Source organism: Pseudomonas sp. R1-15 (assembly GCF_051132085.1).
In the GTDB taxonomy this organism is placed as follows: domain Bacteria; phylum Pseudomonadota; class Gammaproteobacteria; order Pseudomonadales; family Pseudomonadaceae; genus Aquipseudomonas.
The window spans coordinates 5,948,034-6,060,829 of the sequence record NZ_CP071660.1 but is presented as its reverse complement, the minus strand read 5'-3'; the positions used below and the strand labels follow the sequence as shown (position 1 = coordinate 6,060,829).

At 60.1% G+C, this 112,796-nt stretch carries 107 protein-coding genes and 2 pseudogenes (1 of these 109 only partly in view); 50 read left to right on the top strand and 59 right to left on the bottom strand.

What is annotated here, in order from left to right; genetic code table 11:
- The 8 genes from J3P97_RS27545 to rpmH form a co-directional block, all read right to left on the bottom strand.
- Positions 1-38, bottom strand: partial view of a ParA family protein gene (locus J3P97_RS27545; protein WP_030139029.1) — the beginning only. Its footprint begins 760 nt before the window's first position; 38 of the gene's 798 nt are visible here — the first part of the coding sequence; it begins with the start codon at positions 36-38; its stop codon lies off the left edge, out of view.
- 18 nt (positions 39-56) lie between these two features.
- Positions 57-692, bottom strand: coding sequence for a 16S rRNA (guanine(527)-N(7))-methyltransferase RsmG (rsmG, locus tag J3P97_RS27540; RefSeq protein ID WP_305501421.1), 636 nt, complete (start codon positions 690-692; stop codon positions 57-59).
- A gap of 5 nt (positions 693-697) precedes the next feature.
- Positions 698-2,596, bottom strand: a complete 1,899-nt coding sequence (gene mnmG / locus J3P97_RS27535; protein WP_434673182.1) for a tRNA uridine-5-carboxymethylaminomethyl(34) synthesis enzyme MnmG — start codon at positions 2,594-2,596, stop codon at positions 698-700.
- A 533-nt stretch (positions 2,597-3,129) separates the two neighbouring features.
- Entirely contained in the window at positions 3,130-4,500 is a 1,371-nt protein-coding gene (gene mnmE / locus J3P97_RS27530) for a tRNA uridine-5-carboxymethylaminomethyl(34) synthesis GTPase MnmE (RefSeq protein WP_434673181.1), read from the bottom strand.
- Between the two features lie 79 nt (positions 4,501-4,579).
- Positions 4,580-6,262 carry a membrane protein insertase YidC gene (gene yidC, locus J3P97_RS27525; RefSeq protein WP_434570705.1) on the bottom strand — a complete coding sequence of 561 codons (1,683 nt, stop codon included), beginning with the start codon at positions 6,260-6,262 and terminating at the stop codon, positions 4,580-4,582.
- 2 nt (positions 6,263-6,264) lie between these two features.
- Complete coding sequence (yidD, locus tag J3P97_RS27520; protein ID WP_010465488.1) at positions 6,265-6,510, bottom strand: membrane protein insertion efficiency factor YidD; 246 nt, start codon at positions 6,508-6,510, stop codon at positions 6,265-6,267.
- Complete coding sequence (gene rnpA, locus J3P97_RS27515; RefSeq protein WP_305501422.1) at positions 6,503-6,904, bottom strand: ribonuclease P protein component; 402 nt, start codon at positions 6,902-6,904, stop codon at positions 6,503-6,505. Before rnpA ends, yidD begins: the two co-directional genes overlap by 8 nt.
- Positions 6,905-6,920: 16 nt before the next feature.
- Positions 6,921-7,055 (bottom strand): 50S ribosomal protein L34, encoded by a 135-nt coding sequence (gene rpmH, locus J3P97_RS27510; protein WP_003213577.1) that lies wholly within the window; start codon positions 7,053-7,055, stop codon positions 6,921-6,923.
- 568 nt (positions 7,056-7,623) lie between these two features.
- Between rpmH and dnaA the strand changes: the two genes are divergently transcribed.
- From dnaA to J3P97_RS27485, 5 genes are all read left to right on the top strand, one after another.
- Positions 7,624-9,150, top strand: a complete 1,527-nt coding sequence (dnaA, locus tag J3P97_RS27505; RefSeq protein ID WP_434570707.1) for a chromosomal replication initiator protein DnaA — start codon at positions 7,624-7,626, stop codon at positions 9,148-9,150.
- Between the two features lie 39 nt (positions 9,151-9,189).
- Positions 9,190-10,293 carry a DNA polymerase III subunit beta gene (gene dnaN / locus J3P97_RS27500; RefSeq protein ID WP_007903001.1) on the top strand — a complete coding sequence of 368 codons (1,104 nt, stop codon included), beginning with the start codon at positions 9,190-9,192 and terminating at the stop codon, positions 10,291-10,293.
- Between the two features lie 14 nt (positions 10,294-10,307).
- Positions 10,308-11,411, top strand: a complete 1,104-nt coding sequence (recF, locus tag J3P97_RS27495; protein WP_305497751.1) for a DNA replication/repair protein RecF — start codon at positions 10,308-10,310, stop codon at positions 11,409-11,411.
- 5 nt (positions 11,412-11,416) lie between these two features.
- Entirely contained in the window at positions 11,417-13,834 is a 2,418-nt protein-coding gene (gene gyrB / locus J3P97_RS27490; protein ID WP_305497752.1) for a DNA topoisomerase (ATP-hydrolyzing) subunit B, read from the top strand.
- Between the two features lie 115 nt (positions 13,835-13,949).
- Positions 13,950-15,172 (top strand): IS3 family transposase gene (locus J3P97_RS27485; protein ID WP_434673180.1). Its coding sequence is split into 2 segments (ribosomal slippage): positions 13,950-14,301 and positions 14,301-15,172, totalling 1,224 coding nucleotides; the frame shifts between segments, so codons are not numbered across the junction.
- 36 nt (positions 15,173-15,208) lie between these two features.
- On the opposite strand, the gene J3P97_RS27480 is transcribed toward J3P97_RS27485, so the two are convergent.
- Positions 15,209-15,943 (bottom strand): response regulator transcription factor, encoded by a 735-nt coding sequence (locus tag J3P97_RS27480; RefSeq protein ID WP_434602338.1) that lies wholly within the window; start codon positions 15,941-15,943, stop codon positions 15,209-15,211.
- Between the two features lie 232 nt (positions 15,944-16,175).
- Between J3P97_RS27480 and J3P97_RS27475 the strand changes: the two genes are divergently transcribed.
- Positions 16,176-17,693, top strand: coding sequence for an ATP-binding protein (locus J3P97_RS27475; protein WP_434673179.1), 1,518 nt, complete (start codon positions 16,176-16,178; stop codon positions 17,691-17,693).
- A gap of 167 nt (positions 17,694-17,860) precedes the next feature.
- Here J3P97_RS27475 and J3P97_RS27470 read toward each other — a convergent pair whose 3' ends face one another.
- From J3P97_RS27470 to glyQ, 4 genes are all read right to left on the bottom strand, one after another.
- Entirely contained in the window at positions 17,861-18,640 is a 780-nt protein-coding gene (locus tag J3P97_RS27470; protein ID WP_434570714.1) for a lysophospholipid acyltransferase family protein, read from the bottom strand.
- An 80-nt stretch (positions 18,641-18,720) separates the two neighbouring features.
- Entirely contained in the window at positions 18,721-19,254 is a 534-nt protein-coding gene (gmhB, locus tag J3P97_RS27465; RefSeq protein WP_434673178.1) for a D-glycero-beta-D-manno-heptose 1,7-bisphosphate 7-phosphatase, read from the bottom strand.
- Positions 19,255-19,257: 3 nt separating this feature from the next.
- Positions 19,258-21,312 carry a glycine--tRNA ligase subunit beta gene (gene glyS / locus J3P97_RS27460; RefSeq protein WP_434626906.1) on the bottom strand — a complete coding sequence of 685 codons (2,055 nt, stop codon included), beginning with the start codon at positions 21,310-21,312 and terminating at the stop codon, positions 19,258-19,260.
- Positions 21,309-22,262 carry a glycine--tRNA ligase subunit alpha gene (gene glyQ, locus J3P97_RS27455; protein ID WP_434673177.1) on the bottom strand — a complete coding sequence of 318 codons (954 nt, stop codon included), beginning with the start codon at positions 22,260-22,262 and terminating at the stop codon, positions 21,309-21,311. Before glyQ ends, glyS begins: the two co-directional genes overlap by 4 nt.
- A gap of 81 nt (positions 22,263-22,343) precedes the next feature.
- On the opposite strand from glyQ, the gene J3P97_RS27450 reads away from it, so the two are divergent.
- The 3 genes from J3P97_RS27450 (at position 22,344) to J3P97_RS27440 (ending at position 25,006) form a co-directional block, all read left to right on the top strand.
- The gene (locus J3P97_RS27450) at positions 22,344-22,901 is read left to right on the top strand and encodes a DNA-3-methyladenine glycosylase I (RefSeq protein ID WP_434673176.1); all 558 of its coding nucleotides are present in this window, start codon (positions 22,344-22,346) and stop codon (positions 22,899-22,901) included.
- A gap of 43 nt (positions 22,902-22,944) precedes the next feature.
- The gene (locus J3P97_RS27445; RefSeq protein ID WP_434673175.1) at positions 22,945-23,832 is read left to right on the top strand and encodes a lysophospholipid acyltransferase; all 888 of its coding nucleotides are present in this window, start codon (positions 22,945-22,947) and stop codon (positions 23,830-23,832) included.
- A 385-nt stretch (positions 23,833-24,217) separates the two neighbouring features.
- Positions 24,218-25,006 carry an SDR family NAD(P)-dependent oxidoreductase gene (locus J3P97_RS27440; protein WP_434673174.1) on the top strand — a complete coding sequence of 263 codons (789 nt, stop codon included), beginning with the start codon at positions 24,218-24,220 and terminating at the stop codon, positions 25,004-25,006.
- 195 nt (positions 25,007-25,201) lie between these two features.
- On the opposite strand, the gene J3P97_RS27435 is transcribed toward J3P97_RS27440, so the two are convergent.
- Entirely contained in the window at positions 25,202-25,525 is a 324-nt protein-coding gene (locus tag J3P97_RS27435) for a hypothetical protein (RefSeq protein ID WP_434602334.1), read from the bottom strand.
- Positions 25,526-25,558: 33 nt separating this feature from the next.
- Positions 25,559-25,978 carry an organic hydroperoxide resistance protein gene (locus J3P97_RS27430; protein ID WP_434673173.1) on the bottom strand — a complete coding sequence of 140 codons (420 nt, stop codon included), beginning with the start codon at positions 25,976-25,978 and terminating at the stop codon, positions 25,559-25,561.
- A gap of 510 nt (positions 25,979-26,488) precedes the next feature.
- Here J3P97_RS27430 and J3P97_RS27425 point away from each other — a divergent pair.
- Positions 26,489-27,028 (top strand): N-acetyltransferase, encoded by a 540-nt coding sequence (locus J3P97_RS27425; RefSeq protein ID WP_434673172.1) that lies wholly within the window; start codon positions 26,489-26,491, stop codon positions 27,026-27,028.
- Positions 27,029-27,296: 268 nt separating this feature from the next.
- Here J3P97_RS27425 and J3P97_RS27420 read toward each other — a convergent pair whose 3' ends face one another.
- Positions 27,297-28,421 carry a diguanylate cyclase gene (locus tag J3P97_RS27420; RefSeq protein WP_434673171.1) on the bottom strand — a complete coding sequence of 375 codons (1,125 nt, stop codon included), beginning with the start codon at positions 28,419-28,421 and terminating at the stop codon, positions 27,297-27,299.
- 659 nt (positions 28,422-29,080) lie between these two features.
- Here J3P97_RS27420 and J3P97_RS27415 point away from each other — a divergent pair.
- Positions 29,081-29,368, top strand: coding sequence for a DUF6124 family protein (locus tag J3P97_RS27415; RefSeq protein WP_434673170.1), 288 nt, complete (start codon positions 29,081-29,083; stop codon positions 29,366-29,368).
- 141 nt (positions 29,369-29,509) lie between these two features.
- On the opposite strand, the gene J3P97_RS27410 is transcribed toward J3P97_RS27415, so the two are convergent.
- On the bottom strand, positions 29,510-29,884 hold the full coding sequence (locus J3P97_RS27410; RefSeq protein WP_305497763.1) for a lysozyme inhibitor LprI family protein: 375 nt from the start codon (positions 29,882-29,884) through the stop codon (positions 29,510-29,512).
- Between the two features lie 273 nt (positions 29,885-30,157).
- Here J3P97_RS27410 and J3P97_RS27405 point away from each other — a divergent pair.
- Both J3P97_RS27405 and J3P97_RS27400 read left to right on the top strand, forming a co-directional pair.
- Positions 30,158-30,259, top strand: a pseudogene (locus tag J3P97_RS27405) (DUF6124 family protein); the annotation flags it as partial.
- A 130-nt stretch (positions 30,260-30,389) separates the two neighbouring features.
- Positions 30,390-30,773: a hypothetical protein gene (locus J3P97_RS27400; protein WP_434673169.1), complete on the top strand. Its 384-nt coding sequence runs from the start codon at positions 30,390-30,392 to the stop codon at positions 30,771-30,773.
- 105 nt (positions 30,774-30,878) lie between these two features.
- Here J3P97_RS27400 and J3P97_RS27395 read toward each other — a convergent pair whose 3' ends face one another.
- From J3P97_RS27395 to J3P97_RS27385, 3 genes are all read right to left on the bottom strand, one after another.
- Entirely contained in the window at positions 30,879-31,649 is a 771-nt protein-coding gene (locus J3P97_RS27395; RefSeq protein WP_434570732.1) for a MetQ/NlpA family ABC transporter substrate-binding protein, read from the bottom strand.
- Between the two features lie 78 nt (positions 31,650-31,727).
- Positions 31,728-32,390 (bottom strand): methionine ABC transporter permease, encoded by a 663-nt coding sequence (locus J3P97_RS27390; protein WP_305497766.1) that lies wholly within the window; start codon positions 32,388-32,390, stop codon positions 31,728-31,730.
- Positions 32,390-33,397, bottom strand: a complete 1,008-nt coding sequence (locus tag J3P97_RS27385) for a methionine ABC transporter ATP-binding protein (protein ID WP_434570734.1) — start codon at positions 33,395-33,397, stop codon at positions 32,390-32,392. Before J3P97_RS27385 ends, J3P97_RS27390 begins: the two co-directional genes overlap by 1 nt.
- Before the next feature lie 266 nt (positions 33,398-33,663).
- Between J3P97_RS27385 and katE the strand changes: the two genes are divergently transcribed.
- The gene (katE, locus tag J3P97_RS27380; RefSeq protein ID WP_434673168.1) at positions 33,664-35,799 is read left to right on the top strand and encodes a catalase HPII; all 2,136 of its coding nucleotides are present in this window, start codon (positions 33,664-33,666) and stop codon (positions 35,797-35,799) included.
- 115 nt (positions 35,800-35,914) lie between these two features.
- On the opposite strand, the gene J3P97_RS27375 is transcribed toward katE, so the two are convergent.
- Genes J3P97_RS27375 through zur form a run of 4 tightly spaced genes read right to left on the bottom strand, consistent with a single transcriptional unit; the run spans position 35,915 to position 38,711 of the window.
- Positions 35,915-36,628 (bottom strand): PA5502 family lipoprotein, encoded by a 714-nt coding sequence (locus J3P97_RS27375; RefSeq protein WP_434673167.1) that lies wholly within the window; start codon positions 36,626-36,628, stop codon positions 35,915-35,917.
- 37 nt (positions 36,629-36,665) lie between these two features.
- Entirely contained in the window at positions 36,666-37,454 is a 789-nt protein-coding gene (znuB, locus tag J3P97_RS27370; RefSeq protein WP_434673166.1) for a zinc ABC transporter permease subunit ZnuB, read from the bottom strand.
- A complete protein-coding gene (znuC, locus tag J3P97_RS27365) occupies positions 37,447-38,229 on the bottom strand; it encodes a zinc ABC transporter ATP-binding protein ZnuC (protein ID WP_434673165.1) in 783 nt (260 codons plus the stop codon). Before znuC ends, znuB begins: the two co-directional genes overlap by 8 nt.
- Positions 38,229-38,711 (bottom strand): zinc uptake transcriptional repressor Zur, encoded by a 483-nt coding sequence (zur, locus tag J3P97_RS27360; protein WP_053126886.1) that lies wholly within the window; start codon positions 38,709-38,711, stop codon positions 38,229-38,231. The genes znuC and zur overlap by 1 nt, the downstream gene beginning before the upstream one ends.
- 66 nt (positions 38,712-38,777) lie before the next feature.
- Between zur and znuA the strand changes: the two genes are divergently transcribed.
- Positions 38,778-39,704 (top strand): zinc ABC transporter substrate-binding protein ZnuA, encoded by a 927-nt coding sequence (gene znuA, locus J3P97_RS27355; protein WP_434570743.1) that lies wholly within the window; start codon positions 38,778-38,780, stop codon positions 39,702-39,704.
- Between the two features lie 147 nt (positions 39,705-39,851).
- Here the strand turns inward: znuA and J3P97_RS27350 are convergent, their stop codons facing one another.
- A complete protein-coding gene (locus J3P97_RS27350) occupies positions 39,852-40,802 on the bottom strand; it encodes a homoserine kinase (RefSeq protein ID WP_434602327.1) in 951 nt (316 codons plus the stop codon).
- A gap of 59 nt (positions 40,803-40,861) precedes the next feature.
- Entirely contained in the window at positions 40,862-41,149 is a 288-nt protein-coding gene (locus J3P97_RS27345) for a DUF2782 domain-containing protein (protein WP_434570746.1), read from the bottom strand.
- 74 nt (positions 41,150-41,223) lie between these two features.
- Here J3P97_RS27345 and polA point away from each other — a divergent pair, with 74 nt between their 5' ends.
- Positions 41,224-43,992, top strand: a complete 2,769-nt coding sequence (gene polA / locus J3P97_RS27340) for a DNA polymerase I (RefSeq protein WP_434673164.1) — start codon at positions 41,224-41,226, stop codon at positions 43,990-43,992.
- Between the two features lie 434 nt (positions 43,993-44,426).
- Here the strand turns inward: polA and yihA are convergent, their stop codons facing one another.
- On the bottom strand, positions 44,427-45,068 hold the full coding sequence (gene yihA / locus J3P97_RS27335) for a ribosome biogenesis GTP-binding protein YihA/YsxC (RefSeq protein ID WP_025211089.1): 642 nt from the start codon (positions 45,066-45,068) through the stop codon (positions 44,427-44,429).
- 191 nt (positions 45,069-45,259) lie between these two features.
- On the opposite strand from yihA, the gene J3P97_RS27330 reads away from it, so the two are divergent.
- The 7 genes from J3P97_RS27330 to J3P97_RS27300 all read left to right on the top strand — a co-directional run bounded on the left by J3P97_RS27330 (position 45,260) and on the right by J3P97_RS27300 (position 52,515).
- Complete coding sequence (locus tag J3P97_RS27330; protein WP_030138991.1) at positions 45,260-45,550, top strand: c-type cytochrome; 291 nt, start codon at positions 45,260-45,262, stop codon at positions 45,548-45,550.
- Positions 45,551-45,595: 45 nt separating this feature from the next.
- Positions 45,596-46,207, top strand: a complete 612-nt coding sequence (locus tag J3P97_RS27325) for a c-type cytochrome (RefSeq protein ID WP_305497775.1) — start codon at positions 45,596-45,598, stop codon at positions 46,205-46,207.
- Positions 46,208-46,393: 186 nt separating this feature from the next.
- Entirely contained in the window at positions 46,394-47,035 is a 642-nt protein-coding gene (locus J3P97_RS27320) for a thiol:disulfide interchange protein DsbA/DsbL (protein ID WP_434673163.1), read from the top strand.
- Between the two features lie 14 nt (positions 47,036-47,049).
- Positions 47,050-47,928 (top strand): endonuclease/exonuclease/phosphatase family protein, encoded by an 879-nt coding sequence (locus J3P97_RS27315; RefSeq protein ID WP_434570753.1) that lies wholly within the window; start codon positions 47,050-47,052, stop codon positions 47,926-47,928.
- Positions 47,925-49,949, top strand: coding sequence for a diguanylate cyclase (locus J3P97_RS27310; protein ID WP_434673162.1), 2,025 nt, complete (start codon positions 47,925-47,927; stop codon positions 49,947-49,949). The genes J3P97_RS27315 and J3P97_RS27310 overlap by 4 nt, the downstream gene beginning before the upstream one ends.
- Positions 49,950-50,046: 97 nt before the next feature.
- Positions 50,047-50,826, top strand: coding sequence for an N-acetylmuramoyl-L-alanine amidase (locus J3P97_RS27305; RefSeq protein ID WP_434570757.1), 780 nt, complete (start codon positions 50,047-50,049; stop codon positions 50,824-50,826).
- A gap of 75 nt (positions 50,827-50,901) precedes the next feature.
- Entirely contained in the window at positions 50,902-52,515 is a 1,614-nt protein-coding gene (locus J3P97_RS27300; RefSeq protein ID WP_434574327.1) for an EAL domain-containing protein, read from the top strand.
- A 7-nt stretch (positions 52,516-52,522) separates the two neighbouring features.
- Here J3P97_RS27300 and J3P97_RS27295 read toward each other — a convergent pair whose 3' ends face one another.
- Positions 52,523-54,313, bottom strand: coding sequence for an ATP-binding protein (locus J3P97_RS27295; protein ID WP_434673161.1), 1,791 nt, complete (start codon positions 54,311-54,313; stop codon positions 52,523-52,525).
- Between the two features lie 10 nt (positions 54,314-54,323).
- On the bottom strand, positions 54,324-55,670 hold the full coding sequence (algB, locus tag J3P97_RS27290) for a sigma-54-dependent response regulator transcription factor AlgB (protein WP_434570760.1): 1,347 nt from the start codon (positions 55,668-55,670) through the stop codon (positions 54,324-54,326).
- Between the two features lie 436 nt (positions 55,671-56,106).
- Here algB and J3P97_RS27285 point away from each other — a divergent pair, with 436 nt between their 5' ends.
- From J3P97_RS27285 to J3P97_RS27265, 5 genes are all read left to right on the top strand, one after another.
- Positions 56,107-56,394 carry a hypothetical protein gene (locus tag J3P97_RS27285; protein ID WP_434673160.1) on the top strand — a complete coding sequence of 96 codons (288 nt, stop codon included), beginning with the start codon at positions 56,107-56,109 and terminating at the stop codon, positions 56,392-56,394.
- A gap of 80 nt (positions 56,395-56,474) precedes the next feature.
- Complete coding sequence (locus J3P97_RS27280; RefSeq protein ID WP_003177151.1) at positions 56,475-56,639, top strand: DUF1328 domain-containing protein; 165 nt, start codon at positions 56,475-56,477, stop codon at positions 56,637-56,639.
- Positions 56,640-56,641: 2 nt separating this feature from the next.
- A complete protein-coding gene (locus J3P97_RS27275) occupies positions 56,642-57,106 on the top strand; it encodes an inhibitor of vertebrate lysozyme family protein (RefSeq protein WP_434673159.1) in 465 nt (154 codons plus the stop codon).
- A 702-nt stretch (positions 57,107-57,808) separates the two neighbouring features.
- A complete protein-coding gene (gltP, locus tag J3P97_RS27270; RefSeq protein WP_434673158.1) occupies positions 57,809-59,140 on the top strand; it encodes a glutamate/aspartate:proton symporter GltP in 1,332 nt (443 codons plus the stop codon).
- Positions 59,141-59,342: 202 nt separating this feature from the next.
- Entirely contained in the window at positions 59,343-60,572 is a 1,230-nt protein-coding gene (locus J3P97_RS27265) for a nucleoside recognition domain-containing protein (RefSeq protein WP_305497786.1), read from the top strand.
- 42 nt (positions 60,573-60,614) lie between these two features.
- On the opposite strand, the gene J3P97_RS27260 is transcribed toward J3P97_RS27265, so the two are convergent.
- The 6 genes from J3P97_RS27260 to J3P97_RS27235 all read right to left on the bottom strand — a co-directional run bounded on the left by J3P97_RS27260 (position 60,615) and on the right by J3P97_RS27235 (position 68,326).
- Complete coding sequence (locus tag J3P97_RS27260) at positions 60,615-61,622, bottom strand: DUF5924 family protein (RefSeq protein WP_305497787.1); 1,008 nt, start codon at positions 61,620-61,622, stop codon at positions 60,615-60,617.
- A gap of 279 nt (positions 61,623-61,901) precedes the next feature.
- Entirely contained in the window at positions 61,902-63,284 is a 1,383-nt protein-coding gene (locus J3P97_RS27255) for a M16 family metallopeptidase (protein ID WP_434673157.1), read from the bottom strand.
- A gap of 147 nt (positions 63,285-63,431) precedes the next feature.
- Complete coding sequence (locus J3P97_RS27250) at positions 63,432-65,090, bottom strand: Na/Pi cotransporter family protein (RefSeq protein WP_434570770.1); 1,659 nt, start codon at positions 65,088-65,090, stop codon at positions 63,432-63,434.
- Between the two features lie 324 nt (positions 65,091-65,414).
- A complete protein-coding gene (locus tag J3P97_RS27245; RefSeq protein WP_305497790.1) occupies positions 65,415-66,182 on the bottom strand; it encodes a TerC family protein in 768 nt (255 codons plus the stop codon).
- A 77-nt stretch (positions 66,183-66,259) separates the two neighbouring features.
- Positions 66,260-67,567 (bottom strand): CitMHS family transporter, encoded by a 1,308-nt coding sequence (locus J3P97_RS27240; protein WP_305497791.1) that lies wholly within the window; start codon positions 67,565-67,567, stop codon positions 66,260-66,262.
- A 420-nt stretch (positions 67,568-67,987) separates the two neighbouring features.
- Positions 67,988-68,326, bottom strand: coding sequence for a DOPA 4,5-dioxygenase family protein (locus J3P97_RS27235; protein WP_434602319.1), 339 nt, complete (start codon positions 68,324-68,326; stop codon positions 67,988-67,990).
- Positions 68,327-68,411: 85 nt separating this feature from the next.
- Here J3P97_RS27235 and J3P97_RS27230 point away from each other — a divergent pair, with 85 nt between their 5' ends.
- From J3P97_RS27230 to J3P97_RS27220, 3 genes are all read left to right on the top strand, one after another.
- Positions 68,412-69,071 (top strand): NAD(P)-dependent oxidoreductase, encoded by a 660-nt coding sequence (locus J3P97_RS27230; RefSeq protein ID WP_434602318.1) that lies wholly within the window; start codon positions 68,412-68,414, stop codon positions 69,069-69,071.
- A gap of 145 nt (positions 69,072-69,216) precedes the next feature.
- Positions 69,217-69,702 (top strand): Hcp family type VI secretion system effector, encoded by a 486-nt coding sequence (locus tag J3P97_RS27225; RefSeq protein ID WP_434673156.1) that lies wholly within the window; start codon positions 69,217-69,219, stop codon positions 69,700-69,702.
- Positions 69,699-70,421, top strand: coding sequence for a DUF4225 domain-containing protein (locus tag J3P97_RS27220; RefSeq protein WP_434673155.1), 723 nt, complete (start codon positions 69,699-69,701; stop codon positions 70,419-70,421). The genes J3P97_RS27225 and J3P97_RS27220 overlap by 4 nt, the downstream gene beginning before the upstream one ends.
- Before the next feature lie 444 nt (positions 70,422-70,865).
- Here J3P97_RS27220 and J3P97_RS27215 read toward each other — a convergent pair whose 3' ends face one another.
- Positions 70,866-71,816 carry a choline sulfate utilization transcriptional regulator gene (locus tag J3P97_RS27215; RefSeq protein WP_434570780.1) on the bottom strand — a complete coding sequence of 317 codons (951 nt, stop codon included), beginning with the start codon at positions 71,814-71,816 and terminating at the stop codon, positions 70,866-70,868.
- Positions 71,817-71,930: 114 nt separating this feature from the next.
- Between J3P97_RS27215 and betC the strand changes: the two genes are divergently transcribed.
- The 3 genes from betC to J3P97_RS27200 all read left to right on the top strand — a co-directional run bounded on the left by betC (position 71,931) and on the right by J3P97_RS27200 (position 76,115).
- On the top strand, positions 71,931-73,439 hold the full coding sequence (betC, locus tag J3P97_RS27210) for a choline-sulfatase (protein ID WP_434673154.1): 1,509 nt from the start codon (positions 71,931-71,933) through the stop codon (positions 73,437-73,439).
- Positions 73,440-73,462: 23 nt separating this feature from the next.
- Complete coding sequence (choX, locus tag J3P97_RS27205; RefSeq protein ID WP_305497797.1) at positions 73,463-74,383, top strand: choline ABC transporter substrate-binding protein; 921 nt, start codon at positions 73,463-73,465, stop codon at positions 74,381-74,383.
- A 163-nt stretch (positions 74,384-74,546) separates the two neighbouring features.
- Positions 74,547-76,115, top strand: a complete 1,569-nt coding sequence (locus tag J3P97_RS27200; protein ID WP_434673153.1) for a SulP family inorganic anion transporter — start codon at positions 74,547-74,549, stop codon at positions 76,113-76,115.
- Here J3P97_RS27200 and aroE read toward each other — a convergent pair.
- On the bottom strand, positions 76,105-76,935 hold the full coding sequence (aroE, locus tag J3P97_RS27195; protein WP_434673152.1) for a shikimate dehydrogenase: 831 nt from the start codon (positions 76,933-76,935) through the stop codon (positions 76,105-76,107). The genes J3P97_RS27200 and aroE overlap by 11 nt on opposite strands.
- Positions 76,936-76,949: 14 nt before the next feature.
- Complete coding sequence (gene hemF / locus J3P97_RS27190; protein ID WP_434570789.1) at positions 76,950-77,864, bottom strand: oxygen-dependent coproporphyrinogen oxidase; 915 nt, start codon at positions 77,862-77,864, stop codon at positions 76,950-76,952.
- 163 nt (positions 77,865-78,027) lie between these two features.
- On the opposite strand from hemF, the gene J3P97_RS27185 reads away from it, so the two are divergent.
- Positions 78,028-79,005 (top strand): NADPH:quinone reductase, encoded by a 978-nt coding sequence (locus J3P97_RS27185; protein ID WP_434673151.1) that lies wholly within the window; start codon positions 78,028-78,030, stop codon positions 79,003-79,005.
- Between the two features lie 134 nt (positions 79,006-79,139).
- On the opposite strand, the gene J3P97_RS27180 is transcribed toward J3P97_RS27185, so the two are convergent.
- From J3P97_RS27180 to J3P97_RS27170, 3 genes are all read right to left on the bottom strand, one after another.
- A complete protein-coding gene (locus tag J3P97_RS27180) occupies positions 79,140-79,697 on the bottom strand; it encodes an L-threonylcarbamoyladenylate synthase (protein ID WP_305497800.1) in 558 nt (185 codons plus the stop codon).
- Positions 79,698-79,757: 60 nt separating this feature from the next.
- Positions 79,758-80,852, bottom strand: a complete 1,095-nt coding sequence (gene dprA, locus J3P97_RS27175; protein WP_434673150.1) for a DNA-processing protein DprA — start codon at positions 80,850-80,852, stop codon at positions 79,758-79,760.
- An 81-nt stretch (positions 80,853-80,933) separates the two neighbouring features.
- On the bottom strand, positions 80,934-81,959 hold the full coding sequence (locus J3P97_RS27170) for a LysM peptidoglycan-binding domain-containing protein (protein ID WP_434602310.1): 1,026 nt from the start codon (positions 81,957-81,959) through the stop codon (positions 80,934-80,936).
- Positions 81,960-82,114: 155 nt separating this feature from the next.
- Between J3P97_RS27170 and def the strand changes: the two genes are divergently transcribed.
- The 5 genes from def to J3P97_RS27145 all read left to right on the top strand — a co-directional run bounded on the left by def (position 82,115) and on the right by J3P97_RS27145 (position 86,838).
- Entirely contained in the window at positions 82,115-82,621 is a 507-nt protein-coding gene (gene def / locus J3P97_RS27165) for a peptide deformylase (RefSeq protein ID WP_305497802.1), read from the top strand.
- Between the two features lie 71 nt (positions 82,622-82,692).
- The gene (gene fmt / locus J3P97_RS27160; RefSeq protein ID WP_434673149.1) at positions 82,693-83,652 is read left to right on the top strand and encodes a methionyl-tRNA formyltransferase; all 960 of its coding nucleotides are present in this window, start codon (positions 82,693-82,695) and stop codon (positions 83,650-83,652) included.
- On the top strand, positions 83,649-84,959 hold the full coding sequence (gene rsmB, locus J3P97_RS27155) for a 16S rRNA (cytosine(967)-C(5))-methyltransferase RsmB (protein WP_434673148.1): 1,311 nt from the start codon (positions 83,649-83,651) through the stop codon (positions 84,957-84,959). Before fmt ends, rsmB begins: the two co-directional genes overlap by 4 nt.
- Positions 84,960-84,982: 23 nt before the next feature.
- Entirely contained in the window at positions 84,983-86,356 is a 1,374-nt protein-coding gene (gene trkA, locus J3P97_RS27150; RefSeq protein ID WP_305497805.1) for a Trk system potassium transporter TrkA, read from the top strand.
- A 176-nt stretch (positions 86,357-86,532) separates the two neighbouring features.
- Positions 86,533-86,838 (top strand): tetratricopeptide repeat protein, encoded by a 306-nt coding sequence (locus tag J3P97_RS27145; protein WP_434673147.1) that lies wholly within the window; start codon positions 86,533-86,535, stop codon positions 86,836-86,838.
- A 12-nt stretch (positions 86,839-86,850) separates the two neighbouring features.
- Here J3P97_RS27145 and J3P97_RS27140 read toward each other — a convergent pair whose 3' ends face one another.
- The 3 genes and pseudogenes from J3P97_RS27140 to J3P97_RS27130 form a co-directional block, all read right to left on the bottom strand.
- Positions 86,851-87,084, bottom strand: a complete 234-nt coding sequence (locus J3P97_RS27140) for a hypothetical protein (RefSeq protein WP_434673146.1) — start codon at positions 87,082-87,084, stop codon at positions 86,851-86,853.
- Positions 87,071-87,580: a hypothetical protein gene (locus J3P97_RS27135; protein ID WP_434673145.1), complete on the bottom strand. Its 510-nt coding sequence runs from the start codon at positions 87,578-87,580 to the stop codon at positions 87,071-87,073. The genes J3P97_RS27140 and J3P97_RS27135 overlap by 14 nt, the downstream gene beginning before the upstream one ends.
- Positions 87,581-87,953: 373 nt before the next feature.
- Positions 87,954-88,291, bottom strand: a pseudogene (locus J3P97_RS27130) (DUF6124 family protein).
- A 586-nt stretch (positions 88,292-88,877) separates the two neighbouring features.
- On the opposite strand from J3P97_RS27130, the gene J3P97_RS27125 reads away from it, so the two are divergent.
- Both J3P97_RS27125 and J3P97_RS27120 read left to right on the top strand, forming a co-directional pair.
- Positions 88,878-89,099 carry a hypothetical protein gene (locus J3P97_RS27125; RefSeq protein ID WP_434673144.1) on the top strand — a complete coding sequence of 74 codons (222 nt, stop codon included), beginning with the start codon at positions 88,878-88,880 and terminating at the stop codon, positions 89,097-89,099.
- 12 nt (positions 89,100-89,111) lie between these two features.
- On the top strand, positions 89,112-89,354 hold the full coding sequence (locus J3P97_RS27120; protein WP_434673143.1) for a hypothetical protein: 243 nt from the start codon (positions 89,112-89,114) through the stop codon (positions 89,352-89,354).
- A 34-nt stretch (positions 89,355-89,388) separates the two neighbouring features.
- On the opposite strand, the gene J3P97_RS27115 is transcribed toward J3P97_RS27120, so the two are convergent.
- Positions 89,389-89,655, bottom strand: a complete 267-nt coding sequence (locus J3P97_RS27115) for a DUF2790 domain-containing protein (RefSeq protein ID WP_434673142.1) — start codon at positions 89,653-89,655, stop codon at positions 89,389-89,391.
- Positions 89,656-89,941: 286 nt separating this feature from the next.
- Between J3P97_RS27115 and J3P97_RS27110 the strand changes: the two genes are divergently transcribed.
- The 4 genes from J3P97_RS27110 (at position 89,942) to J3P97_RS27095 (ending at position 93,935) form a co-directional block, all read left to right on the top strand.
- Entirely contained in the window at positions 89,942-90,682 is a 741-nt protein-coding gene (locus tag J3P97_RS27110; protein WP_186710633.1) for a response regulator, read from the top strand.
- Positions 90,679-91,992, top strand: coding sequence for an ATP-binding protein (locus J3P97_RS27105; protein WP_434673141.1), 1,314 nt, complete (start codon positions 90,679-90,681; stop codon positions 91,990-91,992). Before J3P97_RS27110 ends, J3P97_RS27105 begins: the two co-directional genes overlap by 4 nt.
- A 208-nt stretch (positions 91,993-92,200) precedes the next feature.
- Entirely contained in the window at positions 92,201-93,079 is an 879-nt protein-coding gene (locus J3P97_RS27100; RefSeq protein ID WP_434673140.1) for an alpha/beta fold hydrolase, read from the top strand.
- A gap of 43 nt (positions 93,080-93,122) precedes the next feature.
- Entirely contained in the window at positions 93,123-93,935 is an 813-nt protein-coding gene (locus J3P97_RS27095; protein WP_434673139.1) for an alpha/beta fold hydrolase, read from the top strand.
- A gap of 530 nt (positions 93,936-94,465) precedes the next feature.
- On the opposite strand, the gene J3P97_RS27090 is transcribed toward J3P97_RS27095, so the two are convergent.
- On the bottom strand, positions 94,466-95,350 hold the full coding sequence (locus J3P97_RS27090) for an alpha/beta fold hydrolase (protein WP_434673138.1): 885 nt from the start codon (positions 95,348-95,350) through the stop codon (positions 94,466-94,468).
- Between the two features lie 88 nt (positions 95,351-95,438).
- Here J3P97_RS27090 and J3P97_RS27085 point away from each other — a divergent pair, with 88 nt between their 5' ends.
- Positions 95,439-96,212: a helix-turn-helix domain-containing protein gene (locus J3P97_RS27085; protein ID WP_434673137.1), complete on the top strand. Its 774-nt coding sequence runs from the start codon at positions 95,439-95,441 to the stop codon at positions 96,210-96,212.
- Positions 96,213-96,444: 232 nt separating this feature from the next.
- Here the strand turns inward: J3P97_RS27085 and J3P97_RS27080 are convergent, their stop codons facing one another.
- Genes J3P97_RS27080 through J3P97_RS27060 form a run of 5 tightly spaced genes read right to left on the bottom strand, consistent with a single transcriptional unit; the run spans position 96,445 to position 100,350 of the window.
- The gene (locus tag J3P97_RS27080; RefSeq protein ID WP_434602292.1) at positions 96,445-97,080 is read right to left on the bottom strand and encodes an SCO family protein; all 636 of its coding nucleotides are present in this window, start codon (positions 97,078-97,080) and stop codon (positions 96,445-96,447) included.
- A complete protein-coding gene (gene cyoE / locus J3P97_RS27075; RefSeq protein WP_305497816.1) occupies positions 97,077-97,976 on the bottom strand; it encodes a heme o synthase in 900 nt (299 codons plus the stop codon). The genes J3P97_RS27080 and cyoE overlap by 4 nt, the downstream gene beginning before the upstream one ends.
- A complete protein-coding gene (locus tag J3P97_RS27070; protein WP_434673136.1) occupies positions 97,964-99,043 on the bottom strand; it encodes a COX15/CtaA family protein in 1,080 nt (359 codons plus the stop codon). Before J3P97_RS27070 ends, cyoE begins: the two co-directional genes overlap by 13 nt.
- Before the next feature lie 10 nt (positions 99,044-99,053).
- A complete protein-coding gene (locus J3P97_RS27065) occupies positions 99,054-99,647 on the bottom strand; it encodes a hypothetical protein (RefSeq protein ID WP_434570817.1) in 594 nt (197 codons plus the stop codon).
- The gene (locus tag J3P97_RS27060; RefSeq protein WP_434673135.1) at positions 99,613-100,350 is read right to left on the bottom strand and encodes an SURF1 family protein; all 738 of its coding nucleotides are present in this window, start codon (positions 100,348-100,350) and stop codon (positions 99,613-99,615) included. Before J3P97_RS27060 ends, J3P97_RS27065 begins: the two co-directional genes overlap by 35 nt.
- A 70-nt stretch (positions 100,351-100,420) precedes the next feature.
- Between J3P97_RS27060 and J3P97_RS27055 the strand changes: the two genes are divergently transcribed.
- A complete protein-coding gene (locus J3P97_RS27055) occupies positions 100,421-100,624 on the top strand; it encodes a twin transmembrane helix small protein (RefSeq protein WP_305497823.1) in 204 nt (67 codons plus the stop codon).
- Positions 100,625-100,648: 24 nt separating this feature from the next.
- Here the strand turns inward: J3P97_RS27055 and J3P97_RS27050 are convergent, their stop codons facing one another.
- The 4 genes from J3P97_RS27050 to coxB form a co-directional block, all read right to left on the bottom strand.
- The gene (locus J3P97_RS27050) at positions 100,649-101,536 is read right to left on the bottom strand and encodes a cytochrome c oxidase subunit 3 (protein WP_305497825.1); all 888 of its coding nucleotides are present in this window, start codon (positions 101,534-101,536) and stop codon (positions 100,649-100,651) included.
- 24 nt (positions 101,537-101,560) lie between these two features.
- Positions 101,561-102,112, bottom strand: a complete 552-nt coding sequence (locus tag J3P97_RS27045; protein WP_434673134.1) for a cytochrome c oxidase assembly protein — start codon at positions 102,110-102,112, stop codon at positions 101,561-101,563.
- A 117-nt stretch (positions 102,113-102,229) separates the two neighbouring features.
- Positions 102,230-103,822 carry a cytochrome c oxidase subunit I gene (gene ctaD, locus J3P97_RS27040; protein ID WP_305497829.1) on the bottom strand — a complete coding sequence of 531 codons (1,593 nt, stop codon included), beginning with the start codon at positions 103,820-103,822 and terminating at the stop codon, positions 102,230-102,232.
- A gap of 82 nt (positions 103,823-103,904) precedes the next feature.
- Positions 103,905-105,032: a cytochrome c oxidase subunit II gene (gene coxB / locus J3P97_RS27035; RefSeq protein ID WP_434570823.1), complete on the bottom strand. Its 1,128-nt coding sequence runs from the start codon at positions 105,030-105,032 to the stop codon at positions 103,905-103,907.
- Between the two features lie 374 nt (positions 105,033-105,406).
- Here coxB and J3P97_RS27030 point away from each other — a divergent pair, with 374 nt between their 5' ends.
- Positions 105,407-106,057, top strand: a complete 651-nt coding sequence (locus tag J3P97_RS27030; RefSeq protein WP_434570825.1) for a hypothetical protein — start codon at positions 105,407-105,409, stop codon at positions 106,055-106,057.
- Positions 106,058-106,231: 174 nt separating this feature from the next.
- Here the strand turns inward: J3P97_RS27030 and J3P97_RS27025 are convergent, their stop codons facing one another.
- From J3P97_RS27025 to J3P97_RS27015, 3 genes are all read right to left on the bottom strand, one after another.
- Entirely contained in the window at positions 106,232-107,761 is a 1,530-nt protein-coding gene (locus tag J3P97_RS27025; protein ID WP_434602287.1) for a SulP family inorganic anion transporter, read from the bottom strand.
- A 90-nt stretch (positions 107,762-107,851) separates the two neighbouring features.
- The gene (locus J3P97_RS27020) at positions 107,852-108,583 is read right to left on the bottom strand and encodes a carbonic anhydrase (RefSeq protein WP_305497838.1); all 732 of its coding nucleotides are present in this window, start codon (positions 108,581-108,583) and stop codon (positions 107,852-107,854) included.
- Between the two features lie 197 nt (positions 108,584-108,780).
- A complete protein-coding gene (locus J3P97_RS27015; protein WP_434673133.1) occupies positions 108,781-109,839 on the bottom strand; it encodes a PA0069 family radical SAM protein in 1,059 nt (352 codons plus the stop codon).
- A 183-nt stretch (positions 109,840-110,022) separates the two neighbouring features.
- On the opposite strand from J3P97_RS27015, the gene J3P97_RS27010 reads away from it, so the two are divergent.
- Positions 110,023-110,703 (top strand): dual specificity protein phosphatase family protein, encoded by a 681-nt coding sequence (locus J3P97_RS27010; protein ID WP_434602285.1) that lies wholly within the window; start codon positions 110,023-110,025, stop codon positions 110,701-110,703.
- On the opposite strand, the gene J3P97_RS27005 is transcribed toward J3P97_RS27010, so the two are convergent.
- Complete coding sequence (locus J3P97_RS27005) at positions 110,679-112,691, bottom strand: M3 family metallopeptidase (RefSeq protein WP_434673132.1); 2,013 nt, start codon at positions 112,689-112,691, stop codon at positions 110,679-110,681. The two genes, J3P97_RS27010 and J3P97_RS27005, sit on opposite strands and share 25 nt — an antisense overlap.
- Between the last annotated feature and the right edge of the window lie 105 nt (positions 112,692-112,796).

Below are 112,796 nucleotides of genomic sequence, written 5' to 3'. Positions count from 1 at the left end.
CCACCTTTCTGGTTCGCTATCGCGAATACCTTAGCCATTCTTGCTTGTGTTCCCAATCATGCCGTGCGGCGCAGTATCAGCAGATGGCGTTGGCCTTGGCAACCGGGTACGGCCAAGGCGTGTTCGCTATCGAGGTGGAAGTCTGCCGGCAATGCTACCAGCTCATCGGCCGGATGAACGCCCTTCATTGCCAGCCAGCGTGTATCGGCGTCGCCCAGATGGCGCGTCCAGTTGCTGAAGTTCTCCATACTGCTGAAGGCCCGGGAGATGATTCCGTTGAAAGGCTCTGCAGGCTGGAACGCTTCGACGCGGCTGTGGATAACTTGCAGGTTATCCAGTTTCAGTTCGAGTTTGACCTGGGTCAGGAAGCGGGTTTTCTTGCCGTTGCTGTCCAGACAGGTCACTTGCGAACCGGGAAACAGGATTGCCAGCGGAATACCAGGCATGCCACCGCCACTACCGACGTCGAGCCAGCGACCGTCTTCGATGAAAGACATCACGCTGAGACTGTCGAGCAAGTGTCGCGAGACCATTTCATCCGGATCGCGCACGGCGGTCAGGTTGTAGGCCTTGTTCCATTTGATCAACAACGCCAGGTAACCCAGCAACTGCGCGTGCTGGGCTTCGGTGAGGCTGACGCCGAGCTGACGGGCACCTGTGGATAATTCTTCAGCGTGTTGCGAGGTGACCATCGAACTCAAGCGCTTTGCTCCAACTGGCGGCCCGCGCCGCGTTTTTTCAAATGAATCATCAACAGCGAAATCGCCGCCGGGGTCACGCCGGGGATGCGCGACGCCTGGCCGAGGGTCTCGGGACGCGTTGCACCAAGCTTGCTCTGGATTTCTTTCGACAGACCCGAAATGTTCGTGTAGTCGATATCCACAGGCAGCCTGGTATCTTCACTGGCGCGTAGACGGGCAATTTCGTCCTGTTGACGATCGATATAGCCGGCGTATTTGGTCTTGATCTCGACCTGTTCGGCCACTTGCGGATCTTCCGCGCCCTGGCCAGTGACTTCCACCAGCCCGACGTAATCGATTTCCGGCCGGCTCAACAGGTTGAGCAGGTTGTATTCGTGCGTCAGCGGAGTGCCGAATTTCGCCGCGATGGCATCGCCCTGCTCGGTACCGGGACGAACCCAGGTGCTCTTCAGGCGCTGCTCTTCCAGCTCGATACTCTCGCGTTTCTTGCAGAACGCAGCCCAACGCACGTCATCCACCAGCCCCAGCTCGCGACCTTTCTCGGTCAGGCGCAGGTCGGCGTTGTCCTCACGCAGGATCAGGCGATATTCGGCGCGGGACGTGAACATCCGATACGGTTCCTGGGTACCCAGCGTAATCAGGTCGTCCACCAGCACACCGATATACGCCTCATCGCGACGCGGGCACCAGCTGTCTTTGCCCTGGGCGCGCAATGCCGCGTTGGCTCCGGCCAACAATCCTTGGGCACCCGCCTCTTCGTAACCGGTGGTGCCGTTGATCTGCCCGGCGAAGAACAGACCGCCGATAACCTTGGTTTCCAGGCTGTACTTCAGATCGCGCGGATCGAAGTAGTCGTACTCGATCGCATAACCCGGACGCACGATGTGAGCGTTCTCCATGCCACGGATCGACTGGACGATCTGCAACTGCACATCGAACGGCAGCGAGGTGGAGATCCCGTTCGGATACAGCTCATGGGTCGTCAGGCCTTCGGGCTCGATGAAGACCTGATGGCTTTCCTTGTCGGCAAAGCGATGGATCTTGTCTTCGATCGACGGGCAATAGCGCGGGCCGACACCTTCGATTTCACCGGCAGCGGAATACATCGGCGAACGATCGAGGTTCGCCGCAATGATTTCGTGGGTGCGGGCATTGGTGTGGGTGATCCAGCAACTGACTTGCCGTGGATGCTGTTCCTTGTTGCCCATGAACGACATCACCGGGATCGGCGTATCGCCAGGCTGCTCGGTCATGACCGAGAAGTCCACGGACTTGCCGTCGATACGCGGTGGCGTACCGGTTTTCAGCCGACCAACGCGCAGCGGCAATTCACGCAGGCGTTGAGCCAGGGCGATTGAGGGCGGATCACCAGCGCGACCGCCGGAAAAGTTCTGCAAACCGATGTGGATAAGTCCGCCGAGGAAGGTCCCGGTGGTCAGTACGACGGAATCGGCGAAGAACCGCAGCCCCATTTGCGTGACGACACCGCGTACCTGGTCCTGCTCGACAATCAGATCGTCAGCCGCTTGCTGAAATATCCACAGGTTCAGCTGGTTTTCCAGGATTTCGCGGACAGCAGCTTTGTACAGGATTCGGTCTGCCTGGGCACGAGTGGCACGCACCGCTGGACCTTTGCGGCTGTTCAACACGCGAAACTGGATACCGCCTTTGTCCGTGGCCATGGCCATCGCGCCGCCGAGGGCATCGATTTCCTTGACCAGGTGGCTTTTGCCGATGCCACCAATGGCCGGGTTGCAGCTCATGGCGCCGAGGGTTTCCACGTTATGCGTCAGCAACAGGGTTTTTGCCCCCATGCGTGCTGATGCAAGTGCTGCCTCGGTACCGGCATGACCGCCGCCGATGACGATCACTTCAAAACGGGAAGGGAAATCCACCACGCACCTCGTGCCTGCTTAATTCAGGTAATTCGGAAATAGGTTTTGAGTCTGGCCCTGGGCGTTTTTCGAGCCAGGTCGGCAAGTATAGGGACTTCGTCCTTTCTAAAGAACCCTTTGCACAAAATTTAACCAGCTGTGGAGAACTCGCGGTTAAAAAAATAAAAAAGAAAGAAATTTATAGAATCTTTGTTTTTATGTTTATTCTTACTGAGCAACAGTTCTGTGGATAAGGTCCTGTAAGCCTTTATATTCAAGCTGTACAGAGAATCAAAACCCTGTGCTCATCTGGCCATGAGGCCGTTGGATAACCGGTGTAAGCCTGTGGATGAATCGGTTGGTTATCCACAGAGGCAGTTATATCCGGTTTTCAGGGCTGCTTATCAACCGACCTCAGTGGCAGTTATTCACAGGGCTTAATCCACAGGCGATCGCTCACGGCCAAGCCGCCGCAGGGGCAATCGTATTGAGAAGGAAGAGGGGGACCGGGCTTGATTGGCTGTCAGCAGCAGCCCGGTTGCACGGGATTGGCGTTATTTGCCGATGCAGAAGCTGGAGAAGATCCGCCCCAGCAAGTCATCGGAACTGAAGGCTCCGGTGATTTCACCCAAGGAATGCTGCGCTTGGCGCAGATCTTCGGCCAGCAACTCGCCGGCGCCTGCCAGGGTCAGCTGCGCACGACCGTGCTCCAGGGCACCGCTGGCGTGACGCAACGCTTCAAGATGCCGGCGGCGAGCGCTGAAGCTGCTTTCCGATGTCTGCTCGTAGCCCATGCAGGCCTTGAGATGATCGCGCAGTAACTCCAGGCCTTCACCGGCCGCCTTCGCGCTCAGGCTGATAGTGACGTGGCCATCGTCGCTCACTTCGAGGGCTATCGCTTCGCCCGTCAGGTCTGCCTTGTTGCGAATCAAGGTGACTTTTGCCGGATCCGGACGAACCTCCAGGAATTCAGGCCACAAAGCGAAAGGATCGCCTGCTTCCGGCGCAGTGGCATCCACCACCAGCAATACGCGATCAGCCTCGCCAATAGCCTTGAGGGCCCGTTCCACGCCGATTTTCTCGACCTGGTCGTCGGTATCGCGCAAGCCAGCGGTGTCCACGACGTGCAGCGGCATGCCGTCGATGTGGATATGTTCACGCAGGATATCCCGGGTGGTGCCGGCAATCTCGGTAACGATGGCAGCCTCGCGCCCGGCCAGGGCGTTCAAGAGGCTGGACTTACCGGCGTTGGGGCGGCCGGCAATGACCACAGTCATACCGTCGCGCAACAAAGCCCCCTGCCCGGCTTCCCTCAAGACTGTGGATAATTCATCGCGCACTTTGTCGAGCATGCTCAGCACGTGGCCGTCGGCGAGAAAATCGATTTCCTCTTCGGGGAAATCGATGGCCGCCTCGACGTAGATCCGCAGACCGATCAGTTGTTCGGCAAGGTTATGCACACGCTGTGAGAACGCCCCCTGCAATGACCGTAACGCGTTGCGTGCAGCCTGCGCAGAGCTGGCTTCGATCAGATCGGCAATCGCCTCGGCCTGGGCCAGGTCGAGTTTGTCATTAAGAAAGGCCCGCTCGCTGAACTCACCCGGCCGGGCCAGGCGGCAACCCAACTCGAGGCAACGCTGGAGCAGCATGTCCAGGACGACGGGGCCGCCATGCCCCTGCAGTTCCAGCACATCCTCGCCAGTGAATGAGTTCGGCCCGGGGAAATACAAGGCCAGGCCTTCATCGAGAACATGTTTGTCAGCGTCAAGAAAAGGTCCGTAGTGAGCGAAGCGCGGTTTCAGTTCGCGGCCGCTGATAGCCTTGGCCGCAACGCCAGCCAAAGGCCCCGAAATACGGACGATGCCGACCCCGCCGCGACCTTGAGCGGTGGCGACGGCGGCGATGGTTTCACGCGGTGCGCTCATAAACCGGTATCCAGACAAAAATGGCAGATAGCAAAACGCCCCACTAGGGGGCGTTTTGTGTGGTTATCCACAGGGCAAGTTACGCCTCGGCTTTTTTCGTGGCCGCTTCGATCTTACGCGTGATGTACCACTGCTGAGTGATGGACAACACGTTGTTCACAACCCAGTACAGCACAAGACCGGCCGGGAACCACAGGAAGAAGAAGGTGAAGATGATCGGCATCATTTTCATGACCTTCGCCTGCATCGGATCCGGAGGTGTCGGGTTCAGCTGCTGCTGGATGAACATGGTGGCGCCCATGATGATCGGCAGGATGAAGAACGGATCCTTGATCGACAGGTCGGTGATCCACAGCATGAACGGTGCCTGGCGCATCTCCACGCTTTCCAGCAGAACCCAGTAAAGCGCGAGGAACACCGGCATCTGTACAAGAATCGGCAAGCAACCACCCAGCGGGTTGATCTTCTCTTTCTTGTACAGCTCCATCATGGCCTGGGACATTTTCTGCCGGTCATCGCCATGCTGTTCTTTCAGGGCAGCCAGTTTCGGTGCCACTGCACGCATGCGCGCCATCGATTTGTAGCTGGCCGCCGACAAGGGGAAGAAAATACCCTTGATCAGCATGGTGAGGAAGATGATCGACCAGCCCCAATTGCCGACGATGCTGTGGATATGTTGCAGCAACCAGAAGATCGGCTGGGCAATGAACCACAGGAAACCGTAGTCGACAGTCAATTCCAGGCCTGGGGACAACTGCTTCAGTACGGCTTGGCTTTTCGGACCGGCATACAGAATGGCGCTGGTCTCGACTTTTGCGCCTGGCGCTGCAGTCAACGCAGGGCCGGTATAGCCGACGATGTAGTTGCCTTTACTGTCCTTGCGCGTCTGGACGACATTGTTTTCGCCCTTCTGCGGAATCCATGCCGTTACGAAGTAGTGCTGCAACCAGGCAACCCAGCCACCCTGAACGGTTTCTTTCAGCTGAGCCTTGTCCATGTCCTTCATGGACACTTTTTTGTACGGTTCCGAACTTGTCCACAGGGCAGCGCCCAGGTAAGTCGCGGTACCGGTGGCGGTGCTGGACGAAGGATCATCACTGGCGTCGCGCTTCAACTGCGCGAACATCGCACCCGACCAGGGCTGAGCGCTCTGGTTGTCTACCAGATAGGAAACAGTCACGTCATACAGGCCGCGTTTCAGGGTGAAACGCTTGATGTAATTGACGCCGTCCTTGCTGAACTTCAGGTCGACGACCAGTTGGTCCTGGCCGTCAGCCAGCTGATAGACCTTCTTCTCGGCGGAATAAACCGGACGACCGGCCGGATTTGCATCCGGGCCATTGGCACCAATCAGGCCACTTTGAGCCAGATAGGTCCGCTCGTTACCGTTGTCGAACAACTGGAACGGGATTTCCGGGTGATCCTGGCGACGCGGATACAGCGGCAGCTTCAATTGAGCGACATCACCACCTTGTGGATCGATTGCCAGCTCGAGCACATCCGTCTTGATCTGAATCAGGTCCTTGCTGGCAGCCACGGGGGCTTCGGCAGGGGCGCTGGTGTCGCTCGCCGCGCGCGGGACATCGTCATTGCTGGCGGTGTTAGTGCCAGTTGTTGTATCCGGCAGACTCGGTGCGGTATTGCTGGCTGCAACATTCTGAGTCGGCAGGGCAGCCTGGCCATAGTCCTGGTTCCATTTAAGGACCATGACGTAGGACACGATTGCCAGGGCGACGATCAGGATCGTGCGTTTGATATCCATGATTACTCGGCCATCGAAGAAGAACGGGAGGTAGGGATAGGCGGAACCGGGTCATAACCGCCGGGATTCCACGGATGACAGCGACCTAAACGACGAAAGGTCAGCCAGCCACCGCGCAGAAGACCATGATTTTCTATGGCTTCATACGCGTAGCAGGAACAACTGGGGTAGAAACGACAGTGGCTGGCCATCAGGGGACTGATGGCATAGCGATAAAACTGGATCGGAACGAGTGCCAGTTTACGCATCGGTGCTGTCTACCCCTACAGTCTCGGTGTTGGCTACCGGTGCTGGCTTGTTACGAGCCAGGCGTTTCCAGAGCTTGCCGAAATGCTGAATCAATTCGGGGTTTTCTACGTCACCCAAACCTTTGCGCGCGACGATAACAATGTCCCAGCCGACCAGTGAATCCTGGTTCAGGCGAAACGATTCGCGCATCAGACGTTTGAGGCGATTGCGCTGAACGGAGAGCTTGACGCTCTTTTTCCCGATAACCAGCCCTAGGCGGGGGTGATCGAGATCGTTGCTGCGCGCAAGGAGCAGGAGATTTTTCCCCGGAACCTTGCCGGTAGGGGAGTCAAAGACTGCCTTGAAATGCCGGGGTGTAAGCAGACGCTTTTCCCGACTGAAGTCCTGACTCACCTCCAGTGCCGGATTATCAAACTGCCAGACGCGCACGACCTTTGGCGCGACGACGCGACAGGACGGCACGACCGTTCTTGGTAGCCATGCGAGCACGGAAACCGTGGGTACGAGCGCGTTTGATAGTGCTTGGTTGGAAAGTACGTTTCATGTCGTGTTACCTGGTTCGTCCACAACGGGCCGGAATGGCCCCCGTTTTAAGAGACCGGGGATTCTAGAGAAAGCAAGCCTCTAGGTCAATTTCCAACCAGCGTTTCCTTTAAATAGATATCCAGCCCCTCCTTTGCGGATTCGACGCAGACCGCTAGATATAGAAATAAAGAAGGGAATTATTTAAAGCTTTTCTGTAAAGCTTATAAAAGCTAGCAAGCCACCTGCCTGTGGATAACCACATCAAGGCCTTACAAATCGCTGTGTACAGAGAATGACAACTACAGTGGAAAGCGGTGACAACCCTGTGCTGCGCTGTCGGATAAGCTGTGGGTGGAATGGGTAGTTATCCACAGAGCGGTTATCCACTGAGTTCGCCCCCCAGTTGTACAACGGGCTCAGGGTTGGTTATCCACAGCCCTTATCCACCGACCGTCCGTCGTCTTTCGTTCTGTTAAGGCATTGATAAATCATGGGCGATACGCAACCTGCATGTGGATAAGTGAGCGGCTGATCGCTACAATGGCCGCTTGTTTTTGCCTCACCGGCTTTCAACTCAGGGGATATCCGTGTCAGTGGAACTTTGGCAGCAGTGCGTTGAGCTTTTGCGCGATGAGTTGCCTGCCCAACAATTCAACACTTGGATCCGTCCACTACAGGTCGAAGCCGAAGGCGACGAGTTGCGCGTCTATGCGCCGAACCGTTTCGTTCTCGACTGGGTCAACGAAAAGTACCTTGGCCGGGTCATGGAACTGCTCGATGAGCATGGCAATGGCATGGCGCCTGCGCTGTCCTTGTTAATAGGCAGCAAGCGCAGCTCGGCACCGCGCGCGGCACCCAATGCGCCGCTGGCCGCTGCTGCATCACAGGCGCAACAGGCCGCTACGCCACCGACCAACAACCATGCCGCACCGACGCCCGCGCCTGCCCCGGGCAAACGCAACGCTCAGAAGGTCGCCGAAGTCAGCGAGGAGCCCTCCCGGGACAGCTTCGACCCAATGGCCGGTGCGAGCTCCCAGCAGGCACCGGTGCGCGCTGAACAACGGACGGTCCAGGTGGAAGGTGCGCTCAAGCACACCAGTTACCTGAACCGGACCTTTACCTTCGAGAACTTCGTCGAAGGCAAGTCCAACCAACTGGCCCGGGCTGCAGCCTGGCAGGTGGCGGACAATCCCAAGCACGGCTACAACCCGCTCTTCCTTTATGGCGGCGTCGGCTTGGGTAAGACCCACCTGATGCACGCGGTGGGCAACCATCTATTAAAGAAGAATCCGAATGCCAAGGTCGTCTACCTGCATTCCGAGCGTTTCGTGGCTGACATGGTCAAGGCCTTGCAACTGAACGCCATCAACGAGTTCAAGCGTTTCTACCGTTCGGTGGACGCCTTGCTGATCGACGACATCCAATTTTTCGCTCGCAAGGAACGGTCTCAGGAAGAGTTTTTCCACACCTTCAACGCATTGCTTGAAGGTGGGCAGCAGGTCATTCTTACCAGCGACCGCTACCCGAAAGAGATCGAAGGCCTCGAAGAACGCCTCAAGTCACGTTTCGGTTGGGGCCTGACGGTGGCCGTAGAACCGCCGGAACTGGAAACCCGCGTCGCGATCCTTATGAAGAAGGCCGACCAAGCCAAGGTCGAGCTGCCTCACGATGCAGCGTTCTTCATCGCCCAGCGTATTCGCTCGAACGTGCGTGAGCTGGAAGGTGCACTGAAGCGGGTGATTGCCCACTCTCACTTCATGGGTCGCGATATCACCATCGAGCTGATCCGCGAATCCTTGAAGGACTTGCTGGCGCTGCAGGACAAGCTTGTCTCTGTGGATAACATTCAGCGTACCGTTGCTGAATACTACAAAATCAAAATTTCCGATCTGCTTTCCAAGCGCCGTTCGCGTTCGGTGGCACGACCGCGTCAGGTGGCTATGGCCTTGTCCAAGGAGCTGACCAACCACAGCCTGCCGGAAATCGGCGATGTGTTTGGCGGACGCGACCACACCACCGTGTTGCACGCCTGCCGCAAGATCAACGAACTTAAGGAATCCGACGCGGACATCCGCGAGGACTACAAGAACCTGCTGCGTACACTGACCACTTGATGACCACCAGCGCAGCTTATTAAGGCAAGGGACTAGACCATGCATTTCACCATTCAACGCGAAGCCCTGTTGAAACCCCTGCAACTGGTCGCGGGCGTCGTCGAACGCCGCCAGACCTTGCCGGTACTTTCCAACGTGCTGCTGGTTGTCGAAGGCCAGCAATTGTCGCTGACCGGTACCGACCTGGAAGTCGAGCTGGTCGGTCGTGTCCAACTTGAAGAGCCGGCCGATCCGGGCTCCATCACCGTGCCGGCGCGCAAGCTGATGGACATCTGCAAGAGCCTGCCAAACGACGCGCTGATCGACATCAAGGTCGATGAGCAGAAGCTCGTGGTCAAGGCCGGTCGTAGTCGCTTCACCTTGTCGACCCTGCCAGCCAACGATTTCCCGACGGTGGAAGAAGGCCCGGGCTCGCTGACCTGCAGCCTGGAACAAAGCAAGCTGCGTCGCCTGATCGAGCGGACCAGTTTCGCCATGGCCCAGCAGGACGTGCGTTATTACCTCAACGGCATGCTGCTGGAGGTCTCGGCCGGCATCATCCGCGCCGTGGCGACTGACGGTCACCGCCTGGCGATGTGCTCCATGCAAGCCGATATCGGCCAGCCGGATCGTCACCAGGTCATCGTGCCGCGCAAAGGCATCCTGGAGCTGGCGCGCCTGCTGACCGAGCCGGATGGCAACGTCAGCATCGTCCTGGGCCAGCATCACATCCGCGCGACCACCGGCGAGTTCACCTTCACTTCGAAACTGGTGGACGGCAAATTCCCTGACTACGAGCGCGTCCTGCCCAAAGGTGGCGACAAGCTGGTACTTGGCGATCGTCAGGCGCTGCGCGAAGCCTTCAGCCGCACCGCGATCCTGTCCAACGAGAAGTACCGCGGCATTCGTCTGCAACTAGCCAACGGTCAGCTGAAGATCCAGGCGAATAACCCGGAGCAGGAAGAAGCGGAAGAAGAAGTAGGCGTGGAGTACAACGGTGGCTCCCTGGAAATCGGCTTCAACGTCAGCTATCTGCTGGACGTATTGGGCGTGATGACCACCGAGCAGGTACGTCTGATCCTGTCCGACTCCAACAGCAGTGCGCTGGTGCAGGAATCCGACAACGACGATTCGGCTTACGTTGTCATGCCGATGCGTCTGTAATCAGAATCAGCTAGATGTCCTTAAGTCGCGTCTCGGTCACCGCGGTGCGCAATTTGCACCCGGTGACCTTCTCCCCCTCCCCCCGCATCAATATCCTTTACGGCGCCAACGGCAGCGGCAAGACCAGCGTCTTGGAAGCTGTGCATCTGCTTGGGCTTGCCCGTTCGTTTCGCAGCACCCGCCTATTGCCGGTCATTCAGTACGACCAACTGGCATGTACGGTGTTTGGGCAGGTTGAACTGGCTGAAGGTGGTCACAGCGCATTGGGGATTTCACGGGACCGGCAGGGCGAATTCCAGATTCGCATCGATGGGCAAAACGCCCGTAGCGCAGCACAACTAGCGGAAATCCTCCCGTTGCAGCTGATCAATCCGGACAGTTTTCGGTTGTTGGAAGGGGCGCCGAAGATTCGCCGGCAGTTTCTCGACTGGGGTGTGTTCCACGTGGAACCACGTTTCATGGCCACGTGGCAGCGTTTGCAGAAGGCGCTGCGCCAGCGAAACTCTTGGCTGCGACATGGTACACTTGACGCCGTTTCGCAAGCGGTTTGGGACAGAGAGCTGTGCCAAGCCAGCGCCGAAATCGATGAATACCGCCGCGCTTATATAAAAGCCTTGAAACCGGTCTTCGAACAGACCTTGAGCGAACTGGTTGAGCTTGAGGGACTGACGCTCAGCTATTACCGAGGCTGGGACAAGGACCGGGAATTGAGCGCTGTGCTGGCTGGCTCGCTACAGCGTGATCAGCAGATGGGGCATACCCAGGCCGGACCACAACGTGCTGACTTGCGTCTCAGACTGGGCGCGCACAATGCAGCGGACATATTGTCCCGCGGTCAGCAGAAGTTGGTGGTGTGCGCCTTGCGTATCGCCCAAGGTCATTTGGTCAGCCAGGCCCGTCGCGGTCAGTGTATTTATCTGGTGGATGACTTGCCGTCCGAACTGGACGAGACCCACCGCCGTGCGCTTTGCCGCTTGCTGGAAGACTTACGCTGCCAGGTGTTCATCACCTGTGTAGACCACGAATTATTGAGGGAAGGCTGGCAGACGGAAACGCCAGTCGCTCTGTTCCACGTGGAACAGGGCCGTATCACCCAGACCCACGACCATCGGGAGTGAAGGCATTGAGCGAAGAAAATACGTACGACTCAACGAGCATTAAAGTGCTTAAAGGCCTGGATGCCGTACGCAAACGTCCCGGTATGTACATTGGTGACACCGACGATGGCAGCGGTCTGCACCACATGGTGTTCGAGGTGGTCGACAACTCCATCGACGAAGCCCTTGCCGGTCATTGCGACGACATCAGCATCATTATCCACCCGGATGAGTCCATCACCGTTCGCGACAACGGCCGTGGCATCCCGGTAGACGTACACAAAGAAGAAGGCGTTTCCGCGGCTGAGGTCATCATGACCGTATTGCACGCCGGCGGTAAGTTCGACGACAACTCCTACAAAGTCTCCGGCGGTCTGCACGGTGTTGGTGTGTCGGTTGTAAACGCGCTGTCCGAGAAGCTTGTTCTCACTGTTCGCCGCAGCGGCAAGATCTGGGAACAGACCTACGTCCACGGCGTGCCTCAGGCGCCGATGGCAATCGTTGGCGACAGTGAGTCCACGGGGACCCAGATTCACTTCAAGGCCTCCAGCGAAACCTTCAAGAACATCCACTTCAGCTGGGATATCCTGGCCAAGCGGATTCGTGAGCTGTCCTTCCTGAACTCCGGTGTCGGCATCGTCCTAAAGGACGAGCGCAGCGGCAAGGAAGAGCTGTTCAAGTACGAAGGTGGCCTGCGGGCATTCGTCGAGTACCTGAACACCAACAAGACCCCGGTCAACCAGGTGTTCCACTTCAACGTCCAGCGTGAAGACGGCATCGGCGTGGAAATCGCCCTGCAGTGGAACGACAGCTTCAACGAGAACCTGTTGTGCTTTACCAACAACATTCCGCAGCGCGATGGTGGTACTCACCTGGTGGGCTTCCGTTCAGCGCTGACGCGTAACCTGAACAACTACATCGAACAGGAAGGGCTGGCGAAGAAGCACAAAGTCGCTACCACCGGTGACGACGCCCGTGAAGGCCTGACCGCGATCATTTCGGTGAAGGTGCCGGATCCGAAGTTCAGTTCCCAGACCAAGGACAAACTGGTGTCTTCCGAAGTGAAGACCGCAGTCGAACAGGAGATGGGCAAGTACTTCTCCGACTTCCTGCTGGAGAACCCGAACGAAGCCAAGCTGGTGGTCGGTAAGATGATCGACGCCGCCCGTGCCCGTGAAGCGGCGCGCAAGGCCCGTGAGATGACTCGCCGCAAAGGCGCGCTGGACATCGCCGGCCTGCCGGGCAAACTGGCCGACTGCCAGGAGAAGGACCCTGCCCTGTCCGAGCTGTACCTGGTGGAAGGTGACTCTGCTGGCGGTTCCGCCAAGCAGGGCCGCAACCGTCGTACCCAGGCGATCCTGCCGCTCAAAGGCAAGATCCTCAACGTCGAAAAGGCGCGCTTCGACAAGATGATCTCTTCCCAGGAGGTCGGTACGCTGATCACCGCGCTGGGCTGTGGCATCGGCCGCGAAGAGTACAACATCGACAAGCTGCGCTATCACAACATCATCATCATGACCGACGCCGACGTCGACGGTTCGCACATCCGCACCCTGCTGCTGACGTTCTTCTTCCGTCAGTTGCCGGAGCTGATCGAGCGCGGCTACATCTATATCGCCCAGCCGCCGTTGTACAAGGTCAAGAAAGGCAAGCAAGAGCAATACATCAAAGACGACGACGCCATGGAAGAGTACATGACGCAGTCGGCCCTGGAAGACGCGAGCCTGCACCTGAACGAAGATGCCCCAGGCATTTCCGGTGAAGCCCTTGAGCGCCTGGTGAATGATTTCCGCCTGGTGATGAAGACCCTCAAGCGCCTCTCACGCCTGTACCCACAGGAACTGACCGAGCACTTCATCTACCTGCCGGCCGTCAGCCTGGAGCAGCTGTCCGACCACGCAGCGATGCAGGATTGGCTGGCCCAGTACGAAGTACGCCTGCGTACCGTGGAAAAATCCGGCCTGGTCTACAAAGCCAGCCTGCGTGAGGACCGTGAGCGTAACGTCTGGCTGCCAGAGGTTGAACTGATCTCCCACGGTCTGTCGAACTACGTCACCTTCAACCGCGATTTCTTCGGCAGCAACGACTACAAGACCGTCGTATCCCTCGGCGCGCAACTGAGCACGCTGCTGGACGAAGGTGCGTACATCCAACGTGGTGAGCGCAAGAAAGCCGTGACCGAGTTCAAGGAAGCCCTTGAATGGCTGATGGCCGAAAGCACCAAGCGCCACACCATCCAGCGATACAAAGGGCTGGGTGAGATGAACCCGGATCAGCTTTGGGAAACCACCATGGATCCGGGCTCGCGCCGCATGCTGAAAGTCACCATCGAAGACGCCATTGGCGCGGACCAGATCTTCAACACCCTGATGGGTGATGCGGTCGAGCCCCGTCGTGACTTCATCGAGAGCAACGCGTTGGCGGTGTCCAACCTGGATTTCTGATCCGGCTTGCCCTGCCCCAACGAAAAAGGCCAACGCTCATGCGTTGGCCTTTTTTTATGCTATGTCTCGTCCTGAATAAGGTTTACACCTTCTGACCTATCCTCAGGAGGAACCAATGGAATCAGGAAAAAGGCGCAGTCAGCGTGACTACACGCTGGGCTTTAAATTGGCGGTCGTCGATCAAGTTGAAAAGGGCGAACTGAGTTATAAAGAGGCTCAACGGCGTTATGGGATTCAGGGTCGGTCGACTGTGTTGGTGTGGTTACGCAAGCATGGACGGCAGGACTGGAGTCAAGGCGCCTCCATTCGTGCCCAGAGGAACCGACCGATGGCCGAGCCAAATTTGCCGCTGACACCAGAGCAGCGAATCAAGGAGCTGGAAGAAAAGCTGGCCCTTGCCAACCAGAAAGCCCAATTTTTTGAAGCTGTCGTTGACGTGCTGAAAAACGATTACGGTGTTTCTGTCGTAAAAAAGCGATCCGGCAAGTCCTCACCCAAGGGCAAATCGAAGGCCTGAGCATTACCAGGGCTTGCCAGTTTCTAGGCATCTCTCGGCAGGCCTACTACAAGCGCAATCGAGCTTACGACGCACAAGCCAGACATACGCAAAGAGTGCTGGGATTTGTGTTGGAGACTCGTCTTGAAATGCCCCGGTTGGGCACTCGTAAGCTGCATGGCCTTATGCAAGCCGAACCTGAACTGACGCGAACGGTAGGTCGAGATCGGTTGTTCGATATCTTGCGAGACCATCGACAACTGGTCCTACGCAAACGCGCTTATCACAAGACTACCGATAGTCATCATCGCTTCCGTCGACATCCGAATCGGCTCAAACCCGGCCCTGACCAAGTCACTGCCACGGGTCCTGAACAGGTATGGGTAGCAGATATAACCTACTTGCCTACCGAACAAAGCGTCGCTTATGTGAGCCTGGTCACTGATGCGTTCTCGCGCAAAATAGTCGGCCATCATGTGCATGAAAGCCTGCATACCGAGTCAGTCATCCAGGCAATGACCAAAGCCCTTCGGCATCGAAGAAGCAATCAGCCGCTGGTACATCACTCTGATCGGGGCTCGCAATACTGTTCTGATCTCTACCAGAGGCTGCATGCCAAGCACGGCATCAAATGCTCGATGACTGATGGCTATGACTGCTACCAGAACGCCCTAGCGGAACGGGTGAATGGGATTCTGAAAACGGAGTTTCTTTTACACCGTCCCAAAGACCTTGCCCAAGCCAAGCGCGTGGTCGAGGAGTCGATAGAAATTTATAACCGTAAGCGACCTCATTTGGCTCTGAAATACAAAACGCCCGATGCGGTGCATCGGGCGCTTTGAGATGAAACAGGTGTAAACCTATTTCAGGACTAGACACTAACTGGCTACCGAAGCCTCACTCCCCGCCGCAACGCTCTCCAACCGATACCCATACCCGTAGATCGTCAACAATTGCCAGCCGCGATCTGCGGTCAGCCCGAGCTTGTTGCGCAGGCGATAGATGTGGGTATCGAGCGGGCGCGACGAGGTCATTTCTTCATGGGTCCAGAAGCGCTCATAAAAGTACTCCCGTGACAGCGGCCGACCCAGGTTGGCGAACAGGCAGCGGGCCAGGCGGTATTCCCGTTCAGTCAGGCTGATGGGAATGCCGGCGCGGGTGACGGTCAATTCGGCGTCGTCGAATTCCAGGTCATTGAATATCAGCACTTCAGTGGCCGGAACGCGTTGCAGGTTATGGCGCCGCAGCACCGCGGTGACCCGGGCCTTGAGCTCGTTGGGACGGAAGGGCTTGCTGACGTAGTCATCGGCACCGGCGTTAAGCGCCTGGACGATGTCGTGCTCGCCGTCGCGGCTGGTGAGCATGATGGCTGCGGGTGGCGAGTCCATGTGCTCACGTGTCCAGCGCAGCAAGGACAAGCCACTGATGTCAGGTAATTGCCAGTCCAGGATCAACAGGTCAAACGTTTCCCTGCGCAGTTGTCGCAACAGGTCTTCACCCCGTTCGAAACTGTGCAGTGTCCAGGCGGGCTCTCCCCTACCGGGAATTTGCTGCAGTGTCTGTTCCACCCGGCGCAACTCCGCCGGTTCATCGTCCAGTATGGCGACACGCATGGAATGCGATTCCTTGGTTCCAAGAATAACGGACATTCTCAGCTGGCATTCAAAAGCAGCCGGTGGCTGGTTCGTCGTCGTTGAGGTGTCACTGGCTGCGACAATACCGGCTCGCGATGCGAAGTGAAAGGCAGCCGCATTGCCATCATCAAGTCCGTTATAGTCTTGGCCGCAGCTGTGAGCTGGAGGCTGCCCGCATGTATAAACCGTCCGATCTTCCGCCAAGGTATTTATGAACCCTCCGCGTCGCCGTGAAAGCCGTGAACCGACCCAGGTGCAGCGATTGTTCCGACAATTGAGGCGTGAAGGATTGTGGATAAGTCTGTTGTTGCTACCAATGACCGCGCTGGTTTCGTTCAGTCTGCAATCGGCACGCAACGGGCCGGGCGCAGCATTGCTGTCGGTGTGTCTGGTTGCCTGTGTATTGGGTTTGCTGCTGTTGCGCCCGCACTTCGCATTGAGCGCGACGTTGGGCGGAATGGGCCTGGCCCTGCTACTCAGCGCATTGCTGGGTGCGCAGGGGTGGACGTGGTCGCCGGTGGCCAGCCTGTTGGGCATGCTGCTGGGTTATCTGGTCTGGAACTGGCGGCGCCTGAGCGTGGTGTTGGCTTATTTCGGCTGGGAGCTGGCGCGCCTGGATGCGGAACCCAAGGTCTTCCCGGAACGCCGGCGCGCTTCCTACACCGGCAGTGATCGCTTGCAGGGCCAGATCATGGCCTTGGAACAAGCCATGAGCCGAACCCGGGACACGCGCCGATTTATTGCCGACGGCCTGGAGTACCTGCCGGTAGCAACGATGATCAGTGATCCACAGGGCAACCTGTTGCTGGGTAATCGCAAGGCTCGCGAGTTGTTCGGTCACGCTTTGGCGGGCAGTGATGTGCTGGAGGAATTAGCGCGGTTGGGTTATCCGGCATTGGTCCACTCCCCGGCCCACCGGTTGTCCACGTTACCACTGGTTGAATTTCGCGATACCCGCGAGCGCAGCTTGCGACTGGAACGTGCCGCGCTGTTGCCGGTGGACGGTGATGTGCCCATAGGCTGGTTGCTCAGCCTGACTGATCTGAGCGCTGAACGGGAAGCCGAAGAGCAGCGCAGCGTCATGCTTCGTTTTCTCTCCCACGATTTGCGCGCGCCCCATTCGGCGATCCTGGCTCTGCTCGATGTGCAGCGGCATCAGGCCGGTGCCGACAAGCCGCTATTCGACCAGATCGAGCGCCAGGTGCGCCGCGCCCTGGAATTGACCGATGGGTTTGTGCAGTTGGCCAAGGCCGAGTCCGAGGCTTATCAGTTCCAACCGACCCTATTCGCCATGCTGGTCCTGGACGTGATCGACCAGGCATTGCCTGTTGCCCAAGCCAGGAATATTCGGTTGGAGCACCAACTCGACGAAGAAGAAGCGCTGATCAGCGCTGATCAATCCCTGCTGACCCGCGCCCTGTTCAACTTGTTGGAGAACGCCATCAAGTACAGTGCGCCCGACACGTGTATAGCGTTGCAGGTCCGTTGTGCCCAGGGCTGGTTGACGTGTGACGTCGTTGATCAGGGCAAGGGCATCGGCGCGCAGGAACTGCCGGATCTGTTCGTCCAGTACCGACGGTTTTCCTCGGCCCATGGGGTGGATGGCATCGGTTTGGGGCTGTCGATGGTCAAGGCGGTCGTGGACCGTCATGGTGGGCAAATCGATTGCCGTAGCGTGGTAGACGAAGGCACTACGTTCAGCCTGCGCTTTCCGTTGTTGGAGGAATAAAAAAAGATCGCGGCCTTGGTCAGGCGGCGACCTTTTTCAGTGCGCTATAAAAACTTATGCACCTCGTACAAGGTTTTAGGTGTTTAAGAAATATGTATTAAAAACATCAGGTTAGCTGTTAAAACTGACGAAATCAGAAAAAACGGTACACAGGTTATCCACAATTCTTAGACAGCCAACTTGTCCGGCGTCGCCGGCGCAGCAGGGGCCGGAGGAAGCGAGCCCAATTCCCGTTGCGTCTGTTCATTCCAAGCCTGTACACGGTCGTTCAGCTCGGCAATCGCGCGCGGCCCACTGCCCTCTGCATACATGGGGGCGCCGATGACCACGGTGATAACGCCTGGTGTTCTGACCCAGCCGGCCTTGGGCCAGAATTTGCCCGCATTGTGTGCAATCGGTAGTACTGGCAGGCCGGCGTTTACCGCCAATGCGGAGCCACTGCGGGAAAACTTGCCGATGGTCCCGTAAGGTACGCGGGTGCCCTCGGGAAAAATCAGTACCCAAACGTTGTCCTTGAGCAGCACATCGCCTTTTTGCGCTACCTGCTTGAGGGCAACCTTCGGGTTGTCACGGTCGATGGCAATCGGGCGCAGCATCGCCATGGCCCAGCCGAAGAACGGTACGAACAGCAGCTCGCGCTTGAGCACCTGGCTCAACGGTTCGAAATAAGCCGAGAGAAAGAAGGTCTCCCAAGTGCTCTGGTGGTTGGACTGGATGACACAAGGGCGCTCAGGCACATTCTCGGCACCTTTCACTTCGTAGCGGATGCCCAGAAACACCTTGCTTAGCCAGAGTGCGCAACGGCACCAGTAAACATTGATGAAGCGGTAGCGCGTCCTGAACGACATGAACGGCGCGACAAAAAAACTCAACGTGCACCACAACAAGGAACTGGTGCCCAGCAGCAGGTAAAAGAGGAAGCTTCTGATGGCCTGCAATATCGACATAGCGGCGTTTACCATTGCGGGCAATGCCCGCCTGTTCAAGCGCTTCCCGAACAATCCTTGATCAGGATGTCTTGGGAGCTCTAATTGTGGATAAGTTCAGCGGCAACCGCCGCCAGGTCGTCAAAAATCAAGGTGCCCACCGGTAGGGTCTTGCCCAGAGTCTTTTCGCCTTTTCCGGTCTTGACCAAAACTGGCTGACAATCGACGGCCTTCGCCGCCTCCAGGTCACCGAGGCTGTCGCCGACAAACCACACGCCCGACAGCGCAACGTCATAGTGAGCGGCGATGGTTTTCAGCATCCCGGGCTTGGGCTTGCGGCAATCGCAGCCCTCGTCCGGCCCATGTGGGCAATAAACGATCAGCCCGATATCACCGCCCTGCCCGGCCACCAGCTCACGCAAGCGTTCATGCATGGCGTCGAGGACGGCGAGTTCGTAGTAACCGCGGGCAATGCCCGACTGGTTGGTGGCGACCGCCACCGTCCAGCCGGCCTTGCTCAACTGCGCGATGGCCTCGATGGAACCGGGGATCGGCAACCACTCCTCCACCGACTTGATGTAAGCGTCGGAGTCGTAATTGATCACTCCGTCCCGATCGAGAATCAGCAGTTTCAAGACTTACCCCAGCAGCGAAATATCGGCAACACCGAGGAACAACCCACGCAGACGCGCCAGTAGCGCATAGCGGTTGGCTCGCACATTGGCGTCTTCGGCATTGACCATCACCGCTTCGAAAAACGCATCCACCGGTTCACGCAATGCTGCCAGGCGCGCCAGGGTTTCGCTGTACTGACGCGCCGCCGCCATCGGCTGGACTGCCTGGTCCGCCTGCTGGATCGCCGAGTACAGGGAGAACTCATTGGCGTTGTCGAAGTACTTGGCTTCAACGACGGCCGCAATGTTGCCTTCGGCCTTGCTCAGCAGGTTCGACACGCGCTTGTTCACCGCCGCCAGCGCTGCCGCTTCCGGCAGTTTGCGGAACGCCTGCACTGCCTGGACGCGTTGGTCGAAGTCTAGAGCCGAGCCCGGTTTCAGGGCTCGCACCGACAGGTAGGTCGCGACGTCGACACCTTCGTCTTCATAACGCGCACGCAGGCGGTCGAAAATGAATTCCAGCACCGCGTCGGCCAGGCCGGCAGCCTTGACCTTGCTGCCGAACGCATTCACGGCGAAGGCCACGGCGTCGTTCAGGTCCAGGTCCAGCTGCTTGTCGATGAGGATGCGCAGCACGCCCAGCGCTGCGCGACGCAGTGCGTACGGGTCCTTGCTGCCGGTGGGCAGCATGCCGATACCGAAGATGCCGACCAGGGTGTCGAGCTTGTCGGCGATCGCCACGGCCGCACCGGTCAGGGTGGTCGGCAATTCAGCGCCGGCGCCACGCGGCATGTACTGTTCGTTCAGCGCCAGGGCAACATCCTGCGGCTCGCCGTCGTTGAGGGCGTAGTAGTAACCGGCGATACCTTGCATCTCCGGGAACTCACCGACCATCTCGGTGGACAGGTCGCACTTGGACAGGATGCCCGCACGTGCCGCGCGCTGGGCATCGCCGCCGATGCGTGGAGCGATGAAGGCTGCCAGTTTCGACACGCGCTCGGCCTTGTCGTAGACGCTGCCGAGTTTTTCCTGGAACACCACGTTGCGCAGGCGCTCGTTGAAGCTTTCCAGAGGCTGCTTCTTGTCTTGCTTGAAAAAGAACTCGGCATCGGTCAAACGCGGGCGTACGACTTTTTCGTTACCAGCGATGATCTGCTGCGGGTCCTTGCTTTCGATGTTGGCCACCGTGATGAAGCGCGGCAGCAACTTGCCTTCGGCGTCCAGCAGGCAGAAGTATTTCTGGTTGTCCTGCATGGTGGTGATCAGCGCTTCCTGGGGCACTTCAAGGAAGCGTTCCTCGAACGAGCACACCAGTGGCACCGGCCATTCCACCAGCGCGGTCACTTCGTCCAGCAGGTTGGCCGGCACGATAGCCGTGCCTTCCTGGGCGGTCGCCAGTTCTTCGGTGCGTTTGCTGATCAGCTCGCGGCGCTCGTTGGAATCGGCCAATACATAGGCAGCGCGCAGGTCGGCCAGGTAATTGGCCGGCGACGTGATACGTACGCTCTGCGGATGATGGAAACGGTGACCGCGAGAATCACGACCGGCCTTCTGGGCGAGGATCGTGCAATCGATGACCTGGTCACCGAGCAGCATCACCAGCCATTGGGTCGGACGCACGAACTCTTCCTTGCGCGCAGCCCAGCGCATGCGCTTGGGAATCGGCAAGTCATTGAGGGAGTCTTCGACGATGGTCGGCAACAGGCTGGCGGTCGGCTTGCCCTTGATGCTCTGGCTGTAGCGCAGCTTCGGGCCGCTCTGGTCGATTTCGCTCAGATCGACGCCGCACTTCTTGGCGAAGCCCAGGGCGGCCTGGGTCGGGTTACCGTCGGCATCGAACGCGGCTTGCACGGGCGGGCCGTCGAGGTTGATGCTGCGGTCCGGCTGTTGCGTCGCCAGGGCGGTGATCAGCACGGCCAGGCGGCGCGGCGCGGCGTAGACGTGCTTGGTTTCGAAGTTCAGGCCAGCGGCTTGCAGGCCTTTCTCGATGCCGGCCAGGAATGCATCGGCCAGGGTGTTCAGGGCTTTGGGTGGCAGTTCTTCGGTGCCCAGTTCAACCAGAAAATCTTGAGCACTCATTGTGCAGCCTCCAGCTTAGCCAACACTTCATCACGCAGGTCCGGGGTCGCCATCGGGAAGCCCAGCTTGGCACGGGCCAGCAGGTAGGCTTGCGCGACGGAACGCGCCAGGGTGCGCACACGCAGGATGTATTGCTGGCGCGCGGTCACGGAAATCGCCCGGCGTGCATCCAGCAGATTGAAGGTATGAGATGCCTTCAAGACCATTTCATAACTCGGCAGCGGCAGCGGCTGGTCCAGTTCGATCAAGCGTTTGGCTTCGCTTTCATAGAAATCGAACAACTCGAACAGCTTGTCGACGTTGGCGTGTTCGAAGTTGTAGGTCGATTGCTCCACTTCGTTCTGATGGTACACGTCGCCATACGTCACTTTGCCGAACGGACCGTCGGCCCATACCAGGTCGTAGACCGAATCCACGCCTTGCAGGTACATGGCCAGGCGTTCCAGGCCGTAGGTGATCTCACCGGTCACCGGGTAGCATTCGATGCCGCCCGCTTGCTGGAAGTAGGTGAATTGGGTCACTTCCATGCCGTTGAGCCAGACTTCCCAGCCCAGGCCCCAGGCGCCCAGGGTCGGTGATTCCCAGTTGTCTTCGACGAAACGAATGTCGTGCACCAGCGGGTCGAGGCCCACATGTTTGAGGGAGCCCAGGTACAGCTCTTGGAAGTTTTCCGGGTTCGGCTTCAGCACGACCTGAAATTGGTAGTAATGCTGCAGGCGGTTCGGGTTTTCGCCGTAGCGGCCGTCAGTCGGGCGGCGGCTTGGTTGCACATAAGCGGCGTTCCAGGTTTCCGGGCCGATGGCACGCAGAAACGTGGCAGTGTGGAAAGTGCCGGCGCCTACTTCCATATCGTAGGGCTGAAGTACCACGCAACCTTGCTCGGCCCAGTATTGCTGGAGGGCGAGGATCAAGTCTTGGAAGGTACGCACGGCTGGCGTAGGCTGGCTCACGAAATTCACCTGTTTCTTGGGCTGCGATTTAAAGAGCGGGAGTATACCCGATTCGTTCGTGCGCACGCCCCCTGGAGCCTTATGCCACGCTGCTTTTGGTGTTCCGAAGATCCGTTGTACATGGCTTATCACGATCAGGAGTGGGGGACGCCGCTGCGCGATGCGCAGGGTTTGTTCGAGTTGCTTCTGCTCGAAGGGTTCCAGGCCGGTCTGTCCTGGATCACCGTTTTGCGCAAACGCGAACGTTACCGGGAAGTGCTCTACGGCTTCGATGTACAACGGGTGGCGCAGATGAGCGACGCCGAAATCGATGAACTGATGCTAGACCCTGGCATTATCCGCAACCGCCTCAAGCTCAAGGCGGCGCGGCGCAACGCCCAGGCCTGGCTGGCGCTGGAAGACCCGGTGGCATTCCTCTGGTCGTTCGTAGGCAACCAACCGATCATCAACCATTTCAAGGACCGCACCGAAGTGCCGGCCATCACCCCCGAGGCACTGGCGATGAGCAAAGGCCTGAAAAGAGCCGGGTTCACCTTCGTCGGCCCGACCATCTGCTACGCCTTGATGCAGGCCTCGGGCATGGTCATGGACCACACCCAGGATTGCGACCGCTACGCCGAGTTGGTAAACGGCGGTTAGAATAGCCGGCTCGCAACACGGCCCATGAATTCAGGAGTGACCTGTGGATAAGTTGAAAGGCGCCTTGCTGGTCGGCGCTCTGCGGTTGTTTGCGCTGCTCCCTTGGCGAGCGGTGCAGGCGGTGGGCTCGGGCATTGGCTGGCTCATGTGGAAATTACCCAACCGTTCCCGCGACGTGGTGCGGATCAACCTCGCCAAGTGTTTTCCCGAGATGGACCCGGCCGAGCGCGAGCGCCTGGTGGGCCAGAGCCTCAAGGACATCGGCAAATCCCTGACCGAAAGCGCCTGTGCCTGGATCTGGCCGGCCCAGCGCTCCATCGAACTGGTGCGCGAAGTCGAAGGCCTGGAAGTGCTGAAAGAAGCGCTGGCCTCCGGCAAAGGCGTGGTCGGCATCACCAGCCACCTGGGCAACTGGGAAGTGCTCAACCACTTCTATTGCAGCCAGTGCAAACCGATCATTTTCTACCGCCCGCCCAAGCTCAAGGCGGTGGATGAGTTGCTGCAGAAGCAACGCGTGCAACTGGGCAACAAGGTCGCGGCGTCCACCAAGGAAGGCATCCTCAGCGTCATCAAGGAAGTGCGCAAGGGCGGCCAGGTGGGGATCCCCGCCGATCCGGAGCCGTCCGAATCCGCCGGCATCTTCGTGCCCTTCTTCGCCACCCAGGCCCTGACCAGCAAGTTCGTGCCGAACATGCTCGCCGGCGGCAAGGCGGTCGGCGTCTTCCTCCATGCCCTGCGCCTGCCGGACGGCTCCGGCTACAAAGTCATCCTCGAAGCCGCCCCGGACGAGATGTACAGCACCGACACCGAAACCGCCTGCGCCGCCATGAGCAAAGTGGTCGAGCGTTATGTACGGGCCTACCCGAGCCAGTACATGTGGAGCATGAAACGCTTCAAGAAACGCCCGCCGGGCGAGGCGCGGTGGTACTGAAGACCTGCTCTGGACGGCGCGCCACGAAACCCTGTGGGAGCGAGCTTGCTCGCGATAGCGGCCTGACCTTCGCCACATAACTGACTGACCCCACCCTCCCCGTGGCGAGGGAGCTTGCTCCCGCTGGGCTGCGCACCGGCCCTTCATCGATATGCACAACATCAACCGGTGGGAGCGAGCCTGCTCGCGAAAAGATATTCACCCATACATCACCATCGCGAACGAACTCCAACGCATCGGTGCCGCTCTCAATCATTAGCTGAGGACAGGCGCAAATCATCAATCGTGTCCATGATGAGTACCTGCGATATCCGGGGGGCCGGCGTATTGCCCGGCCCAAAATATCGCCTTGCCTCTTTGATCCATCAATGAAGGAGTCACGCTCATGAACATCGACTTCACCGGACGTAACGTATTGGTCACCGGCTCCACCAGCGGCATCGGTTTTGCGACCGCCAAAGGTTTTCTGGAAGCCGGTGCCCAGGTCGTCATCAACGGGCGCAGCGAAAGCAGCGTGGAGGACGCGTTGCAGCGCCTGGGCAATCTTGCTTCCAGGGCGACAGGCTTTGTTGGCGATCTCAGCAACGAACCTGGCTGCCAGGCGTTGATCGCCAAGCATCCAAGTTTCGATATCGTCATCAACAACCTGGGCATTTTCAAGCAGGAAGACTTCTTCGAGACGCCGGACAGCGAATGGCAGCGTTTCTTCGAAACCAACGTGATGTCGGGTGTGCGTGTTTCCAGGGCCTACGCGCAGGGCATGGTCGAGCGTGGTTGGGGGCGGATAGTGTTTGTCTCGTCGGAGTCGGGCGTGAACATTCCGGCCGACATGATCCACTATGGCTTCACCAAGACCGCCCAGCTTTCAATCGCTCGTGGCCTGGCCAAACGCCTCGCGGGCACGGGCGTGACGGTGAACTCGGTATTGCCTGGACCGACACTGTCCGAAGGCGTTGCCAAGATGCTCCAGGCGGACGTCGAGCGCAGCGGGGAAAGCCTGGAAAAGGTCGCGGCAGATTTCGTCAACGAGCACCGCAGCACCTCGATCATCCAGCGCGCGGCACGGGTAGAGGAAGTCGCCAACATGATTATCTATGCCAGCTCGGAACAGGCCTCGGCCACCACCGGAGCGGCGCTGCGAGTTGACGGCGGTGTGGTGGACAGCATCGTTTAGCTGCGTTGCCAAGAGCATGGCAAGTGTCCTTGCTCCGGTTCCCATGACGCCATGCAAAAAAGCGCCGCTTCCTCATCCGAGAGAAGCGGCGTTTTTTCTTTTGGAAGCAACATTGGTTGATTCGACCAACTTTCGGAACGTTGAAGGGATTGGTTCAGCCCACCCCTGTTTTGCAGTGGATCCGAGCCCCTTCGGCTAGCCGTTCTCGCCCAGGCGATCCGAGCCAACTTCGGCTACCCGTAACTCGATCAGACGATCGGAACCACCTTCGGCTACGCGTTTCTCGATAAGACGATCGGAGCCGCCTTCCGCTACCCGGTTTTCGATCAGGCGATCCGAGCCGCCTTCGGCTATGCGTTTCTCGATCAGCCGATCGGAGCCACCTTCGGCTATTCGTTTTTCGATCAGGCGATCCGAACCGCCTTCAGCGAATGTAGGTTGAACAAAAGAAGTCGCGAACGCATTGCCGAGCGACAGTGCCAGAAGCGAGCCAACGAGTGTTTTGTTGAAAGTGTTCATGTCCAGATCCTTATTTATTCGTAGATGAGTGAGTTAGACGGCGACGTGCAAACGGACGTCGACGTTGCCGCGGGTCGCGTTGGAGTACGGGCAAACCTGGTGAGCGGCGTCGACCAGCGCTTGAGCATCGGCTTGATCCAGACCTGGCAGGCTGATGTGCAGGTCGATGTCCAGACCGAAACCGCCAGGGATCTGGCCGATGCCGACGTGTGCCGTGATCGAGGCGTCAGCCGGAATGCTGCGTTTGCTTTGGCTGGCGACAAATTTCAATGCGCCGATGAAGCAGGCGGAGTAGCCGGCTGCGAACAACTGCTCAGGGTTGGTGGCTTCACCACCGGCACCGCCCAAGGCTTTTGGGTTAGCCAGTTTCACGTCGAGGATCTTGTCGCTGGAAACAGCACGGCCATCACGGCCACCGGTGGAGGTTGCGACTGCGGTGTAGAGAACGTTCATGGGTGTTTTCCTTTTTCCTGATGGGTCTGATTGAGTTTTGATCGCGCTAAATGTTTGTGCGCTAACCAGTGGCGTTAAAATTAACGTCCAAATACTTTGTGCGCAAGATAAATTTTCAGGAATATTCACGTTTTTATTTAATTTATTGATTTCAAAAGAAATTTATTTTTAGAATTAACGGCGCCAACCCGCATGAGCGGAGGGAGCCAGAGGAAAGGAAGTGGCGAGGGCTGGCAGAACCAGCGCAATGGCAGCTTTCGGAGAGATGGATTCACAAGCACAACGATTGTTTCTTGATCGTATCCACGCCCCACGTGGGAATGCTGCCAGGGGAAGCTCCACGTTCCGCTTCTGACGCTGAGCGTGGGAAGGACCCGCCGACCAAATACGCCCTTACCGGACCACATATATATGAGCCTTTGCCTACAACCACATCGGAACCAGCCTGCTTGTATGTCTTGCTCCTGGGCTCTATCGTCTTTTTGCTCTGCCCGTCATCGTGTTCACCCCATGAAACGACCCTGCATCAGCAACTTCAAACATCAAATATTCCGCTCTACCGCAATGCAACTCGCTAAAGAGTTTTTGGGGGATGATCCTGGAGCGCTAGCGGAGAAAGGTATCGACGTTGAGCGGATAAGATACGAGCCGATTACCCGAGAGGCACTTGACCAATGCTATCTATGGGGCCCTGAGGCCCAACTTTATCCATGGGAGGATATTCCTGGCTGGAAGATTCGCGACGGGAAGGCGTTTGACCTTTCTCTATGGTATGACCAGGAGTTATGTGGGCTTTGTTTTGCCACGCCCAAATCAAGCACCTTGTCGATCAAGGTTGTCCTCTTGGAGGGCAAGCCGGACGCCAATCACCCTTTAAAAGGTGAAGTTGCCGGTTTGGTCTTGATTGCGATCAGCCGATACGCGCGAATGCTGAAGCTCCACGAGATAGAGATTTTTGAGCCCGACCCTGGAGCCGTCCCATGGTATCTGTACCTAGGCTTCGATTTCGACGACCAGCGGCGCCTTGTTATAGCGGTGAACCAGGCTTAACATGAACCCAAATTTATTGTGAGTTTTCCATGAAGGCTTCCAAGCGAACTCCAAAACCATTACTTGCAGCTCAATACCAAGCGGAAGCTCGCCGTCTGGCTGGTTGCGCGACCAGTATTGAGCGCCAATTCTTGTCGGCTAGCCTCGCCAAGGGTAGGGAGCATGAACCGGTCGGTCGAATGGCCGGTGCCAGAGTCTGATTTCTGCTGGTATTGATAAAAAAACCGCCTGATTGGCGGTTTTTTTTATCTGGGCAAAGCCAACCCGGCTAAGCAACGGCCACTTGATTACGCCCCAGCGCCTTCGCTCGATACAGGGCTTTATCCGCATCGTTCATCAGGCTGTGCAGATCCTTATTGCAAGCCCCCGTCGATGCGACGCCGAGACTGGCTGATATGCAGTGAACAGGCTCAATCATCAAGCCAGCGATCGTATCGATGAGCTGTTTTGCAATCTGAGTGGCGACTTCGATGGAAGTGTCTGGAAGCAAAATGGCGAACTCTTCGCCACCGAGCCGACCGTGGATATCCGTTGCCCGAAACGACGAGCTGATGACCACGCCCATCTGGCGTAGGACCTGGTCCCCGACCTGATGGCCGTAGGTGTCGTTGATGTGTTTGAAGTGATCCATGTCCAACATGACTGCGCACAACCCCAACCGGTTGGTTCTGCATTCGTCGTAAAGCTGCTGGGCATGCTCGAAAAAAGCCCGTCGACTTTTCAGGCCGGTCAGTTCATCGGTTTGTGCGGCGCGGGTTGAAATGCTGTTCGCCTGTTCCATCTCGCGGGTGAGTCGAAAAGCGGTTTCCAGTGCCTGGGACATTTTGTGGGTGGCGCGGGCAGCAAATGCCGCGAACACCAGGATCGAAAGCGCCATGCCGACTTGAATCGGCGACGGTTGGAACAGCAGCCAGACCGTGCACGGAAACAGCACCAGGCCAATGGAGAGCAGTGTCATGTCCCGGTAGGCGGAGTAACAGGACACCGCGCTGACAGTCATCCCCACGGTAAAAAGCATGACGAGAGCTTGCGAGAGGAGATCGTCTTGCGGCATCAAAACAAGCGCGCCACCGCCCCAGATGCTCGCGGACAACACCAGCGAGACCCAGTATCTGCGCTCCCAGCGTTGAGGCGTGCGCTGAACCTCGTCGCTGCGAAAATAGGCAACGAACATCGCGATCCGCAGCAGCGTCGATCCGCTTAATATGGCCAGCCACCAAACAACTGTGCTGTGCTCAAAGCGATCCCAACACAGCCAACACAACATGATGGCCGCGAGGTAACTACCAAACACCGCGGAAACGGATTGGCGAAACAGTTGCTGCAGTCGGTCAGTGCGCACTTGTCCGGCTATGCAAAAGTCCATGCCATTGCGAGATCTTGGGCCATCCATGTGATCCACCTGATCGTGAAGCCGCTAGAAAACGCGATTGTGGCACCCTGCCAGCAACGCAAACAACCGAATTACACCTGCACCCACGAGCTTTGCATCGTGGCGAGGGAATTCAGCCCCGCGGGGTTGCGCAGCAAGCCACCATTTCCCAGACTAAAACCGTCCCCGTGGCGAGGGAGCTTGCTCCCGTTGGCTGCGAAGCAGCCCCAAAACAAGCCGACGCATTCCTACAGACGAACCGCATGATCGGTTGCGACCGCTGCGCGGCCGAGCGGGAGCAAGCTCCCTCGCCACAGGGATCGGAGCTGAAAACGAAGCGCTGTTTATTCCCGCTCTGCCATCTTTCCATCAAGCTACACATCCTTGCGCCATTACCTACAACTACGCCAGAATCCTCCGGCTTGTGCGCCTTGCCCTCGGGTTCTATTGTCGTCCTGCCACTGCCCATCAGTGGTCGGGTTTAGTAGCTCGAGGTTGTGTCAGTAAGATGCACGAGTTCTCCATCGAGGTAGATTCCTACCTTGCACTTGATGGTAGCTGTGCGCAGGGCGCTTCGGCGCGCCGGCAATGCTGATCTCCCCGGTCTACTAACCTGCGTACAGCTGCCACCCTTCTTTTAGTAGGGAAGAGGTTGTGGCTTAACCTTGGAGTATCAGCTCATGACGAAATCTACAACGAATCCGCCTGAGGCGGATTGCACCTCCTCGCCACCAGAACCGAAAGATGCTCTCCAATCCGCTCAACTCTTCACCGTCGTACAAGACACCGACAACGAATGCCTGCTCGCCAACCTCAGCGAGACCCTGGCATCAGCCGACGCCATGGTCAGCAACCTCGCGTTCGACCTGGAAGGCTCCCACCGCCACATCGCCCTCGGCGTCCAGCAACTGATCGAGCTGAGCTCATTACTGGCGAACCGAGTACTGGACAACGTTGATCCAAGATAAACGTCACACAGCAACCCCGTGGCGAGGGAGCTTGCTCCCGCTGGGCTGCGAAGCGGCCCATTGGATAACGCTGAGCCGCGATAGCGAGCGAACCCCGCCAAAGAAAAACCCGACGCTTTACGTCGGGTTTTTGTGTGCGGGTTACTCGACTTGCGACAGCTTGGCGTCGTCGCAACCGGCAGCGCGGCATTCGCGCTCGACAGCCTTGAGTATGACGATACGCGCCTCGGTCTTCTCATTGGCACAGTCCAGGTAGAGCAGGCCATCGTTGGAACAGGCGTTGTCACGAATCTTGATCCACTGGATCTGAGCGGCTTTCACCTTCTTCTTTTGATCCGGGTTCAGGGCACTCATCGTCTTCTTGTATTGCTCGTTGATTTCCTGGTCCGACTGAACCATTTTCAGCGACGCGCAATAGGTTCTGTCATAGGCGTTTCTGGGGTTATCGCAACTCATCGCAGACGCCGATGCTGATGCCATTGCCAGCAATGCCCCAACCAACAAAGACTTGATCACTCACTTCTCTCCCTGAATGCCCTCTATTGATTAGAGGTCGCGGCGGGGAATTTATCATGAGGGTCGTAGAACAATGAAGCGGATCTATGGTTCGACCCTCCGCCCTTCGCCCTCCTTTCGGAACGAAAAACAAGTAGCTACCGTATCGAGCGAGGGGTATCCCCACTCATCCCCAAGCCGGTCAAACACTCGTGGCGAGGGAGCTTGCTCCCGCTGGGCTGCACAGCAGCCCCAAAAGGCCGACACATTCCTACAGACAAACCGCATAAATCCTTGGATGGCCCCCGCCGTCACATCCTCCTTGGCATCCAGCAGTTGATTGAGCTGAGTTCATTGCTGGCGAATCGGGTGTTGGATAACGTCGATCCCCAATAGCGACAGCTCTCAACGAAAACCCGACGGTACGCGTTGGGTTTTCGTTGAGGCATGCGTTGAGGGCTGCAAGCGCTCCCTTTATCCAGTGCCAGGCGATATCCTGCCTGACATCCGTCGCTTGGAAAGCACAATGAACGTCAAAAATATTCATTCCTTATCGCTTATGGGAATCAGCGTTGCCGTCGTTGGAGCCCTACAGCTTCTTCTGCACGAAGCCATGATCATAATCGAGGAGGCAAGGTCTGGAGGCATTCCCTATCAGCTAAGTGCGGAGATCCTGTTCGTTGTCCTTAGCCATGCACTCATCATTAGCGCGATTCCGCTGTTATTAGTCACTAGAAATAAAACGATGGCAAGTTACATTGCTCTTTCGGTTCTTCTGTCGATCTACGCCCAATTTATGATAGGTATCAATATTGCTGGAGTTACAGTCTCTGTAGTGATTTTATCTGTGTTGATTATCTATGCAGTCAGAAAATTAAGCTTCGCCATCCGTTATTTCCGTGCGAAATAAATTCTAGGTTAAAGTATTTGCTTGGAATATTTATAAGCCAACTCGAGCATAAAAAAGCGGGGCTGCGTGTAAATGCAGCCCCGCTTTTCTTATTTCTCGATCAGCTCAAAACGCCGGTAAAACCGCCCCTTTGTACTTCTCGAGAATAAACGCCTTAACTTCCGGCGTATGCAGCGCTGCCACCAGTTTCTTCATGGCCTCGCTGTCCTTGTCGTCCGGACGGGCTACCAGAATATTCACGTAAGGCGAGTCGTTGCCTTCGATTACCAGCGCATCCTTGGAAGGGTCAAGCTTGGCCTCCAACGCATAGTTGGTATTGATCAATGCCAGATCCACTTGAGTCAGCACGCGCGGAATGGTTGCCGCTTCCAGCTCACGGAACTTCAGATCCTTCGAATTCTCGGTGATGTCTTTGGTAGTCGACAGGATGTTGTTCGAGTCCTTGAGCTTGATCAGCCCGGCTTTGGCCAGCAATAACAGCGCACGGCCGCCATTGGTAGCATCGTTCGGGATCACGACATTGGCGCCGCCTGGCAGTTCTGTAAGTGCCTTGTACTTGCTGGAGTACGCGCCCAGGGGTTCCAGGTGCACACCGGCTACGCTCACCAGATTCGTGCCCTTGGCCTTGTTGAACTCATCCAGGTACGGCTGGTGCTGGAAGAAGTTGGCGTCCAGGCGCTTTTCGGCGACTTGTACGTTGGGCTGGACGTAGTCGGTGAAAACTTTGACCTTGAGGTCCACGCCTTCCTTCGCCAATGCCGGTTTGACGAACTCGAGGATTTCCGCGTGAGGAACCGGCGTGGCCGCGACGGTCAGAGTGTCGGCGTGTGCGGAGAACGCTGCGGCGGCAGCGAAGGCGACCAGTAGTTTTTTCATTCAGCTAACTCCTTTTGAGGCGCCTGCTCTTGGCGCCTGCCAGCGAATGGCCGGCTCATGGTTTATTGGCGCGAGGCCTTATTTTCTAGAGAAATGCACAACCAGTTTGTCGCCCACGGTTTGCAGGACCTGGACCAGCACCAGCAGCAACACCACCGTGACCACCATCACGTCGGTCTGGAAACGCTGGTAGCCGAAGCGGATCGCCAGGTCGCCCAGGCCACCAGCGCCGACCACACCGGCCATGGCCGTGTAGGACACCAGAGTAATCGCTGTCACCGTAATCGCTGCGAAAATGCCCGGACGGGCTTCCGGCAGCAATGCGTTGACGATGATCTGTCGCGTGGTAGCGCCCATGGCCTGGGTCGCTTCGATGATGCCGCGATCGACTTCACGCAGGGCGGTTTCCACCAGGCGGGCAAAGAATGGCGTTGCGCCCACCACCAGTGGCGGGATCGCGCCGGCCACGCCCAACGAGGTGCCGGTGATCAACACCGTGAACGGGATCATCACGATCAACAGGATGATGAATGGCAGCGAACGCAGGATGTTCACGATCAGCGACAGCAGCGCGTAGAGGCCCCGGGCTTCAAGCAATTGGCGCGGGCTGCAGAGAAACAGCAACACGCCCAGCGGCAGGCCGAGCAGTACGGTGAACAGCAGCGAACCGAACAGCATCAGGAAGGTGTCGCCGGTTGCCAGCCAGATTTCCAGCCAGTCGATGTTTGCAAAAAATTCCATCAGCGCAGCACCTCCATGTGGACATCGGCCGCGGTGAAGCGGGCGAAGGCCGCTTCCATGTCACCGCCGGTGATGGCGAGGGTCAGTTGCCCGTAGGGGGTGTCTTTGATGCGGTCGATACGACCGGCCAGGATGCTGTAGTCCACACCGGTTTCGCGAGCGACGGTTCCAAGCAACGGCGCGTAGGTCGCTTCGCCCTGGAATGTCAGACGCACGATGCGCCCTGGGACGTGAGCGAAGTCGTCGCGCTGTTCGCTTTCGTCGATCTGCTCGTCTTCCTGGACGAAACGCTTGGTGGTCGGATGCTTGGGGTGCAGGAACACCTCGGCTACCGGGCCTTGCTCGACGATCACGCCGGCGTCCATCACCGCAACTTCATCGCAGACACGCCGGATCACGTCCATCTCATGGGTGATCAGTACGATGGTCAGCTTAAGCTCACGGTTGATCTCCGCCAGCAGTTGCAGCACCGAGGCGGTGGTCTGTGGGTCGAGCGCGCTGGTGGCTTCGTCGCACAACAGGATCTTCGGCTTGGTTGCCAGGGCGCGGGCGATGCCGACGCGCTGCTTCTGGCCACCGGACAACTGCGCCGGGTATTTGCGGGCGTGGTCGGACAGCCCTACCCGCGCCAGCAGTTCGGCGACGCGGCGGTCGATATCGCTGCGGGACAGTTCGCCCGCCAGCGTCAGTGGCATGGCCACGTTGTCGGCCACGGTCTTGGACGCGAGCAGATTGAAGTGCTGGAAAATCATCCCGACCTGCTGGCGAAAACGGCGCAGGCCGTTGGCGTCCAGCGCGGTGACTTCTTCGCCGTCGACGATGATCTTGCCGCCGCTGGAATCTTCCAGGCGATTGATCAGGCGCAGCAGGGTACTTTTTCCCGCACCGGAATGGCCGATCAGGCCGAAGACCTGACCGTTCTGGATGGTCAGACTGGTCGGGTGCAGCGCGGGGATATCCCTACCGGCAACCCGGTAGGTTTTATGGACGTTTTGAAACTCGATCACGTAGCGAACCTTGTGAGGCGCGGTGGAAAAGGATCAGCGGTAAGCCGGGCGCGCATTTTAGCCTGTCCGTATAGAGGTTCTTAGCATTTATTTGAGATTGAACCAGCGATTTGGCAATAAGGCGATCAAAGGACATAAAAAAGGAACACAGCGAAACGGTATCGGTCACTCATTAGGCACCTCCACATATGCCCAGGTACCGTGCCTGGCGCATCGAACTCACGGGTCCTGGCCACGGCGGGGATCGCAACGAGGAGTCATGCCTGATGAGCACTAAAAAACCTGCCGCCCCCAGCCAGATGGCCGGGACCGACACGCTGGATCGCAGCAATACCAACGCCAAGCTGGAGAGCCTCGAGCAGTTTCGCTCCGATGCCACCGAACAGGCCTTGCGCACCAACCAAGGCGTGAAGATCGCCGATAACCAGAACACCCTCCGCGTCGGGCCGCGTGGACCGTCGTTGCTGGAAGACTTCATCATGCGTGAAAAAATCACGCATTTTGACCATGAACGTATTCCCGAGCGCATCGTTCACGCCCGAGGGACCGGTGCCCATGGCTACTTTCAGGCCTACGAATCGCATGCGGCCCTGACCAAGGCCGGTTTCCTGCAAGACCCAGGTAAAAAGACGCCAGTGTTTGTACGTTTTTCCACCGTGCAGGGCCCACGGGGTTCCGGTGACACGGTTCGCGACGTGCGCGGCTTTGCAGTGAAATTCTTCACCGACGAAGGCAACTTCGATCTGGTGGGCAACAACATGCCGGTGTTCTTCATCCAGGATGCGGTGAAATTTCCTGATTTCGTCCATGCGGTGAAACCCGAGCCCCATAACGAAATCCCCACCGGCGGTTCGGCCCACGACACCTTCTGGGACTTTGTCTCGCTGGTGCCGGAGTCGGCTCATATGGTGATCTGGGCGATGTCCGACCGGGCGATCCCGAAAAGCCTGCGTTCCATGCAGGGTTTCGGCGTGCACACCTTTCGCATGATCAACGCCGAGGGCCGCAGCAGCTTCGTCAAGTTCCACTGGCGGCCCAAGGCCGGGACCTGTTCCCTGGTATGGGACGAAGCCCAGAAGCTCGCGGGCAAGGACACTGATTACCACCGTCGCGATCTCTGGGAGTCGATCGAGATGGGCGATTACCCCGAGTGGGAATTTGGCGTACAGATCGTCGCCGAGGAAGACGAGCACAAGTTCGACTTCGACCTGCTCGACCCGACCAAGATCATCCCCGAAGAGCTGGTACCCATTACGCCGCTGGGCAAGATGGTGCTGAACCGCAACCCGGACAACTTCTTCGCCGAAGTCGAGCAGGTTGCGTTCTGCCCCGGACATATCGTGCCGGGCATTGATTTCAGTAACGACCCATTGCTGCAAGGCCGGCTGTTTTCCTACACCGATACGCAGATCAGCCGACTCGGTGGGCCGAACTTTCATGAGCTGCCAATCAACCGCGCCATCACCCCGGTGCACAACGGCCAGCGTGATGCCATGCACCGCACCACTATCGACAAGGGGCGCGCGTCCTACGAGCCGAACTCCATCGATGGCGGCTGGCCGAAGGAAACCCCGCCCGGTCCGCAGGATGGTGGTTTCGAAAGTTATCCGGAGCGCATCGACGCCCACAAGATCCGTCAGCGCAGCGATTCGTTCGGCGATCATTTCTCCCAGGCGCGGCTGTTCTACAAGAGCATGAGCGCCCACGAGCAGGAGCACATCATCGCCGCGTACAGCTTCGAACTGGGCAAAGTGGAACGTGAGTTCATCAGGGCGCGGCAGGTGAACGAGATCCTCGCCAACATCGATCTGGAACTGGCCGGGCGAGTTGCGAAGAACCTCGGCTTGCCGGCTCCCACTGCCGGTACGGTCGATGTTCCGACACCTTCCCTGGAGGAGTCCCCGGCATTGAGCCAGGCCAATCTGCTGTCCGGCGATATCAAGACCCGCAAGGTCGCGGTGCTGGTGGCCAACGGTGTCGAGGGGACAATCATCGATGCGCTCAAGCAGGCACTGGAAGCCGAAGGGGCCCACGCGAAAATCCTCGGCCCAACCTCCGCGCCGGTGACCACCGCCGCTGGGCAGACGCTGCCGGTGGATGCGTCCATGGAAGGCTTGCCGTCGATTGCCTTTGACGCGGTGTTCGTGCCGGGCGGGGTGGAGTCGATCAAGGCGCTGAGTGCCGATGGCGTGGCGTTGCATTACCTGTTGGAAGCCTACAAGCACCTGAAGGCCATCGCGCTGCATGGCGAAGCGCGGCAATTGCTGGTGTTGTTGAAGCTGGAGGCGGATGCGGGGCTGATTCCGGACGCTGATGCGGGCAAGTTCCAGGCGTTTTTTGACGCGATTGCCCAGCATCGGGTTTGGGCGCGGGAGCCTAAGTCGAAGGCGGTTCCGGCTTGATGAGTGTCTGAAAGGGATTAGTTGCTGGTAGGACGCTTTCGCGAGCGGGCTCGCTCCCACAGGGTTATGTGTCGTTCACAACACCTATGTGGGAGCGAGCCTGCTCGCGAAGGTTTCAGAGCTTACGCGGAGTCAGAACCACTTGCGCCGGCACGCTGCGCAAGATCTGCTTCTGCAGTCTCAGATCGAACCCGGGATCGAGTTTCTTGACCCGCTTGGTCAGCAATGTCGCCAACCAAGGGTAATCATCGGTGCGCGGGGCCTGGATGCTGACGTCGCACTGATAATTCACCACATCGGCGGCGATGGCGTCCAATTGATGACGCATTTTCTGGATATCGCCGATATTCAGCGCAACCGTGGTGCTCTGCGCACTCGGGTCGATCACCCTTGCAACCGGCTTGGCTTCGGCGGCCTGGAGGGCGGCTTCGGCTTTTTCCAGCTCGGCCTTGCGGGCCTGGGCGATCGCACTGTTCACTTCGCCGGTAAGTGCCGGCGCTTTTGGCATCAGCGCGCGAGCCCGGCTCAGGGCGGTGGCGGCGGCGTTTACATCGCCTTTTTGCAGGTCGATCTGGCTGCGGCGCAAGTACGCCTCGGCCAGTTGCCGCTGGTAAGGCTCCAGCGACGGATCTTCAGGCGTCTGGGCTTGCAACGCGGCCAACTGGCCTTCTGCTGTGGCCAATTCATTGCTGGCCAGGCTCTGTTCGAGCTGCGCGACGGCCGGGCCCCGGGTATCCGGGGTTTCGACGGTCGGCGGCGTGCTCTGGCAGGCGCCCAGCAGCAGGGAAAACGCGACAAGGAGCAGATAACGGGAGGCGAACGGCTTCATTCCTGCGACTCTCTAATTGCGCAAAAAGCGAGCAAGTCTACACCCCTCGACGGGGCAGGACAAAACTCAGCAGAAACAACGCCGCCGCGCTGACCACGATCGACGGTCCGGCCGGAGTGTCCTTGAACCACGACAACGCCAGCCCGCCACACACCGCGAGCATGCCCAGCAGGCTTGCGCCCAAGGCCATCTGCTCCGGTGAGCGGGCGTGACGCTGTGCCGCAGCCGCCGGAATGATCAGCAATGAAGTAATCAGCAATACACCAACGATCTTCATCGCCACGGCAATCACCACTGCGATCAACAGCATCAGCGCCAATCGCAGGCCCACCACGGGCAGGCCCTCGACCCGTGCCAGTTCCTCATGGACGGTAACCGCCAGCAACGGACGCCACAGCGCCACGAGCAACAGCAATACCGCCGCGCTACCGCCGAGGATCCAGGCCAGGTCCATCGGACTGATCGCCAGCAGATCGCCGAACAGATAGGCCATCAGATCGATCCGCACATCGTGCATGAAGCTGAGCACCACCAGCCCGAGGGACAGCGTGCTGGGAGCCAGGATGCCCAGCAGGGTGTCGGACGCCAGCGGCTGGCGCTGTTGCAAAGTCACCAGCACCACTGCGAGCAGCAGGCAACCCACGGTCACCGCGATGGCGGGGCTGACGTCCAGCAGAAACCCCATGGCCACGCCGAGCAGCGCCGCGTGGGACAAGGTGTCGCCGAAATAGGCCATGCGCCGCCAGACCACGAACGAGCCCAAGGGGCCGGCGACCAGCGCCAGCGCCAAACCTGCAAGCAGGGCGTACAACAGAAAATCAGCCATGCTTGCAGCCGTCTCCATGAACATGATTGGAAGCAGAAGGAGCGCTGACCACCGAACCGTGCAGGTCATGGGAATGGTCATGATGGTGGTGATAAATCGCCAGGCTTTGTGCGTTTTTTCCGAACAACTCGACAAAAGCCGGATCGCCACTGACTTGCTCGGGATGCCCGGAGCAGCAGACGTGACGGTTGAGACAGACCACCTGGTCGGTGGTGCTCATCACCAGGTGAAGGTCGTGCGACACCATCAATACCCCGCAGCCGTGGCGGTCGCGCAGGCGGGTGATCAAGCTGTAAAGCTCGGCCTGTCCCGCCACATCGACGCCTTGCACGGGCTCGTCGAGCACCAGCAGCTCGGGCTCGCGCAAGAGGGCGCGAGCGAGCAATACACGCTGCATCTCGCCGCCGGACACACTCTGCACCGGGCTGTCGATCACTTGCTCGGCGCCGACTTCCTTCAGCGCCGCCAAGGCTCGCTCGCGGTCGACGCCCGGCACCAGGCGCAGAAAGCGCAGCACGGACAGCGGCAAGGTCGGGTCGACGTGGAGTTTCTGCGGCATGTAGCCGACACGCAGCCGGGGCTTGCGCCAGACGCTGCCGCTGTCCGGCTTGAGCAGGCCCAGCACGGCGCGCACCAGGGTGGTCTTGCCGGCGCCGTTGGGGCCGATCAAGGTGACGATCTGCCCCGGTTCGACGCTCAGGTGAATGTTGTCCAGCACGCTTTGCCCGGCGAACGTCACGGCCACCTGTTCGAGGCGGATCAACGCGTTGCTCATCAGGCCCCCTGGCAACCGGAGCACAGGCCGACCACTTCGACGGTCTGGGTGTCGACCACGAAGCCGACGTCCTTGGCGCTGGCGACGATCGCGTCGCTGATGGACTTCTGTTCCAGCTCGATGGCCGCATGACATTCGCGGCAGATCAGGAACTGGCCTTGGTGGGCGTGCTCCGGATGGTTGCAGCCAACGAAGGCGTTCAGCGAAGAAATGCGATGTACCAAGCCGTTTTCCAGCAGGAAATCCAGCGCCCGGTAGACTGTCGGCGGCGCGGCGCGGCGGCCGTCCTGCTCGCTGAGTACCGCGAGGATGTCGTAGGCACCCAGCGGCTTGTGGCTTTGCCAGACCAGCTCCAGCACTCGCCGACGCAAGGCCGTCAGCCGCAGGCCCTGGCGCGCGCAAATGGCATCGGCCTCGGACAGCGCGCTGTGCACGCAATGAGAGTGATCATGGGGACGACTGGCAAGGGGGGTAATGGGCATGGGCAGCGACGAGTTTAGTGAGAGACGTTATTATGTTACCCGTTCTCGCCTCTTCGAGTGGTCATCGTGTCCCGAATTTTTTCGCTCTTTGTCGCTTTTGTCGCAACATTTCTGCTGATTGGCCCGGCCCGGGCCGACGTCAAGGTGCTAACCAGCATCAAGCCGCTGCAACTGATTGCCGCCGCGGTGCAGGACGGCGTGGCCGTTCCGGAAGTGCTGTTGCCCCCTGGTGCCTCGCCTCACCACTATGCGCTGCGGCCATCCGACGTAAGGAAGGTGCAGTCGGTGGACCTGCTTTACTGGATCGGCCCAGACATGGAAGGTTTCCTGCCGCGTGTGTTGAATGGTCGCACGCAGCCTTCCGTCGCCGTGCAGGATCTGCCGGGGCTCAAGTTGCGTCATTTCGCCCAGGACAGCGCGTCCCACGAGGACGAGGAGCATGCCGACGAACATGACCACGACCATCGTCCCGGCACCGTGGATGCCCACTTGTGGCTGTCGCCGCTGAACGCCCGGGTGATCGCCGCCAAAATGGCTGCCGACCTGAGCGCGGCGGATCCGGCGAACGCGGCCCGCTATGAAAGCAACCTCAAGGCTTTCAACCAGCGCCTAGATGCGTTGGACGCACGCCTCAAGGCGCGTCTGGCCGGGGTCGCAGGCAAGCCGTATTTCGTGTTCCACGAAGCGTTCGACTATTTCGAGGACAACTACGGCCTCAAGCACGCCGGGGTTTTCGCCGTGGCCGCCGAGGTCCAGCCCGGTGCCCAGCACGTGGCGGCGATGCGCACACGCTTGCAGGCGGTGGGCAAGACTTGCGTCTTCAGCGAACCGCCGCTGCGTCCGCGCCTGGCCGAAACCCTGGTGGCCGGGTTGCCGGTCAAGCTGGCTGAGCTGGACGCACTGGGTGGCTACACCCCGGCGACGGCGCAGGGGTATGAGCAGTTGTTGGAAAAGTTGGGCAATGATTTGGCGGGGTGTTTGGAGTCGCTATAGCCTGCTACCGCATAACCCGTGGCGAGGGAGCTTGCTCCCGCTGGGCCGGTCCGACGCTTCGGGCGAAGCGGCCCTAAAAATCTAGCGGTCGCTGCGCAACCGAGCGGGAGCAAGCTCCCTCGCCACAAAGGCATTCACATCCGCCGGTCAGAGGGCGAACGGCAACACCGTATGAACCGTCTGCCGCTGCGCCAAGCGCTGCTGGAACTCCATCGGATCGTGGATCAACACATCTTGCCCCGCGAACGATTCGGCGGCGATCAACCGCGACAGCCAGAACCGCACGCATGCCACACGCAGCATGGTTGGCCACAAATGCGCCTCGGCGGCGGTGAACCGCCGTAGCGCCGCATAGGCGCCCAGCAATGCCCTCGCCCGTGGGCCATCGAGCACACCGTCGTCATTCGAACACCAGTCATTCAACGCGATGGCGACGTCGTACAGCATCGGCCCGGAGCATGCGTTGTAGAAGTCGATCAGTCCGGTCAGGTGCGTGCCCTCGAACATCGCATTGTCGCGGAACAGGTCTGCATGGATGTTGGCGCGGGGCAGCGCCAGGATGCCGACCTTCCGCAGCGCGATTTCGTCCAGCGCAGCTTGCAGCAGCTGACGGGCCTCTGCATCGAGGTGCGACAGCAGATTGCCGCCCTCCTCCTGCATCCAATCCAGGCCGCGATCAGTCTTGCGTTTGATCATGTTGTCCTTGGTGGCCAAGTGCAGATGCGCAAGCAATTCACCGACCTGGGCGCAATGCTGGGCGTTGGCCTGCTTGACGTGCTTGCCGGCCAGGCGCGGTTGCAGCAGCGCCGGTTTGCCGGCCAGTTCCCTCAGTGCGACCCCCTCGGTGGTGCGCAAGGCGTAAGGCACCGGCAAATTGGCGCCGTGCAGCACGTCCAGCAGTTCGATGAAGAACGGCATCTCCTGCACCGGGCCGCGCTCGACCAGCGTCAGAACGAACTCGCCCTGTTCCAGGCTGATGAAAAAATTGGTGTTTTCGCTGCCGGCGGCGATCCCCTGGAAATCAAGCAGGCGGCCGAGCCCGTAAGGGGCGAGAAAGGTTTCCAGCTCGGGCCGAGCCAGGGGCGTGAACACAGACATGGTTAAAACTGCCAGTACGGGCGCCCTTCAGCGGGCGCCGGTTGAAGTCGCGAGCGGTATCACCACTCAAAGATTTTCCACGAGGGGATCAGCATATCCGGCTGGTCCGAACGTATGAAATTGCCATCGCTACCGTCGGCGCGTACCAGGAAATAAGGCTTGCCGTTCTTGGGCGTGACCTTGATCGCGTACAGGAAGCCGTTTTGCCGATATTCCTGAATGGTTCTGTCGCCTTCGGTGCGGATGGTGACATCCGGGTCCGCCGAAGGAGCGTCATCCGCCGCCATGACGGCCAACGGTGTGAATGCAAACAAGCCAGCCAGTAACAGGCGATTTAGTGTACGCATGATAACCTTGTCCCTTTGTCGTCAACGGTCCCGCTATTCTAGCCCCGGACCCGCCGAAAAGGTTGATCCTGCTCATGAGCCAAGCCCCCCTCGTCCTGGTGGACGGTTCTTCTTATCTGTACCGCGCCTTTCATGCGCTGCCACCGCTGACCACGTCCAAAGGCCTGCCGACCGGTGCGGTCAAGGGCGTGCTGAACATGCTCAAGAGCCTGCGCAAGCAGTATCCGGACAGCCCGTTTGCGGTGGTCTTCGACGCGAAGGGTGGGACGTTTCGCGATGCGTTGTACGCCGAATACAAGGCCAATCGCCCGAGCATGCCCGACGACATGCGCGTGCAGATCGAGCCGCTGCACGCCAGCGTCAAGGCCCTTGGCTTCCCCTTGTTGTGCGTGGACAACGTCGAAGCCGACGACGTGATCGGCACCCTGGCCCGCAGCAGCGCCGCGGCCGACCGCCCGGTGGTGATTTCCACCGGCGACAAGGACATGGCGCAGCTGGTCGATGGGCACATTACCTTGGTCAACACGATGACCGGTAGCTCACTGGACGTGGCTGGCGTGAAGGAGAAGTTTGGCGTCGCTCCGGAGCAGATCATCGATTATCTGGCGTTGATGGGCGATTCGTCCGACAACATCCCGGGCGTCCCGGGCATCGGGCCGAAGACCGCATCCGGCCTGCTGGTGGGCGTCAACGGTGGCCTGACCGAGCTGTATGCGCAACTGGACATCGTTGCCACGCTGCCGATTCGCGGTGCCAAGACCTTGGCCGCCAAGCTGGAAGAGCACAAGGAAATGGCGTTTCTTTCCTACGAGCTGGCGACCATCAAGACCGACGTTCCCCTGGATATTGGCCTCGACGACCTGCAGATGGGCACGCCGGATCACGAAAAGCTCGCCGAGCTGTACACCCTGTTGGAATTCAAGAGCTGGTTCGAAGAAAACCAGCGCGACGCCAAACGTGCCGGGCAGGAAATCGTTGAAATCGCTGATGAGCCAGCGGCGGGCGTCGAGAAGCGGTATGACCTTATCCTCGACCAGGCGAGCTTCGACGCCTGGCTGGCCAAGCTTGAAAAGGCGCCGCTGTTTTCCCTGGTCACGCAAACCAACGGTGGCGACGCCCAGCACTCGCAACTGGTGGGGTTGTCATTCGCAGTTGCGCCGTTTGAAGCGGCTTACCTGCCGCTGACGCATTCCTACATGGGCGTGCCGGAGCAACTGGACCGCGACACCGTGCTCAAGGCGCTCAAGCCATTGCTGGAAAATCCGGCCAAACTCAAGGTCGGCCAGCATGCCAAATTCGAAATCAACATCCTGGCCAATTGCGCTATCGATGGTGATCAGAACAACGGCATCCTGGTGCAGGGCATCGCTTTCGACACCATGCTTGAATCCTATGTGCTCGATTCCACGGCGACTCGTCACGACATGGACAGCCTGGCGCTGAAATACCTTGGGCAAAGCAAGACCGATATCCAGGACATTGCCGGCAAAGGCGTCAAGCAGCTGAGCTTCGATCAGATCTCCCTCGAACTTGCCGGCCCATACGCCGCTGAGGATGCTGACGTGACCTTCCGCCTGCACCAGGCCTTGCAGGAAAAACTCGCCGTCACGCCAAGCCTGGGCAAGGTGCTCAACGAGATCGAAATGCCGTTGATGCCGGTCCTGGCGCGTATCGAGCGCCAAGGGGCGTTGGTCGATGCCAACCTGCTGGGCGTCCAGAGTGTCGAGCTGGGCGAGAAGCTGGTGGCACTGGAGCGTGAGGCATTTGCCATCGCCGGTGAGGAATTCAACCTCGGCTCGCCGAAGCAATTGGGCGTGATCCTTTACGAAAAACTCGGTTTGCCGGTGCTCAGCAAAACCGCCAAGGGCCAGGCGTCGACTGCCGAAGCGGTGCTCGCCGAACTGGCCGAGCAGGATTATCCGCTGCCCAAGGTGCTGATGCAGTACCGCTCGCTGAGCAAGCTCAAGAGCACTTACACCGATCGCCTGCCGGAGCAGATCAACAGCCGCACCGGGCGCATTCATACGTCTTATCAACAGGCGGTGGCCGCCACCGGACGTCTTTCATCCATTGACCCGAACCTGCAGAACATCCCGATCCGTACCGCCGAAGGGCGGCGGATTCGCCAGGCATTCGTCGCGCCGAAAGGCTACAAGCTGCTGGCAGCGGACTACTCGCAGATCGAATTGCGGATCATGGCCCACCTGGCCAAGGACGCAGGGCTGCTCCATGCGTTTCGCAACGACCTGGACGTGCACCGCGCCACCGCTGCCGAGGTATTCGGGGTCGAGCTGGACGCCGTCAGCCATGACCAGCGCCGTAGTGCCAAGGCGATCAACTTCGGCTTGATCTATGGCATGAGCGCGTTCGGCCTCGCCAAGCAGATCGGCGTGGATCGCAAGCAGTCCCAGGCTTACATCGACCGCTACTTCGCGCGTTACCCAGGGGTGCTGGAATACATGGAGCGCACCCGCGCCCAGGCCGCCGAGCAAGGCTTCGTCGAGACCATTTTCGGGCGCCGGTTGTACCTGCCGGACATCAACGCGAAAAACCCTGCCCTGCGCAAAGGCGCCGAGCGCACCGCGATCAACGCGCCGATGCAGGGTACGGCCGCCGACATCATCAAGAAAGCCATGGTGGCCGTCGATGGCTGGCTGGCGACGTCAGGGCTCGATGCGAAAGTCATCCTGCAGGTTCACGACGAATTGGTGCTGGAGGTTCGTGAGGACCTGGTCGACCAGGTGAGCGCGCAAATCCGCCAGCACATGAGCGCCGCCGCCACGTTGGACGTGCCGCTGCTGGTGGAGGTGGGCGTGGGCAATAACTGGGACGAGGCGCACTGATTCCCACGTCCTGAGGCCTAGGGCTCTAGTGGCGAGGGAGCTTGCTCCCGCTCGGCTGCACAGCAGCCGTAAACCGGGCGATTCGGTCTTCCCGAAGGAATGCAGCGGCCTGCTGCGCAGGCCAGCGGGAGCAAGCTCCCTCGCCACTGGGAGTCGGTGTCAGCCCAGCCAACCCATTCCACATTGAATGAGCGAAACTCCAGGTACGGCAGGGTTAGCTCTGAAAATTCCTACAGTTATTACCAAAAATAATCTGAACTAAACCCGTGAATTGCTACTCAGAGATTCTGAATGGCTGGTGAAGCCCTTCAATGCTCCTATGTTGTGTTAAGTGTTGGCAGATATCTGGACCCCGCCCTAGCGGTCCGGAACTTGGACCCCGAACTTCCCCCTCCCCATACGAAGTCCGGGGTTTTTTTTACCTGCGATTTGGCTTACTCGGCCGCTTCGCTGCCCTTGTCCGCCAATTCCATCCAGTCCGCCAACACCGTGTAGGCCTCTTCAAGGCCCATGCGCTTGGGCGCGGAGAACAGCTGGATGGTGATTGTGTCGCCCCAGCCCTTGCGAATTTCCGACTGCACTTTGAGCAGGGTGTTTTTCGCTGCCCCGTAGGTGAGCTTGTCGGCCTTGGTCAACAGGATGTGCATCGGCATGCCGCTGGCAACGGCCCAATCGAGCATCAGCAGGTCGAAGTCGGTCATTGGATGGCGGATGTCCATCATCAGGATCAGACCTTTCAAACTCTCGCGGCTGCCCAGGTAGGCTTCCAGGTGACGTTGCCAATGTTGCTTGAGCGGGATCGGCACTTTTGCGTAGCCATAACCGGGCAGGTCGACCAAACGGCGTTCATCGTCTAGCTTGAAGAAGTTCAAGAGCTGCGTGCGGCCCGGGGTTTTCGAGGTGCGTGCAAGGCTGGCATGGGTCAGGGTGTTCAGCGCGCTGGATTTACCGGCATTGGAACGCCCGGCAAAGGCCACTTCGAAGCCCTCGTCGTCAGGGCATTGATCGACTTTGGCGGCGCTGAGCATGAAGGTGGACTGTTGGCACAGGCCGAGGATGGGGTTTTTCAGTTGCATGGGATTTCCGATGTGGGCGGCGTCGGGAATGGACGCGGCAAGCTGTGTCGTTTCCGTTTCAGTGACGCCAGTATATAATGCCGCAGATTTTGTGTGCGCTTTGTCCCAGCGTAGGATGAAGTTCACGGGAGCGACCGACCGAAATTGCGCACTAGAACGCAGCTCGCTCTCAACCCTGAAAAGGTCGTTTTATGACGAAATGGCTGCTAGCTGCCGGTGTCTTGATGCCGCTTTACAGCGCTCAGGCTACACAGGATCCGGAAGCTGTGTACAACCGTGTTTGTGGTGCCTGTCATTCCGGCCAACTACCCACGGCGCCCCGCAAGGGTGACCGCGAAGCCTGGACGCCGAGGTTGGCGAAAGGCATGGGGACGCTGGTGCAACACGTGACCCAGGGTTTCAAGGCGATGCCGCCGCGTGGTTTGTGCATGGACTGCAGTGCCGAGGATTACCAAGCCATCATCCAGTGGATGAGCGAGTAAGCCCGGTCCATAACTCTTAACCCTTAGCCGTAGTTGGATTAGCTGATGAACAAACTGATCGTGAGTCTGCTGTTGACCTTGGGGATATCCGGTGTAGCCCACGCCGCAGGCGATGCTGCCGCAGGCCAGGCGAAAGCCGCCGTGTGCGGAGCCTGCCACGGTCCGGATGGCAACAGCATGGCGCCCAACTTTCCGAAACTGGCCGGCCAGGGTGAGCGTTACCTGGTCAAGCAGTTGAAGGAAATCAAGGACGGCAAGCGTGTCGTGCTGGAAATGACCGGCCTGCTGAACAACCTGAGCGATCAAGACCTGGCGGACATCGCGGCCTACTTCGCCAGCCAGAAAGGCAGCGTCGGCGCCGCTGATCCAAAACTCGTGGCACGGGGTGAGGCGCTGTTCCGTGGTGGCAACCTGGCCAAGGGCCTGCCAGCCTGCACGGGCTGCCATTCGCCTGACGGCAAGGGCAACGCCGCCGCCGGCTTCCCGCATCTGGGTGGCCAGCACGCCCAGTACATCACCAAGCAGTTAACCGATTTCCGCAAGGAAGAAGGCGGTCGTGCCAACGACGGCGACGCGATGACCATGCGCACCATCGCCCGCAAGCTGAGCGACGAAGATATCGCGGCAGTCTCGAGCTACATCCAGGGCCTGCATTGAGGCGGCTGCAAGGGGGAAACCTCTTGCAACGTTAACGCCCGATTAATCCGTCGGTGCAAACATCAAAAGGGTGGCTTTGGCCGCCCTTTTTTGTGGCCGCTGCCGTTACACTAGCGAAACTGAACCCGTGGCGGCCTGTCTGAAAAACACGCCCCGCGAGGCCACCTCATTGTCCAGGAGTAAAGCATGCGTAATCTGATCATCAGCGCCGCGCTCGTCGCCGCCAGCCTGTTCGGCGTGACTGCCCAAGCGGCTGAAAAGCCCGCTGCCCCTTATGTCGAATTGAGCAACCCCGTTCCGGTGGCGGTGCCTGGCAAGATCGAGGTCGTGGAGCTGTTCTGGTACGGTTGCCCGCATTGCTATGCCTTTGAGCCGGTCATCAACCCATGGGTTGAAAAGCTTCCTTCGGACGTGAATTTCGTGCGCATCCCGGCCATGTTTGGCGGCCCATGGGACGCCCACGGCCAGATGTTCCTGACGCTCGAATCCATGGGTGTTGAGCATCAGGTTCACGCAGCGGTGTTTAATGCCATCCAGAAAGAAAAGAAGCGCCTGACCGATCCTGAGGAAATGGCCGAGTTCCTCGCCACCCAAGGCGTCGACAAGGACAAGTTCCTGGCAACCTTCAATTCCTTCGCCATCAAGGGCCAGATCACCAAGGCCCGCGAGTTGGCAAAGAAATACGAAATCACCGGCGTACCAACTATGGTCGTCAACGGCAAATACCGCTTTGACATCGGCTCCGCTGGCGGCGCAAACGAAGCGCTGCAACTGGCCGACCAGCTGATCGCCAAAGAGCGAGCGGCCACCAAGGCTGCCGCCAACTAAGCGCGGCCACGTCCATGGCCCGCTGGAGTACCGAACGCATCGTTGGCCTGCATGAACCGCAGGTCAATGAGCATCACGTCACGTCCACGGGCCTGCCCGCCGACAATCGCCTGCGGTTGCTCAGCTTCAACATCCAGGTGGGCATCAGCACCGAGCGCTACCGGCACTATCTGACCCGGGGCTGGCAACACCTGCTGCCGCACACCGGGCGAGCCGGCAACCTGCAGAAGATCGGCGACCTGCTGAAGGATTTCGACCTGGTCGCTTTGCAGGAAGCCGACGGCGGCAGCCTGCGCTCCGGCTACGTCAATCAGGTCGAACACCTCGCCCAGCTGGGCGCGTTTCCTTATTGGTACCAGCAACTCAATCGCAACCTCGGTCGTCTCGGCCAGCACAGCAATGGCGTGCTGAGTCGTCTGCGGCCTTGGGCGATCGAGGATCACCCGTTGCCGGGCCCCAAGGGGCGCGGAGCGATCCTGGCGCGTTTCGGCGAGGGTCCGGAGGCGCTGGTAGTGGTGATGATGCACCTGGCTCTCGGGGCTCGGACCCGAACCATGCAACTGGCCTACATTCGTGAGTTGATTGGCGGCTACAAGCACCAAATCCTCATGGGCGACATGAATACCCATGCCAATGACCTGTTGCAGACCTCACCGCTGCGCGACCTTGGCCTGTTGGCCCCACAACTGGAAGCCACGTTTCCCAGCTGGCGCCCCCAGCGCTGCCTGGACCATATCCTGCTGAGCCCTACCTTGGCCCTCGAACGGTTCGAAGTGTTGGCCCAGCCCATTTCCGATCACCTGCCGGTCGCGGTCGAAATACGTTTGCCGGGTTCGCTCACGGCCGATGCATTTCCCGCGCTGAGTCCTGCCCCTCGCGGATCCGATGAATGAGCGACGACGCCGAACGCTGGAGAGAGAAGTACCTCAAGAGCATCGAGCAACAGGAAAAGCTCGAGCGTCGCTGGGACGCCCGGCTCGACCTGCTGCGTCGTGGCCTGGTGCGCAGCACCCTGGCCGCCGAAGGCACCGATCGCGCGGTAGACCAGTGCATGAAAGAGATGCGTGAAGTGGTGCGCACCGATGACATGGACGCCGCCCTCGCCGCCCTGCTGCCGCGCCTGGAAAAAGCCGTACTCGATTCCGAGCAGCGCCGCGAGACCCGGGTAGATCAGATGAGCGCCGCGCTGACCGCCCTGGTCGCGCAATTGCAAAAGCTGCCGCTGCCGAAGGACGTCAGCCGGCCCCTGAAGAAGTTTTCCAAGCAACTGGAGACCCGGGTTGGCCAGGCCCGGGAAATCCCGTTGCTGCTCAGCGAGCTGAGCAGCCTGCAGGGCAAGGCGCTGGGCGCGCTGGACGCGCCCGACGAGCCGAGCCGTCCGGGTCTGCTGCAACGATTGTTCGGCGGCCATGGCCATGAAGAGCCGCTACCGTCGCCCGAGCCTGCCCAACCCGGCGCTACGCCTGAGCCGAAGGCGGTTATTTCGGCTCCTGCCGAGCCGACAGCCGAAGCGCCCTCCGCCGCACCTGCACCTGCACTTGAACCTGAACCGCTGGTCGAGCACGCCCCCACACCAGATGCGCCGCCAGCGCCGGTTGAGTCCCATGCTCCGGTCGACGAGCCTGCCCCGGCGTCCGTGCCAACATCGGTTGCCTCTATTGCCCAGCCGACCGCCGAGCCGGCACCGATCGACCCTGAGCCCGCCGAGCCGGTACCGGCGCTCGACAATCCCGACGAACTGACGCCGGGTGAACCGCCGCTAGACGAGGCACCGATCGCCCCTGCGGAACCCGCCGAACCTGTGGCGCCTGAGGCATCCGCTGATCCCGATGAGACCCACTACGCCCTGCCCGACTCCCCGGAACCCTCCTACAGTTCGGTCGCCAGGCATATCGAAGATACCTTGCTGGGCCTGCTGGGCGACCTGACGCTGCCCGAGCGCCACCGCCCGCAAGCCGAGGCCATGCGCGAGCGCCTGCGAAACGGCTTGAACTGGTACGAATTGCTGCCGATCCTCGACGATCTGGCGGTCCTCATGCTGGCGATCACCGACAGCGGCCAGCATGAATTCGAAGCGTATCTGCAGCGACTCAACGATCGGCTGGAATCATTCCAGAGCACGTTGCAGGCCGCCAGCGAGGACCACGCCGATAACCTGTCCGCCTCCAGGGAAATGAACAACCAGATTCGCGAGCAGGTGGATGGCTTGCAGAGCAGCGTGCAGCAAGCCGACGACCTGGAAGGCCTCAAGCAGGTACTGGAGAATCATCTCGAAGGCCTGATCGGCACGATGGATCAGCATCAGAAGCAGCGTGACCAGCGTGAGAAGGAAGTTTCAGCCCGTCTGAAGAGCCTCGCCGAGCGCGTTGCACTGATGGAACAGGACGCCCTGATTGTCCGGGAGAACCTGGAAGAGCAACGGCAAAAAGCGCTCATCGATCCGCTCACCGGGCTGCCCAACCGTGCCGCCTGGACCGAGCGTCTCGAACATGAGGTCGAGCAGTGGCAGCGGCACGGCAACAGTCTGTTGATCGCCATGCTCGACCTCGATCATTTCAAGCGGATCAACGACAACTACGGTCATCTGGCCGGTGACCGAGTGCTCAAGCTGATTGCCTCGGTACTGCGCAAGCGCGTGCGCGGCAGTGATTTCATTGCCCGTTTTGGCGGTGAGGAATTTGTCCTGCTGGTGCCAGACACGTCGCTGGCCGCAGGCGCCAAGCTGGCCGAGGCCTTGCGCGCCGCCATCGAAGCCTGTCCGTTCCACTTCAAGGGCGAGCCGGTCACGGTCACGGTATCCATGGGAATGACCGCCTTCAAGCCGGGCGAACACAGCGATCTGGTGCTGAAAAGAGCCGATCAGGCGCTATATCGGGCTAAAAGCGCGGGACGCAACCGGGTGGAGTTGGGCTAAGGCGCAACTTCCTTTTTGTGATATCCAATTCCCGGTCGGATCATTACTGGACGATACGTTACACTGTTGCATTATTTTCTTCGGGCATGTCCTCGCCATGAAATTTTTCCCGATCATTCTTTCGTTGATTGCCTTGGCCGGATGCGCCAGCGGCCCTCGGCTCGATACCAGCCATCCCTCCGTCAACCACGACAGCCGCATCCAGTTTGTCGTGGTTCATTACACCTCCGCCTCCCTGGAGCGCTCCCTGGCCCTGCTGACCCATGGCGAAGTCAGCGCCCATTACCTGATCGGCGACGATAAGGACGCCACCATCTACCAACTGGTGGATGAAAGCCGGCGCGCCTGGCATGCCGGGGAAAGCGAATGGCAGGGCCGAACCTGGCTCAACTCCAGTTCCATCGGCATCGAAATCGTCAATCAGGGCTATGTCGACACGCCTGAAGGACGTCGTTGGTACCCCTACAGCGAAGCCCAGGTGCAATCGTTGATTGTCCTGCTCAAGGACATCACCCGTCGCAACGGGATCAGTCCGGTCAATATCATTGGCCACAGCGACATTGCCCCCATGCGTAAGCTGGATCCCGGGCCGCTGTTTCCCTGGAAACGCCTGGCGCAAGCGGGCCTGGGTGTCTGGCCGGACGAAGGGGCTGTGGCGCGTCAGCAGACGGCTTATGCGGGACAACTGCCCAGCGCCAGCTGGTTCCAGGCTGAACTGGCCCGCCTTGGCTACCCGACGCCACGGACCGGCGAGTGGGACGTCGCCACGCATCAGGTATTGGCCGCCTTCCAGATGCGCTACCGGCCAAGCCGTTTCGACGGCGCGCCGGACGCCCAAAGTGCGGCGATTTTGCAGGTGCTTAACCAGACAAAATAATGACGCTCGTCCGACTGATCGGGCCGAATCCAAAACAGCAGCTATAACTCATTGGTAACTTCCGGATTACCGATGATGACGGCTGCACGCGAAACCCTGCAGAGTTGGCTCCATCGCCCTATTTTTCTGGCGATGATGGCGGCTGCCCTGAGTACGGTGCTGCTGTTGGCCGGGAGCCTGTTTGTAGTGATGCAGCAGATCCAGCAGCGTGAAAGCGAGCAGATGAATGCCCAGGGCGAGCGTTTCCTGCAGCGGCTGGAACAGCTTTTCGGGCAGTTGCGCGAGAGTCTCGACGATTTGCAGGCGCAACCGCTGCGCGGCTGCAACGACGACATGATCGCCACGTTGCAGCAGGTGAGCTTCAACTACCGCTTTGTCTATGAGGCGGCTTATCTGGATGCCAACGGTGTCTGCTCGAATCGTCCGCGCCAGAGCGGTATGTCGTTGGTGCGTCCGCCCGATTTGCGCGGCCCGGCCTACAGCTACTGGCTCAACACCACCACCGAACCCGACGAGAACCGCGCGGCGTTGATGTTGGGGCGCGGCAATTTCCGTGTCGCCACGTCCCGCGGGCACCTGACCGATGTGGTCGACCTGCCGCCCGGCAGCAGCCTGCTGGTGGTCCTGGATCATGGTGAGCGGGCGATTCCGGTGCTGGGCAGCGCGCAGCGTTGGCCTCCGACAGAGCCTTGGCCACTGAAAAGCCAACAGTCTCTGCAAGTGACCCAGACCCGGCTGATCTATCGGATGCCGACCGACAATCCGGAGTACCAATTGGTGCTCATTGCACCGCGCAACGGTCTGCGCATTCCGGCCAATGCCTGGTGGATGTTGCCCATCAGCCTGATGCTGGGGCTGGGGATCGGCTTCCAGGTCTTCCTGCTGGTGCGCCAGCGCCAGTCCATGGATGCCGAGTTGCACGGGGCTATCCGGCGAGGTGAGTTGCAGGTCTTGTACCAGCCGATCTTCGATCTGCACAGCCGCAACTGCGTCGGTGCCGAAGCGCTGCTGCGCTGGCGGCGGCCGGACGGCACGCTGACCAGTCCGGACCTGTTCATCCCGATGGCGGAAAATACCGGGCAGATACGCCAGATCACCGATTTCGTCCTGCAGCGGCTGTTCGACCAGTTGGGCCAGCTGTTACGGGCCAACCCGCACCTGTATATCTCGGTGAACCTGGCGGCGTGTGACGTGATGGTGCCTCGCATCGGCGAGGTGATTGCCCGCTTGTTGGCGCTGCATCGGGTGTCGGCGCGCCAGATAGCGTTTGAAGTGACCGAGCGCGGCCTGGTTGATGTGCTGGTTGCGAGGGATAATTTGCAATCGCTGCGCGATGTCGGGCATCAGGTGCTGATCGATGACTTCGGCACCGGCTATTGCAGCCTCGCCTATCTGCAAACGCTGCCGGTTGATTGCCTGAAAATCGACAAGGCCTTCGTCGATGCGCTGGGTCATGACGCCGCCAGCAGTGGCGTGGCCCCGCACATCATCCGCATGGCCCACGCCCTGGAACTCAAGGTGATCGCCGAAGGCATCGAGCATGAGGCCCAGGCGTCCTACCTGAGCAGTGAAGGCGTGAAGTTCGGCCAGGGCTGGTTGTTCGCCCATGCGCTCAGCGCGGTGCAGCTTATCGAATTGATTACGCGCGGGCGGCGCCTGCTTGGACGGCGCCTGGACGACGAAGCCTGATGGCTCCTCAGACGGTCAGGGCCATATAGAACTGAGTGCCCTGCCCTGGCCTGGAATAAACGCCCATGCGTCCACCATGAAGCTGGACGATTTCCTTGCACAGCGCCAGACCGAGGCCGGCGCCGCCCTTCTTGCGCCCGACCTGGACGAAGGGCTCGAAGATGCGTCCTTGCTGGCCGTAGGCAATGCCCTCGCCATTATCTTCGACGCTGATGATCACCCGCTCGCCGTGGCGCCGGGCCTGCAGGCGGATCTGGCCGTCGCCGTTGGTGTGGCGCATCGCGTTGTCGATCAGGTTGTCCAGGACCCGGTCCAGTTGCGCGGCATCGGCGTGCAGGCGCGGCAAGGGGCCCTGGATCTCCACGAGCAGCTCGATGCCCTTCTCTTGCGCCTGCCTGGCAAAGCGCATCCTGGCCGTTTCCAGCAGGTCTTCGATGGAGCAAGGCGCCAGGGTGAGCTTTTGCAGGCCATTCTGATAGCGAGAAAAATTCAGCAGGTCGTTGATGAGCTGCATCAGCCGCTGCATTTCTTCGTTGACGGTGTTGAGCAGGTCCGCCTCGCGTGAATCTTCGGGAAAGTGCATGCGTTCCTGCAGTAGCCCGAACGCCATGTGCATGCCTGTCACCGGTGTGCGCAACTCGTGGGATGCACGCAAGACAAACTCGCTGCGTACCCGTTCGAAGGCGCGTTGTTCAGTGACGTCGTGCAGAATCATCACTGCGCCGAGAATCTGGCCCTGGGTATGGATGACGGGCGTGAGGCTGTAAGTCAGCACCCGGGACTCTCCATCCACTTCGATGCTCAAGTCGTCCGGTGCGCGCTCCTGGCTGCCACCGCGCAGTACCAGTTGCAGCTCTTCATCCAGCTCGACGCGTCCAAGGGCCTCGCCCAAGCCCTGGCCCAGGCGCTCCTCGTCCCAGCCCAGTTGACGCTGGGCCACCGGGTTGAGGTGTTCCAGGCGGCCCTGGCGGTCGATCATCAGCAAGCCGTCGTCGATGCTGTCGAGGACGGCTTGCAGGCGCTGCTGGCCGGCGAGCAGTTCGTCGACATTGGTGGCCTGATGCTCCCGTAATGCCTGGGCCATGATGCCGAAGCGACGCGTCAGCAGGTTCAGTTCAGCCGCCGAGGAAACCGGCAATGTCACTTCGAAATTGCCTTGGCCGATATCATCCGCCGCCGCGGCCAGGGCCTCGATCGGCGCACCGAAACGTCGGGCGATGCCGTGGGCGGTAATGAAACCGATGATCAGCACAGCCAATCCCACCAACCCCAGCAGGCCGGAAATCAGCAACGCGCGGGCGCGGGCGCGGTCCTGGGTTTCGCTGATCTTGTTCAGGGCATGGCGGTAGCCTTCGATCAACCCTCCGCGCAGCACGTTGAATTTTTGCGTCAGGTCCTGGATGCCAGTCAGTTGTGTCGGTTGCCGACGAGAGGCCTCGAAGGCCTCGAGGAAACTGACGTAGTCGGCTTTCGCGCGACTGAAGCTGGTGGTCGATTCAGCCAGTTGCTCCTCATGGGCAATGCCTTCATCCAACAACTCGAAATACTGCCGTTTGGATTGTTCCAGCACTGTCAGGTCGGGCTTTTCCTCCAGCATGATCATTAATTGATCACCCAGTGTCTGGCGCAGCTTGAGGCCCAGGTCCAGCAGGAAGAAGTTGTCACGCACCGATTGTTCCTGGGTATTGGCCATCTGCATGACGCTGACCAGGCCGAGCAGCAGCCCCAGCAACGCCACGGTAATCAGTGCCGAGATACTGAGAAACAGCCGTGTGCGCAGCTTCATCGCCAGTTTCATAAGATGGCGCTCATAAGTTGTATTGCTTGCGTTTGCGATACAACGTGGAGGCGTCGATACCCAGGGTCTTTGCCGCCTGGTCCAGCGTGTCGGCGGTGGCCAGCACTGCGCCTATGTGGGCTTTCTCCAACTCGTCGAGGCTCAGCGCCGCGCCGATCCGCGGGGCGTTGTTGACCGGTTGTTCGGCCATGCCCAAATGGCTGATCTCGACTTTTTCCTGTGGGCAGATGATGCTGGCGCGCTCGACCACGTTGCGCAGTTCCCGGATGTTGCCGGGCCAGCGATAGCCCAGCAGCGCTTCGCGGGCCTCATCGCTGAAACCCCGGGCCGGGCGTGCGTATTCCTTGACGAAGCGCGCCAGGAAGCGATCGGCAAGGGTCAGGATATCTTCGGCCCGCTCGCGCAATGGCGGCAGGTGCAGGGTAATCACGTTCAGGCGATACAGCAGGTCCTCGCGGAAACGCCCGTCGCGCACCATGTCCTCGAGGTTGAGGTTGGTCGCCGCGAGAATCCGCACATCGGCACGGCGAGTGACCGGGTCACCCACTCGCTCGTATTCCTTGTCCTGAATGAAGCGCAACAACTTGGGCTGCAGTGTGAGGGGAAAGTCGCCGATCTCGTCGAGAAACAGCGTGCCGCCATCGGCCTGGTTGACGCGCCCAAGGGTGCTTTCGCTGGCGCCGGTAAATGCGCCACGGCTGTGGCCGAACAGTTCGCTCTCCATCAGCTCGGTGGTCAGCGATGGGCAGTTGATGGTGACGCAGGATTTTTTCGCGCGTTTGCTCCAGCCATGAATGGCCCGCGCCAACTCGCCTTTACCCGTGCCGGACTCGCCAAGAATAAGGATGTTGGCGTCAGTGCTGGCGACCTGGCGGGCGGTTTCCAGCACCACTTTCATTGCCGGGCTGTGGGAGTCGAGTCCGTCCTTGGGCTTGCGCACCTCGCCTTCGAGGGCTTCGAGCCGGGCGGACAGCTGGCGCACTTCCAACTGCTTGGCCGTTGCCAGGCGCAGTTGGTCAGGGCTGCACGGCTTGACCAGATAATCAGCGGCGCCGGCCTGAATCGCGTCGACGGCGGTGTCCACCGCGGAATGCGCGGTAACGATGACGACGCGCATCCATGGCGCCTGGATGCGCATCTGCGCCAACACATCGAGGCCATTGTCCTCACCCAGGCGCAGATCCAGAAAACACAGGTCGAACACCTGGCGCTGCAGCAGGGCTTCGGCCTGGGCTGCGCTGTTGGCGGTAGCGACGGTATAGCCTTCGTCTTCCAGGCAATAACGGAAGGTACGCAGGATGGCGGACTCATCGTCTACCAGCAGAATGCGGCCTTGATGCTCAGTGGCGGATTCCATTTTTCCTACGCTCCTTAAAGAATGATGATGATTAGTGTCAGAAAAATCGGGCAAGTTGCATGGTCGATTCTGACTGAATATTACCCATCGAGCGTACGTCTGTGGACCATCGGTTCACAACAAACTGATTTTAAACCGGTTTTTCCCCGCCTCCGGGCTTCATACGTTTCGGCTCGCTCATTCCGACATCTATTTCCGACTTTCAATTCAAAAAGAATCTTACGCCTCTTCTGTGGGTAGTCGTGCAGAACGCACGACACTTGGCTGGGCCATCGTGCAGGATGCGCCCCGGCTAGTTTTTATTCTGTTCATAACCAATTGATTTTAAAGGTTTTAATGTGCGCTTTATTTCTGGCACGGCGGCTGCAATGTCCTAGTCAACGTGGCGTTTGAGCGCCTCAACCAGATCACCGCTAGGGTGGGGAGGAATTCCAGGATGAATCGTCAATGTGCCGCCCAATTTCGCATCAGCCCCCTGCATATCCAGCAGGGCCTGTGGGCTGTCGTCGCCCTGTTGATTACTCTCGTGGCCGGTCAGCAATTAATGCTCTGGCACGAAAGCCAACAGCCGGAAGCGCCGCTGGTATCGGTTCAACGAGCTCCCCAGACCCATTTCACTTCCGTCAGCAACCTCGCCGATGCAGCCGCTTCGATGCGCATGATGGAAGTTGACCAGGCGCAGACCGCCAACGAGATGCCCCGTGAAGAACGCTGGGTCTTCTGACCCGCCGAACCGGCTGTCCGTTGTGTCGGAACCATTACCGCCAGACCCTAACTAAATAGAAAAGTGTAAGGAGAATCATCATGTTGAGCTGGGCAATTACCTTCCTGATCATTGCCATCATTGCTGCAGTACTGGGCTTCGGTGGTATCGCGGGCACCGCCACGGGCATCGCCAAGATTCTCTTTGTCGTGTTCCTGGTCATGTTCATCGCTTCGTTCTTCTTTGGCCGTCGCGGCCGAGGCTGACCATGAATCGGTCATTAAAAGGACTGGCCGCCGCCCTGCTTCTGGGCGGCAGCGCCATGGCAATGGCTGCCAATGATGGACAGATGCGGGCCAACCAAGTGCTTCAGGCGGATCCGCAGTATCGTGAGACCTGGCAGCAAGTGGTCAAAAAGGAGGAGCGTCTGCCGGAGTGGGTCATGAACCTGACCGGTGCTTCCGAGCAGATGACCGCGGTCGAGGAAGACGGCGATAAATATCTGGTCGGACCCTTGTGCGAAACCCAGGATACCTGCCGCAGCAAGCGCCTGTTCGTTGCCTTCAGCTTCGACAAGGACGAGGCCTATGCGTTGTTGGTAGAGGTCCCCGCTGGACTGCCGGCCGACAAGTCGCCAACCCGCCATGCGGACTATCGCTTTCTCGGCAACCCCGACGAAGGTATGCAGGAAATGTTGATGGAACAGCTCAAGAAAGATCCGAATTGGTACTGACTTGAAAACAAGGAAGACAGCCATGTCTTTCTTTCTGCGAGGCCCGAGGAGGGCCGTCGCATGACCAGGGGGCTGGGACGTTCTGACCATTGAAGGTCGGAGTGACCTACGGGCACAAGGGGTGCCTGCGAAAGGGCCGGGTCAGGTAAAAAGCTGCGACGCAAGTTCGCAAAGCCATCTTGGCTTTAGCGAACTTGCGAAGAGCTTTAGCCGCTGAGCCTTGTGCCAGAGCGGTTGCTTCCTTGCCGCGAGAGTCCTCGCATGTGTCGCGGCGTATTGCCTCGCCAAATTCCTTTTCCCACTGATACCTGACCGTATATCGGAGAGCGCCCATGGCGTTTTCATGATCAACGCAGGCTCGATGCGCTGTCCTTTCATCGCCCTTTCGCGCAAGCCAGGTTGAGCCCGGCTACGCTGAAATGGCCGGGCTACGGCAGTTATACCCGCATAAATGGCGTCTTCGAACCGGCTGGGACGTGCGTTTCACTCGCGTAATCTCATGCCGATTCGGCATAGGGTAGGCGTTTACGGCATTAGACGATCCCCCCTTGCATCGCAATAGTTGCGCCTTTTTTCGCCTGCCAGTGAGCCGCCGTGGCCGCTCGGCGCAACCTTATACGGGGGCAGAGGACACGAATTGCGATCGTCTACGCTGATCGGTTCATGTCACTGCCCGAGTCAAACTGAAGTAAGGGTAATGATATGAAGAAGGCACGACTAAGCCTCGCCTGGCAGATCCTCATCGGTCTGGTGCTCGGGATTGCAATCGGTGCGCTGCTCAACCACTTCAGTGCCGAGAAGGCCTGGTGGATCAGCAACGTGCTGCAACCGGCGGGCGATATCTTTATCCGTCTGATCAAGATGATCGTGATACCGATCGTGATCTCTTCGCTGATCGTCGGTATTGCTGGCGTGGGTGACGCCAAGAAACTGGGGCGCATCGGCTTCAAGACGATTGTCTACTTCGAAATCGTCACTACCATTGCCATCGTCGTTGGCCTGTTGCTGGCCAACTTCTTCCAGCCGGGCAGCGGCATCGACATGAGCACCCTGGGCACGGTGGATATTTCCAAGTACCAGGCCACCGCCGCCGAAGTCCAGCATGAACATGCGTTCATCGAGACCATCCTCAACCTGATTCCGTCGAACATCTTCGCGGCGGTTGCCCGCGGCGAGATGCTGCCAATCATTTTCTTCTCCGTCCTGTTCGGCCTCGGTTTGTCGAGCTTGCAAGCGGATCTGCGGGACCCGCTGGTGAAGATGTTCCAAGGCGTGTCGGAGAGCATGTTCAAGGTCACTCACATGATCATGAATTACGCCCCGATCGGCGTGTTCGCGCTGATCGCGGTGACGGTCGCCAACTTCGGTTTCGCCTCCCTGCTGCCATTGGCGAAACTGGTGATCCTGGTTTACGTCGCCATCGCCTTCTTCGCTTTTGTGGTGCTGGGCCTGATTGCGCGCTTGTTCGGTTTTTCGGTGATCAAGCTGATGCGCATCTTCAAGGATGAGCTGGTGCTGGCTTATTCCACCGCCAGTTCCGAAACCGTGCTGCCGCGCGTTATCGAGAAGATGGAAGCGTACGGCGCGCCGAAAGCCATCTGCAGCTTCGTGGTTCCTACCGGTTACTCGTTCAACCTCGATGGCTCGACGTTGTACCAGAGCATCGCGGCGATTTTCATCGCGCAGTTGTATGGCATCGACCTGTCGATCAGCCAGCAGTTGCTGCTGGTGCTGACCCTGATGGTCACCTCCAAAGGCATCGCCGGCGTGCCGGGCGTCTCCTTCGTGGTTCTGCTGGCGACACTGGGCAGCGTGGGTATTCCGCTGGAAGGCCTGGCGTTCATTGCCGGCGTCGACCGCATCATGGACATGGCCCGTACCGCGCTGAACGTTATCGGCAACGCCTTGGCCGTGCTGGTCATTTCCCGCTGGGAAGGCATGTACGACGATGCCAAGGGCCAGCGCTACTGGAACTCCCTGCCGCACTGGCGCAGCAAGGAGCCGCTGCCGTCGGGGGAAACTTCCAGCCGTTGAGAAGGCCTTCGCGAGCAGGCTCGCTCCCACAGGTGGTTGGGGTTTTTGCAGATATCCCAGCCAGCACAGGTCCAATGTGGGAGCGAGCCTGCTCGCGAAGATCGCGGTACTTGATGATGCCAACCAGACCCCGGAGAGATCCGGGGTTTGTCGTTTCTGCCGGCCCCGCTATCATTCGCCGCATCTTCCGGGGGACTTACCGATGCTCAATGGCCTGTGGCTTGGCTTCTTTATCGTGGCAGCCGTGTCGGCGCTGGTGCAGTGGCTGGTCGGCGGCAACGCCGGTATTTTCGCAGCCATGGTGGAAAGCATTTTCGCCATGGCCAAGCTGTCGGTGGAGGTGATGGTCCTGCTGTTCGGCACTTTGACGCTGTGGCTGGGCTTCCTGCGCATCGCGGAAAAAGCCGGCATAGTCGATTGGCTGGCCAAGGCCCTCGGCCCGCTGTTCCTGCGCTTGATGCCGGAAGTCCCGGCTGGCCATCCGGCCATCGGCCTGATCACCCTCAACTTCGCGGCCAACGGCCTGGGGCTGGACAACGCGGCCACCCCGATCGGCTTGAAGGCCATGCGCGCCCTGCAAGACCTCAACCCGAGCCCGACCATCGCCAGCAACGCGCAGATCCTGTTCCTGGTGCTCAACGCATCGTCACTGACACTGCTGCCGGTAACGATTTTCATGTACCGCGCCCAGCAAGGCGCGCCGGACCCGACCCTGGTGTTCCTGCCGATCCTGCTCGCCACCAGCGCCTCGACCCTGGTGGGGCTGTTGTCCGTGGCGTTCATGCAACGGCTGCGCTTGTGGGATCCGGTGGTACTGGCCTATCTGATCCCGGGCGCGCTGGTGCTGGGTGGTTTCATGGCGTTGCTGGCGACGCTCTCGGCCACGGCGCTGGCGGGGCTCTCATCGATTCTCGGCAACTTGACGCTGTTTAGCCTGATCATCCTGTTTCTGGTGGTGGGTGCGCTGCGCAAGGTCAAAGTGTATGAGGCCTTTGTCGAAGGCGCCAAAGAGGGATTCGACGTCGCCAAGACGCTGCTGCCGTATCTGGTGGCGATGCTCTGCGCTGTCGGTGTGCTGCGCGCTTCGGGGGCGCTGGATTTCGGCCTGGACGGTATCCGCCATCTGGTGCAGTGGGCCGGTCTGGACACGCGTTTCGTCGACGCCTTGCCCACCGCCATGGTCAAGCCGTTCTCCGGCAGCGCCGCCCGGGCGATGCTGATTGAAACCATGAAGACCTCCGGGGTGGACAGCTTCCCGGCCCTCGTGGCGGCGACCATCCAGGGCAGCACCGAAACCACGTTCTACGTGCTGGCGGTGTATTTCGGCGCCGTGGGCATCCAGCGAGCCCGCCACGCGGTGGGTTGCGCCCTGCTGGCCGAGCTGGCCGGGGTGATAGCGGCCATCGGAGTCTGCTACTGGTTCTTTGGCTGATCTGTAGGATTGAGCCTGCTCGCGATAAGGTCCGCAGGACCTTCAGTCCTTCACCTCGAACCTCAACACACCAATCATCTGGCCATTTTCGGTGAGTATCCGCACTTGCCATTTTCCCGTCGGGTTGTCCGGGAAGTTCTGCTTGTGGGTCCAGGCGCGATAGCCTTCCTTGCGTCCGCCATGGATGTCCAGAGCGATGCGGTCCACCTCTTTGCCGTTGAACTGCCAGACGTGGTAGATCCGCTCATCGAGCCCGCGCGGTGCGTTGATGGCGGTGTAGGCGTACAGGCCGTTACCACGGATCTGGGCCGCGCTGACTTCCTTGAGGCTGGCGCCTGGCGTGCGGTCTTCCAGCTGGGTACTGATTGCCACTTCGGTCATCCAGAGCGTGGCCGGTGGAACCCAGGAGCGCAGCACCCAGCCGGCGGCGCCGATGCCCAGGGTGATGCACAGAATCGCCAACGCGTTGCGCACGGTGCGGATCGGGAAGATCGAGGCCAGGCTCGGGAACGACAGCAGCATGGCGATGCCCAGTGCCAGCTTGAAACTCTGGTCAGTGGTCAGGTGCAGGATCACCGGCAGCGCAGTGAGCAGCGCTGCGAACAGCGTCAGCGTGTGCAACGCCAGGAACGCCCACCGCCGGGGCGCCAGCCATTTGTAGTACAGCGGGTCGATGATCGAGACCAGCGCCGACGCCGCCAGCAGGCCGGTAAAGAGCAGCTGGCTGCTGTTCCAGGTTGTCGTGATGAAGAAAAACGGCAAGACGAAGAACAGGCTTTCCTGGTGGATCATCTGCGTGGCGTAACGCAGCAGCGGCTGGGGTATCTCCCGTTTGAAGATCCGCGTGAACAGCCGCGTCAGGCTGTTCTCCAGCATCAGCCAGAGCCAGCTCACCAGCATCATGATGGCGATCCAGGTCGCCAGGCCTTGCTGGCGATCCACCAGCATGAAACTGCCGACCCCGGAAATGAAACCGCCGAGGGCGATGACCCCCGGATAGCGCTTCATCAGTTCGAGGATGCGCTGGATTAAATGAGTCAGGTTCGGCATCGGCGGTTTCACAGTAAGTCTTGGGAAATATCTCTGACAGAGTATCGCCAGGACGGTGACATGGCGAGGATCGCGACGCCTGCCGCGGTGATCTTTCGTGGCGAGGGAGCTTGCTCCCGCTGGCCTGCGTAGCGGGCCCGGCATTTTCCCCCGGTAAACCGCATCGCCCGGTTTGCGGCTGCTGCGCCCGAGACGTCGGACCGGCCGAGCGGGAGCAAGCTCCCTCGCCACGGGATTTGTGTTGTCTCATCGCGGGCAAGCTTGCTCACACGAGGCATATCAGTCTGGCTGCGGTCGCGCCCTGCGACGCCATCGCCAGCCAATACCCACCAGCAGCAACACCACCAACCCAGCCAACACCCAAACGAGTTCGTCATCACCAAGCAACGGCTTCTCGATCCGCAGGTAACCCGGGTCCTTGAGAAGCTCGCGCAGGGCCTGGTTGGCCTGCTCCAGGCTGACGGCCTGCAAGCGGGCGGCCGGGTTGGCGAAGCGGCCATCCTCATAATCGCCCAGGGCGCCCCAGTAATAATCGGCCAGCGCGCTGTTGCCTTGCACGGCCCAGGACTGATGGGCGATAGCGGCGCGTTTGATCCGCACGAAGCTCTCGGGGTCCAGGCCGTCCTTGAGCAGCGTACCGCGCAACTGCTCCAGCACCTGCTCGGCTTTCGGCAGGTCTTCACGCGCCAGGTCGGCGTTCAGGCTGAGAAAACCGACACCGCCAAAGACTTCCCGCTCCACCCAGGGGCCGTAGGACAGACCGTTGGCCAGGCGCAACTGGCGATAAAGCGCCCAGTCCAGATAGTCCTTGAGCAGGTCGAAGGTTTCGTCGTGCTGCTGTTCCAACACCGGCTCCGGGAACAGCCAATGAAGCTTGGCACCGTCGCCCGCCAGGCCGCGAATGAGGTTGCGTTTGGTGACCGCGCTGTAGCGGATCTGCGGCAGCGGCTCGTGGACGCTGGGCTCGACCGGTTCGAGCTCGCCGAAACTGCGTTCCAGGTAGGCCGGCAATAACCGGTCGAGATCGCCGACGACGATCAGCGTCATGTTGTTGGAGGCATACCAGGCCTTGCGCACCTGCTCGACCCGGGCCAGGGTAAGGTGACCGACCTCGGCCCGTTCCGCGCACCGCAAGCCCAGTTCCACGGCCAATTGGTTGCTGGCTTTATGGCCCAGGTCCTGTCGGTCGAGCCAGCGTTGCAGATGGGTGTAGTCGTCCTCGCGCTCGACCACCCGTTTGGCCGCCTCCAGGGCTTTTTCGTCGATGCGGGTGCGGGTCAGCAATGCCAGCAACAGGTCCAGGACCTTGCGCTGATTGCGCGCCGGCGCCTCGATGACAAACGTCGTATCGGCATTGCTGGTAAAGGCATTCCACTCGCCGCCCAACGCCTGCATGCGTTCTTCCAGGCCACCTTCGCCGCTGTCGTCGACCCCACTGAACAGAAGATGTTCGAGCAGATGCGGCAGCTCCTTGTCGGCGCAGCTGAAATCGTCCAGCCCTACGCCGACCACCAGCCGAATCGCCACGTGCCCGCGTTCGGTGCCGGGTTTGAGCAACAATTGCAGGCCGTTGGGCAACGTATAGCCTTCGACCTGAAAGCGATCCTGGGCAATGGCGGGGAGTGAGCCGAACAAAAGCAAGGCGAGCAGCAGACAACGCATAACGGGCTTCCTGGCGGCTGAGTGAAGATCCATGGTGCCGGGTCAGCCTTCATCGCGAGCAGGCTCGCTCACACTTCGCGGAGTTGTCTGGCTGGCGATGGGCTTGGGCCCCGGTCCCTTTTAATGACTGACCAGGACGCCAGTCGTTCACGGCGAATGGGTGATGTCGGAAATTTCATCGACGGCCAGGGCGCCGATCTCCGAGGTTTCCAGCACCACATAGGCGCTGCCGCAGAACAGCGAATTCAGGCGCCGCATGTCAGCGATCAGCTCAAGGTGCAGGGAACTGGTCTCCAGGCTCTGCACGACCTTGCGTTGCAGACGGCTGACATGGGCATGGGCCATCCGCCGTTCCTGCGCGCGAAAGCGACGTTTCTCACGCAGCAACTGCCGTGCGCTTTCCCGATCGGCACTCAGGAACACCGTCAACCCCAGCCGCAGGTTGGCCAGCAGATGACTGTGCAGCCCCGCCAGTTCTTCCAGGCCCACATCGGAAAACGACCGGCGTTGCGAGGTCTTCTGCTGCTGGACCTTGCGCAGCATGCGTTCGATGAGGTCGCTGGCCAGCTTGAGATTGATCGCCAGCTCGATGATTTCCGCCCAGCGGCGGCTGTCCTGTTCGCTGAGGTCTTCGCGGGGCATTTGCGCCATATACAGCTTGATGGCGCTGCACAGTGCTTCGACATCGTCGCTCATGGCGCGCACTTGCTGAGTGATCGCTGTCTGCTCGCCGCGCAGTACGCCGAGCATGGCTTCGAGCATGTTTTCGATCAGGTCGCCGATGCGCAAGGTTTCCCGGGCCGCGTTCGCCAGGGCCAGGCTCGGGGTCGCGAGGGCGGTGGGGTCGAGGTGCCGGGGCTTGGCCGTGCCGTTGGTGTCCGGGCGCTCCGGCAGCAGCCAGGCGCAGAGCCGGCCCATCGGCCCGACGCTGGGCAGCAATACCAGGCAACGCACGGTGTTATAGAGCAGGTGAAAACCGATGACGGTTTCCTGGTGGCTGAAATCCAGGCTGTCCAGCCAGCCCACCAGCGGATCGAGTACCGGAATGATCAGCAACAGGCCAATCAGCTTGTACAACAGGCTGCCGAGTGCCACCTGGCGTCCGGCGGCGTTCTGCATGCTGGTGCTGAGAAACGCCAGGATGCCGCTGCCGATGTTGGCGCCGATCACCAGGCCGATAGCCACTGGCAAGCTGATCACCGCCGCGCCGGCCAGTGTCGCGGTCAGCAGCACGGCGGCGAGGCTGGAATAGGAAATCATGGCGAACAGCGCGCCGACCAGCGCATCGAGCAGGATATCGCCGGTCAGTGAGGCGAAAATCACCTTCACGCCCTGGGCCTGGGTGATGGGCGCAGCGGCTTCGACGATCAGTTGCAGGGCCAGGATGATCAGGCCCAGGCCGATGGCGACCCGGCCCATCTGCCCGACGCGCGTCTGTTTGCGCGACAGGAAAAAAATCACCCCGAGAAATATCAGCAACGGTGACAGCCACGACAGGTCGAGGGTCAGCACCCGTGCCATCAGCGCGGTGCCGACGTCGGCGCCAAGCATGGTCGCCAGGGCGGGCGTCAGCGACATCAGGCCCTGGCCGACAAAAGAGGTGACGAGCATGGCCGTGGCGTTGCTGCTCTGGACCATGGCGGTGACCATGATCCCGGCGATGAAAGCCAACCAGCGCCGGGACATGTTCTGGCTGATGACGTGACGCAGATTCGAGCCATAGACCCGCAGAATGCCGGTACGGACGATGTGCGTGCCCCAGATCAGCAAGGCCACGGCGGAGAGCAGATTCAGCAGGGTCAGCATGAGGAGCCCCCTGTTAGCGTTCCAAAGGAACAAATTGACGATGCCACATCGTTCTACTGGTACTTAAGCTGTAGTTGGCGAATGGTTCGGACGCCAGCATTGCATAGCTGAAGAGGGCTTTGAAACAAAACTGTCATAAAAACTGCTTCATCTGGAACACCCCGAACCCCTGTGGGAGCGAGCCTGCTCGCGAAGGCAGCAGCCCATCCCATATCGCTGCTGCAGGCAGACCGCTTTCGCGAGCAGGCTCGCTCCCACAGTTGAGTTTCTGCAGACATGAAAAAAGGGGCTCCCAAGAGCCCCTTCGTTCATTGCCCTGCATCTTTACTGACCCGGAACATCCTTGCGCAGTTTCACCGGATCCTGCTGCTTGCGCTTGCGTGCCATCGCGGTACGCATCTTGATATTGATCGCTTCCACCGCCAGCGAGAACGCCATGGCGAAGTAGACATAGCCTTTAGGCACATGCACATCGAACGATTCGGCGATCAGTACGGTACCGACCACCAGCAGGAACGACAGCGCCAGCATTTTCAGCGACGGGTGCTTGTCGATGAACGTGCTGATGGTGCCCGAAGCCAGCATCATCACCAGTACGGCGACGATGATCGCGGCAACCATGACCGGTACATGGGAGACCATGCCGACCGCGGTGATGACCGAGTCCAGGGAGAACACGATGTCGATGATCGCGATCTGGATGATGGTGTAGATGAAGTTGCCGCCCTTGACCGAAGGCTCGTCGCTGTTTTCCTCTTCGCCTTCCAGCGCGTGGTACATCTCCTGAGAGCTTTTCCACAGCAGGAACAGGCCACCGAAGAACAGGATCAGGTCGCGGCCGGAGATGCCCTGGCCGAACACTTCGAACAGATCGGCGGTCAGGCGCATCACCCAGGTGATGGACAGCAACAACAGGATCCGCGTGATCATCGCCAGCGCCAGGCCGAAGATCCGGGTGCGTGCCTGCATGTGCTTGGGCATGCGGCTGACCAGGATCGAGATCATGATGATGTTATCGATACCCAGGACGATTTCGAGGGCGGTCAGGGTAAAGAAGGCAACCCATATTTCCGGGTTGGTCAGCCATTCCATGTGAGTTCCTTTGAGCGAGTGTTAGGCCGCGCCGCGCCTTCGGTTAACCGACAGGGGCGACGCGGCGGGCGTTGCTTTTATAGAGTGCTGAACAGCGGAAAAATCCCCATCAGCAAGGCGGCGAACATTATGCACAGGCAAACCAGTACTGCCCACTTCAAGGTGAAGCGTTGGTGATCGCCGAATTCGATCCCGGCCAGGGCCACCAGCAGGTAAGTCGACGGAACCAGCGGGCTCAGCAGGTGAACGGGCTGGCCGACGATCGAGGCACGGGCCATTTCGACGCCAGTGATGCCGTAATGGCTGGCTGCTTCGGCCAAAACTGGTAACACCCCGTAATAAAATGCATCGTTCGACATGAAGAAAGTGAACGGCATGCTCACCAGTGCAGTGATGACCGCGAGGTAAGGACCGAGGAAGTCCGGGATCACTGCCAGCAGGCTCTTGGACATGGCATCGACCATGCCGGTGCCCGACAGGATGCCAGTGAAGATACCCGCCGCGAAGATCAGCCCGACCACCGCCAACACGCTGCCGGCGTGAGCCGCGACGCGGTCTTTCTGTTGTTGCAGGCATGGATAGTTGACGATCATCGCGATACTGAACGCCACCATGAACAGCACCGGCAGCGGCAACAGGCCGGCAATCAGCGTGCACATCAGGGCCAGGGTCAGTGCGCCGTTGAACCAGATCAGTTTCGGACGGCGGGCGTCCGGAAATTGCGAGACGCTGATTTCGCTGTGGTCCATGTCGTCACCGGCCAGGTGCAGCTCACCCAGGCGCGCACGCTCGCGTTTGCCGTACATGTAGGCAATCGCCAGGATCGCCACGACGCCGGCCAGCATCGCCGGGATCATCGGGACGAAGATGTCGGACGGATCCACATGCAGCGCACTGGCCGCCCGAGCGGTTGGCCCGCCCCAAGGGGTCATGTTCATCACGCCGCCGGCGAGGATAATCAGGCCCGCCATGATCTGTGGGCTCATGCCGATACGGCTGTAGAGCGGCAGCATGGCGGCTACGCAGATCATATAAGTGGTCGCGCCGTCACCATCGAGGGAAACGACGAGCGCCAGAACGGCGGTGCCGACCGAAACTTTCAGGGGGTCGCCCTTGACCATCTTGAGGATCTTGCGCACGGCCGGGTCGAACAGGCCGGAGTCGATCATCAGGGCGAAATAAAGAATCGCAAACATCAGCATCACCCCGGTCGGGGCAAGCTTGGTGATGCCTTCGAGCATCATCGGGCCGATCTTCGGCGCAAAGCCACCGAACAGCGCGAACAGGATCGGAATAATGATCAGCGCGATCAGCGCGGACAGGCGCTTGGTCATGATCAGGAACATGAACGTGATGACCATGGCGAAGCCAAGGAAAGTCAGCATGGGAAATACTCCAGGCGTGGCGCGGCGGGCAAAGGCGAACCGGAACGGTCAGCGCAGGATGCAGGGCTCGGGACGGACGGATGGAGGGGATGCAACGGGACGGGTAGCAGCGGACATCAGAATCACCATTGTTGTTGTTAAAAAGGCCGCACGAGCATTCGAAAGCTCGTTTCTGGCCACCGGTCTTTTGCCGGTAGGTGAGGCGATCCTAATCGCGCAAGCTTTCAGCAGCCTTTCGCTGTAGCAATGGATGATGACCAGCCTGCTTTCGCTGCAGTAATTGCTGATGACCGATCTGCTTTCGTGGCGAGGGAGCTTGCTCCCGCTCGGTCGCGCAGCGGCCGAAAGATCCTGGGGGCCGCTGCGCCCGAAGCGTCGGACCGGCCCAGCGGGAGCAAGCTCCCTCGCCACAAAAGGCAATCAGGTCCTTGATTCAAACGCCGAAAGATTCAACGGCCGTACCGCGCCCATCCAGATCGCATGATCGGTGTGATCGGCCAGATCATCACCAGTGTCCGGGTGCAGGAATATCACCAGCCCGTTGCGATTGAGCGCCAGCCACGGCAGGACCACGCCGATGTACTGCGGATCGAATGCCAGCTGGCAGCTCCAGTCCGGGTGCGGGCCGACCGGCCGTTGGTGCACCCGGCCCATCTTCAGCGGGAACAGCTGCGCCGCTTGCTCACACAAGGCCCGCGCCTGATCGATGGTGCCGGCGTCGAAATAAACATGGGCGTGATAGCCCTTGATCCGTTGCATCTGTCACTCCTCGAAAGACCAGCCGAACCCTCGCGGTTAACCACGGGTCAGAGCCTTTACACGCGGGAAAAAAGGAATACCAGCCATGAGAAACGCCGAAACCCCGGTCATCAAAGTGGTGCTCTATGGTGCCATGAGCAGCCTCGGAAGTGCGTTGATGGCTGAGCTGTTGCGACGCCAGCACGAAGTCATCGCCATCCTCGATGATCTTACGGCCTTGGCGCCACGCCCGGGCCTGCGGACCAAGACCGGCGACCTCTTCGACCCCGAACGGGTCAAGCAGAGCGTTGCCGGCGCCACTGCCGTGGTGTGCTTGTTGAACGCGCCGGGGCTGCCAATGAACAGCGAGCAAGTGGAGCGCACACTCATTCCCGGCCCGGTGGAGCAGGTCCTGGCCGTGGATGCGCTGATTGCAGGCATGCAGGCGGTCAATATTCCCCGGCTGTTCCTGGTGGGCGATTTCGCTGCCCTCGATGAGCAGGAAGCCGAAGATGACTTGCAACGCCATGCCGCCGAGGAAATCCTCGACGCCCTGAAAAACAGCGCCTTGCAATGGACCCTGGTCAACGCGCCCTACGCCGCGCCGGGCTTGAGCATCGAGCATTTCAGCCAGGTCAGCACCAGCCTGGAGTCCGGAATGGCCGAGTCCCTGGAGCGCCTCAATCGGGTGGCGGTGGGCATTGTCGATGAACTGCGCTCGAACCTGCATGTGGGCGAGCATGTGAGTTTCGTGGCGGCTGACTGATCGGCCGTCGCGGTCGGCGACTGTGGCTTGAGGCTGGCCTCGACACATTCTGTTCGTATTTGCGGAAACGTCCTGCGCCGCGCCCTACATCGTGCCCAACCCCTTCGGAATAGCCTGTTCGAACGGCTAGAAGGGAGCGGCACGTATGGCAAACCATGGCTACATGACCATTACCGGCGAGGTTCAAGGACTGATTTCAGCGGGATGTTCAACCCAGGACTCCATCGGCAATAGATGCCAGGCAGCTCATGCCGACGAAATCATGGTGCTTTCCTACAGCCATAACATGGCGAACATCGGAAACATGAATAAAGCCACGCATCGTCCGATCATCATCAGCAAGAACGTCGATAAATCCTCACCCCTTATTGCCCAGGCGCTCTCCAGCCGAGAGGCGATACGTTGCTTCATCAGCTTTTACCGAACCTCCTCGTTTGGTTTATTGGAGAAGTTCTACACCATCGAAGTCAGGGGAGGGGTCATCGCTGACCTCACCCTGGATATGCCCCATGTGATCCTTCATAGCGACGCCGAGCCACAAGAGCATGTCGCCATTCGCTACCGCGACATCATCTGGACCCATCACCTGGCGGGAACCAGCGGCTACAGCTCATGGCAGTCCGAGGAATGAAACAGTCGGAAGAAAGTTGCCAGCCCAGTAGTTGCGACTATTGGACAGTCAGCCAGGCCGCCGCGAACCTGAGCAACCAGGCGTGCACATTGGCGGCCCGGCACATCAGCAATGGGACGCTGCGTATCCAGTTCAATCGCGAGGTGGCTTATTACGCCAGAGGCATCGTCAACGATGTCGCGCAGGGCCGCAAAAGTCCTGAGCAAGGGTTGCAGGCCATCAAGGACGAACAGGGCAGCCTGCTGGAGCAGTCCTGGGAAATTGCCAAGAAAGGCGCCGGCGCTATCGCGGGCGCCATGCAAATCGCGACGGGTGGCGGTATCTGCTACGTCTCGGCCGGAACGCTCTGCCTGGTGGCGGGGGTTCCGATAATGGCCCATGGGGCGAATAACGTTTATGAGAATGGGCGCAATCTTTGGGAGGGGCGATCCGACACTGAGGGGCCGGTACGGCAGGGGTACCACGCTGTTTCCAAGACGTTTGGAGGAGGGGATAGAGGGGGAAATATCGCGTACGGGATGGTGGATTTGACGATGTCGGTGTATGGCCTTGGAAGAATGGTGGTAAAGAAAGATACGTGGCGTTTGTTTAGATATGTAGATGCCGATCGCATTCGAGCATACAAAACAATGGGCAAGGACGCGCTTATTTTGGAGGGCGCGAGTAATACCATGACAATACGCTCCATTTATCTTGAGTCTGAGGCGACGGATGAATAGTCTAGTTGTTTCCGTCTTGTATATATCGTTCTCATTTATCTCCTTTTCTTTGCTGTATTTTTTATCACGGTATTTCTCTGGTAATAAGTTCAGATGGCGATGGTTTATTGTATGCACTATCTCAACCATTCTTGTCGCGTCAGTACATATGAGCACCGTCGAGTATGGATACGAGATCATGATTCCGGCGTTAAAGCCTATTCTCAAGGGAAATGATGTGGTTGGCTGGACCGCTTTCATCAGCATGTTTCTTCAAACATGCTGCGTTCCGACGCAATACGAGCCGAGGAGGTGGTTTGGACAAAAACAATAGCACTTGAATTCGGAGGCAAAAAATAATCGCCCCACTATATTGAGTGTGTCCCTAACATTTATGTCTTGACCTATTTACTTCCGTACGCATCAATACCTCTCTCTAAAACTGTAAGAACTCAGCCAGCTCCCTCAAACCGCAATCGAAGGCAGCGGCAGCCCTGTAAGCGACTCCGCACTATTGGCCTGTTCTTCCATCAGCCAATCCACGAACAGTTTGATCAGCACACCCCGGCGCTTGCGCTGGGGCAAGACCACGTAATACCCCAACCGGGAAAGCACCGTTTCGGCGATCGGGCGACATAGCAGTCCTTGCGCCAGCAAGTTATCCACAAGGTGACGCCAACCGATGGCGACGCCTTGGCCGCCAATCGCCGCCTGGATAAGCAGGGTGTAGTTGTCGAAGCGCAGTTGGCCCGGCGCCGGTGGCGAGGTGATGCCCAGCTCGCGAAATACGCCGCTCCAGTCGAACCAGGCGCTGCTGTTGCCGCCGCGCAAATGCAGTAGCGGGAATTCCGCGAGGGCGTGAGCGGGCAGGGGTTGGGGGCGGTCCTTGAGCAGGAGAGGGCTGCATACAGGAAAGACTTCTTCGCTGAAAAGCCAACGACTTTCGCCCTGTTTGAAGCGACCGTCGCCGAAGAGCACCGCAACATCGATATCAGTGCGCAGCATGTTGTGGTTGCGCTCGCTGGTTACCAGGCTCACATCTACCTGCGGATTTGCCGCGTGGAACCGATGCAGTCGCGGCATCAGCCAATAGGCGGCGAAAGCGAAATCCGTCGCGACCTGCAGCACTTCATGCTGGTGCTGGGCCGTGATCGCGTTGAGCCCCGCATCGATGCTCTGCAAGCCGGCCTGGACCTGCTCGAACAGGATCGCGCCGGCCTCGGTCAGTTCGATGCCGCGATAGATGCGATCAAACAGGCGCGTACCGAGCTGCTCTTCCAGCCGTTTGATCTGTTGGCTAATGGCGGGTTGGGTCGTGCCCAGTTCGATCGCTGCCGCAGTAAAACTTTGCTGGCGAGCCGCTGATTCGAAGGCGCGGAACAGATCCAGGGACAGGTCACCCAAGGCGTCATACATAAGCTCAGCTTATCCTAGTCATTATCTTGCATGGGCTTTACCCCAACCAGCATGGGCTACATGCTCGTTCGCAGCAATATCGCATAACCGTTCACTATGGAATGCCGCGAATACATGAAGCGCAAGAACATTCTTTTCATCATGGCCGATCAGATGGCCGCGCCAATGTTGCCGATCTACGGTCCGTCGCCCATCAAGCTGCCCAATCTGTCACGCCTGGCCGACCAGGGCGTGGTATTCGATGCCGCGTACTGCAACAGCCCGCTCTGTGCGCCGTCACGCTTTACGCTGGTGAGCGGTCAGTTGCCGAGCAAGATCGGCGCCTATGACAACGCGGCGGATTTTCCGGCGGACGTTCCGACTTATGCCCATTACCTTCGCCGTCTCGGCTATCGCACGGCGTTGTCCGGCAAGATGCATTTTTGCGGGCCGGACCAATTGCACGGTTACGAAGAGCGCCTGACCAGCGACATTTATCCAGCGGACTACGGCTGGGCCGTGAACTGGGACGAGCCGGATGTGCGGCCGAGCTGGTATCACAACATGTCGTCGGTGTTGCAGGCCGGACCGTGCGTGCGCACCAATCAGCTGGATTTTGATGAAGAGGTGGTGTTCAAGGCCCAGCAGTACCTGTTCGACCACATCCGCGAGGACGGCGACCAGCCGTTTTGCCTCACCGTATCCATGACCCATCCACACGATCCGTACACGATTCCCAAGGCATTCTGGGATCTGTATGACGACAAGGACATCCCGCTGCCCTACACCCCGGACCAGACAGAGCTTGATCCACATTCCCAACGCCTGTTGAAAGTCTACGATCTGTGGGGCAAGCCGCTGCCTGTGGATAAGATCCGTGATGCTCGCCGCGCCTACTTCGGCGCGTGCAGCTACATCGACAGCAATGTCGGCAAGTTGCTGCAGACGTTGGAAGACACCGGGTTGCTCGACGACACCATCATCGTGTTCTCTGGCGATCATGGAGACATGCTTGGCGAAAAAGGCCTCTGGTACAAAATGCACTGGTTTGAAATGTCCGCCCGCGTGCCGCTGCTGATTAGCGCCCCAGGCCAGTTTGCCAGCGGCCGCGTCAGCGCGGCGGTGTCCACTGCTGACCTGCTGCCGACCCTGGTCGAACTGGCCGGTGGCACGCTGGAACCAGGCTTGCCGCTGGATGGACGCTCGCTGGTTCCGCATCTGCAAGGGCAGGGTGGGCACGATGAAGTCTTCGGTGAATACATGGCCGAAGGCACCGTCAGCCCGTTGATGATGATCCGTCGCGGCCCGTGGAAATTCATCTACAGCGAAGATGACCCGTGCCTGTTGTTCGACCTGCGTGATGATCCTCAGGAGGTGGCGGATCTCAGTCAGTCGCCTGAGCATCAGGCGCTGTTCAACGATTTTCTCGCCGAAGCGCGGGCCAAATGGGATATTCCAGCCATTCACCAACAGGTGCTCGCCAGCCAGCGACGCCGTCGTTTCGTTGCCCAGGCGTTGACCCTGGGCAAACTCAAGAGCTGGGATCACCAGCCGCTGGTCGATGCCAGCCAGCAATACATGCGCAACCACATCGACCTCGACGATCTGGAGCGCAAGGCCCGTTATCCACAACCCTGCCAATAGACCAATAACGTAAGGGGAAGCGCATGCAAAAGTTATCCACAGTACTGACCGCCGGGCTGTTGGCGTTGAGCAGTGTTTCGGCGTGGGCCGAGCAGAGTTGCGAGACCGTGAAGATGGCCGATCCGGGCTGGAGCGATATCGCCGCGACCAACGCCATCACCGGTTTCCTGCTTGAGGGCATGGGCTACAAGGCCAAGGTCGACACCTTGGCGGTACCGATCACGTTCGGTGGCCTGAAGGATGGCCAGGTGGATGTTTTCTTGGGTAACTGGATGCCGGCGCAGCAGGGGTTCTATGACAAGTTCGTCGCCAATGGCGATGTCACGCAATTGGCGAAGAACCTGGACGGCACCGAGTTTACCCTGGCGGTGCCGGACTACGTCTGGGACGCCGGTGTGCATAACTTCGCCGACCTGAACAAGTTCGCCGACAAGTTCGACAAGAAGATCTACGGCATCGGTTCCGGCGCCCCGGCCAACCTTTCGCTGAAAGAAATCATCAAGACCAACGATTTCGGCATGGGCGAATGGAAACTGGTGGAGTCCAGCGAGCAGGCAATGCTGGCGGAAGTCTCCCGAGCCGTGAAGAAGCAGAAATTCGTGACGTTCCTCGGCTGGACCCCACACCCGATGAACGTGCAACTGAAAATGCATTACCTCAAGGGCGGCGAGAAGTACTTTGGCGATACCGGCAGCGTGTACACGCTGACGCGCAAGGGTTATGCACAGGCCTGCCCGAACGTCGGGAAGCTGCTGACCAACCTGAGCTTCACCCAGGAAATGGAAAACAGCATCATGGCCGAAGTGGTGAACAAGAAGGTCAGCAACGCCGAAGCGGCCAAGGCCTGGATCAAGGCCAACCCGGCGGTGCTGGACAAATGGCTGGACGGCGTGAAGACGGTGGATGGCAAGGACGCGCTGGCGGCGGTCAAGGCCAAGCTCTGACGAGCTCTTGTGGCGAGGAGCTTGCTCCCGCTGGGCCGGTCCGACGCTTCGGGCGCAGCGGTCCCGGTTTTTTTGCGGCCGCTGCGCGACCGAGCGGGAGCAAGCTCCCTCGCCACGTTGGTTCACCTGATATTCTTGTGCCAAACCCCATCTTTGAGGCTCCATGGCAATCCCCACGCGCCATTCGCTGTTTCCGTTCCTCAGCTGGCTGCCCCGGCAGACCCGCGCCAGCGTCGGCCGTGACCTGATCGTCGGCCTCAGCGGCGCGATTCTCGCGTTACCGCAGTCCATTGCCTACGCACTGATTGCCGGCCTGCCGCCGGAATACGGCTTGTACGCGGCAATCGTGCCGGTGCTTATCGCCTGCCTATGGGGATCGTCCTGGCATTTGATCTGTGGTCCTACGGCGGCAATCTCCATTGTCCTCTACGCCACTGTCAGTCCTCTGGCCGTGCCGGCGACTCAGGACTACATCACGTTGATCCTGCTGCTGACGGTACTGGCGGGTATTTTCCAATGGCTGCTGGGATTGCTGCGTTTCGGTGCACTGGTGAATTTTGTCTCACACTCGGCCGTACTCGGCTTCACCCTGGGTGCGGCGGTAGTGATTGCGCTGGGGCAGTTGCCGAACCTGCTGGGCCTGGACCTGCCCAACGAAGCTACGGCCCTGAAGGGCGTGCTGGTGCTGGTCAGTCACATCGGCGCTGTGGATAAGCCATCGCTGCTGTTGGGATTGGCGACGCTGGTGGTCGGGATCGTGCTCAAGCGCTTGCTGCCGCGCTGGCCGAGTCTGCTGATCACCTTGGTGATTGCCAGCCTGGTGGTCTGGGCATGGCCCGGGATGTTCGGGCATGTGGCATTGGTCAGCGCCTTCGTCGGGCGCTTGCCGCCGCTTACACCGCTGCCCCTGGACCTGGAGCTGATTCTGCGTCTGCTGCCCGGTGCCGTTGCGGTGGGCATGCTCGGGCTGGTGACCAGCCTGTCCATCGCCCGCTCGTTGTCGGTGCGCTCCGGGCAACTGCTCGATGCGAATCAGGAAGTCAGGGCGCAGGGGCTTTCCAATATCGTCGGAGGATTTTTCGCCGGATCGCTGTCAGCCGGCTCCTTTACCCGTTCCGGTCTCAGCTATGAAGCGGGTGCCTGTTCGCCCCTGGCCGGAGTGTTTTCGGCGTTGTGGGTGGCGCTGTTCGCGGTTGCCGGCGCGACACTGATCGCGCACATTCCCATTCCCGCCATGGCCGGCAGTATTTTGCTGATCGCCTGGGGCCTGGTGGACCATCGGGGTATCCGGGCGCTGTACCGCGTGAGTCGTTCCGAATTCCTGGTGATGGGGCTCACCTGCCTGGCCACGCTGCTGCTTGAACTGCAAACGGCTATCTACGCGGGCGTGTTGGCTTCGCTGTTTTTCTATCTCAAGCGCACTTCGCAACCGCGGGTGCAGCATTTCCGGGAAGGTGAGGCGGACGTCTTGCGGGTGGGCGGCTCGATCTTTTTCGGCGCCAGCCATTATTTGCAAGTGCGCCTGCAACGCATGCCCGCCCAGCAGGTGATCATCGACGCCCAGCAGATCAACTTCATCGATTACTCCGGCGTCGAAATGCTCCACCAGGAAGCCCGGCGCCTGCGCAGCCAGGGGCGCAGCCTGACTTTGCGTGGGGCAAGGCCACCGGTGGTGGAGGAATTGTTGAAGCTGGAAGGACCGGAGAAATGCCCGATCCTCTTCAGGGATTGACCGCAGCGAGTTGACGGCGCAACTCCGCCAGCACCGGGGCGGTGTCCGGACGTACGCCACGCCACAGGAAAAACGCTTCGCCCGCCTGTTCGGCGAGCATGCCCAGGCCATCCATCGCCACCGCCGCGCCGTGTTCTTCGGCCCAGCGGCAGAACGACGTCGGCTCCTTGCCATACATCATGTCGTAGCAAAACGTCTTGCCTGGCTCGATCAGACTTCCGGCAATCGGCGGTACTTCGCCTGACAGGCTGGCGGATGTGGCATTGATGATCAGGTCCACCGGCTCGCGCAACCAGTCGAAACCGCTGGCCGAGACCGGACCCAGGTCGGCGAACAGCTCAGCCAGCAATTCAGCTTTTTCCACCGTGCGATTGGCAATGATCAGCGATGACGGCGCCTCAGCCAACAAGGGTTCCAAGGCGCCCCGTACCGCGCCGCCGGCGCCAAGCAGCAGGATGCGCTTGTTCTTGAGGCTGAACCCGGCGTTGACGGTCAGGTCCCGAACGAGTCCGGCGCCGTCGGTGTTGTCGCCCAGCAGGCGGCCGTCGGCCTGTTTGCTCAAGGTATTGACCGCACCGGCCCGTTGCGCCCGTTCGGTCAGGCTGTCAGCCAGGCGAAAGGCGTCCTCCTTGAACGGCACGGTGACATTTGCCCCACGCCCCTCACGGAAAAATTCCCGGGCGCAAGCGGCGAAGTCCTCCAGCGGCGCCAGCAGCGTGGTGTAGTCCAACGCTTGCCCGGTTTGCTCGGCAAACAGGCGATGGATCAACGGCGACTTGCTGTGGCCGATCGGGTTACCCATTACAACGTAGCGATCCATGGACTTTTCCCCGTTCAGGCCGTAGCCAGCCAATCGCGGTCCTGCAGGAAATAATCGGTCAGCCGCGCTTCTTCGCTGCCCGGCTCGGCTTTCCAGTCGTAGCTCCAGCGGACCTGCGGTGGCAGCGACATCAGGATCGACTCGGTACGCCCGCCCGATTGCAGGCCGAACAGGGTGCCACGGTCATAGACCAGGTTGAATTCCACGTAGCGCCCACGGCGGAACTCCTGGAATTGTCGTTGCGCGGCGGTGAACGGGTCGTGTTTGCGACGCCGCACGATAGGCAGGTAGGCATCGATGTAGGCGTCGCCGATGGCGCGCATGAAGGCGAAGCTGGTATCGAAGTCCCACTCGTTCAGGTCATCAAAAAACAGACCGCCGATGCCGCGCGGTTCGTTGCGATGCTTGATGTGGAAATAGCTGTCGCACCAGGCCTTGTAGCGCGAATAGACCTCCGGGCCGAACGGCTCGCAGGCTTGCTGGGCGACGCGGTGCCAATGCACGCAATCTTCTTCCACGCCGTAGTAAGGGGTCAGGTCGAAACCGCCGCCAAACCACCAGACCGGCTCTTCGCCTTCTTTTTCGGCGATGAAAAAGCGTACGTTGGCGTGGGACGTAGGCACGTGGGGATTGTGCGGGTGGATCACCAGCGACACGCCCAGGGCCTCGAAACCGCGCCCGGCCAGCTCCGGCCGGTGGGCGCTGGCCGAGGGTGGGAGACCGCTGCCAAAGACGTGGGAAAAGTTGACGCCGCCCTTCTCGATGACCGTACCGTTTTCAATCACCCGGGTGCGTCCGCCACCGCCGGCAGGTCGGGTCCAGGCGTCCTCGACGAAGCGAGTGCCACCGTCCTCGGTTTCCAGGGCGGCGCAGATGCGGTCTTGCAGGTCGAGCAGATAGGCTTTCACGGCCTCGGTGCGAGTAGTCATGACATCACCTTGATCAGGGCTACGCTGCGCGGCGTACAAGGGCCGCCGGCAAATGGGCGCACAGGATAACACCGCATCCGCCCACGCCACAGTTGACGGAGATCAAGCTTAGGAGTCCGATAGCAGGCTTGGTAAAAAGTCCCACGATAAGGAGAGAGCGAAGATGGCCAAACGTATCCAGTTCAGCGCCCACGGCGGCCCGGACGTGCTTGAGTACGTCGAATACCAGCCGGCCGAGCCCGGTCCGCAGCAGGTTCGCGTCAGCAACAAGGCGATCGGGCTGAACTTCATCGACACTTATTATCGCAGCGGGCTTTACCCGCCACCGGCGCTGCCATCGGGACTCGGTGCCGAGGGTGCCGGCGTGGTCGAGGCCGTCGGCGCGGACGTCACGCGCTTCAAGGTCGGTGACCGCGTGGCCTATGGCAGCGGTCCGCTGGGGGCCTACAGCGATGTGCATGTGTTGCCCGAGGCCAATCTGGTCCACTTGCCCGAATCCATCAGTTTCGAACAGGCCGCCGGTGTGATGCTCAAGGGCCTGACCGTGCAATACCTGCTGCGCCAGACTTACGAGCTCAAGGGCGGCGAAACCATCCTGTTCCATGCCGCCGCCGGTGGCGTGGGCTCGCTGGCCTGCCAGTGGGCCAAGGCCCTGGGCGTGAAGCTGATCGGCACCGTCAGCTCGGCGGAAAAAGCCGCTATTGCAAAATCCCACGGCGCCTGGGAAGTGATCGACTACAGCAAGGAAAACGTCGTACAGCGTGTACTGGAATTGACTGACGGCAATAAGGTCCCGGTGGTGTACGACGGCGTCGGCAAGGACACCTGGCTGACCTCCCTGGATTGCACGGCTCCCCGTGGCCTGGTGGTGAGCTTTGGCAATGCCTCCGGCGCGGTGGACGGTGTGAACCTGGGGATCCTCTCGGCCAAGGGCTCGCTGTACGTCACCCGCCCGACTCTGGCGACCTACGCCAACAACGCCGAAAACCTCCAGCAGATGGCCGATGAGCTATTCGCCATGATCGCCAGCGGCAAGCTTACCGTGGATATCAACCAGCGTTATCCGCTGGCGGAAGCGGCCAAGGCCCATACCGAGTTGTCGGCGCGGCGCACGACGGGGTCGACCATCCTCCTGCCTTGATCTAGAGTTCGCTAAAGAACCTGTGGGAGCGAGCCTGCTCGCGAAGGCGTCAAGTCAGCCAACATTAATGTTGACTGATACACCGCTTTCGCGAGCAGGCTCGCTCCCACAGTTGATTGTGCGCTGATAAAAAATCAGTCCGGGCGCACCACCTTGCCGGTCGCCAGGTCACGGATCACGCTCGGGTTTCGACGCCCGCCCAGGTTGCCACCCAGCACCAGGTCGATCTGTCCGCGGAAATACTGCTCCACGCGGATCCGCGTGCGTGCCGCCGGGCGCCCCTGGGGGTTGGCCGAGGTGGAGACAAGCGGGCCGACCAGCGAACACAGGTCGCGCACGATCGGATGATCGCTGACCCGTAGCGCGACGGTGTCGTGCACGCCGGTGATCCATTCCGGCAACAGGTTCTGGTGCGGGACCAGCCAGGTGTTCGGCCCAGGCCAAGTGCTGGCCATGCGATCCATCCAGGTCTCGGGGAAGTCCTCGAACAAGAAATCGAACTGGTGGATATTGTCGGCCACCAGTATCAATCCCTTGTCGGGCAGTCGGGACTTGATCGCCAACAGGCGCTCCACCGCATCTTCGTTCCACGGGTCGCAACCCAGGCCCCAGACCGCTTCGGTTGGATAGGCAATCACCGCCCCGGCGCGAATTTCTCGCGCGGCTTGTTGCACACGCCAACTGTTGACCATGAAAGATTCTCCGCAACGCAAATAAGGCTGTGCGCAGTTTACCGATCTTCCCCATAAAACCTAGCGAGCAAACCAGCGTCCATGCTCGCACGCCGCCCTTCCGTCCATTTCCAGGTCGGTCAGTGCCGCCAGGACCTTGGACAAGCCCCAGCCGCTGGCATCGGCCAGTGCTTCGCTGGTCTGCGGCGCGGCGTGCAGCAGGCGCAACAGCGGATGCGTCACGGCGACAGGCTCGGCGCTGAAGGGTAAGCGTTGCCAACCGCGTAGCGCTTCGAGGATGTGCTCCACGGTTTCCACCAGCGCCGCGCCGTCACGGATCAGTTGATGGCAGCCCCGGGCGCCGGGATGGTGAATCGACCCCGGAATGGCATACACCTCACGACCCTGTTCCGCCGCCAGGCGCGCGGTGATCAGCGAGCCACTGGCGACGCTGGCCTCGACCACCAGCACGCCAAGGGACAACCCGCTGATAATCCGATTGCGGCGCGGGAAGTTGCTGGCGTGGGGTGGCGCGTCCAGGGGGAACTCCGACAGTACCGCGCTGCCTTGGGCGATCATCGCTTCTGCCAGCCGACGATTGCGCTGTGGATAAAAATTTTCCAGGCCCGTGCCCAGCACACCGATGGTCTGCCCGCCGACATCCAGCGCAGCCTGATGCGCGGCCGCGTCGATACCCAAGGCCAAACCGCTGGTGATGACAAATCCAGCTCCGGCCAGGCTCCGGGAAAATGCCGCCGCGGTGTCCATGCCGGGACGCGAGGCGCGACGACTGCCGACCATTGCCAGTTGCGGCTTTTCCAGAATCGAGGTGTCGCCGGCAACGAACAGAAGCGGCGGCGCGTCGCAGATCTGCGCCAGCAACGCCGGGTAGTCGGGCTGGTCCCACATCAATAGACAGTGGGCCGAACCCTCTAGCCAGGCCAGCGCGCGGGCCGCGCCGTCACGAATTTCCGGCGCACGTCGGGCCTCGGCGCACTGCGCCGGCAACCCCAGCGCTCGCCATGCGCTGGCCGGGGCGCTGATGGCTTTGGAGGCCGAGCCGAAGGCTTCCATTAGGGTCATGAAACGTTTGGGTCCCAGTTCCGGCAAGCGATGCAAGCGCAGACGGGCCTCCAGTTCCGCGGGCGGAACCGCAGCGGATTCAGGCAATGGCATGTGATCAATCCTTGATCGTCATAAGGCGCGTACAAACGGGAACAAGTTGTGGATAACTCTGTTGGTAACTTGTGAGACCCGTTACGGATTGCGCACCTTGTCGAGGATTGCCAGCGAGCGCGAGGCGTACAGCACCAGGCCATAACTGAGCTTGTCGTAGGTGCGGAACACCATCAGCAGGCCGGCGCGTTCGTCGGGAATCTTCACCGGGGCGCCGGTGATGCGGTCGCGCACTGTTTCACCGGTTTTCATGACCGCCAGAACGTTGCCTTCGGCCAATCCGTCACGGCGCCCCTTGTTCAGGGTGACCACGTCCATCGCGCCGATCTGGGTCACGCCCCGGGGCACATCGAGGATCAACCCGTTGATGTCCGATTTTGGCGCGCTGGGCATGAAGGTCGAGTTGATCGAGCGTTCTTCACCGCTGAACAGCCGATCGCCGAGGCGCACCTCCTGGGTGGTGCGCTGCAGGGCCAGGGTGGTGACGTCGCCTTCGGTGGCGACGATCTCGCCGCTGCCGATGTCGTCGGCATTGATCCCGAGAAATTCCTTGGTCTCGGGGTCGGTGTAGACCTTGCCTTGGCGGAAGATGCCGTAGGCCGACTGGCTCGCATCGAAGGTGCCGCGGGCGAAGATCCGGTCGCCGGTGCCGCTGAGCACTCGTTCGGCATCGCCTGCGACGACGTAGGGCGCCTTGTTGAAATCCTCCGCCGTGTCGACGATGCGGTTGCTCAGCAGGAAGCTGTTGATCGCCTGGAGCGGGATGCTCGGAATGGCGTCTGCCACCGGTGAGCTGCGGACTCGCGGCGACAGCTTGATGGTGCCGCGCGAGGCCCCGCGATTGAGGGTCAGCCGTGGCTGGCCGTTGACGTAGATCAGCGACAGGGTGTCGCCGGGGTAGATCAGGTGCGGGTTTTCAATCTGCGGGTTGGCCTGCCACAGCTCGGGCCATTTCCAGGGTTCGCGCAGGTATTTACCGGAAATGTCCCACAGCGTATCCCCTGGAACCACTGTGTATTGCTGCGGAAAACCTTCCCGAAGTTGCACTTGCCCGTGCGCGATACCGGCCGAGGCCAGGAGCAGCAGGGCGAGTAGTGATTTCCTCATGCGGTGAATCCCTTTATTATGTGCGTTCGCGTAAAACGCCAGAGCCCCCGTGGCTCGCTCCGATTCAAGAGCAACGTTTTACAACGGTAGCCTGCATTCCAAGACACGCCAGGCCAGCCACCCGACCTTACTTCACACGTGCATTTATCAAGCTTATGGCCATTTTGAACATTCTCGAATTTCCGGACCCGCGCCTGCGCACCATCGCCAAACCGGTGGCCGTAGTGGACGACGAAGTGCGCCAGTTGGTCGATGACATGTTTGAAACAATGTATGAGGCGCCAGGCATCGGCCTCGCCGCGACCCAGGTCAACGTGCACAAGCGTATCGTCGTCATGGACCTCTCCGAAGACCGCAGCGAGCCGCGGGTGTTCATCAACCCCGAGTTCGAAACCCTGACCGACGAGATGGAGCAGTACCAGGAAGGCTGCCTTTCGGTGCCGGGCTTCTACGAAAACGTCGACCGTCCGCAGAAGGTCAGGATCAAGGCCCTGGACCGCGACGGCAAGCCTTACGAGCTGATCGCCGAGGGCCTGTTGGCGGTGTGTATCCAGCACGAATGCGACCACCTCAACGGCAAGCTGTTCGTCGATTACCTGTCTAATCTCAAGCGTGACCGGATCAAGAAAAAACTGGAAAAGATTCATCGCCAGAACGCTTGATGCCCTTCTTCAAAGGCTTGCCGCGGCAAGCCTTTTTCTTTTTGCGATTGCTTTGTAATTGAGAGCTTCCCATGACTGAGCCACTGCGCATCGTCTTTGCCGGCACCCCCGAATTTGCCGCTGAACACCTCAAGGCCCTGCTGGCCAGCCCTCATGAAATCGTCGCGGTCTATACCCAGCCGGATCGCCCTGCCGGTCGTGGACAGAAACTGATGCCCAGCCCGGTCAAGCAACTGGCTCTGGAGAATGGCCTGCAAGTGTTGCAGCCGCCGACCCTGCGCGATGCGCAAGCCCAGGCCGAACTGGCCGCGCTGAAGCCGGACTTGATGGTGGTGGTCGCCTACGGCTTGATCCTGCCGCAAGTGGTGCTGGATATTCCGCGCCTGGGCTGCATCAACAGCCACGCTTCGCTGTTGCCGCGCTGGCGCGGTGCGGCGCCGATCCAGCGCGCCGTGCAGGCCGGCGATGCCGAGAGCGGCGTGACCGTGATGCGCATGGAGGCCGGACTGGACACGGGGCCGATGCTGCTCAAGGTGAACACGCCTATCGGCGCTGAAGACACGGGCGGCAGCCTGCATGATCGCCTCGCGCTGATCGGCCCGCCGGCCGTGGTCGAGGCCATCGCGGGCCTGGCTGCCGGCACGCTGCAAGGCGAAGTGCAGGATGACAGCCTCGCCACGTACGCGCACAAATTGAACAAGGACGAAGCCCGCATCGACTGGAGCCGCCCGGCCGTTGAACTGGAGCGCCTGGTGCGTGCCTTCAACCCTTGGCCGGTCTGCCACAGCACGTTGAACGGCGAAGCCGTGAAAGTCCTGGCCGCCAGCTGCGCCGAAGGGAAGGGCGCACCGGGTGCAATTCTCAGCGCCAGCAAAGACGGCCTCATCGTCGCCTGTGGCGATCAGGCGCTGTGCCTGACCCGACTGCAATTGCCCGGCGGCAAGGCGCTGGGCTTCAGCGATCTGTTCAACAGCCGCCGTGAGAAGTTCGCCGTCGGCACCGTCCTCGGCCAAGCGGCGGACGCTTCATGAATCCGCGTCTGGCCGCCGCCAAGGCACTGGCCGCCGTTCTCGGCGGCAAGGCTTCGCTCAACAGTTCCCTGCCGACCCAACTGGACAAGGTCGAAGACCGTGATCGCGGTTTCACCCAGGACCTGGCGTTCGGCACCGCTCGTTGGCAACCACGGTTGTCGGCCCTCGCGGCCAAGCTGCTGCAGAAGCCGTTCAAGGCGGGCGATGCCGATGTCGAGGCGTTGTTGCTGGTGGGTCTCTACCAATTGCTCTACACCCGCGTTCCGGCCCACGCCGCTATCGGCGAAACCGTGGGTTGCGCCGACAAACTGAAAAAGCCCTGGGCCAAGGCGCTGCTCAATGCCGTGCTGCGCCGCGCACAACGGGAAAGCGAAACCCTGCTGGCGGAACTGGAACATGACCCGGTGGTGCGCACTGCCCACCCGCGCTGGCTGCAGAAATCCCTGAAAGCCTTCTGGCCTGACCAGTGGGAAGCCATCTGCGCGGCCAACAATGCCCATCCGCCGATGATCCTGCGGGTCAACCGCCGTCATCACACCCGTGATGCGTATCTGGCCTTGCTGGGCGAAGCCGGCATCCCGGCCATCCCGTGCCAATACAGCCGCGACGGCATCATCCTGGAAACCCCGGGCGACGTCCGTGCCCTGCCAGGTTTCGCCGACGGCTGGATCAGCGTCCAGGACGAAGCCGCGCAGCTGGCCGCCGACTTGCTGGAACTGGCGCCGGGCCAACGAGTGCTTGACGCCTGTTGCGCCCCGGGCGGCAAGACCTGCCACATCCTTGAGGCCGAGCCAAAACTGGCCGGTGTAGTGGCGGTGGACCTGGAAGCCAAGCGCCTGGTGCGGGTGAAGGAAAACCTCGCGCGCCTGGGCCTGGATGCCGAGCTGTTCGCCGCCGATGGCCGCGACACCGCCGCCTGGTGGGACGGCAAGCCATTCCAGCGCATCCTGCTGGACGCGCCTTGCTCGGCCACTGGCGTCATCCGTCGCCATCCGGACATCAAGCTCACCCGTCAGGCGGACGACATCGCCCCATTGGCGCAACTGCAAGGGGAGCTGCTCGACGCCCTGTGGCTGACCCTCGAGGTCGGCGGCATGCTGCTGTACGCCACATGCTCGACCTTGCCGACCGAGAACACCGACGTGATCGAAGCATTCCTCGCCCGCACGCCGGGAGCGAGGGAGTTGGACATCGCCACCCAGGCCGGCATCAAACAGCCCCATGGCCGCCAGTTGCTGGCCCAGGAGGGCGGGCATGACGGGTTCTATTACGCCAAGTTGATCAAGATTGCCGCCGCACGCGGTTAAACCGATTCGATAGGAGTGGCTGGATGAAAATCATCATCCTCGGGGCAGGGCAAGTCGGCGGTTCGCTGGCAGAACATCTGGCCAGCGAGGCCAACGACATCACCGTGGTCGACACCGACGGCGAGCGCCTGCGCGACCTCGGCGACCGTCTCGACATCCGCACCGTGCAAGGGCGTGGCTCCTTGCCGACGGTGCTGCGCCAGGCGGGTGCCGACGACGCCGACATGTTGGTGGCCGTGACCAACAGCGACGAAACCAACATGGTCGCCTGCCAGGTCGCCCACACGCTGTTCCACACCCCGACCAAAATCGCCCGGGTGCGTGAAGCGGCCTACCTGACTCGCGCCGACCTGTTCGACAACGAAGCGATTCCGGTGGACGTGCTGATCAGCCCCGAGCAGGTGGTTACCAACTACATCAAGCGCCTGATCGAGCATCCCGGTGCCTTGCAGGTGATCGACTTCGCCGAGGGCAAGGCCCAACTGGTGGCGGTCAAGGCCTACTACGGCGGGCCGCTGGTGGGCCAGCAGCTACGTCAGTTGCGCGAGCACATGCCCAATGTCGAAACCCGGGTCGCGGCGATTTTCCGCCGTGACCGACCGATCCTGCCCCAGGGCGACACAGTGATCGAAGCGGACGACGAGGTATTTTTCATCGCCGCCAAGGCGAATATTCGCGCAGTCATGAGCGAAATGCGCCGTCTCGACGAGAACTACAAGCGCATCGTCATCGCCGGCGGCGGGCAGATCGGCGAGCGCCTGGCCGAAGCCATCGAAAGCCGTTACCAGGTCAAGATCATCGAGATGAACCCGGCGCGTTGCCGCTACCTCTCGGACACCCTCGACAGCACCGTGGTGCTGCAAGGCAGTGCCTCGGATCGCGACCTGCTGCTGGAAGAAAACATCGCCGATGCCGACATCTTCCTCGCCCTGACCAACGACGACGAAGCCAACATCATGTCCTCGCTGCTCGCCAAACGCCTGGGTGCGAAGAAGGTCATGACCATCATCAACAACCCGGCCTACGTCGACCTGATCCAGGGCGGCGACATCGACATCGCCATCAGCCCGCAACTGGCAACCATCGGCACCTTGCTCGCCCACGTGCGCCGCGGCGACATCGTCAGCGTCCACTCCCTGCGCCGCGGCGCGGCCGAAGCCATCGAGGCGATCGCCCATGGCGATGCCAAGTCGAGCAAAGTGATCGGCAAAGCCATCCGCGACATCGGCCTGCCGCCCGGCACCACCATCGGCGCGATAATCCGCGACGAACAGGTGCTGATCGCCCATGACGTCACCACCATCCAGACCGGCGACCATGTGATCCTGTTCCTGGTGGACAAGAAGCATATCCGTGATGTCGAGAAGCTGTTCCATGTGGGGTTGAGCTTTTTCTGATCCAGCGTTTGCGGTGAGGCTACTGGCCTCATCGCGAGCAGGCTCGCTCCCACAAGGGGTCATGTTGTTCACAACGTCTGTGAACACTGGAGATCTTCTGTGGGAGCGAGCCTGCTCGCGAAAGCCATCCAGCAACCAACCGCTCAGCCCCTGACCCAACCAATAAGGACGCCCCCATGCTCGACTCCCTCGAAAAAATGCTCGCCAAGGGCGTGGACAACTCCCTTCTCCGCTTCGGCCTCGGCAAGGGCTACCTCGACCTAGGCGAATTCCGCCGCGCCGCCGAACATCTCCAACGCTGCGTCGAATTCGACCCCAAGTATTCGGCTGCCTGGAAACTGCTGGGCAAGGCCCATCAAGGCCAGGGCGATGTAGCGGCGGCCCGCCAAGCCTGGGTACAAGGCCTGGAAGCCGCCCGGGCTCATGGTGACAAACAGGCGGAAAAGGAAATGACTGTGTTCCTCAAAAAACTGGATCGATAGGAGCGGCCACCATCACTTCTCGTACAGCCTTCGACTGGAGAGCATCCCCGATCCCGCCGCTATTGCTGCAATCGCAAAGAGCCCGACATCGATGCTGCCAATGAATGACGGCAACACAAATATCAGCAAAAAACCCAAGCAAACCAGGGCTATCCCCAGTCGCACCCTGAGCACGTAGCGTCTCACACAAACATGCAGCAGCAGGATCCCCAAACCGGCCAGTACATACTGACTATTGAGACTCATAGCTTATGTTTCCTCGGGATTGAATGATGATGGACGAAGTTGAGCGCTGTGGCCCGATACCGCCGCTGACTTGAGCACCCAGGCTGACGATTACATCGCCGGTGTGATAGGTCGGTAACAGGCCCTTGGCCCACCTTCGGCCTAAGTAGCCTGCTGCTGGTGCGACAACTTTGCCAATGCCTGGCACTTGACCAGCCACCCCCGTAAAAATCCCAGTGGTCATGGTGAGAAGATCCGTGCGTTGCTCATTGAGCAAATCCCCCTGGCTGCGAGTCAGGGGATTGGAAATTCCGACGTTCATGACACAAGGCAAATCCCTGGCGAGCATCTTGTCATAGAGCTCCACCAGCAATCGGATGACTTCAAAGTTGGCCGCTTTCGCCTCGCGAAAATACAGCGTTCTGAGCCCGCCTCTGTCTGCGGGCATGACGGTGAAACGGCTTACGCAGAAATTGATTCCGTGATGGGTGGTGAACTGATACTTATCGAACTCCATTCTTCAATCCTTGATGAATTCACAAGGCTTTGAGTTTCATTCAGAAATGGAGATTTACATAATGGACGACTCCGGTTTAGGCGGGTTGTTTGTCACTTAAGTTTCCGCAAAGGAGTTCGATCCGGTTGTCCTACAGATAATTCTCAAGAGCCTCGCTTTGTGGCAGCGGCATAGAGTTAATTTGAATCCAATGCGCTCGGCTCGCGTATGTATGCCAATGAAATCCTGCCTACTTACCATGCTGGCGACTTACTGGTCAGCATCGAGGTGCAGGTCAATCGCTGTATTGGCCCGCACCGTAGCTTCACGACTGTTTCCACGGAGGGAAGAAAACCCGACGCAAAACGTCGGGTTATTCCGTTGAAATTAAATCCTACCGCCGCGGCTCCACGTTATCCAACACCCGATTCGCCAGCAACGAACTCAACTCAATCAACTGCTGAATCCCCAGCGCCACATGACGCCGTGTCCCATCCAGATCAACGCCAGATCACTCACCATCGCATCAGCCGAAGCCAACGTCTCGCTGAGGTTGGCGAGCAGGCATTCGTTATCGAGGCCTTTCACGACGGTGAATAGCTGCCCCGGTTTGAGGTCCTCTTGGGATTCTTCCGGTTTCGGTTCGGTGGTTTCGTCTTGTTGCTTGGCTTTGGATTTTGCGGAGGTAGAGGTGGAACCTGCCTCTGGCTGGTTCGGAGTTTCTTTGAACATGCTCACGTTTCCTTTGTTAGTAGCCGCTACCGTCTCGCTACTAAACGAAAGGGAGGCAACTGTGCGCAAGTTAGTAGACCGGTAAGAAAACGGAAAACCCGGCGCGCCCGAAGGCGCCATGCGCACAGCCACCATCGAGTGCAGGCAATGCCCGACTGATGAGACTCATGCGACCGTATCCTTAACCGGGCTACTAAACCCGACCACTGATGGGCAGTGGCAGGACGACAATAGAACCCAGGAACAAGGCGCACAAGCCGGCGGATTCTGGCGTAGTTGTAGGCAAAGGCGCAAGGATGCGTAGCTAGATGGGCGTTGTAGGTGGGGGCTGTAGGAGAAGAGCGTTTTGGCATGCAGGTGGGTTATTTTGCTCAGTTCAGCAGCACGAAATGATTTGAATCCAGTCCGCCCGTTGCAGAGAATTGCCACCTTTACCCCAAAAGGATCCGGGTGATGAAGTTCGAAGGGACTTTCCAATACATGGGCAATCACGGGATCGTCTTCAACGTCTCGCAGATCACCCTCACCGACAGCGAACGTGGGCGCCTGCGCGAGCTGCATTTTGGCCAGGCAAAACACGCTCACTATGAAGTCGATCGCCAACCTTGCAACCACGGCCTCCAGTGCCGCCGCCAAGGCCGTGGCCCCCTATTACGTGGCGGCATCTGTAGGGGCCGGTGTGCGCATGTATGCCAATGAAATCCTGCCCACCTACCATGCTGGCGACGTACTGGTCAGCATCGAGGCGCAGGTCAACGGCGGTATCGGCCCGCAACGCACCCTCTCGACATTGATCATCAAGACCTGACCGGAGACGTACATGTCCGAAATTACTCAATTGGTCATTGCCTTGGTGGTGTCCTTTCTGCTTGATCGATTCCTCAAACCCTATCTGCTACGCAAGTGGCTAGGCGTGGTATTGATGGCTGTGGGTGTGGTTGGCTGCTTTGTGGCAGGTCAGAACCGCTTGTTGGGGTTTGATCTGGGGTTGCTGTCGGTTTTTGCCGTGGTGATAGGGATGGGGTTGTTCTCGAAGCGGCGGCGGTTTGAGGAGGTTGGCTGAGAGGGCGCTTTGCAAGTGCCGACACCACCATCCCTCAACTCCCTTCGTTGTTACAGCTGGCCGCATGCTTGAGATATGTCAGCGATTTCTGCTCACCCATCGAATCAAGGTAGGTGATTTGCGCATCCACCAACCCGCAATTCTGGCCACTGTCTTCCGTCAGCGAGATCACCTTATCGATGTCCAGGTGCGTGCCGTAGGAATAGCTTTCGCCGGCCGCTTTGTCCTGGGCCAAGGCGGGTAATGCGCCGGCGCTCAGGGCCGTGATCAGGCAAGCAGTAGCGATGGTCTTCAGGTTCATGGTCGTTTCCCTTCAATGAGTTTGATGGCGTCGTCGAGGCGATGCTTGTTGTCTCGATGGCGCTCATTAAAAGCCCGTGCGGTATCTCGGCTGTGTCGAAAAATGCCGTGGTTGGATGCGTACGTATCTGAGGTGAATTGCGATACAGATCGATACAATCGCCACTGTTTTTGCTTGGCTCTGGCTTGATCCAGGGCTGGATAAGCTGAACGCACGGTGCGTCGCCAACCGGCAACACGGCATCGTCACACTGCGCAATCGATGCGCGCATTTCGGAGAGCAGGGCATGGAACATGTCGATCACGTATTGATCGTGGATGATGATCGGGAAATCAGGGAGCTGGTCGGCAACTACCTGGTGAAGAATGGCCTGCGCACCACCGTGGTCGCGGATGGTCGCCAGATGCGGGCCTTTCTCGAAGCCAATCAGGTCGACCTGATCGTGCTCGACATCATGATGCCGGGAGATGACGGGCTGCTGTTGTGTCGGGAGCTGCGCGCCGGCAAGCATAAGGCGACGCCGGTGCTGATGCTGACGGCGCGCAGCGACGAGACCGATCGCATCATTGGCCTGGAAATGGGCGCCGATGACTATCTGGCCAAACCCTTCGCGGCCCGGGAACTGCTTGCGCGCATCAACGCGGTGCTGCGGCGCACTCGCATGCTGCCGCCCAACTTTGTCGTGACCGAAAGCGGCCGGATGCTCAAGTTCGGCCGCTGGCGCCTCGACACCACCGCCCGCCATCTGCTCGATGAAGACGACACGCTGGTCTCGCTGAGCGGCGCCGAGTACCGGCTGCTGCGGGTCTTTCTCGATCATCCGCAGCGGGTATTGAGTCGCGACCAGTTGCTCAACCTGACGCAGGGTCGTGACGCCGACATTTTCGACCGTTCCATTGACCTGCTGGTCAGCCGCGTGCGCCAGCGCTTGTTGGATGACGCACGCGAACCGCTTTACTTGAAGACGGTGCGCAACGAAGGGTACGTCTTCACCTTTGCGGTCGAAATGCTTGAGGAGCAGGCATGAAACTCGCGTTGCAATGGCCTCGCACGCTGGCCTCGCGGCTGTGGCTGGTGTTCCTTGTCGGCTTGATACTGGCCCAGGCCCTGACGTTCGCAGCCCAGTACTACGAACGCTACGAAAGCACCAAGACGGCGATGTTGGGCAATTTCGAGCACGACACGGCGACCTCCATCGCCATCCTCGACCGTCTGCCGGCCGCCGAACGCCTGGAATGGACCAAACGTCTGCAGCGTCGCAACTATGACTATTTGCTGCGGGAGCACGACCCCGGCATTGCACTCACTTCGAACGATCTTGCGGCGACGGCGGCGCAATCCCTGCAAGTCTCGCTGGGCCGCAACTATGACCTGACCATTGTCGAGATCCCTGGTCCACGCCAGCATTTCCAAGCCCAGGTGCGATTGGCTGACGGCAGCCCGGTGACCATCGATGTGCGTCCCTCGGTCAGGCCGTTGTCGCCCTGGTTGCCCTTTGCCCTGGTCGGTCAGTTGCTGTTGATGATCGGCTGCACCTGGCTTGCCGTGCGGATCGCGATACGCCCGCTCAGTCGACTGGCCGAGGCGGTCGAGAACCTCGACCCGAACGCCCATCCGGTGCCGTTGGATGAAACCGGTCCACGGGAAGTGGCCTACGCCGCCCGGGCCTTCAACAGCATGCAGGCGCGCATTGCCGCTTACTTGAAAGAGCGCATGCAGTTGTTGGCGGCCATTTCCCATGACTTGCAGACGCCCATCACGCGCATGAAGCTGCGCGCCGAGTTTATGGACGACTCGATAGAGAAAGACAAACTGGGCAACGACCTGGACGAAATCGAGCATCTGGTGCGCGAGGGTGTCGCTTATGCGCGCAGTGTCCATGGTGCGACGGAGACCAGTTGCCGCATCAGCCTGGATTCTTTTCTCGACAGCCTGGTGTGCGACTACCAGGACACCGGTCGGGAGGTCAGTCTGCGCGGCCAGAACGGCGCGATCATCGAGACAAGGCCCCATGCCCTGCGGCGTGTTCTGGTGAATCTGGTGGATAACGCGCTGAAGTACGCCGGCACCGCCGAGGTGGAAATCGGCGGCAATGCGAGCACCGGCGTTTCGATCAGTGTGCTTGACCGAGGGCCGGGCATTCCCGAGGAAATCCTGGCAGAGGTGGTCAAGCCGTTCTACCGGGTGGAAAGCTCACGCAACCGCAGCTCTGGCGGCACCGGCCTGGGGCTTGCCATCGCTCAACAGTTGACCGTCGCGATTGGTGGCTCACTGAGCCTGCGCAACCGCGACGGCGGCGGTCTTTGCGTGACCCTCGACTTCGGCGTCGATCAGTAGGCCGAGCTGGCTGCACGTCACGTGCAGCCTTTTTACGACTCATTCGAATGCATTTGTAAGCCACTGTATCCAGCGCATCTACAGACTCAAAAGAACGCATAACGACCGGGTGTCGAACATTTCCGGTATACACGCCGCTGCAAGAATGCTCCCCATCAAGTCGCCATCGGATCCCCGGTGGCGAGCCATGACCTAAGGAGATCTTGCCATGAATACCCAGTCCTCCCGCGCTCAAGCAGCCAACCAAGCCCAAGCCGGCAGCTATATCACCACCCAAGATGGCGTACAGCTCTATTACAAGGACTGGGGTCCGAAAGATGGGCCAGTCGTCACCTTCAGCCATGGCTGGCCGCTGAATTCCGATAGCTGGGAGTCGCAGATGCTGTTCCTGGCGGACCAAGGCTATCGAGTGATCGCCCATGACCGCCGCGGCCATGGCCGTTCCAGCCAGCCGTGGGAAGGTAACGACATGGATCACTATGCCGATGACTTGGCCGCTGTGATCAACACCCTGGACCTTAACGACGTGACCCTGGTGGGTTTCTCGACCGGTGGTGGCGAAATCACCCGCTACATCGGCCGCCACGGCACCGACCGGGTGAAGAAGGCCGCACTGATCAGCGCCGTTCCGCCGATGATGCTCCAGACCGAAGACTACCCAGGCGGCCTGCCGATCGAGGTGTTCGACGGCCTGCGCAAGGCCTCGCTGGACAACCGCTCGCAGCTGTACCGCGACATCGCCTCTGGCCCATTCTTCGGCTTCAACCGCGACGGGGCAAAAGTCTCCCAAGGGCTGATCGATTCGTTCTGGGTGCAGGGCATGCAAGCGGGCCACAAAAACACCTATGACTGCATCGCAGCGTTCTCGGCGACAGACTTCCGCGCCGACCTGGCCAGGTTCGACGTGCCGACACTGATCGTGCATGGCGACGATGACCAGATCGTCCCGATTTACGCCTCCGCCCATGCCGCCGCCGAGCTGGTGCAGAACGCCGAGTTGATCGTCTATCCGGGCGCCCCGCACGGCCTGACCGACACCCACAAGGACCGCCTCAACCAGGACCTGCTGGACTTTCTGGCCAAGTAAACCCATCGCTGCAGCGTCACCCCTCCAATCAATGAAAAAAGGAATGATCATGCTCACTATCAAATCGCTGTTGGCCGTCACCATCACCGCTGCGCTGGCACTGACCTCCGTTAATAGCGCAACCGCCGCGCAACCCGATGCTGCCAAGCCAACCATCGTGCTGGTCCATGGCGCCTTCGCCGAATCGTCCAGTTGGAATGGCGTTGCCGCCCAGTTGCTGACCCAGGGTTATCCGGTCGTTGCCGCGGCCAACCCGCTGCGCGGCGTGAAGCAGGACGCCGATTACGTCGCTGATATCGTCGAGCACACCGCTGGCCCGGTAATCCTGGTGGGTCATTCCTACGGCGGCGCCGTGATCACCAACGCCGTGCACGACAACCCCAAGGTCAAGGGACTGGTCTACGTCGCAGCCTTCGCGCCGGACAAAGGCGAAACCGCCATCGAACTGTCCGGTCGCTACCCTGGCGGCACCCTCGGCCCGACCTTGGCGGCTCCGGTGCAGCTGGACGACGGCAATAAGGACCTCTACATCCAGCAGGACAAATTCGGCCAACAGTTTGCCGCCGACGTTCCAGCAGCGGACTCCGCGCTGATGGCTGCCACCCAACGCCCAATCAGCGAGGCTGCATTGAAAGAAGCGTCTGGCGACCCGGCCTGGAAAAAACTGCCGTCCTGGTTCATCTACGGCTCGGCGGACAAGAACATCCCCGAGGCCGCCCTGAAGTTCATGGCCGAACGCGCGGGCTCGAAAAAGACTGTCACCGTTCAAGGGGCGTCCCATGTGGTGATGACGTCGAATCCGGAGAAAGTTGCGGAGCTGATCGTTGAGGCGGCGCAGGCCAGTTCCAAAGGATGACCGCGTAAAGCGGGGCGACTGACCTAAAAGCCTCATCCGTTTGTCTTCGAGAAGAACCAAAAACCCGGCACAGGTGGCCGGGTTTTTTCGTTGGGGCATAAATACTATTGCCGCGGTTCCACGACCTCAGCTCAATCAGCGGCTAGTACCCTGCGCCACATGACGCCTCGATCCATCCAGACCAAATGTCAGGTCACTCACCATGGCGGCGCACAGTGTGCAGCCTTGGGCTCGGTATTCGGTTCGACACAACCCCCCTGTGGCGAGGGAGCTTGCTCCCGCTGGCCTGCGCAGCAGGCCCCTGCATTCCTCCAGGCAAACCGCATCGCCCGGTTTTGCGACTGCTGCGCAGCCGAGCGGGAGCAAGCTCCCTCGCCACGGGCGGTGTCTGGGCTGGCGTCATCGCGAGCAAGCTTTGCTCCCACAGGTTTGTGGCTTAACTGACCGGCAGTCACCGCTCTGCGCTTCACTCTGGGCGTGCTTAAGCCAAAGCCGGCGAACCAGGAGCCCAGCTCCGGTATCACTCCACCCTACTCCTGCTTTGCCAGCAGAAAGACCTTGAGGTGTTGAATCACCTGCTCTGGTTGGTCTTCATGAACATACAACTTGGCCTTGTCGATGCTGATAAAGCCGGTAAGGTTGGCAAAGCTCCGGCTCATCTCAATGGCATACGGCTCAGGGAAGGTATCGTCCTGCCGCCCCCAGATCAGCAAGGTCTGCGCCTCGATCTGGCCATGAAGATGGCTCAAGGCATCGAGCTGCGGCCAATCGAGCACTGCGATAAAGGCGCACCGGGCTTGCTCCATGCTCTGCGCGGACTGGATCAGCGGCGCGATAAAGCGCCGATGAAAGCTGCCGAGCAAGTGCTGGTGATCGTAGAGCGTTCCGCCAAACCCCCGCTTCGAACACAGATAGGCAGCACTTCTTAGCTGGATGCGAGCAAGCGCGCCGTATCCCGGTAACCAACGCGCCAGTTGTTTGTACAGACGCTGGTTGGGTGCGCGATGCCCAGGTATTTCGCTATTGAGCAGAATCAACTTGGCCACGCGGCTGGCGTCCCAAAGTGCAAGGTAGCGGGCGGCGATACCGCCGCTGTCATTACCCAACAGGCTATAGCCCTGCGCAATGCCCAAGGCCGCAAGTAAACCCTGGAGCAGACGCGCCTGGCCGGCGGGGCTCAGATCATGTTCTGTTGACCAGGCTGTCATGCCTGCGTCAGGGAGATCCGGCACAATGCAACGAAAGCCTGAGGCAAGCGCATCGACCAACGGCGCAAAGGTATCGCCATTAAGTGGCCAGCCGTGCAGCATCAGCAGTACCGGACCTGTTCCATAGTCGCGATAACCAAAACGCAGCCCTTCGATACTGATGAATTGATGCGGCGCGGCAAGAAAGCCGCTGGTGTATGCATTCATTGCGCTGCCTCAAGTGCTGTGGAGTTTCGGCCAATGTAGTGGCAGACAGGGCGAGCGACTTGTAAGAACCAACTGACTTGAGGACGCCGTGCAGAATTTTTTGATCCTGGGCAATCAGCTCACCCTGTATGTCGGGCCGCTACCCGACATCAGCCTCCATCGACATAGCGCCAGCGCTCTATGCCTGGGGTTACAGGCGCCGATTCAGGCACGGGGCACCGACGCAAGCCCATGGCAGCGTTACGATCAGTTATTCGTGCCAGCAGGTGTCGCGCATGCTTTGGCGTTTTCCGGGCAACCTGTGGCGGTGTTGTTCTTTGAGAAACAGAGCCGCCTCTACCAGCAGTTGCTGCTGCGTTATAACCTATCTACCGAGCACTTGAGCGATCCCGGGCCGAGCGCTGGCAACTGGCTGACGGAACTCAAAGGGTTGACGGGCCGCGATGTGCAGGAAGGCGAAGCCCTCCTCGGGCAAATCGCCATGCGCTTGCTGCCCGATACGGGCGAGTCGAACCATGCAGACCCACGGGTACTCAAGGTGCTGGATGCGATGCAGGCGCAGCCCCAGCGCAATTTCACCACCCAGGAACTGTCGGCCCTCGTTTGTCTATCGCCAAGCCGCCTTTCTGCACTGTTCAACCAGGCCATGGGGCTGCCGCTGAGGCGCTACCGGGTGTGGCTGCGTCTGCGCGCGCTGGTCAGTTTTGTCAGCCAGGGGCTATCGCTCACCGAAGCCGCGCAGATGGCGGGGTTCAGCGACTCAGCCCACTTCAGCAACAGTTGCCGCAAGCTACTGGGGGTCAAGCCGACTGACGTGCTTGCTGGCGATGATCTACGCATCCTCTTTTCCAACCGCCTGTGAACAGCCTTTATGATCCCGCTACACATTGCGTCGATCTCAAAGCCACCATCAAGAACAGAGTCAGGGTCTGTAAAGCGACCTGGCGCAGAGCAGCTTTTGTGGCGAGGGAGCTTGCTCCCGCTGGCCTGCGCAGCAGGCCCCTGCATTTCTTCAGGCAAACCGTATCGTCCGGTCTTGCGGCTGCTGCGCAACCGAGCGGGAGCAAGCTCCCTCGCCACAGGTCTTGCATCGTTTATTTGTGTTTCAGCATCTCCGGCAACTGCGCCACCAACTTCTGATTATTCATCGGCGCCCGAATAAACCCGCGCTGCGTGCCGTCCGGGCCGATGACGGCGAGGTTGCCGCTGTGGTCGACGGTGTAGTTGGGCTTGCTGGTGTCCGCCGGGATGAACGGGATGCTTACCGCGTTGGCGAGTTTTTGCAGGTCTTGCACCGAGGCGGCGGTCAGGCCGATGAACTGCGGGTCGAAGTAACCCAGGTATTGCTTGAGTTGCTTGGGCGTGTCGCGGTTCGGGTCGACGCTCACCAGCACGATCTGCAACTTGGCCACCGCCTCGGGCGGCAGCTCGCTCTTGATCTGGCGCAGCTGGGCGAGGGTGGTCGGGCAGATGTCCGGGCAGAAGGTGTAGCCGAAGAACAGCAGGCTCCACTTGTCTTTCAGCTCATTGATCGTCACCGGCTGGCCGTCCTGGTCGGTCATTTTCACGTCCGGCAGGCTGCGGCTTTGCGGCAGCAGGATGATGCCGGCGTCGATCAGCGCGGTCGGGTCGCCCTGGCCTTTGCCGGACAGCACTTTATTGATGGTCAGGCCGAGGATCAGGGCGATCACGGCCACGAGGATGAAGACGGTTTTCTGGGTTCGGGTCATAGGCTCAACAGTAAGTAGTGATCTACAAGCAGGGCGATGAACAGCAGGAACAAGTACCAGATAGAGTACTTGAACGTGTTGATCGCCGCGTGCGGCCGACTGCCACGGTACAGCACCACGGCCCATTGCAGGAACCTGGCGCCCAGTACAAGCGCGCACGCCAGGTACAGCAACCCGCTCATCTGGATCACGAACGGCATCAGGCTGACCGCCAGCAGCACCAGGGTGTACAGCAGGATATGGATCTTGGTGTAGTGCTCGCCGTGGGTCACCGGCAGCATCGGGATGTCTGCCTTGGCGTATTCCTCCTTGCGATGGATCGCCAGGGCCCAGAAATGTGGTGGCGTCCAGGCAAAGATGATCAACACCAGCAGCAACGGTTCGGCGCTGACGTGACCGGTGGCCGCGACCCAGCCCAGCAACGGTGGCGCCGCGCCTGCGAGGCCGCCAATGACGATGTTCTGAGGTGTGGCGCGCTTGAGAAACCCGGTGTAGATCACCGCGTAGCCGAGCAGCGAGGCCAGGGTCAGCCAGGCGGTCAGCGGATTGGTGAACACCAGCAGCATCGCCTGGCCGGCCAGCGCCAGTGCCAGGGCGAACGTCAGTGCGGCGGCCGGCGAGACCCGGCCCTCGGCCAATGGCCGCTTGTGTGTGCGCGCCATCACCGCGTCGATACGCCGATCCACCACATGGTTGACCGCCGCCGCGCCACCGGCGCACAGCGCAATCCCCAGATTGCCGAACACCAGCACTGTCCAGGGCACTCCGGCGCGGGTCGCAAGGAACATGCCGACCAGCGAGGTGATCAGCATCAATACCACCACCTTGGGCTTGGTCAGCTCCAGGTAATCGCGCCAGATCGCCTGGCTGTGGCGTGTACCGGTCAGGGTTGCCATGGCATCTCTCCTTTGATCGTGATGGGGCCGACGCCGTGTTCAGGCGGAGTGAAGCGCCAGCGCAGCGGGACCTGATGCCGTACCCGGACCAGGCTGGTCCGGGCGTGATAGTTGACCAGCACCAGGCTCAGCAACAGCGCGGCACCCCCAGCGTTATGGGCCACCGCCACCGGCAGCGGCAGATGAAACACGACGTTGCTTATACCCAGGGTAATTTGCGCTGCGAGTGCGGCGAGGACCAGTCCCGCCAGTCGGGTCATGCCCACAGTCTTGAGCTGCCAGGCCAGCCCCAGCAGCACCACCGTCACCAGCAAGGCGCCGATGCGGTGGGTCACGTGGATGGCGGTGCGGGCGTCGCTGTCCAGTTGCCCGCCCAGGTAATTCGGGCCGATGTGCTGGGTCAGGTGAAAACCATTGGCGAAATCGGCGGGCGGCATCCATTGGCCGTGGCAGGTCGGGAAGTCGATACAGGCCACCGCGGCGTAATTGGAGCTGACCCAACCACCCAGGGCGATCTGGCCGATTACCAGCAACAGCCCAGCCGTGGCCCAGTGTTGCAGGCGTTTGGGCACGGTCAACGCCGGCAACACGCCGGACAATCTCAACGTGAGCAAAAACAGCAGGCTCAACGTCGCGAACCCGCCCAGCAAATGCCCGGTGACCACCTGCGGCCAGAGCTTGAGCGTGACGGTCCACATGCCGAACGCCGCCTGGGCGAACACCACCGCCAGCAGGAACAGCGGCAGTTTTAATGGCAGGCCGGGGTGCCGGCGGTTCGTCCAGGCGCGGGCGGCCAGCGCGGCAATCATCAGTGCCAACGCACCGGCGAAATAGCGATGGACCATCTCGTTCCAGCCTTTATGGGCTTCCACCGGGGTGTCGGGAAAATGTAACTCGGCATGGGCCAGTTGGGCTTCGCCCTTGGGCACGCTGATGAAACCGTAGCAACCGGGCCAATCGGGGCAACCGAGGCCGGCGTGAGTCAGGCGGGTGTAAGCGCCCAACAGTACGACAATCAATGCCAGCAACGTGGCAAACAGCGCGAGGCGAAATCCAGGCTTGGCCATGTCGATGCCCTTATCCGATGTTGGACAGTTTCAGCAGATGGCGCAGGTCGTTGAGCAGGTCCTTGCCCTTGACCCGGGCGTCGTAGCGCAGCACCAGGTTGCTGTGGGGGTCGATGATCCACAACTGGGCACCGCCGGAGCCCTGGGCGCCTTTCTGATAGGCCGGCAGGTCCAGCGGATAACGTTGTAGTTGCGGATACTCGCGCTGCAGCTGGGCGTCGTATTCCGCCTCGAGCGGTTGCGCTATCGCCAGGGCATGGCTGGCGCGGCCGGCCTCGCGGCCCAGGCCGATCTGCACCTGCCGAGCCAGGTACACCAATTGCCGGCAATCCACCGAACACTCCTGCGGCGCCGTTACCAGGATCTGCCAGCGCTGCTCGTCGGCCTGCACGCCGATGTCCGCGCGGGACTGGCCGTTGCCGATCAACTCGCCGTGATAGCTGCGGCTGTCCGGGACCCAGAACTGGAATTTGTACATGCCGGTGGCGAGGATCATCGGGCCGACCACGCCCAGCACAATCAACAGCAATTGCACGCGCCCCTTGCGCCGGCTGCGTGCGTCGGGCGCGTCAGACATGTTGGTTGGATTCATGGTGCTTCCCATGGTGTCTCCCTGCGTTGTGCCATCCGAGATAAAGGAAAAGGCCGAGCAGCGCCGCCGCCATGGCGAACCACTGCACGGCATAACCGAGATGTTTTTCCGGGCCCATGGCGACCACTGGCCAATCGGTCCGGTAGGCGCCAGGGCCGGTTTGTTGTCTCAATTCGTAGGCGAAGCCGCCGCGGCCCAGTTCGGCCCAGAGCTTCTGCGGTTCGATAGCGGTGACCAGCCGCGGCCACGGGGCGCTGGCCGGGTCGGCGTGCAGTTGGAACGTGGCGCCGGGCGCGACGTAGACCCAGGCTTGCAGGTCGATGGGTTGCTCGGGCGTATTGAAGACCGGCGGCGTACGGCGATCAGGCCAGGGCAGCCAGCCGCGATTGACCAGCAGCCACAGCCCGCTGGCGTGGTCGAGGAACGGTTGCAGCAGTTCGACGCCGACCTTGCCGTCGTGCTGGCGGTTATCCAGCAGCAGGCTGTGTTCGGCGTCGAACTGGCCGTGCAGGCTGACGAGACGAAAGGCCGGATCCGTTGTTTGCGAAAGCTCCACGCTGTCCATCGGCTTGGCCACGCGGCGCTCGGCGTAGGTGTCCATGAGCAGGCGTTTCTGCTCGCCCCGGCTCAATTGCCAGAACCCCAGGCACACCATCACCGGCACCAGCACGGCCACCACCAGCGACGGCACGAGACCTGGCCGGAAGCCTTTCATGGCGCCGGCCGAAAGCTGTAGAACGGGATAGCTATACTCACGTGCATCGCGTTCCCCCGGAGTGTTCCTGATGCTAAAAGCAGCCATCGTCCTGATGCTGATCGCCACGATTGCCAGCCTGTTCAGCGGCTTGTTTTTTCTGGTCAAGGACGACAGCAATTCCAATCGTCTGGTCATCGCCCTGGCGATTCGCGTCAGCCTGGCCGTCGTCACCGTCGGCTTGATCGCCTGGGGCTTTTTCAGCGGCCAGTTGGTGTCCCATGCTCCTTGGTAAAAAGCCGCCCTGATAACGGTTGCCTCAGAGTATGTAGACGAAGAAGAACAAGCCGATCCACACCACATCGACGAAGTGCCAATACCAGCTCGCGGCCTCGAAGCCGAACTGATGCTCGTTGTCGAAATGCCCGCGCATGATGCGCATCAGCATCACGAACAGGATGATCGTGCCGATGGTGACGTGGGCGCCGTGGAAGCCGGTGAGCATGAAGAACGTCGCGCCGTAGATCCCCGAACCCAGGGTCAGGCCCAGTTCCTTGTAGGCGTGGATGTATTCCTCGGCCTGGAAACCCAGGAAGGCGCAACCCAGCAGCACGGTGATCGCCAGCCAGATTTTCAGCGCGCCGCGATGACCTTTCTTCAGGGCATGGTGGGCGATGGTGACGGTGACGCTGGAGCTGACCAGCAGGATGGTGTTGAGCAGCGGCAAGCCCCACGGGCTGATGACGTCCTTGGGCGCCGGAAAGAGTTTCGGATCGGGGTTGTTCAGCAATGGCCAGACGTATTCGAAATTTGGCCAGAGCATTTCCGACAGGCCCTTGCTGCCTTCGCCGGCCAAGCCGGGCGCCGACACCACGCGCACATAGAACAGCGCGCCGAAGAAGGCGACGAAGAACATCACCTCGGAAAAAATGAACCAGCTCATGCCCCAGCGGAACGAGCGATCGAGCTGCGCGCTGTACAGCCCGGCGCGGCTTTCCTTGATGACCGCGCCAAACCAGCCGAACAGCATGTAGGCCAGCAGCAGGCCGCCGACGAAAAAGATCAGCGGGCCGTGGGAATCCGGACGCGCCGCTTTCAGGTCGTTGAACCAGGTCGCCAGGCCATACACCGTGACGAACATCCCGACCGTGGCGATGATCGGCCATTTGCTCTGGGCCGGAACGTAATAGTGCTCATGAGTTGCCATTTATTGTTCTCCTTATCGGGCACGCTATCGGTCAGTGTTTACAGCCACCGGTGGATGACGAGCGGTGATATCGAACAGCGTATAGGACAGCGTCAGGTGCTTCACTTCCTTGGGCATGTCCCGGTCGACGATGAAGCGCATGGGCATTTCGATGCGTTCGCCGGGTTGCAGCACTTGCTGGGTAAAACAGAAACATTCGGTCTTGTGGAAATACGCCGCGGCGTTGCTCGGCGAAATGCTCGGCACCGCCTGGGCGCTCATCGGCCGATCGGTGGGGTTATGGGCAATGAACACCATCTCATTGACCGCTCCCGGCTTGACCACCAATTGATCGCCCTTGGGGTAGAAGTCCCAGACCATGTCCACCGAGTTGGTCGACAAGAACTGCACCCGGACCTGCCGCGACTCATCAACGGTTTGCTCACCCGTGTACTGCCCGCCGGTTTTGCCGTTGATGCCGAACGCTTTGCACATCACGTCGTAGATCGGCACCAGGGCAAACCCGAAGGCAAACATGGCCACCACCACCAGCAACAGGCGGGTGACAAGTTTTTTCAGCGAGATCGAGTCAGCCATGGCCTGCGCTCCGCACCGAGAACCCTGTGGGAGCGAGCCTGCTCGCGAAAGACGCGACGCGGTGTGCCAGGCATACCGTTTTCGCGAGCAGGCTCGCTCCCACAGAAGCTGGCGTGTTCATTTCACTTCCGGCGGCGTGGTGAAGGTGTGATATGGCGCCGGCGACGGCACGCTCCATTCCAGCCCTTCTGCGCCATCCCACGGCTTGGCCGGTGCCGGCTCACCGCCACGGATGGTCTTGATCACGATGAACAGGAAGAAAATCTGCGTGGTGCCGAACATGAACGCGCCGATCGACGAGACCATGTTGAAATCGGCGAACTGCAGGTTGTAGTCGGGAATCCGCCGAGGCATGCCCGCCAGGCCGACGAAGTGCATCGGGAAGAATGCCATGTTCATGCCGATGAACGAGAGCCAGAAGTGCAGCTTGCCGAGGGTTTCGTCGTACATGTGGCCGGTCCATTTCGGCAGCCAGTAGTAGGCCGAGGCGAAAATCCCGAAGATCGCACCAGGCACCAGCACGTAGTGGAAATGCGCGACCACGAAGTAGGTGTCCTGGTACTGGAAGTCCGCCGGCGCGATAGCCAGCATCAGCCCGGAGAAACCGCCGATGGAAAACAGGATCACGAACGCCACGGCAAACAGCATCGGTGTCTCGAAGGTCAGCGAGCCTTGCCACATGGTGCTCGCCCAGTTGAACACCTTCACCCCGGTGGGCACGGCGATCAGCAGGGTGGCGTACATGAAGAACAGTTCGCCCACCAGCGGGATGCCGACCACGAACATGTGGTGCGCCCAGACGATGAACGAGAGGAAGGCAATGGCCGCCGTGGCGTAGACCATCGAGGTGTAGCCGAACAGCGGCTTGCGCGAGAATGCCGGGATGATCGAGCTGACGGCACCGAAGGCCGGCAGGATCATGATGTACACCTCAGGGTGGCCGAAGAACCAGAACACATGCTGGAACAGCACGGGGTCACCGCCACCGGCGGCGTTGAAGAAGCTGGTGCCGAAGTGGATGTCCATCAGCATCATCGTCACGCAGCCGGCCAGCACTGGCATCACCGCGATCAGCAGGAAAGCGGTGATCAGCCAGGTCCAGACGAACAGGGGCATCTTCATCAGCGTCATGCCGGGTGCGCGCAGGTTGAGGATGGTGGCGACCACGTTGATCGCGCCCATGATCGAGCTGATGCCCATCAGGTGGATGGCAAAGATGAAGAACGTCACGCTTTCCGGCGCATAGGTGGTGGACAGCGGCGCGTAGAAGGTCCAGCCGAAGTTCGGCCCGCCGCCCGGTGTGAACAGGGTGGAGACCAGCATCAGGAACGCCGCCGGCAACAGCCAGAAACTGAAGTTGTTCATCCGCGGCAGGGCCATGTCCGGTGCGCCGATCATCAGCGGGACCATCCAGTTGGCGAGGCCGACGAAGGCCGGCATCACCGCGCCGAAGACCATCACCAGGCCATGCATGGTGGTCATCTGGTTGAAGAATTCCGGCTGCACGATCTGCAGGCCGGGCTGGAACAGCTCGGCGCGGATCACCATGGCGAACGAGCCGCCCAGCAGGAACATGGAGAACGCGAACCACAGGTACAGCGTGCCGATGTCCTTGTGGTTGGTGGTCAGTACCCAGCGCATCAGGCCCTTGGCGGGGCCGTGGGCGTGGTCGGCGCCGGCATGACCGTGGTCATCGATCACAGCACTCATGTCCTGTCTCCTTCGAACGAATGGGCTGGTCGGCGCGGGGCAACGAGCCCCGACCGGTTGCGGGAACGGACGTCAGGGCGGCTCATTGGCTATCCGCCTGTTTGAGTTCCAGCACTTCTTTAGGGGTGACCATGTCGCCCTTGTTGTTGCCCCAGGCGTTACGCTCGTAGGTCACGACCGCGGCGATATCGACTTCCGACAGCTGTTTGCCGAACGCGGCCATGGAGGTGCCGGGCTTGCCGTGGAAGACGATGTTCAAGTGATCCTTGATCGGCCCGGTGGCGATTTTCGAGCCCTTGAGCGCCGGGAACATCGGCGGCAGGCCCTGGCCTTCGGCCTGGTGACAGGCCACGCAAGTGGTGTGGTAGACCTTGTCGCCACGTTCCTTGAGTTCTTCCAGGGTCCATTCCTTGCTGGTCAGCTCTTTGAGCTGCGCGGCTTCGGCCTTGCGTTCGCCCAGCCATTTTTCGTAGTCGGGCTTGCTCTTGACCTCGACCACGATCGGCATGAAACCATGGTCCTTGCCGCACAGCTCGGCGCACTGGCCGCGATAAATGCCGGGCTTGTCGACGCGGGTCCAGGCTTCGTTGACGAACCCCGGAATGGCGTCGCGCTTGACGGCGAAGGCCGGCACCCACCACGAGTGGATCACGTCGGCGGAGGTCACCAGGAAGCGCACCTTGGCGTCGACTGGCAGCACCAGCGGCTTGTCGACTTCAAGCAGGTAGTGCTCGCCCTTGGTGCTCTGGTTGTGGATTTGTTCGGCAGGCGTGGCCAGGTTGCTGAAGAACTCGACGTCCTGGCCCAGGTATTTGTAGTGCCACTTCCATTGGTAGCCGGTGACCTGGACATCGATCTCCGATTCGCTGGAGTCGTACATCTTGATCAGCGTGGCGGTGGCGGGAACCGCCATGGCCACCAGGATCAGGAAGGGCACGATGGTCCAGAGGATTTCCACGCGAGTGTTTTCGTGGAAGTGGGCGGCGTTCTGCCCGGTTGAGCGGCGGTGCATCATCATCGACCAGAACATGGCGCCGAAGACGATGATGCCGATGACCACGCAGATCCAGAAGATGGTCATGTGCAAGTCGAACACTGCGTTGCTGATCTGTGTCGCTCCAGGCGCCATATTCACAGTCCAGGCCGCTTGCGCCTGGCTGAAAATCGACCACAACAGGAGGCCCATCCATACGTGTGGATGTCGCGTCATTGCGGGTTCCCCTTATCGTTCTTGTTATCCCGTAGGCGTAACGCCTGCGGCAAGGGATCGGCATTCCAGACTGCTTACTTGACTCGCCGCGCCTTGCTGCACATGCAATCGGGTGTCATCGGCTAACTCCATTCCAAACCGAGTATAGACAGCACCCGCAACCTCGCAACGCGACGGCGTAAATCGTTTGAAACAGCTGGGACTTGCGCCAGAGCCCACGAATGGAGAAGGATGCGCAGCAGAGTGATGGCAAACCGATATAACGGCGACGTATCAAGGATGGGGCAGTTATGAAAAATAGGTCTTAGGAGTTTTTATGCGCCAGCTAAGTTATGTCATTCCTATTTCATTGCCTGTTGTTTCCTGGAGTTGTCATGAACACCGCCGCATTGCGCGAGCAGATCCAAAAAGCCCAACAGCACGAGGCCGAGACCGGTCTGCTGAGTCGTCAGTTGACGGCCCAGTTACCGACGCTGCACCCCGCCATTCAGCTCCCGGACGCGAACGCCAACGACGTTCTGGCGCGGTTTGTCGCAGCCTATATCAACGAAGTGCCTGACCTGCTGGATGCAGCCAATGACGTCGCCAGGGAGGCGGGTATCGAGTCGCAGATCAAGCCCGTACTGAAAATTGCCGAGCAGTATTTCCTCCAGCCTCCGACGATCATGGCCGGGCATGTCGGGCTCAACAGCCTGCTCGACGAAGCCTATCTGGCGCACCGGTTTGTGGAGGAGGTCAACGACCTGTACATCAAGCATTTCGGCCAGCCGCTGATCCCCCTGGACATGACGGTTGCCAATCTGATTGCCCATCAGTTGATCGGTGAGGAATTTGCCAACCAACTCGATGAGGTGGTGCATCACGCGTTCGACGAGATGCTCAACGACGAGACGTTTGCACTGGAGTCGGTGGAAACCTACCGCGAGAAGCTCAGCAGCCCGGAAACCGGCGCAGCCTGGAAGCGCTGGCCCTGCATGTCCCGCCGCTTGGGCGTGGGCCTGGAGCTGGATCAGCCGGCTGCTTGATCTCTCAGGCAAACATCAAACCCCGTGGGAGCGAGCTTGCTCGCGATGGCGTCGGATCAGCAAAATCGTAGTTGACTGACACACCGCTATCGCGAGCAAGCTCGCTCCCACATTGGATCTGTGGTGTTCATGAATCATGTGCCCTACACCCAACCCTTATGGGGGTGAGAGACATCAGGCAGAGGCTGCGCCAACCCCCACGGTCGTCCGCAACCGTCCTTCCAGCCGGCGCTTGAGCCCGCGTGATTCGATCAACAACTTCGAACCCTTGCTGGCATTCGCCCGGCTCCATTCTTCGAGCAATTCCAGGCAGGAATGGTCGATATAGCTCAGGTTGTTGAGCGGCACATGCACCGTTGCGCCTTCGGGAATGGTGTTCAGCACCTGGGTCAGGGCTGGAACCTTGAGGAAGGTCGCCGCACCCACCAAGCGCAGTTCCATCTCGCCGTCCTGGGGCAAGTCGATCAGGCTGATCTTCAGGCGCGAGGCTTTCCACGCCAGTTTCACCAGGGTCAGGCCAAAACCGATCAGCACGCCGGTCAGCAGGTCGGTGAAGATGATCGCCAGCGCCGTCGCGGCGTAGGTGAACATCGGCATCCGGCCATAACGGCCCAGGCCACGGAACGCCTTGATATCCACCAGTTTGAAACCGGTGTAGACCAGCACACCCGCCAGGCTTGCCACCGGGATGCTTTGCAGCACGCTGGACAGCAGCAGCACGAAGAGCAACAACCACAAACCGTGGAAGATCGTCGACATCCGTGTGGTCGCCCCGGCCTGGACGTTGGCTGAGCTGCGCACGATCACGCCGGTCATCGGCAAGGCACCGAGCAGGCCACAGAGCATGTTGCCGATACCTTGGGCGGACAGTTCCCGATCGAAATCCGCCCGCTCGCCGCTGTGCATGCGATCGACGGCAGCCGCCGAGAGCAAGGTTTCCGCACTGGCGATGAAAGCGACCGCGAACGCGGCGATCAACACGGAGGGGTCGGCCAGGTTCAGCAAATCCGCCGGGCGCAGCCAGTCGATGGCTTCGGCCATGTTTTCCGGAACCTCCACGCGCTTGACCTGCAACGCCAGCAGCAGGCTGGCAACCGTTGCCAGGCCCACGCCGAGCAGGGCGCCAGGAACGAAGCGCAGGCTATGGGGGCGAAACTTTTCCCACAGCCACATCACTGCAATCGTCGACAGGCCGAGCAAACCGGCCTGCCAGCCGAACGAAGGTAAAGCCTGGGCCACTGCCGCCGGGAACGCCGCCAGGTTATCCAGCCCGGAAGGCTTGGGCGCCGCGTCAAGCATCACATGGACCTGGGACAAGATGATCAGCACGCCGATACCGGCCAGCATGCCGTAGACCACGGCAGGCGCGGTGACCCTGAACCAGCAACCGAGGCGAAAACGCCCGGCCAGCAGTTGCAGCAGCCCGGCCAGCAAAAGGATCGGCCCGAGCATTGCCACGCCATGCTGGCGCACCAGTTCGAAGACCAGCACCGCCAAACCGGCCGCCGGGCCGCTGACTTGCAGCTTGGAGCCAGCCAGGAAGCCCACGATCAGACCACCAACGATACCGGTAATCAGGCCTTTGGCGGGTGGCAGGCCCGATGCAATGGCAATGCCCATGCACAAGGGCAGCGCCACCAGGAATACAACCACCGAAGCCAGGAGCTCCCGTGGCAGAACAGCTTTTAATTGAGCAGCGCGCATGGCGACTCTCCCGAAATTTTCTTCAGGCATGGCGAGGCCCGCCCGCGCAAATGGCGGGAGGCTCGACCACACAAGGATGTTTAGGAGCGGTTAGAAGCGCGCTTTGGGCGTCGCCACCGGTATCGGATGGCTGCCATCGAGCGGCAGGAAACAACCCTGGTCCGCATCAAAGGCTTTGATCTCGCTGGTCTCGATGTTGTACACCCAGCCATGGATGAACAACTGGCCGCTGGCCATGCGAGAGGCCACCGAAGGGTGCGTTCGCAAATGCTGCAACTGGGCGATCACGTTTTCTTCGGTGAGGACGGGCATGGTCTGCTTTTCGTCACCGCACGGGCAGTTGTCGTGGACCATGGTCTTGGCCACTTCGGCGTGGCGCAGCCAGGCCTTGACCGTCGGCATTTTTTCCAGGGTGTCGGGGTTGAGCACCGCACGCATGGCGCCACAATCGGAATGGCCGCAAACGATAATGTGTTGCACACCCAGGGCCAGCACGGCGTATTCAATGGCGGTGGAAACGCCGCCGTTCATTTGTCCGTACGGTGGAACGACGTTGCCGACGTTACGGGTCACGAACAGGTCGCCTGGGGAGCTATGGGTGATCAGCTCGGGCACGATGCGCGAATCGGCGCAGGTGATGAACATCGCCCGGGGTTTCTGGGCGGTGGCGAGTTTCTTGAAGAGTTCTTCCTGTTGGGGAAAGATCTCGTGATGGAAATGCAAAAAGCCGTCAACAATGTGCTGCAGCGCTGCATCGGCGGTTTCCGCCTCGGGTTGGGCTGAAGCCGACGCAGCCAACGGCTGTTTATCCTTGTCACTCATGATTCATCCTCTTTAAGACGCCAGTGGCTGGTTAAAAAATATCCAGGTCGACGTGTTCGACCCGTCAGTCACTCGCTGAACAAGGTAGCGGCCGAAACTTAACTCAAACTGAATCGAAGGCTCTAGGACAACGATTCCAGGGGTGGCGAAACACTGGCGCAGCTCATGTCCAGTGCCCGTTCCAAGGTCAACTTTAATCAAATCAACGACATCTGTCGGCCGGGCGGACAGAAGGCATCGCAGTCAAGATTGTAACCATCTCGTCGGTTCAGGCCCAAACGCTTGAGCGTCTTGGCGAAGCGCTGGGCCAGCAGGTCGGCGAACGGGCCTTCGCCGCGCATCCGCACGCCAAACCGGCTGTCATACAGTTCGCCGCCGCGGCTCTGGCGCACCAGGCTCAGGACATGGGCGGCGCGCTGCGGGTAGTGCGCCTGCAACCACTCCTCGAACAGCGGCGCCACTTCCAGCGGCAGGCGCAACATGACGTAGGCGGCGTTCTGCGCACCGGCAGCGTGGGCTTCGGTCAGCAGGCTTTCAATCTCGCTGTCGTTGATCATCGGGATCATCGGCGCGCACAGCACGCCGACGTTGATGCCCGCCTCGCGCATGACCTTTATCGCCCGCAACCGGGCCTTCGGCGCCGCCGCGCGGGGTTCGAGGATGCGCTTGAGTTCGTCGTCCAGCGTGGTGAGGCTGATCATCACATGTACCAGACGTTGCTCTGCCAGTTCGGTCAGCAGGTCGAGGTCGCGCAGGATCAGCGAGCCCTTGGTGACAATCGTTACCGGGTGCCGGTATCGCAGCAGCACTTCGAGAATCCGCCGGGTAATGCGCTGTTCGCGTTCGATCGGCTGGTAGGGATCGGTATTGGAACCCAGGGCAATCGGCGCGCATTGATAGCCGCGCCGCGACAACTGCTCTTCCAGCACATCGGCGGCGTTGGTCTTGGCGATCAGCCTGGTTTCGAAATCCAGCCCGGGCGACATGTCCCAGTAGGCATGGCTGGGTCGCGCATAGCAGTAGATGCAGCCGTGTTCGCAGCCTCGATAAGGATTGATCGAACGATCGAAAGGGATATCCGTGGAGGTGTTTCGAGTGATGATGGTCTTGGCCGTTTCGATGCGCACCTCGGTGCCCTGGGTCGGCGGCACTTCCTGATACCAGCCATCGTCCTCGGCCACCGAACGGCTCGGCGCGAAGCGGTTGTGCGGGTTGGTGGCGGTGCCGCGGCCACGGGGCGGAAGTGAGACGGACATGGGAATACTCCGAAAGCTGTATGCGCATACAGTATTCGCTGCCGTCGATTCAAGCCAGTGCCGTTTGGCGGTTCAGGAAAAGCAGGCCCTGGTTCACGGCGCTTTGACGTCTTGCTCACAGGCTTTTAACCGAGGCGAACCGAAACTGACGACTTCCAAATCCTTGGTCGGCGGTTGCTCCTCATGCTCAAGCTCTGTTTGCGTTCCCTGCTGTGCCTGGCCTTGCTCGTCGCGCTGGTCGACTCCGCCGCCCAGGCCGCCACCAGCGACGATGCCAGGCCCGGCGAATGGGCCCAGCCCGTAGAAAAACGCTACGACCTCTACCAGATGTCGCCTACGCTCTATCGCAGTTCCTTGCCGGACGGTGGTGCCTTGCCCCTGCTGGCGAAACTCGATATCGGCACAGTCATCAATTTTCTGCCTGATTCGGACGCGAACTGGTTGTCCGCGCCTGATATCAAGCAAGTGCAGTTGCCCTATCGCACCAATCACGTCGACGACAGTGATGTTCTAAAGGCCCTGCGCGCCATCCAGGACGCGCAGGCCAAGGGTCCGGTGCTCATGCATTGCAAGCACGGCTCGGACCGTACCGGCTTGATGGCCGCCATGTACCGGGTGGTCGTGCAGGGCTGGAGCAAGGAAGATGCCCTGGAGGAAATGACCGAAGGCGGTTTTGGTGACAGTCATCACTTCAAGGACGGGGTTCGCTACATGATGCAAGCCGATGTCGAGAAGCTCCGTGTTGCCTTGAGAGATGGCGATTGCAGTACCAGCGTGTTTGCGCTGTGCTCGTTGAAAGGCTGGGTCAATTCAACGACCACGGCGCGTCACCTCGATCCTCAGTCATTGGCTCCTTCACGCTGATTGGTCGCGCTGAGGAACGCGCTTATGGATTCGGACAACGGACGCGAGTCGCCCGGCCCGAATATATGTTCGCGAAGCGCCCTGCCGGTCGTCGCTTTAAAGATTCCGTCGCGCTGGAACCTCTGGAAAACCGATTCGGCCAGGGCCTTGGACCATGGGTAGGCGTACATTCTTGCGTCGTAGCCCGTCACCATATGGTCCAGCCCGTTGGCCAGACGTGCATTGGCAATCACTGGCAAATGGCGGATCTTTTCGCTGACCTGCTGGAATACCTGCTGGACACTGCGTCCATCGGCGTGGGTACGGTGCAACTCGAAATCCAGCAGCGCGTTGCGCAACTCGTTGGCGGTTTCCCAACTGGCCTGGGTGCTGATGAGCCTCATGAACTGATCGGCCATCTCGTCAGGCAAGGCTGCTCCGGTTTGATGATGCGCCGATACGCGGATCAGAAACTCCTTGGCGAAGCACCATTTTTCGAGCAGGCAACCTGCGAATTCGACCGTATCGCGGGATAACTTGATGATGGCCGATATGTCCCGATAGGCTGCCTGGCTCAAGACCTGATGCAGGCAATGACCAAATTCATGGACAAGGATGCGTAGCTGCAGATGGTCGAGCAGGGTCGGGTTCGCCGCTGTTCCCCGTGGCAGCCAGCCATGCAGGACGGCGATAGGGCGTCGGAGCAAGCCTTCAGCGGTAATCTGGCGGTCACGAATGGTTGTGGTTTGAGGATAACCTTCATGGTTATCGGACTCGAACGGATCGAAATAGATATAACCGATGCTCGTTCCGCTCTCCGTGACTTCAAAAAGACGTACGTCAGGATCCCAGCTGGCCACATCCTTGCGTTCGACGAAGTTCACGGCGAATAGATTCGACGCGATCACCAGCAGCTTGGAAAAAACCGCTTCCAACGGAAACCAGGCGCTCAGTGCCTCCTGTGAGATGCCTGCCGCTCGCTGGCGAATTTTTTCCGCCAGGTACCGATAGTCCCAAGGTTCGGGCTCGCTGAGGCCTCGTTCCCTGGCGAAGGCCTTGAGCTGTTCGGCCTCCACAGAAAAGGTGCCCTGCTGCGACTGGAGCTGGTTGTCCAGGAAAGCCAGTACCTGTTCGGCGGACCCGGCCTGCTCTGCCGCGACCGCCCATTCAGCGAAATCCGTATGGCCCATCAGGTTCGCATACTCGTGCCGATCGTCCAGCAGCTGCCTGAGGACGATGCCATTGTCGAACTGTCCAGCGTGCGGTCCTTGATCGGAAGCACGCGTGCTGTAGGCCTCGTGGATCTGCTGGCGCAACGAGCGATTGTCGGCATAGTGGGTGACGATGCGATGCGACTCTTCATTGAGAGTCAGCAGCCATCCGGTGCGCCCGACCTTGCGGGCCAGGTGGGCCATGTGCTGTTTGAATGCCGCTGGCAAGCCGCTGAGCTGGGCCTCGTCGTCAAAGAGGATGTCCCAGGCTTTGTTGGCCATTTCCAACTGGTCCAGAAACAGAACTTCGGCGTTTTGAATACGAACCTGCACCAGACTCAGGTCGCCCTCCGTGTTCACCGGCGCGTATTCACCAAACTGTCGCAGGTTTTTTTCCAGGACCCTCTTGCGTGCCGCTTCGAAATTCCTGGCTATCTCGCTGTTGTTCAGGCGCTCGTAGAGCTGAAACAGTTCGGTGTTTTGTTGCAGCCCGATCTTAAAGTCGCGCAATCGTACATCGCAATCGAGCGCGGCCTGCTTCCAGGCGTCACCTGTCCGGGTCGAGGTCAGGCGATTCAGCAGGTAGCCGAAACCCTCCAGCCGCGTGTGGATTTCGTCCATTGCCAAGACGAGGTCGTCCCAGGTTGGGAAGGGTGTCTGGCTGGCAATGATCGCGGCAACTTTGATGCGGCTTTCAACGATTATCTGGTCGAGGGCCGGGGAAAAGTGTTCGGCCTGGACGCGCGAAAAGGGCGGCAGGTCGTAGTCCTGCAGTAGCGGGTTATCAGCGTTTGGCATGGAAAGCTTCCTTTCAGTCTGGACGTGTCGGACCAGTCTGAAGAGGAAGGCAGGGCGACTTGCGGTATATATGTATCGCTTCCGGGCCGGGCAGCCCGGAAGGTG

What these genes read in the sequence shown, in the direction of transcription:
- rsmG (WP_305501421.1), bottom strand. Translation starts at nt 692, where the DNA reads ATGGTCACCTCGCAACACGCTGAAGAATTATCCACAGGTGCCCGTCAG.
- mnmE (WP_434673181.1), bottom strand. Translation starts at nt 4,500, where the DNA reads ATGAGCGCACCGCGTGAAACCATCGCCGCCGTCGCCACCGCTCAAGGT.
- yidC (WP_434570705.1), bottom strand. Translation starts at nt 6,262, where the DNA reads ATGGATATCAAACGCACGATCCTGATCGTCGCCCTGGCAATCGTGTCC.
- yidD (WP_010465488.1), bottom strand. Translation starts at nt 6,510, where the DNA reads ATGCGTAAACTGGCACTCGTTCCGATCCAGTTTTATCGCTATGCCATC.
- rpmH (WP_003213577.1), bottom strand. Translation starts at nt 7,055, where the DNA reads ATGAAACGTACTTTCCAACCAAGCACTATCAAACGCGCTCGTACCCAC.
- dnaN (WP_007903001.1), top strand. Translation starts at nt 9,190, where the DNA reads ATGCATTTCACCATTCAACGCGAAGCCCTGTTGAAACCCCTGCAACTG.
- recF (WP_305497751.1), top strand. Translation starts at nt 10,308, where the DNA reads ATGTCCTTAAGTCGCGTCTCGGTCACCGCGGTGCGCAATTTGCACCCG.
- J3P97_RS27480 (WP_434602338.1), bottom strand. Translation starts at nt 15,943, where the DNA reads ATGCGTGTCGCCATACTGGACGATGAACCGGCGGAGTTGCGCCGGGTG.
- J3P97_RS27475 (WP_434673179.1), top strand. Translation starts at nt 16,176, where the DNA reads ATGAACCCTCCGCGTCGCCGTGAAAGCCGTGAACCGACCCAGGTGCAG.
- J3P97_RS27470 (WP_434570714.1), bottom strand. Translation starts at nt 18,640, where the DNA reads ATGTCGATATTGCAGGCCATCAGAAGCTTCCTCTTTTACCTGCTGCTG.
- glyS (WP_434626906.1), bottom strand. Translation starts at nt 21,312, where the DNA reads ATGAGTGCTCAAGATTTTCTGGTTGAACTGGGCACCGAAGAACTGCCA.
- J3P97_RS27450 (WP_434673176.1), top strand. Translation starts at nt 22,344, where the DNA reads ATGCCACGCTGCTTTTGGTGTTCCGAAGATCCGTTGTACATGGCTTAT.
- J3P97_RS27440 (WP_434673174.1), top strand. Translation starts at nt 24,218, where the DNA reads ATGAACATCGACTTCACCGGACGTAACGTATTGGTCACCGGCTCCACC.
- J3P97_RS27435 (WP_434602334.1), bottom strand. Translation starts at nt 25,525, where the DNA reads ATGAACACTTTCAACAAAACACTCGTTGGCTCGCTTCTGGCACTGTCG.
- J3P97_RS27430 (WP_434673173.1), bottom strand. Translation starts at nt 25,978, where the DNA reads ATGAACGTTCTCTACACCGCAGTCGCAACCTCCACCGGTGGCCGTGAT.
- J3P97_RS27425 (WP_434673172.1), top strand. Translation starts at nt 26,489, where the DNA reads ATGAAACGACCCTGCATCAGCAACTTCAAACATCAAATATTCCGCTCT.
- J3P97_RS27420 (WP_434673171.1), bottom strand. Translation starts at nt 28,421, where the DNA reads ATGGATGGCCCAAGATCTCGCAATGGCATGGACTTTTGCATAGCCGGA.
- J3P97_RS27415 (WP_434673170.1), top strand. Translation starts at nt 29,081, where the DNA reads ATGACGAAATCTACAACGAATCCGCCTGAGGCGGATTGCACCTCCTCG.
- J3P97_RS27400 (WP_434673169.1), top strand. Translation starts at nt 30,390, where the DNA reads ATGAACGTCAAAAATATTCATTCCTTATCGCTTATGGGAATCAGCGTT.
- J3P97_RS27395 (WP_434570732.1), bottom strand. Translation starts at nt 31,649, where the DNA reads ATGAAAAAACTACTGGTCGCCTTCGCTGCCGCCGCAGCGTTCTCCGCA.
- J3P97_RS27390 (WP_305497766.1), bottom strand. Translation starts at nt 32,390, where the DNA reads ATGGAATTTTTTGCAAACATCGACTGGCTGGAAATCTGGCTGGCAACC.
- katE (WP_434673168.1), top strand. Translation starts at nt 33,664, where the DNA reads ATGAGCACTAAAAAACCTGCCGCCCCCAGCCAGATGGCCGGGACCGAC.
- J3P97_RS27375 (WP_434673167.1), bottom strand. Translation starts at nt 36,628, where the DNA reads ATGAAGCCGTTCGCCTCCCGTTATCTGCTCCTTGTCGCGTTTTCCCTG.
- znuB (WP_434673166.1), bottom strand. Translation starts at nt 37,454, where the DNA reads ATGGCTGATTTTCTGTTGTACGCCCTGCTTGCAGGTTTGGCGCTGGCG.
- znuC (WP_434673165.1), bottom strand. Translation starts at nt 38,229, where the DNA reads ATGAGCAACGCGTTGATCCGCCTCGAACAGGTGGCCGTGACGTTCGCC.
- zur (WP_053126886.1), bottom strand. Translation starts at nt 38,711, where the DNA reads ATGCCCATTACCCCCCTTGCCAGTCGTCCCCATGATCACTCTCATTGC.
- J3P97_RS27350 (WP_434602327.1), bottom strand. Translation starts at nt 40,802, where the DNA reads ATGTCTGTGTTCACGCCCCTGGCTCGGCCCGAGCTGGAAACCTTTCTC.
- J3P97_RS27345 (WP_434570746.1), bottom strand. Translation starts at nt 41,149, where the DNA reads ATGCGTACACTAAATCGCCTGTTACTGGCTGGCTTGTTTGCATTCACA.
- polA (WP_434673164.1), top strand. Translation starts at nt 41,224, where the DNA reads ATGAGCCAAGCCCCCCTCGTCCTGGTGGACGGTTCTTCTTATCTGTAC.
- yihA (WP_025211089.1), bottom strand. Translation starts at nt 45,068, where the DNA reads ATGCAACTGAAAAACCCCATCCTCGGCCTGTGCCAACAGTCCACCTTC.
- J3P97_RS27330 (WP_030138991.1), top strand. Translation starts at nt 45,260, where the DNA reads ATGACGAAATGGCTGCTAGCTGCCGGTGTCTTGATGCCGCTTTACAGC.
- J3P97_RS27325 (WP_305497775.1), top strand. Translation starts at nt 45,596, where the DNA reads ATGAACAAACTGATCGTGAGTCTGCTGTTGACCTTGGGGATATCCGGT.
- J3P97_RS27320 (WP_434673163.1), top strand. Translation starts at nt 46,394, where the DNA reads ATGCGTAATCTGATCATCAGCGCCGCGCTCGTCGCCGCCAGCCTGTTC.
- J3P97_RS27315 (WP_434570753.1), top strand. Translation starts at nt 47,050, where the DNA reads ATGGCCCGCTGGAGTACCGAACGCATCGTTGGCCTGCATGAACCGCAG.
- J3P97_RS27310 (WP_434673162.1), top strand. Translation starts at nt 47,925, where the DNA reads ATGAGCGACGACGCCGAACGCTGGAGAGAGAAGTACCTCAAGAGCATC.
- J3P97_RS27305 (WP_434570757.1), top strand. Translation starts at nt 50,047, where the DNA reads ATGAAATTTTTCCCGATCATTCTTTCGTTGATTGCCTTGGCCGGATGC.
- J3P97_RS27300 (WP_434574327.1), top strand. Translation starts at nt 50,902, where the DNA reads ATGACGGCTGCACGCGAAACCCTGCAGAGTTGGCTCCATCGCCCTATT.
- J3P97_RS27295 (WP_434673161.1), bottom strand. Translation starts at nt 54,313, where the DNA reads ATGAAACTGGCGATGAAGCTGCGCACACGGCTGTTTCTCAGTATCTCG.
- algB (WP_434570760.1), bottom strand. Translation starts at nt 55,670, where the DNA reads ATGGAATCCGCCACTGAGCATCAAGGCCGCATTCTGCTGGTAGACGAT.
- J3P97_RS27285 (WP_434673160.1), top strand. Translation starts at nt 56,107, where the DNA reads ATGAATCGTCAATGTGCCGCCCAATTTCGCATCAGCCCCCTGCATATC.
- J3P97_RS27280 (WP_003177151.1), top strand. Translation starts at nt 56,475, where the DNA reads ATGTTGAGCTGGGCAATTACCTTCCTGATCATTGCCATCATTGCTGCA.
- J3P97_RS27275 (WP_434673159.1), top strand. Translation starts at nt 56,642, where the DNA reads ATGAATCGGTCATTAAAAGGACTGGCCGCCGCCCTGCTTCTGGGCGGC.
- gltP (WP_434673158.1), top strand. Translation starts at nt 57,809, where the DNA reads ATGAAGAAGGCACGACTAAGCCTCGCCTGGCAGATCCTCATCGGTCTG.
- J3P97_RS27265 (WP_305497786.1), top strand. Translation starts at nt 59,343, where the DNA reads ATGCTCAATGGCCTGTGGCTTGGCTTCTTTATCGTGGCAGCCGTGTCG.
- J3P97_RS27260 (WP_305497787.1), bottom strand. Translation starts at nt 61,622, where the DNA reads ATGCCGAACCTGACTCATTTAATCCAGCGCATCCTCGAACTGATGAAG.
- J3P97_RS27255 (WP_434673157.1), bottom strand. Translation starts at nt 63,284, where the DNA reads ATGCGTTGTCTGCTGCTCGCCTTGCTTTTGTTCGGCTCACTCCCCGCC.
- J3P97_RS27250 (WP_434570770.1), bottom strand. Translation starts at nt 65,090, where the DNA reads ATGCTGACCCTGCTGAATCTGCTCTCCGCCGTGGCCTTGCTGATCTGG.
- J3P97_RS27245 (WP_305497790.1), bottom strand. Translation starts at nt 66,182, where the DNA reads ATGGAATGGCTGACCAACCCGGAAATATGGGTTGCCTTCTTTACCCTG.
- J3P97_RS27240 (WP_305497791.1), bottom strand. Translation starts at nt 67,567, where the DNA reads ATGCTGACTTTCCTTGGCTTCGCCATGGTCATCACGTTCATGTTCCTG.
- J3P97_RS27235 (WP_434602319.1), bottom strand. Translation starts at nt 68,326, where the DNA reads ATGCAACGGATCAAGGGCTATCACGCCCATGTTTATTTCGACGCCGGC.
- J3P97_RS27230 (WP_434602318.1), top strand. Translation starts at nt 68,412, where the DNA reads ATGAGAAACGCCGAAACCCCGGTCATCAAAGTGGTGCTCTATGGTGCC.
- J3P97_RS27225 (WP_434673156.1), top strand. Translation starts at nt 69,217, where the DNA reads ATGGCAAACCATGGCTACATGACCATTACCGGCGAGGTTCAAGGACTG.
- J3P97_RS27220 (WP_434673155.1), top strand. Translation starts at nt 69,699, where the DNA reads ATGAAACAGTCGGAAGAAAGTTGCCAGCCCAGTAGTTGCGACTATTGG.
- J3P97_RS27215 (WP_434570780.1), bottom strand. Translation starts at nt 71,816, where the DNA reads ATGTATGACGCCTTGGGTGACCTGTCCCTGGATCTGTTCCGCGCCTTC.
- betC (WP_434673154.1), top strand. Translation starts at nt 71,931, where the DNA reads ATGAAGCGCAAGAACATTCTTTTCATCATGGCCGATCAGATGGCCGCG.
- choX (WP_305497797.1), top strand. Translation starts at nt 73,463, where the DNA reads ATGCAAAAGTTATCCACAGTACTGACCGCCGGGCTGTTGGCGTTGAGC.
- J3P97_RS27200 (WP_434673153.1), top strand. Translation starts at nt 74,547, where the DNA reads ATGGCAATCCCCACGCGCCATTCGCTGTTTCCGTTCCTCAGCTGGCTG.
- aroE (WP_434673152.1), bottom strand. Translation starts at nt 76,935, where the DNA reads ATGGATCGCTACGTTGTAATGGGTAACCCGATCGGCCACAGCAAGTCG.
- hemF (WP_434570789.1), bottom strand. Translation starts at nt 77,864, where the DNA reads ATGACTACTCGCACCGAGGCCGTGAAAGCCTATCTGCTCGACCTGCAA.
- J3P97_RS27185 (WP_434673151.1), top strand. Translation starts at nt 78,028, where the DNA reads ATGGCCAAACGTATCCAGTTCAGCGCCCACGGCGGCCCGGACGTGCTT.
- J3P97_RS27180 (WP_305497800.1), bottom strand. Translation starts at nt 79,697, where the DNA reads ATGGTCAACAGTTGGCGTGTGCAACAAGCCGCGCGAGAAATTCGCGCC.
- dprA (WP_434673150.1), bottom strand. Translation starts at nt 80,852, where the DNA reads ATGCCATTGCCTGAATCCGCTGCGGTTCCGCCCGCGGAACTGGAGGCC.
- J3P97_RS27170 (WP_434602310.1), bottom strand. Translation starts at nt 81,959, where the DNA reads ATGAGGAAATCACTACTCGCCCTGCTGCTCCTGGCCTCGGCCGGTATC.
- def (WP_305497802.1), top strand. Translation starts at nt 82,115, where the DNA reads ATGGCCATTTTGAACATTCTCGAATTTCCGGACCCGCGCCTGCGCACC.
- fmt (WP_434673149.1), top strand. Translation starts at nt 82,693, where the DNA reads ATGACTGAGCCACTGCGCATCGTCTTTGCCGGCACCCCCGAATTTGCC.
- rsmB (WP_434673148.1), top strand. Translation starts at nt 83,649, where the DNA reads ATGAATCCGCGTCTGGCCGCCGCCAAGGCACTGGCCGCCGTTCTCGGC.
- trkA (WP_305497805.1), top strand. Translation starts at nt 84,983, where the DNA reads ATGAAAATCATCATCCTCGGGGCAGGGCAAGTCGGCGGTTCGCTGGCA.
- J3P97_RS27145 (WP_434673147.1), top strand. Translation starts at nt 86,533, where the DNA reads ATGCTCGACTCCCTCGAAAAAATGCTCGCCAAGGGCGTGGACAACTCC.
- J3P97_RS27140 (WP_434673146.1), bottom strand. Translation starts at nt 87,084, where the DNA reads ATGAGTCTCAATAGTCAGTATGTACTGGCCGGTTTGGGGATCCTGCTG.
- J3P97_RS27135 (WP_434673145.1), bottom strand. Translation starts at nt 87,580, where the DNA reads ATGGAGTTCGATAAGTATCAGTTCACCACCCATCACGGAATCAATTTC.
- J3P97_RS27125 (WP_434673144.1), top strand. Translation starts at nt 88,878, where the DNA reads ATGAAGTCGATCGCCAACCTTGCAACCACGGCCTCCAGTGCCGCCGCC.
- J3P97_RS27120 (WP_434673143.1), top strand. Translation starts at nt 89,112, where the DNA reads ATGTCCGAAATTACTCAATTGGTCATTGCCTTGGTGGTGTCCTTTCTG.
- J3P97_RS27115 (WP_434673142.1), bottom strand. Translation starts at nt 89,655, where the DNA reads ATGAACCTGAAGACCATCGCTACTGCTTGCCTGATCACGGCCCTGAGC.
- J3P97_RS27110 (WP_186710633.1), top strand. Translation starts at nt 89,942, where the DNA reads ATGGAACATGTCGATCACGTATTGATCGTGGATGATGATCGGGAAATC.
- J3P97_RS27105 (WP_434673141.1), top strand. Translation starts at nt 90,679, where the DNA reads ATGAAACTCGCGTTGCAATGGCCTCGCACGCTGGCCTCGCGGCTGTGG.
- J3P97_RS27100 (WP_434673140.1), top strand. Translation starts at nt 92,201, where the DNA reads ATGAATACCCAGTCCTCCCGCGCTCAAGCAGCCAACCAAGCCCAAGCC.
- J3P97_RS27095 (WP_434673139.1), top strand. Translation starts at nt 93,123, where the DNA reads ATGATCATGCTCACTATCAAATCGCTGTTGGCCGTCACCATCACCGCT.
- J3P97_RS27090 (WP_434673138.1), bottom strand. Translation starts at nt 95,350, where the DNA reads ATGAATGCATACACCAGCGGCTTTCTTGCCGCGCCGCATCAATTCATC.
- J3P97_RS27080 (WP_434602292.1), bottom strand. Translation starts at nt 97,080, where the DNA reads ATGACCCGAACCCAGAAAACCGTCTTCATCCTCGTGGCCGTGATCGCC.
- cyoE (WP_305497816.1), bottom strand. Translation starts at nt 97,976, where the DNA reads ATGGCAACCCTGACCGGTACACGCCACAGCCAGGCGATCTGGCGCGAT.
- J3P97_RS27070 (WP_434673136.1), bottom strand. Translation starts at nt 99,043, where the DNA reads ATGGCCAAGCCTGGATTTCGCCTCGCGCTGTTTGCCACGTTGCTGGCA.
- J3P97_RS27065 (WP_434570817.1), bottom strand. Translation starts at nt 99,647, where the DNA reads ATGGGAAGCACCATGAATCCAACCAACATGTCTGACGCGCCCGACGCA.
- J3P97_RS27060 (WP_434673135.1), bottom strand. Translation starts at nt 100,350, where the DNA reads ATGAAAGGCTTCCGGCCAGGTCTCGTGCCGTCGCTGGTGGTGGCCGTG.
- J3P97_RS27055 (WP_305497823.1), top strand. Translation starts at nt 100,421, where the DNA reads ATGCTAAAAGCAGCCATCGTCCTGATGCTGATCGCCACGATTGCCAGC.
- J3P97_RS27050 (WP_305497825.1), bottom strand. Translation starts at nt 101,536, where the DNA reads ATGGCAACTCATGAGCACTATTACGTTCCGGCCCAGAGCAAATGGCCG.
- J3P97_RS27045 (WP_434673134.1), bottom strand. Translation starts at nt 102,112, where the DNA reads ATGGCTGACTCGATCTCGCTGAAAAAACTTGTCACCCGCCTGTTGCTG.
- ctaD (WP_305497829.1), bottom strand. Translation starts at nt 103,822, where the DNA reads ATGAGTGCTGTGATCGATGACCACGGTCATGCCGGCGCCGACCACGCC.
- coxB (WP_434570823.1), bottom strand. Translation starts at nt 105,032, where the DNA reads ATGACGCGACATCCACACGTATGGATGGGCCTCCTGTTGTGGTCGATT.
- J3P97_RS27030 (WP_434570825.1), top strand. Translation starts at nt 105,407, where the DNA reads ATGAACACCGCCGCATTGCGCGAGCAGATCCAAAAAGCCCAACAGCAC.
- J3P97_RS27025 (WP_434602287.1), bottom strand. Translation starts at nt 107,761, where the DNA reads ATGCGCGCTGCTCAATTAAAAGCTGTTCTGCCACGGGAGCTCCTGGCT.
- J3P97_RS27020 (WP_305497838.1), bottom strand. Translation starts at nt 108,583, where the DNA reads ATGAGTGACAAGGATAAACAGCCGTTGGCTGCGTCGGCTTCAGCCCAA.
- J3P97_RS27015 (WP_434673133.1), bottom strand. Translation starts at nt 109,839, where the DNA reads ATGTCCGTCTCACTTCCGCCCCGTGGCCGCGGCACCGCCACCAACCCG.
- J3P97_RS27010 (WP_434602285.1), top strand. Translation starts at nt 110,023, where the DNA reads ATGCTCAAGCTCTGTTTGCGTTCCCTGCTGTGCCTGGCCTTGCTCGTC.
- J3P97_RS27005 (WP_434673132.1), bottom strand. Translation starts at nt 112,691, where the DNA reads ATGCCAAACGCTGATAACCCGCTACTGCAGGACTACGACCTGCCGCCC.